This window comes from Pseudomonas sp. B8(2017) (genome assembly GCF_002113575.1).
Taxonomy (GTDB): domain Bacteria; phylum Pseudomonadota; class Gammaproteobacteria; order Pseudomonadales; family Pseudomonadaceae; genus Aquipseudomonas; species Aquipseudomonas putida_Z.
Genome location: NZ_NEIO01000012.1, coordinates 1 through 114961 on the forward strand (window position 1 = coordinate 1; position 114961 = coordinate 114961).

The following is a 114961-nucleotide window of genomic DNA, read 5'->3' on the forward strand; positions in this document are numbered from 1 at the left end:
AGCGATAATCCACAGGCCAAGCTGTCGGCCGTGATCAACTAAACGGCAAGCTCAATGGCCAAAGCCATGATGAGTTACACCACTTCCCGGGACACGATCGCTTTAACGCTATCACCGGGCGGAGAACGGCTCATACTGGCAGAATTACTAGGTATCGGGGCATCAAGGAGGCTTTCCGAGCCATGAAAAAGCCCCGCCAGTTCGCACTGGCGGGGCTTTTTCATTCAGCCTTGGCTATCAACCGTGATGAGGCTTTTGCTCATCGCTGGTTTCCAGGGCTGGCTCCTCGGTGGCTGCAGCAGCTTCCTGTGCGGCTTTGGCGGCAGCCTCGGCCTCACGCTTGCGGCGACGCACTTCACGCGGGTCGTTCGGCGCACGGCCGTTGGCCAGCATGACAGTGGCAGGTTCCACCGCCGCAGGGGCTTCGACCGGTGCAGGCTCGACGGCCACTGGGGCAGGCTCGGCCACCACTTCTGGCTGGGCTTCGACAACCGGAGCGGCTTCGACCACGGCCGGGGCCTGCTCGATTTCACCGGCCTCGACGGCAGGCGCTTCTACCGGTGCTTCGGCAACCACTACCGGTTCTGCAGCAGGTGCTTCGTCGACCACTGGCTGCGGAGCGACTTCGACCACTGGCTCGGCAGTTGCCTCGACCACGGCCACAGGCTCGCTGACCGGCTGGTCGACCACCGGGGCCACAGCCACTTCTTCAGCCTCGGCAGCAGCTTCGACCTTCTCGGCCTGCTCGACCGGCTGGGCGACTTCGCTGTTGTCGGTTTCCGCTACGGCGGCGACTTCGGCGGTGGCAAGCTCGGCCTGCTGGTTGGCCTGGGCTTCGGCGTCGGCACTGATGTTGCTGCTGGCGACAGCGGCAGTCACGGCCAGGCCGGCAGCCAGCTCGGCACCCAGCTCGGTGGCCTGGTGCGGTTGTGGCTGCTCTTCGCTGCCTTCTTCCTCGCTGCCATCGATCAGCTCGCCGTTGGCGTTGCGCTGACGCTCACGACGGTTGCTGCGACGACGCTGGCCACGGGAACGGCGGCGCGGGCGCTCGCCATCGGTGCCTTCCTGTTCGTCCTGCAGCAGCTCTTCGTTCGGCAGTTGCTCTTCTGCCAGCTCGGCAGCCTGCTCGGCGGCTTCTTCGGCTACGCGTGGCTGACGCTCTTCGCGTGGTGGGCGAGGGGCACGTTCTTCGCGTGGAGCACGTTCTTCACGAGGTGCGCGCTCTTCACGCGGAGCACGTTCTTCACGCGGAGCACGCTCCTCACGCGGAGCACGCTCCTCACGCGGTGCGCGTTCTTCACGCGGTGCGCGTTCTTCACGTGGAGCACGCTCCTCACGTGGGGCGCGTTCCTCGCGAGGTGCACGCTCTTCACGCGGGGCACGTTCTTCGCGTGGGGCACGTTCTTCACGGGCTACACGTTCCTCGCGCGGCTGACGTTCCTCACGCTCGGCAGGGGTGGCGTCCAGTGGCTCACGCAGTTCGCGCACGCGCTCTTCGCCACGGTTGCCGCGGCGGTCTTCGCGCGGCTGGCGTGGAGCACGCTCTTCGCGTGGAGCACGTTCTTCACGCGGTGCACGCTCTTCGCGTGGGGCGCGTTCTTCACGTGGAGCACGCTCTTCGCGCGGGGCACGTTCTTCACGAGGTGCACGCTCGGCACGCTCTTCACGCGGCTTGCGCTCTTCGTCGCGGCGGCCGTTGCGGTTGCGGCTCTGCTGGCGGCCGTTGCGGCGTTCTTCGTTGCGTGGGCTGCGCTCGGCTGCCGGCTTCTCGGCGGCAGTGACAACCGGCGCTGCGGCAGGCTCTTCCTTGCCGGCGAACAGGCTTACCAGCGATTTCACCAGGCCCTTGAACAGGCTTGGCTCTGGGGCGACCGGGGCTGGGGCGACCGGTGCGGCAGGCTGCGGCTCTTCCACAGTGGCCGGTACCGGCGCGTTGGCGCGGGCCGGGGCGGTCTTGACCGCGGCTTCCTGGCGAACCAGGGTGCGAGTGGCGGTCGGCTGCGGCGCTTCTTCGGCTTCGGCGGCGGCGATCTCGTAGCTGGACTGGTTGCTCAGCACTTCCGGGTTGTCGTCGCGCAGGCGCTGGACTTCGAAGTGCGGGGTTTCCAGGTGATCGTTCGGCAGGATGATGATGCGCGCACGGGTACGCAGTTCGATCTTGGTGATCGAGTTGCGTTTCTCGTTGAGCAGGAAGGCAGCCACCGGGATCGGCACCTGGGCGCGAACTTCGGCGGTGCGGTCCTTCAGGGCCTCTTCTTCGATCAGGCGCAGGATGGCCAGCGACAGCGATTCGACGTCACGGATGATGCCGGTGCCGGAGCAGCGTGGGCAGACGATGCCGCTGCTTTCGCCCAGCGAAGGGCGCAGGCGCTGACGGGACATTTCCAGCAGGCCGAAGCGCGAGATGCGGCCGACCTGAACGCGGGCGCGGTCGGCTTCCAGGCACTCGCGAACACGTTCTTCGACGGCGCGCTGGTTTTTCGCCGGGGTCATGTCGATGAAGTCGATGACGATCAGGCCGCCGATGTCACGCAGGCGCAGCTGGCGGGCGATTTCCTCGGCCGCTTCCAGGTTGGTCTGCAGGGCGGTTTCTTCGATGTCGCTGCCTTTGGTGGCGCGCGCCGAGTTGATGTCGATGGACACCAGGGCTTCGGTCGGGTCGATCACGATCGAACCGCCGGACGGCAGGTCGACCACGCGCTGGAAGGCGGTCTCGATCTGGCTTTCGATCTGGAAGCGGTTGAACAGCGGCACGCTGTCTTCGTACAGCTTCACCTTGCTGGCGTACTGCGGCATCACCTGGCGGATGAAGGTCAGGGCTTCTTCCTGGGCATCGATGCTGTCGATCAGCACTTCGCCGATGTCCTGGCGCAGGTAGTCGCGGATGGCGCGGATGATGACGTTGCTTTCCTGGTAGATCAGGAATGGCGCGGCGCGGTCCTGGGACGCTTCCTTGATGGCGGTCCACAGTTGCAGCAGGTAGTCGAGGTCCCACTGCATTTCTTCGCTGCTGCGGCCAAGGCCGGCAGTGCGCACGATCAGGCCCATGTCGCCCGGCACGGTCAGGCCGTTCAGGGCTTCACGCAGTTCGTTGCGCTCTTCGCCTTCGATGCGGCGGGAGATGCCACCGGCGCGCGGGTTGTTCGGCATCAGCACCAGGTAGCGGCCGGCCAGGCTGATGAAGGTGGTGAGGGCGGCGCCTTTGTTGCCACGCTCTTCCTTCTCGACCTGGACGATGACTTCCTGGCCTTCGCTCAGCACTTCCTTGATGTTGACCCGCCCTTCGGGGGCTTTCTTGAAGTATTCGCGGGAGATTTCTTTCAGCGGCAGGAAGCCGTGACGTTCGGAACCGAAGTCGACGAAGGCGGCTTCGAGGCTGGGTTCGATGCGGGTGATCTTGCCTTTGTAGATGTTGGCCTTTTTCTGCTCGCGCGCGCCGGACTCGATGTCCAGGTCGTAGAGACGTTGGCCGTCCACCAGGGCTACACGCAACTCTTCGGGTTGAGTCGCGTTAATCAGCATTCTTTTCATGTTGTACCGTCGGTTTCCGGGCTGCCGGAAACGGCGTTCGGCACACACGACGTCTCATGGTCGGTGCCAAGGTGCGCAAAGGGTGGCCGGGCCACCCCCGTGTCGAGCGACGTTCGGCACCAGCCGGTTGCCCAGCCTGCCGTTGTCGCGACGACGCGTCCTGTTTGCTGCGGTGCCAACAAGGCCCCGGTGGCTTCGAATTGGAATCCGAATCAACCAAGCGGGCCTTGTGCACTCAGTCAGGAGGAGGAATCAACCGTCAGCCGTGGACGCCCGGAGGCATCTGTTCAGGACCTTATCCGCTCGCCAGCCGTTCAGTGGGCTGGTGGGCCGGACGCGGTGCTACACGGTCCGAGGGCTGTGCATCTCCACCCTGCACGTATCCCTGATAATTCGGGTGCTGCCGCGCGCTGAATCCGCAACGGGTTGCATTTTTCGCCAACGCAGGTTCTGCGCTGGCGCCATTCATGTCCAAGGCAGGTATTTCCGAAGCATTCGCCGGGCGTTGCGTGGAAGCGACGGGGCGGGCAGAGGTGCAGCGAAAAGAATCGGGTAAGCAGGTGAAACACCGCACTTGTCGTTTTTTTTCGGTCTTCTCTACACAGCGCTGGTGGCGATTCCAGGCAATTCGGTAAACTGGCGAAAACCCCGTAGGACGGCCTCGCGTCCTGGAGAATTGCGTTGGTCAGGGACCGGCTAGGAGCCTGGTGCCGCTGGCCTGCCGCTTTTGGCGGCGTTCGCGACTATAGCAGCAATGATTAAGTGCTTCAATTCCATAAAAAATTGTTATGATCCCGCCATGACGACCAATACCCCTCCGACTTCCGGCGTTCAGCTGATCGAAGTCGCGCCGGAGCTTGCCGGCCAACGCATCGACAATTTCCTCATCACGGCCCTCAAGGGCGTGCCCAAGACCTTGGTGTACCGCATCCTGCGCAAGGGTGAAGTACGGGTCAACAAGGGTCGCGTCAAGCCGGAGTACAAGATCCAGGCCGGCGACATCGTGCGGGTACCGCCCGTCCGCCTGCCGGAACGTGACGAGCCGGCGCCGGTAGCCCAGGGCCTGTTGCAGCGCCTGGAAGCGGCCATCGTCTACGAAGACAAGGCGCTGATCGTGATGAACAAGCCGGCCGGCATCGCCGTGCATGGCGGCAGCGGCCTGAGCTTCGGCGTGATCGAGGCGCTGCGCCAGTTGCGCCCGGACGCCAAGGAACTGGAACTGGTGCACCGCCTGGACCGCGACACCTCCGGCCTGCTGATGATCGCCAAGAAACGCAGCATGCTGCGCCACCTGCACGCCGCGCTGCGCGGCGACGGTGTCGACAAGCGCTACATGGCGCTGGTGCGCGGCCACTGGCCGACCTCGAAGAAGCAGGTCAACGCGCCGTTGCTCAAGAGCAACCTGCGCTCCGGCGAGCGCATGGTCGAGGTGAACGACGAGGGCAAGGAGGCGCTGACCCTGTTCCGTGTGCTGCGTCGCTTCGGCGAGTTCGCCACCATTGTCGAGGCACGCCCGATCACCGGTCGTACCCACCAGATCCGTGTGCACACCCTGCATGCCGGGCATATGATCGCTGGCGACAGCAAGTACGGCGACGAAGACTTCAGTCGTGAAATTCGTGACTTGGGCGGCAAGCGTCTGTTCCTGCATGCTTATGCGCTGACCGTACCGCTGCCGGACGGTGGCGAGCTGAAGCTCGAGGCGCCAGTGGATGAAGTCTGGGCGAAAACCGTTGAACGTCTGAGTGCGTCCTGACCTATGAAAAAAGGCTATGAGCTACTGATCTTCGACTGGGACGGCACGCTGGCCGACTCGATCGGGCGTATCGTCGAAGCCATGAACGCCGCCGCCGAGCGTGCCGGTGAGGCGCAAAGCAGCGAGGACGCGGTCAAGGGCATTATCGGCCTGGCCCTGGGCGAGGCGATCCACACCCTGTACCCGCACCTGGCGCCTGCTCAGGTCGAAAGCTTCCGTCAGCACTATGCCGATATCTACATGGCCCTGGACCAGCAGCCCTCGCCGTTGTTCGAGGGTGTGGTCGAGTCGCTGGATGCCTTCCGTGCCGAGGGGTACCGCCTGGCGGTGGCCACCGGCAAGGCGCGTCGCGGGCTGGATCGGGTGCTCAAGGCCAATGGCTGGGAGCAGTTCTTCGACATCACTCGCGCCGCCGACGAGACCCGCGGCAAGCCGCACCCGCTGATGCTCGAGGAAATTCTCGGCCATTGCGGTGTCGAACCGGGGCGTGCGCTGATGGTTGGCGATTCGGCATTCGACCTGCAGATGGCCAGCAATGCCGGCATGCACTCGGTGGCCGTGGGCTATGGTGCCATGTCGCTGCGGGCACTGGCCGAGTTTGGTCCGCAGGTGTGCATCGATCATTTTTCCCAGTTGCGTGAGTGGCTGGGTGGTTCCGCAATTCCATTTCCAAGGTAGGTAAGCATGGCAGACGAATGGAAAGCCCCCGAGGCCGAACCCGAGGAGCGCGAAGAGCGCAAGAGCTGGAAGCTGCTGGAAAAGACCCTGCTGGCAGGTGTTCAGGAGCAGCGCCGGGCGCGACGTTGGGGGATCTTCTTCAAGTTGCTGGCCTTCGTCTACCTGTTCGGCATCCTGGCCTTGTTCACGCCGCTGATGGACATGGACAAGACAGCGTCACGCAGCGTCAGTCATACCGCGCTGGTCGAGGTGCGCGGGATGATTGCCGACCAGGAGCCGGCCAGCGCCGACAATATCATCAAGAGCCTGCGCGAGGCGTTCAAGGACAGCAAGACCAAGGCTGTGGTGATGCGCATCAACAGCCCGGGAGGCAGCCCGGTACAGTCGGGTTACGTGTATGACGAAATCCGTCGTCTGCGGGCCGAATACCCGGCCATCAAGCTGTATGCGGTCATCGCCGACCTTGGCGCTTCCGGTGCCTACTACATCGCCAGTGCGGCGGACGAGATCTATGCCGACAAGGCCAGCCTGGTGGGCTCGATTGGTGTGACGGCGGCCGGTTATGGCTTTGTCGGCACCATGGAGAAGCTGGGTGTGGAGCGGCGTACCTACACTGCAGGCGAGCACAAGGCCTTCCTCGATCCGTTCTCGCCGCAGAAGCCGGAAGAGACCGAGTTCTGGCAGGGCGTGCTGAATACCACGCACCAGCAGTTCATTGCCATGGTCAAGCAGGGGCGGGGCGAACGCCTGAAGGACAAGGAGCATCCGGAGTTGTTCAGTGGCCTGGTCTGGTCGGGCGAGCAGGCCAAGGAGTTGGGCCTGGTGGATGGGCTGGGCAGTGCCAGCTATGTGGCGCGCGAGATCGTGGGCGAGAAGGAGCTGGTGGACTTCACCGTGCAGGAGTCGGCGCTCGATCGCTTCTCCAAGCGCGTTGGGGCCAGCGTGGCTGAGCGCCTGGCGATGTGGATGGGGTTCCAGGGGCCGCAGTTGCGCTGATCCGGGATTGTCGGGGGCGCTTTGCGCCCCTTCGCGGGCATGCCCGCTCCCACAGGGATCGCGCAAAACCCGCAGGTTGCGACACGCCTGTGGGAGCGGGCGTGCCCGCGAAGGGCCGCGGCGCGGCCCCAGAATCTCAGGGAATCACCACCCCTTCCTTGGTCAACATATCCACCAATCTAATCAGCGGCAGCCCGATCAGGCTGGTCGCATCGCACCCGTGCGTGCTCTGGAACAGGCTCACTCCCAGCCCCTCGGCCTTGAAGCTGCCGGCGCAGTCCAGCGGCTGTTCCGCCGCTACATAGCGTTCCACTCGCTCCCGGTCCAGTTCGCGCAGGGTCACGGTAAACGGCACGCAGTCCACCTGGCAGTGCCCGGTGGCGCTGTTCAGCAATGCCAGCCCGGTCAGGAAGCTCACCTGCTGCCCGCTGCACTCCAGCAGCTGCTCGCAGGCCCGCTCGAAGGTGTGCGGCTTGCCCAGTACCTGCTCGCCCAGCACCGCAACCTGGTCCGAGCCGATGATCAGGTGCCCGGGGTGGCTGCCCGCCAGGGCCTCGGCTTTTTGCCTGGCCAGCCGGCGCACCAGCTCCACCGCCGGTTCGTCATCCAGGCGCCGCTCGTCTATATCGGGGCTTGCCCAGGTGAAGGGCAGGCGCAGGCGCGCAAGCAGTTCGCGGCGGTAGGCAGAGCTGGAAGCCAGTAACAGAGGAAGCATGGTAGACTCCTGAATCAGTTGAACAAATTCTATCACGCACGATGCCGCCGAATTTCCTTTGACAGGGGCGGGGGGCATCCCTAGAATGCTGCGCCTATGTTGAATGACCCGATTCCACCTCACGTTGACCCGCGCAAATTAGCCGATCGTGGCGTAACCCTTAACGGTTCGCTGCAACTCGCTGATTTGGAAAGACTCTGCGACCCGCTTTCCGACAATGTCGGTACGGTGCAGGCGAAGTTCGATTTTGAACGAGATGAACAGCACGTGGTGGTTATCCACAGCGAACTGGACGTCGAAGTCAAGATGGTTTGCCAGCGTTGTCTTGAGCTGGTCACCCTGCCGATCCACAGCGAATGTACATACGCCGTGGTGAAGGAGGGTGCGAATACCCAGTCGTTGCCGAAAGGCTATGACGTGCTGGAACTGGGCGAAGATCCTTTGGATCTGCAGGCATTGATCGAGGAGGAGCTTCTGCTCGCCTTGCCAATCGTGCCTGCTCATCATCCGGAAGAATGCCAGCAGCCGGCGGGCGCAGACGAGCCCGAATCGAGCAAGGACGAGGTATCGCGGTCCAACCCGTTCAGTGTTTTGGCGCAGTTAAAGCGTGACCCAAACGTTTAGGAGTTAATCAATTATGGCTGTTCAGCAGAACAAAAAATCCCGCTCTGCCCGTGACATGCGCCGTTCGCACGACGCTCTGTCGGAAAACGCGCTGTCGGTAGAGAAAACCACCGGTGAAGTACACCTGCGTCACCACGTATCGCCAGAAGGCGTATACCGTGGTCGCAAAGTGGTCGACAAGGGCGCTGACGAGTAATCCTTGTCCGCTCAGATCATCGCGATCGACGCAATGGGCGGGGACTTCGGTCCCCGCAGCATTGTTCAGGCTAGCATTGCCTGCCTTTCGGCTACCCCCTCGCTGCACCTGACCCTCGTCGGTCAACCCTCCCTCCTTGAAGATCTTGTCAGCGGCCTTGCGGCTGCGGATCGCGCGCGCCTGCAAATCGTGGCCGCCAGCGAGGTGGTCGGCATGGACGAGCGGCCATCCCAGGCGCTGCGCGGCAAGCCGGATTCGTCGATGCGCATCGCCCTCGAACTGGTGCGCGACGGCAAGGCCCAGGCCTGCGTCAGCGCCGGCAATACCGGGGCGCTGATGGCGCTCTCGCGTTTCGTGCTCAAGACACTGCCGGGTATCGACCGGCCGGCCATGGTGGCGGCGATCCCGACCCAGACCGGTTACTGCCAGTTGCTCGACCTTGGCGCCAACGTCGACTGCAGCGCCGAGAACCTCTACCAGTTCGCCGTGATGGGCTCGGTGGCCGCCCAGGCCCTGGGTGTGCAGCGGCCGCGCGTGGCGCTGTTGAACATCGGTACCGAGGACATCAAGGGCAACCAGCAGGTCAAGCTGGCGGCCAGCCTGTTGCAGAACGCCCGCGGGCTCAACTACATAGGCTTCGTCGAAGGTGACGGGTTGTATCGTGGCGAAGCCGATGTTGTGGTGTGTGACGGGTTCGTCGGCAACATCCTGCTCAAGTCGAGCGAGGGGCTGGCGACGATGATCGGCGCGCGCATCGAGCAGTTGTTCAAGGGTGGCGTGTTGTCGCGGGCAGCCGGGGCCGTGGCCATGCCGCTGCTCAAGCGCCTGCAGGCCGACCTGGCACCGGCGCGGCACAATGGCGCGAGTTTCCTGGGGTTGCAGGGCATCGTCATCAAGAGCCATGGCTCGGCGGGGGTGCAGGGCTTCCAGAGTGCCATCCAGCGGGCGTTGATCGAGATCCAGGAAAACCTGCCGCAGCGCTTGCATGGGCGGCTCGAGGACCTGCTGTTGTAGCCTGTGCCGGCCCCTTCGCGGGTAAACCCGCTCCCACAGGTGCTCCACAACCTTCAGGTCTGTGGTAACCCTGTGGGAGCGGGTTTACCCGCGAAAGGGCCGGTGCTGAAGGAATAAAGACCTTAGGCATATCGCCGCTGAAGTGCTTAAATGTGACCGCTTGGTCTGCGTCTCCATCCAAGCTTTCAGATTCCGCGCCTGGCCCAAAGCCCGGCGCACCCTATCCGACGACAAGATCATAAGGGCTTGTTCAATGTCTGCATCTCTCGCATTCGTCTTTCCCGGTCAAGGTTCCCAGTCGCTGGGCATGCTCGCCGAGCTCGGCGCCGAGAAGCCAGTGATCATCGAAACCTTCAAGGAAGCGTCCGAGGCACTCGGTTACGACCTGTGGAAGCTGGTCCAGGAAGGCCCGGAAGAACAACTCAACCAGACCGACAAGACCCAGCCGGCCATCCTCACCGCGTCCATCGCGCTGTGGCGCCTGTGGCTGGAAGAGGGCGGTGCCAGGCCGGCCTTCGTCTCCGGTCACAGCCTGGGTGAATACAGCGCCCTGGTTGCCGCCGGCAGCCTGAGCCTGAAAGATGCCGTGCGCCTGGTCGAGCGCCGTGGCCAGCTGATGCAGGAAGCCGTGCCGGCCGGTCATGGCGCCATGGCCGCCATTCTCGGCCTGGATGACGCCGTGGTCGTGGAAATCTGCGCCGAAGCGGCCGAAGACCAGGTGGTCAGCGCGGTCAACTTCAACTCGCCAGGCCAGGTGGTCATCGCCGGCAACAAGGCCGCCGTCGATCGCGCCATCGAGCTGTGCAAGGCCAAGGGTGCCAAGCGCGCCCTGCCGCTGGCGGTCAGCGTGCCGTCGCACTGCGCGCTGATGAAGCCGGCTGCCGAGCGCTTTGCCGAGTCGGTCAACGCCATCGAGTGGCACGCCCCGCAAATTCCCGTGGTGCAGAACGTCACCGCTGCCGTTGCCGCTGACCTCGATGCCCTCAAGCACGACCTGCTGGCGCAGCTGTACCAGCCAGTGCGCTGGGTCGAATGCGTGCAGACCCTGGCCGCTAACGGTGCAGTCAACCTGGTCGAGTGCGGCCCGGGCAAGGTCCTGGCTGGCCTGAACAAGCGTTGCGCCGATGGCGTGACCACCTACAACCTCAATACCCCTGACGCCGTCGCCGCCACCCGCGCGGCACTGGCCTGATTTGGAGAAGCTTGCATGAGCCTGCAAGGTAAAGTTGCACTGGTCACCGGCGCCAGCCGTGGCATTGGCCAGGCCATCGCCCTCGAGCTGGGCCGCCAGGGCGCGACCGTGATTGGCACCGCCACTTCGGCCTCCGGCGCCGAGCGCATTGCTGCCACCCTGAAAGAACACGGCATCACCGGTACCGGCATGGAACTGAACGTGACCAGCGCCGAGTCGGTTGAAGCTGTGCTGGCCGCCATCGGCGAGCAGTTCGGCGCACCGGCCATCCTGGTCAATAACGCCGGTATCACCCGTGACAACCTCATGCTGCGCATGAAGGACGACGAGTGGTTCGACGTGATCGATACCAACCTGAACAGCCTCTACCGTCTGTCCAAGGGCGTGCTGCGTGGCATGACCAAGGCACGTTGGGGCCGTATCATCAGCATCGGCTCGGTCGTCGGTGCCATGGGCAACGCCGGCCAGGCCAACTACGCGGCCGCCAAGGCCGGCCTGGAAGGCTTCAGCCGCGCCCTGGCGCGTGAAGTGGGCTCGCGTGGCATCACCGTCAACTCGGTGACCCCGGGCTTCATCGACACCGACATGACCCGCGAACTGCCAGAAGCGCAGCGCGAAGCCCTGCAGACCCAGATCCCGCTGGGCCGCCTGGGCCAGGCAGACGAAATCGCCAAGGTGGTTTCGTTCCTGGCATCCGACGGCGCAGCCTACGTAACCGGCGCCACCGTGCCGGTCAACGGCGGGATGTACATGTAACACTGCAACTCAATGTGACGGATTTCGTAAAAAAAGAGTCATACTGCGAGCCTAAAATCCGTTATAAAGCTGCAACCAGATTCCAGGCAGCGGGTGTGGTGACTGGTGTGAAGGTGCGTTTAGCTTGAAAAGCGAACGTCTTTCTATAAAATTAGCCACCGGCCAGCTGCCTGACATATATCCATTAGGAGTAAACCTAGGTATGAGCAACATCGAAGAACGCGTCAAGAAAATCGTCGCCGAGCAACTGGGCGTCAAGGAAGAGGAAGTGACTCTCGAGAAGTCCTTCGTCGATGACCTGGGTGCCGATTCGCTTGACACCGTTGAGCTGGTGATGGCTCTGGAAGAGGAATTCGAGACCGAAATCCCTGACGAAGAAGCCGAGAAGATCACTACCGTTCAAGCTGCTGTAGACTACGTCAAAGCCCACCAGGCCTAAGACGCTGTAGTCGACGCTTCTTGTCGGGAAAAACCGCACTGCCTTTGCCGGCGTGCGGTTTTTTCTTTGCGAGCACCCTGCGTTTTGCAGATCGGGCTCGTTCACCGGGTACCAAGAGCTTGTTGCCATTTCATTCCATTGCTTGAATGCAATGGCAAGAAACTCTGTCATTAGAAAAGGAGAGTACTGTGTCGCGTAGACGCGTCGTGGTCACCGGTATGGGTATGCTGTCGCCACTGGGTACTGATGTACCGAGCACCTGGCAGGGCATTCTGGCTGGCCGCAGTGGCATCGGTCCGATCGAACACACGGACCTGTCTGCCTACTCCACCCGTTTTGGCGGCTCGGTGAAAGGCTTCGAGGTCGAGCAATACCTGTCGGCCAAAGAGGCCCGCAAGCTCGACCTGTTCATCCAGTACGGCCTGGCGGCCGGGTTCCAGGCAGTGCGTAATGCCGGCCTGGAAGTCACCGACGCCAACCGCCAGCGTATTGGCGTGGCCATGGGCTCGGGTATCGGCGGCCTGACCAACATCGAAGAAACCAGCCGCACCCTGCACGATTCGGGGCCGCGTCGCATTTCGCCGTTCTTCGTGCCTGGCTCGATCATCAACATGATCTCCGGCTTCCTGTCGATCCACCTGGGGCTGCAAGGGCCGAACTACGCCATCGCCACCGCGTGCACCACTGGTACCCACTGCATCGGCATGGCCGCGCGCAACATCGCCTACGGTGAAGCCGACGTGATGATCGCCGGCGGCGCCGAAATGGCCGCCTGCGGCCTGGGCATGGGCGGCTTCGGTGCCTCCCGTGCACTGTCCACTCGCAACGACGAGCCGACCCGGGCCAGCCGCCCGTGGGACAAGGGCCGTGACGGCTTCGTGCTGTCCGACGGTGCCGGTGCCCTGGTGCTCGAAGAGCTGGAGCACGCCAAGGCCCGCGGCGCGACCATCTATGCCGAGCTTGTCGGCTTCGGCATGAGCGGTGACGCCTACCACATGACTTCGCCACCCGACACCGGTGAAGGCGCTGCCCGCTGCATGGCCAACGCCCTGCGTGATGCCGGCATCCAGCCGGAAGAGGTCAGCTACATCAACGCCCATGGCACCTCGACCCCTGCTGGCGACGTGGCCGAAGTGGCGGCGATCAAGCGTGTGTTCGGTGAGCATGCCTACAAGCTGGCGGTCAGCTCGACCAAGTCGATGACCGGCCACCTGCTGGGCGCCGCCGGTGCCGTGGAAGCGATCTTCAGCGTGCTGGCGATCAACAGCCAGATGGCTCCGCCCACCATCAACCTGGACGAGCCGGACGAAGGCTGCGACCTCGACTTCGTACCGCACCAGGCACGCAGCATGCCGATCGATGTGGTGCTGTCCAACTCGTTCGGCTTTGGCGGCACCAACGGTTCGCTGGTATTCCGCCGGTTCGCCGATTGATGCAAAGCTGGATCGATGGCCAGCCGGCGGCTGCAGTCAACCTGCAGAACCGCGGCCTGGCCTACGGCGATGGGCTGTTCGAGACCATCGCCGTGCGCGGCGGCCGGCCCAGCCTGCTGGACGGCCACCTCGCACGCCTGGCGCTGGGCTGCCAGCGCCTGGCAATCAGTGCCGACCTGGCGCTGGTGCGCGACGAACTCCTGCGCTATGCCAGCCAGTTCGGTGATGGCGTAGCCAAACTCATCCTTACTCGTGGTGACAGCCAGCGCGGTTACGCACCGGTTGCCGGTGCCGCGCCGCGCCGTATTCTGCAGGGCAGCCCGTTGCCCAGCTATCCTGTCGAACATGCCGAGCACGGCGTGCGCCTGTTCCCGTGTCAGACCCGGCTTGGGGAACAACCGCTGCTGGCCGGCCTCAAACACCTCAACCGCCTGGAGCAGGTGCTGGCCCGTGCCGAATGGCAGGACAGCGAACATGCCGAAGGCCTGATGCGTGATGGGCAGGGCAGGGTGATCGAAGGGGTGTACAGCAATCTGTTCCTGGTGCGCGATGGCGTGCTGCTCACGGCCGACCTCAGCCGCTGTGGCGTCGCTGGCGTGATGCGGGCCGCGTTGCTGGAACAGGCAGCGCTGCTGGGCATCCCGGTGCAGGTCTGCGACCTGCCGTTCGACGCGCTGGAGCAGGCAGATGAAGTATTTGTCTGCAACAGCGTCTACGGTGTCTGGCCCGTGCGTGGCGTTGCCGCGCTAAACTGGTCGCCGGGCCCGCTCACCCGTAAACTGCAGGCCGTTGCCCGTACGTTACTGGAAACCTGAATTCGTGAGACGTAAATTCCTGCTGCTGCTGGAAATGGGCTTGATCCTCGCCGGCCTTGCCGTGGGCTGGTCGGCCTGGAAGGTCAACTCGGTCCTGGAGCAGCCCCTGCACGTGACGCAGGAGCGCCTGCTCGACGTGCCCAATGGCACCACCCCCAATCGCATGTTCTATCGCATGCAGAACGAAGGGTTGCTCGACGACGCCGTCTGGTTGCGTCTGTACTGGCGCTTCAACATGGCCGGCACCCCGCTGCACACTGGCGAGTACCGCCTGACCCCCGGCATGACCGTGGAGCAGCTGTTCGATGCCTGGCGTCGGGCCGACGTGGTGCAGTACAACCTGACCCTGGTCGAAGGCTGGACCTTCCGCCAGGTGCGTTCGGCCGTGGCCAAGCATGAAAAGATCAAGCATACGCTGGATGGGCTGTCCGATTCGGAAGTGATGGACAAGCTCGGCCATACCGGTGTGTTCCCCGAGGGGCGCTTCTTCCCGGACACCTACCGCTTCGTGCGTGGCATGAGCGACGTCGAGTTGCTGCAGCAGGCCTACATGCGCCTGGACGAAGTGCTGGCCAAGGAGTGGGCCGAGCGCACCACCGACCTGCCATACCGTGACCCGTACCAGGCGCTGATCATGGCCTCGCTGGTAGAGAAGGAGACCGGCATTCCCCAGGAGCGCGGGCAGATCGCCGGCGTTTTCGTGCGGCGCCTGCGCCTGGGCATGATGCTGCAGACCGACCCTACCGTGATCTACGGCATGGGTGAGCGTTACAACGGCAAGATCACCCGCGCCGACCTGCGCGAGCCGACGCCCTACAACACCTACACCATCACCGGCTTGCCGCCGACCCCGATCGCCATGGTCGGTCGCGAAGCGATTCACGCGGCGCTCAACCCGTCCGATGGCACCAGCCTGTACTTCGTCGCCCGTGGCGATGGCAGCCACGTGTTTTCCGACGACCTCGACGACCACAACTCGGCGGTGCGCGAGTTCCAGCTCAAGCGCCGTGCGGACTACCGCTCCAGCCCCGCGCCGCAATCGCAGCCAGAGCCGCAGCCGCAGCCACAACCCCAACCCCAACCACAACCAAGTACCGACGAGGCCGAACAGCCCGAGGCGCCTGCCGACGAGTCTACCGCGCAGCCAGCGCCCGACCAGCCGCCTGTGCAGGACGCCCCTGCCGGCGGCGCGCAAGCGGCCGAACGGCCGATGCCTGACGAACAACATTAAGGACTGCCTGTGAGCGGCTTGTTTATTACTTTGGAAGGCCCCGAAGGCGCGGGCAAGAGCACCAACCGCGACTACCTGGCTGCGCGCCTGTGCGAGCAGGGCCTGGACGTGGTGCTGACCCGTGAGCCCGGCGGCACGCCGCTGGCCGAAAAGGTGCGCGAGCTGCTGCTGGCGCCCAGCGATGAAAGCATGGCGGCCGATACCGAACTGTTGCTGGTGTTCGCTGCGCGTGCCCAGCACCTGGCGCAGGTGATCCGGCCGGCGCTGGCCCGCGGGGCGGTTGTCTTGTGTGACAGGTTTACCGATGCCACTTACGCCTACCAGGGCGGCGGGCGCGGTTTGTCGGTCGAGCGGATCGCCACCCTGGAGCAATTCGTTCAGGGTGACCTGCGCCCGGACCTGACCCTGGTCTTTGACCTGCCGGTCGAAGTGGGCCTGGCTCGCGCCGCCGCCCGTGGCCGCCTGGACCGTTTCGAGCAGGAAGGCCAGGCGTTCTTCGAAGCGGTGCGTCAGGCCTACCTGCAGCGCGCCAATCGCGAACCACAGCGCTATAGCCTGCTCGATGCCGCCCAGCCTCTGGAGGCCGTACAGCGCTCCATCGATGCGTTGCTACCAGGCATCGTGGAGCGTTGCCGTGGCTGAGGCCTATCCCTGGCAGCAGGCACTCTGGCAACAATTGGCTGGCCGCAGCCAGCACGCTCACGCCTACCTGCTGCATGGGCCGCAGGGCATCGGCAAGCGGGCCTTGGCCGAGCGCCTGATGGCCCGCCTGCTGTGCCAGCAGCCCCAGGGCCTGGAGGCCTGTGGCGGGTGCAAGTCCTGCTTGCTGCTCAAGGCTGGTAGCCACCCGGACAACTTCGTCCTCGAGCCCGAAGAAGCCGACAAGCCGATCAAGGTTGACCAGGTGCGCGAGTTGGTGGCCTTCGTGGTGCAGACCGCGCAGTTGGGTGGGCGCAAGGTGGTACTGATCGAGCCGGTGGAAGCGATGAACGTCAACGCCTCCAACGCCCTACTCAAGAGCCTCGAAGAACCCTCCGGCGATACCGTGTTGCTGCTGGTCACCCACCAGCCCAGCCGCCTGTTGCCTACCATCAAGAGCCGGTGCCAGCAGGTCGCCTGCCCGCAGCCCAGCCTGGCCCAGAGCCAGGCCTGGCTGGCTGGCGCGCTGCCCGACAGTGACGAGGCCGAGCGCGACGAGTTGCTGACCCTGGCTGCCGGTTCGCCGCTGATGGCGGTCAGCTTGCAGGCGCAAGGCGTGCGCGAGCAGCGCGCGCTGGTCACCGACGGGGTGAAGAAGCTGCTCAAGCAGCAGCAATCGCCCAGCCAGCTGGCCGATGCCTGGAACGGTGTACCGCTGTTGCTGCTGTTCGACTGGTTCTGCGATTGGGCGCACTTGATCCTGCGCTACCAATTGACCCAGGACGAGGAGGGGCTAGGCTTGGCCGATATGCGCAAGGTGGTGCAGTACCTGGCGCAGAAGAGCCGCCAGGCCAAGGTGCTGGAGGTGCAGGCATGGATCCTGGAACAGCGCCAGAAGGTGCTGGGCAAGGCCAACCTCAACCGCGCCCTGCTGCTTGAATCGCTGCTGGCCCACTGGCTGCAGTTGCCGGGCGCCCGCTGATTTTCATTTTTTCATGTGTGTCGTTATCCCATGCTCGTAGATTCCCATTGCCATCTCGACCGTCTAGACCTGAGCGCCCACCAGGGCTCCCTCGATGCTGCCCTGCAGGCGGCGCGTGAGCGCGGGGTCGGGCATTTCCTGTGTATTGGCGTCAGTGCCGAGAATGCTGGTGCGGTGAAGGCGCTGAGCGAGCGCTACGCCGATGTCGATTGCTCGGTGGGCGTGCACCCGCTGGACCTGGCGCCGGGCGAAACGCCGGCGCTGGAATGGCTGCTGCGCGAACTGGCTCACCCACATGTGGTGGCGATTGGTGAAACCGGGCTGGATTACCACTACGAGCCGGAAGCAGCCGAGTTGCAGCAAGCCTCGTTCCGCCTGCACCTGGAGGCCTCGCGGCAGACCGGCAAGCCGGTGATCGTGCATACCCGTGCGGCGCGTGCCGATACCCTGGCGCTGCTGCGCGAGGCCAACCTGCCGCAGGCCGGCGTGCTGCACTGCTTCACCGAAGACTGGGACATGGCCAAGGCGGCGCTGGACCTGGGGTATTACATTTCGTTGTCTGGCATCGTTACCTTCCGCAATGCCGATGCCCTGCGTGAAGTGGCGCGGCAGGTGCCGGTCGATCGTTTGCTGGTGGAGACGGATTCGCCGTACCTGGCGCCGATCCCGCATCGGGGCAAGCCGAATTTGCCGCAGTACGTGCGTGAGGTGGCGGAGTACGTGGCTTCGTTGCGCGGGGCCAGTTATGAGCAGTTGGCCGAACAGACCACTGCCAACTTCAAGCGCTTGTTCCCGTTGGCGCGGGTGGCCTGACAGCAACTCTTCAAAATACAAAGCCTGAGCGCTCTTGCTCTTGCTTCAGCTTTTGCTTTCAAGCGCGCGATAGTTCAGGCGCCGCCGATTGCGACTTCAGGAGGCCGAGCGAAGGGATTGCGGAGGGAGGTGACGGGCATCCATGCCCGTCACCTCCCTCCGCAAGACCTGCGTTCGGCCTCCTGAAGTCGCGAAGATCAAGATCAAAAGCAAGATCAAAAGCCAGAGCAAGATCAAAAGCTCAGCACGAGCCTCGAGTGGGCGGCCCGTCACGTAAGCAAAAAAAACCCGGGTTCTGGGGGGGGAATCCGGGTTAAGACCATTAGGAGTAAAACAAAGGTACGCGGTCCCTGAGCACCTTTATCGGCGCGCCACTTGGGGGGGATGCGCCGCGCCAACACTTCAAGTATTGGTCAGCTTTGGCGCAGTGCCAGTGCATATTGATCGTTTTTTAAACAGATTTGGAATACGCCAACGTTTCATTCCTCCCGCAGCGCATGGCCGTAAGCATCATGAAACACAGACATGCTTGGATGATCCGTGCAATTTCCCGCAAGTTAGGCATAATAAACCGCTTCGATTGTCATCCAGTCCTTCCTATGCAGAAAGAACCTCGTAAGGTCCGTGAGTTTCGCCGTCGCGAACAGGAAATCCTCGACACCGCGCTCAAACTGTTTCTCGAACAGGGTGAAGACAGCGTCACCGTCGAGATGATCGCTGACGCCGTGGGCATCGGCAAAGGCACGATCTACAAGCACTTCAAGTCCAAGGCGGAGATCTACCTGCGCCTGATGCTCGACTACGAGCGCGACCTGAACGCGCTGTTGCATTCGGCCGACGTCGATCGCGACAAGGAAGCCCTGTCGCGAGCCTACTTCGAGTTCCGCATGCGCGATCCGCAGCGTTACCGGCTGTTCGACCGCCTGGAAGAAAAGGTGGTCAAGGGCAACCAGGTACCGGAAATGGTCGAACAGTTGCACAGCATCCGTGCCTCCAACTTCGACCGCCTGACCCAGCTGATCAAGGGCCGTATCAGCGAAGGCAAGCTCGAAGACGTGCCGCCGTATTTCCATTATTGCGCCGCCTGGGCGCTGGTGCACGGCGCCGTGGCGCTGTACCACTCGCCGTTCTGGAGCAATGTGCTGGAGGACCAGGAAGGCTTCTTCCAGTTCCTGATGGACATTGGCGTGCGCATGGGCAACAAGCGCAAGCGCGACCCGGAACCTTCCAACTGAGATAGTGCAGGCTTTCCCTGAAGCCTGCCAGTCAGCGTTATTGGGGCCGCTTTGCGGCCATCGCAGGCAAGCCAGCTCCCACATTTACAGCGCAGATCTCAAGTGTTGCGCGATCCTGTGGGAGCTGGCTTGCCTGCGATGGGCTGCGCAGCAGCCCCATGACTGACATGCCTGCTTCCACAACAGCACGGCGACACCGACAGCGGCAAAAAGGATAGGGCTTGCAAAAACCTGATTTATGAGTCAGGTTTTGCCAGCCCCCATCATCCATGCCGGAGTCATTCATGATCGTCGATCGTCAAGGCAGGCGTTTTCGCAACCTGCGCGTCAGCCTGACGGCTGCCTGTAATTATGCCTGCACCTACTGTGTGCCAGACGGCAAGCGCCTGGTGGCAGCACAGGACGAACTGCCGGCGGATGCCCTGGCCCGTGGTGTGGCCTACCTGATCGAAGCCGCCGGCATCGAACGCTTGCGCATCACCGGTGGTGAGCCATTGGTCAGTCCGCGGCTGGATGCCTTCCTGGCCGCCGTGGCCAAGCTCGACCTTGACGATATCTCGCTGACTACCAATGGCCAGCTGCTGACGCGCAAGTTGCCCCAGTTGCAGGCGGCAGGTATCCGCCGATTGAACGTTTCCCTCGACACCCTCAACCCACATGCTTTCCGCCATATCGCCCGGGGCGGCGACCTGGCCAGCGTGCTGGCGGGTATGCAGCAGGCCAGCGCCATGGGCATGCAGATCAAGGTGAACATGGTGCCGATGCGCGGGCACAACCTCGATCAGGTGCTGCCGCTGCTGGATTACTGCCTTGAGCGCGGCTTCGAACTGCGCTTCATCGAGCTCATGCGCATGGGCCACCTGGCCCGTGACCACAACGCCTTCCTGCAGCAGTTCGTCGGCCTCGATCAACTGCTCGCACTGATCGCTGGCAAGCATGCCTACGTTCAGGTCGACGCGCCGCTGGATGCCACCGCCTTGCGTTATCAGGTACCCGGCAAGGGCCACTTTGGCGTGATCGCCAACGAAAGCGTACCGTTCTGCCGCACCTGTTCGCGGCTGCGCCTGTCCTCCACGGGCTGGCTGCACGGTTGCCTGTCGTCAGGCAATCGCCATTTCGTCGGCGATCTGCTGGAAAAACCGCGGCATCAGGCGCTGCCAGCCCTGCAGCGCTTGCTGGTCAAGGCCCTGGCAGACAAGCAGGACCTGGCGTTTTCCGGCGATGTGATGGTGATGAAGGTGATCGGTGGCTGAAGCTGGCGCAAAAGCTGCATCCGCCGGCTATTCGCCGGTTTTTCGTCGCCGGCCACTGGAGGAAAGATGCGTAGCCTGGTTTTGCTGCTGGCGCTGATGGCGCTGGGCGGTTGCATGAATGTCAGCGATATGGGCGAGGGCGTCCGTTACCACATGAGCGATGCCGGTCTGCTGGACCATAGCGATACCCGGCGCACCCTGTCGATCCGCCTGCAGCCCGATTCGTTCATCTTCATCGGCCAGGGCGCGTTCGTGCCCCCGGGCAAGGGGCCGGTGCCGCGGCAGAACGCGGTGGCCGAGCAGGCCTACAAGAGCTTCGTCGAGTATTTCCCGCTGGTACGCCGTGCCCAAGGGCCACTGGGCCTGGAAGAGGCCATCGCCCAGGCGCGTTCGGTGGGTGCCGACTACGTGCTGTACACCCGCTTCGCCCGGACCGACGACCGTATCGGCAATGGCGACGAGTGGTATGACGAACAAGCGGTCGACCGCCTGGGCTGGGACACCGGCGTGGTGCAGATGATGCTCATCGAAACCAGCACCCGCTACCTGATCGACACTGCGCGTATCAAGAGCCGTGGCGGTTTGTTGACGTTCCACGATAAAACCCCGGAGGATTTGCTTGGCGCGCCGATGCGCGAGTACGCTCGTAGCCTTCTGGGTGTGAGTGAATGAGGCAAGCGTGATGAGCGATTCCGGCAAGGCCAATGATCTTCTGGCGCAGATTCCCAAGGCCAAGGGCCTGCCGCCGGTGCATCTGTGGAACCCGGATTTCTGCGGTGACATCGACATGCGCATCGCCCGTGATGGCACCTGGTACTACCTGGGTACGCCGATCGGTCGCAAGCCGATGGTGCGGCTGTTTTCCACCATCATCCGCCGCGATGGCGATGACTACTTCCTGATTACCCCGGTAGAGAAGGTGGGCATCCGCGTCGACGATGCGCCGTTCGTGGCCGTGGCGCTGGACGTGGAAGGTGAGGGTGAGCAGCAGGTGCTGCGCTTCACCAGCAATGTCGAGGACCAGGTCGAAGCCGGGCCGGCCAACCCGCTGCGCGTGGTGATCGACCCGGTCACGCAGGAGCCATCGCCGTATGTGCTGATGCGCAGCAACCTCGAGGCGCTGATTCATCGCAATGTGTTCTACCAGTTGGTGGAGCTGGCGGTGCCGCGTGAGATCGACGGGGAAGAGTGGCTTGGGGTCTGGAGCCACGGTGAGTTTTATCCGATCGGGCGTAGCAGCTGAGATATCTGGTGCCTGCACCGGCCTTTTCGCGGGCTCGCCCGCTCCCACAGGGTTTTCTACAGGCTTCAAGGGTGTGGGAGCGGGCAAGCCCGCGAAGAGGCCGGCACAGGCAATAATCGGCCTCTTGGTTTTTCCCCGAATTGGTCATTTGTCTCTCTGCCCCACAGGCCTAACCTGCAGGCAATTGCCATCCAGGAGAAGCCCCCCATGAAACCCTTCAGTATCATCCTTTTCGCCCTGCTCGCCGCTCAAACCCCTGCCTGGGCGCACGGCGACGCTGCCGACCAGGTCAAGGTCCTGCAGCAGCAACAACCCTCGAACGCCCCCGGCAAGAGCGCTGTGATGCTCACCGTCAGCTACGCCCCCGGCCAGGCATCACCCGCGCATCAGCACCCGGGCGCAGTGATGGCCTACGTGCTGGAAGGGGCAGTGGTATCGAAGCTCGATAACGAGCCGGAGAAAACCTACAAGGCCGGTGAATACTGGTACGAAGCCCCGGGTACCGTGCACAGCGTGTCACGCAACGCCAGTCAGAAGCAGTCAGCCAAGTTGCTGGTCTGGAGCCTGGTGGATGAAGGCAGTGCGGTCACATTGCCCTATCCGGCAGCAGGCTCGGAGCGCTGAGCCTGCCGCAGCCGGGTTGTCACTTCCTGCATCAGGTTCGGGTCCAGTACCTGGCAAGGCGCGACCTGTGCGTTGCTGGTGTAGAACGGCGGCAGATTTTGCGCCAGTCGAGCAACGTCCTTGGCAGTGCAGCCTGTTGGCAGCAACACATATTGCAGGCTGGAGGGGAAGGACGGCGCGGTGTACCGTTCCAGGGTGGAGCCATAGGCGCCAAGGGTCATGACCGCCTCGCTGCCGGCCGGGTCCGGAAAACGGAGCAGGACGAATGTGCAGTAACGGGGGTGGGTGAGATGCTGGTGTGCTTCGTCGCGGACCTGTGGGTCGTCATGGTTCATCAGGTTCCAGCGTAACGCGGCGTAGCTGCGAGTGGTCTCCATGAACGCAGTGCGAATGGGGGAGCGCGTTTCGTCACCGCCCAGGCAGGCCAGCAGATTGCCGAATGGGTCCAGCAAGGCTACGGCGTTGCACGTATCTGCCGCGAGCGCTGTGTCGACCAATGGCTCGGCCAGTTCGATGCCGGGCAGGCGAGGGTCTGCACTTTTGATGCGCAGGCTCCATGGGCTCAAGCCCGCCAGGGCCTGGCGTACCAAGCTCCGGCTGGGTAGGGCGATCGGGTCTTTCAGGGCAGAGGGCGGCAGGCCGGCGTTGCTGCTTTCGTCGTGCACGTGGTTCACGCTGGCTTCGAACAACGAACGGGTAAGGCACATCGTTGCGGCATCGATGCGTTCGCCGGCGTAGATCGGCCCTTGCGCCGGCCCGACATAGTCGCGATCAAAAGGGCTGCCGACAGCATAGTAGCCCCACGTGGCTTGCGCGCGCAGACGAAGTGCGGCCGGCAGGCCGGGGAATTCGAAGCGGCCGTCATGATTGATGCCGGCAAAGGTGTCGAGCGCACTTACCGCAACATTGAAGCCGGCAGTCAGCAAGGCACCTGCGCACATGGCGCAGGGGTCGAGCGTGGTGATGACGGTCAGTTCATGCGCGGGGGGTAGGGCAAGGCGCTGCTGGTTGTCGAAATACCAGTCGACCAGCCGGCGCTCACCATGCCCCGTTGGGTCGTGAAGCCTGAATGCGGGTTGCGCCTGGCTGGCAGAGGGCTCCAGCACGCGGTTGTGCAGGGCGACCAGTACCTTGCCAGTGGCATTTTCTATGATGCAGCCACCCACGGCGAACGTTGCTTGTCGGCTAGCCAGGAGGGCCTGGTTGGCGGCGATTGCTACCGCTTGCTGAGCGTTCTGGGTGAAATCGTTGGCTTTCATGCTTGCCTGTGCTCGTCGAGGGATCTCGGACGATACAGCAGCCGTGCGCTGGCATGAGGGGATAAGTGCAACAAAAAACCTCCAGTGCTTGCGCATCTGGAGGTTTTCAATGTTTGGCTCCGCGACCTGGACTCGAACCAGGGACCCAATGATTAACAGTCATTTGCTCTACCGACTGAGCTATCGCGGAATCTGTGCGTATCTTACTGATTGCCTAGGGGAAGTCAAGCCACCCCTAGGCAAAACAATGAGTTACAGCACCTGCACGATAGCTTTGGTCACCACGTGGATGTTGCTCTGGTTCAGCGCGGCCACGGCGATGCGGCCGGTGTCCAGCGCATAGATGCCGAACTCGTTCTTCAGGCGGGCGACCTGTTCGACGGTCAGGCCCGAGTACGAGAACATGCCAACCTGGCGGCCAACGAAGCTGAAGTCGCGGTTGGCGCCATATTCGGCCAGCAGCGAAACCATCTGCTTGCGCATGCCGTGGATGCGCTCGCGCATTTCGGCCAGCTCGGTTTCCCACATCTGGCGCAGTTCGGCGCTGTTCAGCACGGTGGCAACGATGGTTGCACCGTGGGTCGGCGGGTTGGAGTAGGTGGTGCGGATCACGCGCTTGACCTGCGACAGCACGCGGGTGCTCTCGTCCTTGGAGGCGGTGACGATCGACAGCGCACCGACGCGCTCGCCGTACAGCGAGAACGACTTGGAGAACGAGCTGGACACGAAGAACTCCAGGCCCGACTCGGCGAACAGGCGCACGGCGAAGGCGTCTTCGGCGATACCGTCACCGAAGCCCTGGTAGGCCATGTCGAGGAACGGCACGTGGCCCTTGGCCTTGACCACTTCCAGGACGTTTTTCCAGTCGTCCAGGCTCAGGTCGACGCCAGTCGGGTTGTGGCAGCAGGCGTGCAGCACCACGATCGAGCCGGACGGCAGGTTGTTCAGGTCTTCGAGCATGCCGGCGCGGTTGACGTCGTTGGTCGGCGCGTCGTAGTAGCGGTAGTTCTGCACCGGGAAGCCGGCCGATTCGAACAGCGCGCGGTGGTTTTCCCAGCTCGGGTCGCTGATGGCAACCACGGCGTCAGGCGACACACGCTTGAGGAAGTCGGCACCAATCTTCAGCGCGCCGGTACCGCCAACGGCCTGCACGGTAACCACGCGGCCGGCGGCCAGCAGTGGCGACTCGGCGCCGAACAGCAGCTTTTGTACAGCCTGGTCGTAGGTGGCGATGCCGTCGATCGGCAGGTAGCCGCGCGAGGCGTGCTGGGCGGCACGCTGGGTCTCGGCTTCGATCACGGCGCGCAGCAGCGGAATGCGGCCTTCCTCATTGCAGTACACGCCCACGCCCAGATTGACCTTGTCGGTACGTGGGTCGGCGTTGAATGCTTCGTTGAGGCCCAGAATAGGGTCGCGGGGTGCCAGCTCGACAGCGGAAAACAGGCTCATTGTTACCTTGGCTCTGATTGGAGTGTGATAGGACGTACACGCTCCAGCCCGAATGCACTGAAGCGGTGCACAAACGGGGAGTCAGTATAGTGATACCGACCGGTCACCGCGACAGTCCGGCATCGCTTTTCCGGTCATTTGCGCAAATATTTTTCGACCATTGGTCTAATTGCCGGGTCCACCGTAACAAGCGCTCACAGCTGTGCCTTGAAAGCGCCCCCCGGCGGGCGCATTTGGGTATAGACTACTGGCTAAATTTACAGTTGCTGCAACACCGCGAGGTCCGTCATGTCCGAGTTCCAGCTCGTCACCCGTTTCCAGCCGGCCGGCGACCAGCCCGAGGCCATTCGCCAGATGGTCGAAGGCATCGAGGCGGGGCTGTCGCACCAGACGCTGCTCGGGGTGACCGGCTCGGGCAAGACCTTCAGCATCGCCAACGTCATTCAGCAGGTGCAGCGCCCGACTCTGGTGCTGGCGCCGAACAAGACCCTGGCCGCGCAGCTGTATGGCGAATTCAAGGCGTTTTTCCCCAACAATGCGGTGGAGTACTTCGTTTCCTACTACGACTACTACCAGCCTGAAGCCTACGTACCGTCGTCCGACACCTTCATCGAGAAGGACGCTTCGATCAACGACCACATCGAGCAGATGCGCCTGTCGGCGACCAAGGCGCTGCTGGAGCGGCGTGACGCGATCATCGTCACCACCGTGTCGTGCATCTACGGCCTGGGCAGCCCCGAGACCTACCTGAAAATGGTCCTGCACGTGGACCGCGGCGACAAGCTCGACCAGCGCGCGCTGCTGCGCCGCCTGGCCGACCTGCAATACACCCGCAACGAGATGGACTTTGCCCGCGCCACCTTCCGCGTGCGCGGCGATGTGATCGACATCTTCCCGGCCGAATCGGACCTCGAGGCCATCCGCATCGAACTGTTCGATGACGAGGTGGAGAACATCGCCGCCTTCGACCCGCTGACTGGCGAGGTCTTCCGCAAGCTGCCGCGTTTCACCTTCTACCCCAAGAGCCACTACGTCACCCCGCGGGAAACCCTGCTGGAGGCGGTGGAAGGCATCAAGGAAGAGCTCAAGGACCGCCTGGAGTACCTGCAGAAGGCCAACAAGCTGGTCGAGGCCCAGCGCCTGGAGCAACGCACCCGCTTCGATCTGGAGATGATCCTGGAGCTGGGCTACTGCAACGGCATCGAGAACTACTCGCGCTACCTGTCCGGGCGCCCGGCCGGGGCGCCGCCGCCCACCCTGTACGACTACCTGCCGCCCGATGCGCTGCTGGTGATCGATGAATCCCACGTCAGCGTTCCGCAGGTCGGCGCCATGTACAAGGGCGACCGCTCGCGCAAGGAAACCCTGGTCGAGTACGGCTTCCGCCTGCCTTCGGCGCTGGACAACCGGCCGATGCGTTTTGACGAGTGGGAAGATGTCAGCCCGCAGACCATCTTCGTGTCGGCCACCCCGGGCCCCTACGAGGGCGAGCACGCCGGGCGCGTGGTGGAGCAGGTGGTGCGCCCCACCGGCCTGGTCGACCCACAGGTGGAAGTACGCCCGGCGCTTACCCAGGTGGATGACCTGCTGTCGGAAATCCGCAAGCGCGTGGCACAGGGCGAGCGGGTGCTGGCCACCACGCTGACCAAGCGCATGGCCGAAGACCTCACCGACTACCTGGCCGACCACGACGTGCGGGTGCGTTACCTGCACTCGGACATCGACACCGTCGAGCGGGTGGAGATCATCCGCGACCTGCGCCTGGGTACCTTCGACGTGCTGGTGGGCATCAACCTGCTGCGTGAGGGCCTGGACATGCCCGAGGTGTCGCTGGTGGCGATCCTCGATGCCGACAAGGAAGGTTTCCTGCGCTCCGAGCGCTCGCTGATCCAGACCATCGGCCGTGCTGCGCGTAACCTCAATGGCCGGGCCATCCTGTATGCCGATAACATCACCGGTTCCATGCAGCGCGCCATCGACGAGACCGAGCGTCGTCGCGAGAAGCAGATCGCCTTCAACCAGGCCAATGGCATCGTGCCCAAAGGTGTGGTCAAGGACATCACCGACATCATGGAAGGCGCCACCGTGCCCGGCGCGCGCAGCAAGAAGCGCAAGGGCATGGCCAAGGCAGCGGAGGAGAGCGCCCGTTACGAGGCCGAGCTGCGCACGCCGGGCGAGATCACCAAGCGCATCAAGCAGCTGGAAGAGAAGATGATGCAGTTCGCCCGCGACCTGGAGTTCGAGGCCGCGGCGCAATTGCGCGACGAGATTGCCCAACTGCGCGAGCGGTTGATTACCAGCTGATTTTTTTACTGCCTGCACTGGCCTCTTCGCGGGTAAACCCGCTCCCACAGGATCGCTGTAATCCTTGAGCTCTGCGCAGTACCTGTGGGAGCGGGTTTACCCGCGAAGAGGCCGGCTCAGGCGACAACCCATTCAGTGGGTCTCCCCAGCCTTCAGCCCCTCCGGCAACTTGCGGGTCAACAACACCGCCACCATGCTCACCGCCAACCCGATCCCCACAAAGTGGAACGCATCGTTATAGGCCATGATCAACGCCTGCTGGTGAGTGATCTCGCTCAACTTGCCCAGCGCCGCATTGTCATTGCCCAGCCGCTCCGCCAGTTGCGCCAACCGCTCCGCCACCTGCGGGTTGCTCGGCACCACCGCCTCCCTCAGGTAATCGAAATACACCTTGGTCCGTGCATCCAGCAGCGTGGCCAGCAGCGCAATGCCGATCGCACCGCCCAGGTTACGCAGGATATTGAACAGGCTCGACGCCGAACCCGCATCCTGCGGCTGTATATACGCCGTGGCGATCAGCGAAATGGTCACCATGATCATTGGCTGGCCGATGGCACGGATGATCTGGATCTGGTTGAACTGCGGCCCTGCAAAGTCCGGGTTGAGCACCCCCGAGCCGAAACTGGCGGCGCCGAACAGGCAGAACCCCAGGGCACACAACACCTTGGGCGACACCACTTTCATCAGTTGCGGCACCAACGGGATCAGGAACAGCTGCGGGATACCCATCCACATGATCACCTCGCCAATCTGCAAGGCGTTGTAGCCCTGCACCTGAGCCAGGTACAGCGGCAGCAGGTAGATCGACCCGTACAAGCCCACTCCCATGCCCAGGCTGGCGATGCTCGACAGGCCAAAGTTGCGGTTGCCGAGGATGCGCAGGTTGATCAGCGGGTGTGGCTTGGAAAACTGCAGAATCACGAAGGTGATCAGGCTGACCAGGGCGATGCTGCCCAGGCCGACGATCAGCTGCGACTCCAGCCAGTCCTTGCGGTGGCCTTCCTCCAGGAACACCTGCAGGCAGCCAAGCCCCAGGCCCAGGGTGACGATGCCGGCGTAATCGGTGCTTTTCAGCAGTTCCCAGTGCGCGTCCTTCTTTTCCAGCCCGTACAGCAGCCCGGCGATCATCACCAGGCCCGGCGGGATATTGATGTAGAAAATATATTCCCAACCCCAGTTCTCGGTCAGCCAGCCGCCCAAGGTAGGGCCGATGGAGGGGGCGAAGGTGGCGGTCATGGCGAACATGGCCATGCCCTTGGCGCGGTGGTGTTCGGGCAGCTTGATCAGGGTCAGGGTGAAGGCCAGCGGGATCAGCGCACCGCCGGTAAAACCCTGCAGGGCGCGGAACAGGATCATGCTCTCGAGGTTCCAGGCCATCGAGCATAACAGCGACGACAACAGGAAACCGCCGGATACCCACACCGCCAGGCGCCGCGCCGACAGCAGCTGCACCAGCCAGGCGGTGAGCGGGATCATGATGATCTCCGCGACCAGGTAAGAGGTGGAAATCCACGAGCCTTCCTCCAGCGTCGCCGACAGCGCGCCCTGGATGTCCTTGAGCGACGAGTTGGTGATCTGGATGTCCAGCACCGCCATGAAGGCGCCAAGCATCACGCTCATTACCGCGATCCAGTCCCTCCGGGTCGGCTCTGCGGTGGGCCTGAGCAACTGGTCACCGGCCATTGCGGCCTTCGTCTTCGCTGCGCAGGTCGACGGTGGCGGTCACCGACATGCCAGGGCGGATGCGCCCGTGCAGTGGGTTGTCGGCGCGGAAGGTCAGCTTGACCGGGATGCGCTGCACCACCTTGGTGAAGTTGCCGGTGGCGTTGTCGGGCGGCAGCAGGCTGAACTGCGCGCCGGAGGCGGCGAACAGGCTGTCGACCCGGCCTTCGATCGGTGTGTCGGGGTAGCTGTCGAACAGCAGTTCGGCACGTTGGCCGGGCTGCATGCGGCCGATCTGGGTTTCCTTGAAGTTGGCCTGCACCCAGATGTCTTCGTCCGGCACGATCGACAGCAGGTAGGCACCGGCCTGTACCACCTGGCCATCGCGCGCGTTGCGCTGGCCGATGCTGCCGCTGATCGGTGCGCGGATTTCGCAGCGGGTCAGGTTCAGTTCGGCCTGGGCCAGGTCGGCGCGGGCGTTGGCGATCTGCGCGTCGAGGCGCTTGAGCTCGGCGGTCAGCGCATTGACCTGCTGGCGCTGGCTTTGCAGGTCGGCACGGGCCTTGTCGACCTGCGAGCCGGCGACATGGCTGTCCGCGGACAGGGTGGTGACCCGCTCTTCCGATACGAAACCTGGCTTGCGCAACTTCTCGGCGCGGCTCAGGTCCAGGCGCGAGCGGTCGAAGGTGGCCTGGTTGGCCGCCACCTGGGCCTGGCCGGCGGCGATCAGGCTGGCTTGCTGGGTCAGGCGGCTTTGCGCCTGCACCTGTTCGGCTTCGCGGGTGGCCAGGGCGGCGCGGGCGCGTTGCACGGCCAGTTCGAAGTCGGCGGCCTCCAGGCGCACCAGCAGGTCGCCTTTCCTGACGTGCTGGTTGTCCTCGACCCGCACCTCGTCGATGCGTGCGCCCAACTGGCTGGAAATGCGGGTGATCTCGCCCTGTACGTAGGCGTTGTCGGTGCTTTCGTAGAAGCGGCCCTTGAAGTACCAGTGGCCCAGGAAGGCGAGGGCGATGACGGCCACCAAAGTGAAGAAGACCAGCAGGCGGCGTTTGAGTTGGGCAGGCATGAGGACTATCGTTCCAGAAATGTAAATAAATTTAACAGCGGCACATGGCCGGTCGACAAGTGACGTTCGCGCCATTGCTGGAGCCCGGTGCCTGCCTCCTGCTAACATCCCGCCTTTGTTTCATCTTTCGTTCGAGACTCTCCATGACCACCGTACGCACGCGTATCGCGCCATCGCCTACCGGCGACCCCCATGTCGGCACCGCCTACATCGCCCTGTTCAACTACTGCTTTGCCAAGCAGCACGGCGGTGAGTTCATCCTGCGCATCGAAGACACCGACCAACTGCGCTCCACGCGCGAGTCGGAACAGCAGATCTTCGATGCCCTGCGCTGGCTCGGCATCGAATGGAACGAAGGCCCGGACGTCGGCGGCCCGCACGGCCCGTACCGGCAGAGCGAGCGTGGCGAGATCTACGCCAGGTACGCCAAGGAGCTGGTTGACGCCGGCCATGCCTTCTACTGCTTCTGCACCGCCGAAGAGCTGGAGCAGATGCGCGCCGAGCAGCAAGCCCGTGGCGAAACCCCGCGCTACGACGGCCGCGCGCTGCTGCTGAGCGCCGAGGAAGTGCAGCGCCGCCTGGACGCTGGCGAGCCGCACGTGATCCGCATGAAAGTGCCGAGCGAAGGCGTGTGCGTGGTACCGGACATGCTGCGTGGCGATGTCGAGATCCCGTGGGACCGCATGGACATGCAGGTGCTGATGAAGAACGACGGCCTGCCGACGTACTTCCTGGCCAACGTGGTCGACGACCATCTGATGGGCATCACCCACGTGCTGCGCGGCGAAGAGTGGCTGCCATCGGCACCCAAGCTGATCAAGCTGTACGAATACTTCGGCTGGGAACAGCCCAAGCTGTGCTACATGCCGCTGCTGCGTAACCCGGACAAGTCCAAGCTGTCCAAGCGCAAGAACCCGACCTCGGTGACTTTCTACGAGCGCATGGGCTTCATGCCCGAGGCGATGCTCAACTACCTGGGTCGCATGGGCTGGTCGATGCCGGACGAGCGCGAGAAGTTCTCGCTGGCCGAGATGGTCGAGCACTTCGACCTGTCGCGTATCTCGCTGGGCGGCCCGATCTTCGACATCGAGAAGCTGTCCTGGCTGAACGGCCAGTGGCTGCGCGAACTGCCGGTCGAGGAGTTCGCCGCGCGCCTGCAGAAATGGGCGTTCAACAGCGACTACATGATGAAGATCGCCCCGCACGTGCAGGGCCGGGTGGAAACCTTCAGCCAGGTTGCCCCGCTGGGCGGGTTCTTCTTCGAAGGCGCGCTGAAGCTGGACGCCAAGCTGTTCGAAAGCAAGAAACTGTCGGCCGACCAGGTACGCCAGGTGATCCAGCTGATCCTGTGGAAGCTCGAAAGCCTGCGTCAGTGGGAAAAGGAGCGCATCACCGGTTGCATCCAGGCGGTGGTAGAGGCGTTGGAGCTGAAGCTGCGTGACGCCATGCCGCTGATGTTTGCCGCCATTACCGGCCAGGCCAGCTCGGTTTCGGTACTGGACGCCATGGAAATCCTTGGCCCGGACCTGACCCGCTACCGCCTGCGCCAGGCCCTGGACCTGCTGGGTGGTGTGTCGAAGAAAGAAAACAAAGAGTGGGAAAAGCTGCTGGCCTCCATCGCCTGACGGCGTTCCCCAGGCTTTAGGCGCAACTGTCTAAAAGTCTGTGCAATCTTTGTGGGAGCGGGCATGCCCGCGAACACCGGCAAAGCCGGTGCCATCCACCGCGTCGCCTGTTTCGCGGGCGCGCCCGCTCCCACAGGCCGCTCCCCCAGACCATTTACTGAGGGCAAGTGGCTTGATTCAGCAGGGCAGGGCGGTAAGTGATTGTTATCTGTGAAAAATTTTTTGAATATTTTGAAAAATTCGTTTGACAGCCCTGCAATCCGATCTTAATATGCGCCCCGTCCACAGCGATGAACGAAAACGAAACGCCAGGCACCCAGCCAGCGCTTCGGTTCAAAGCGACATTGTGGGGCTATAGCTCAGCTGGGAGAGCGCCTGCATGGCATGCAGGAGGTCAGCGGTTCGATCCCGCTTAGCTCCACCAAATTCCGTCTGGCAGCCAAGGCTGTCGGTCAAGACCGGGTACAGCAATCGGGTCTTGAAGGTAAGAAGGTTCGTCCCCTTCGTCTAGTGGCCTAGGACACCGCCCTTTCACGGCGGTAACAGGGGTTCGAGTCCCCTAGGGGACGCCAGTTTTGCACAAGCGATGTTTCAGGATGTCGCTGGGCCGAGAGGCTAGAAATCCGGGGCTATAGCTCAGCTGGGAGAGCGCCTGCATGGCATGCAGGAGGTCAGCGGTTCGATCCCGCTTAGCTCCACCATTTTTGCCGCGATTCGCGTTAGCGGATCGGCACGAAGGTTACGTCCCCTTCGTCTAGTGGCCTAGGACACCGCCCTTTCACGGCGGTAACAGGGGTTCGAGTCCCCTAGGGGACGCCACTTTTCCTGCGTTTTGCAGGGCTTTAAAGGCTCGTCGATTACTGATGAGCCTTTTGTTTCGGGGCTATAGCTCAGCTGGGAGAGCGCCTGCATGGCATGCAGGAGGTCAGCGGTTCGATCCCGCTTAGCTCCACCATTTTTGCCGCGATTCGCGTTAGCGGATCGGCACGAAGGTTACGTCCCCTTCGTCTAGTGGCCTAGGACACCGCCCTTTCACGGCGGTAACAGGGGTTCGAGTCCCCTAGGGGACGCCACGTTTACCCGCGTTTTGCGGGACTTTTAAGGCTCATTCGATTATTGAATGGGCCTTTTGTTTTTCTTCCCTACTCAAAATTTCGCGACCGACAGGCGGCTGCAGATTCTGCTTGCCAAAAAATATTATGCGAATAATATTTCGATCATAATATTTTGATCGGCGAGTGGCCTGATGAGCGACAAGAAGAGCAGAACCCGCGAGCGCATCCTCGAGGCGGCGCGAAGTGCGCTGATCCAGCACGGCCCGGCCGAGCCTAGCGTCAGCCAGGTCATGGGGGCGGCAGGCCTGACCGTCGGTGGCTTCTACGCCCATTTCGACAGCAAGGACGAGTTGATGCTCGAAGCGTTCCGCCAGTTGCTGGGCGAGCGCCGCGCCTTGCTCGCGCAGATCGACCCCAGCCTGGATGGCGCCGGGCGGCGGGCGCTGGCCAGTGCCTTCTACCTGTCGCGCAAGCACCGTGATGCCGAAGTGCATGCCTGCCCGCTGCCCAACTCGCTGGGCGAGATGCAGCGCCTGCCGGAGGCCTTCCGCGAGGTGCTGGCCGAGCACATCGAGTTGATGGCTGCTGCCATGGTCGACCGCCCCGAGGACGCCGACAAGGCTTTGGCCGACCTGGCCCTAATGGTTGGCGGCCTGGCGCTGGCCCGTGCCCTGGGCACCAGCGAGCTGTCTGATCGTATTCTGCGCGCCGCCAAATCGGCGGTGCTTTAACCCTGGAGCATGGCGATGACTACCCTGAGCTGGATTCGTGGTGTCAATGGCACCCTGGGCCGCCTGGCCCCCGAGCACGTCGCGGGCAAGATGCGCCGTGCCTTCATGACCCCGCGCAACCTGCCGCCACGGGATTGGGAGTTGCCCGTGCTGGCCAGCGCCGAGCGCATCACCCTGCGCTTCGGTTTGTCGGCCTTGCGCTGGGGCAAGGGGCCGGCCGTGCTGCTGATGCACGGCTGGGAAGGGCGCCCGACCCAGTTTGCCGCGTTGATCGAAACCTTGGTCCAGGCCGGGCATACCGTGGTGTCGCTGGAGGGGCCGGGGCATGGGCGTTCGCCCGGCGAGCAGGCAAATGTGGTGCTGTTTGCCCGAGCTTTGCTGGAGGCTGCTGCCGAACTGCCGCCGCTGCGCGCGGTTATTGGCCATTCCATGGGCGGTGCCAGTGTATTGCTGGCCCTGCAGATGGGGCTGCGCACAGAGGCAGCGGTCAGCATTGCCGCTCCGGCGCGGCTGTTGGGCGTACTGCGTGGCTTTGCCCATCGCCTGGGGCTGCCAGCGCGGGCGCGGGCGGCATTCATTCGCCAGGTGGAGCGGGATGTGGGCATGCAGATTGCGCGGCTGGATGTGACGGGTTACCAGCTGGAGTTGCCTGGGCTGGTGGTGCATGCCGCCGATGATGCGTTGGTGGCAGCCGATGAGGCCCAGGTCATCCACAAGGCCTGGTTCGATAGCCGCCTGATGCTGCTGGAGGCGGGTGGCCACCAGCGGGTGTTGTCCGATCCGCGCCTGAGTGCAGCGGTGTTGGAGCTGCTGGCCCGGGCTGGTGCGCCAGCGCGGCAAAGTGCCTGATGATGTTGCCTGTACTGGCCTCATCGCCGGCAAGCCAGCTCCCACAGGTACAGCGCAAGCCTTTGAACCAGCGCAGACCCTGTGGGAGCCGGCTTGCCGGCGATGAGGCCGGTAAATCCTCCACAAGGGCTGGACTTTTTTCTGCAGGGCCCTGCTAAATCCACTTTTGCTCCAAGGAAGCGAACATGAGCTGGGACCTGGCAACACCTTTCGTCATCGACCTGCGCGTCGGCAGCGAGGATATCGACGGCCTTGGCCACGCCAACAACGCGGTCTACGTCACCTGGCTGGAGCGCTGCGCCTGGCGCCACTCCCAGCGCCTGGGCCTGGACCTGGCCGAATATCGCCGGCTGGACCGGGCCATGGCCGTGGTGCGCCACGAAATCGACTACCTGGCCGCTGCCTACGAGGACGACGAGCTGCAACTGGCCACCTGGATCATCGACTGGGACCAGCGCCTGCGCATGACCCGGCGCTTCCAGCTCAAGCGCCCGCGCGACGGCGTGACCTTGCTGCGCGCCCAGACCACCTTTGCCTGCATCGAGCTGTCCAGCGGCAAGCCCAGGCGCATGCCGGCGGAGTTCCTCGACGGTTACGGCCCGGCGCTGATCGGCGCCTGAAACACCGGCAATTTTTGTTAGACTGCCGACTTTTTCCGCCGAGACCCCAACATGCAAATTGCCCTGGCCCCCATGGAGGGGCTGGTCGACAACATCCTGCGCGACGTGCTGACCCGCGTGGGCGGTATCGACTGGTGCGTCACCGAGTTCATTCGCGTGTGCGACCGCCTGCTGCCGCCTTCCTCGTTCGACAAGCTGGCACCCGAGTTGCGCAATGGCGCGCGGACTGCCGCAGGGGTGCCCATGCGTGTGCAGCTGTTGGGCTCGGACCCTGTGTGCCTGGCAGAAAACGCCGCGCTGGCCTGCGAGTTGGGCGCGCCGGTGATCGACCTGAACTTTGGTTGCCCGGCCAAGACCGTGAACAAGTCGCGTGGTGGAGCGGTGCTGCTCAAGGAGCCGGAACTGCTGCACGCGATTGTGCGTGAAGTGCGCCGTGCCGTGCCGGCGGATATCCCGGTCACCTCGAAGATGCGCCTGGGTTTCGACAGCCCCGATGGCGCGCTGGAGTGTGCCACGGCGCTGGCCGAAGGCGGCTCGGCGCACCTGGTGGTGCATGCGCGGACCAAGGTCGAGGGCTACAAGCCGCCGGCCCACTGGGAGTGGGTGGCGCGGGTGCAGGATGTGGTCAAGGTACCGGTGTTCGCCAATGGCGAGATCTGGACCGTGGACGACTGGCGGCGCTGTCGTGAGGTCAGTGGTGCCGAAGACATCATGCTGGGCCGTGGGCTGGTTTCGCGCCCCGACCTGGGGCTGCAGATTGCCGCGGCGCGTGACGGGCGGGAGTACCAGCCGATGAGCTGGGACGACCTGCTGCCGTTGCTGCGCGAATTCTGGCGCCAGGCCCAGGCCAAGTTGTCGCCGCGCTATGCGCCGGGGCGGATGAAGCAGTGGCTGGCGATGCTGACCCGCAGTTATCCCGAAGCGGTTGTGCTGTTTGCCGAGTTGCGGCGGGAAGATGACTGTGCGCGGATCAGCCGGTTGCTGGGGGTTGAGGTGGCTTCCTTCGAAGCTTGTGTTGCCTGATCCGGCCCTTTCGCGGGCTCGCCCGCTCCCACAGGGGCCTCACGGATTCTGAGCCCTGTGCAGTACCTGTGGGAGCGGGCGTGCCCGCGAAGAGGCCATCAAATCCAATGCAGGAATCCAGATTTTTTCTGCTCCCCCCTTGAAAGCATTTCCCTCGGCCATATCTCTTGAGTACGCGATGCCGAAGTCGGGTCGCGTAATGACTTACTTGCTGAATCTCAGGAGTTCATGACCATGACCACCGCTTTCTCTCTCGCTCCACTGTTCCGCCATTCCGTTGGTTTCGACCGTTTCAACGACCTGTTCGAATCCGCGGCACGTAACGAGGCTGGTAGCAGCTACCCGCCCTACAACGTGGAAAAGCATGGCGATGACCACTACCGCATCGTGGTTGCTGCAGCCGGTTTCCAGGAAGAGGACCTCGACCTGCAGGTTGAAAAAGGTGTCCTGACCGTGACCGGTGGCAAGCGCGACAATGGCGCTGCTGAAGTGACCTACCTGCATCAGGGTATCGCGCAGCGCGCCTTCAAGCTGTCGTTCCGCCTGGCCGACCATATCGAAGTCAAGGCCGCCGGCCTGGCCAATGGCCTGCTCAGCATCGACCTGCTGCGCATCGTGCCTGAAGAAGCCAAGGCCAAGCGCATTCCGATCAACGGCGACAAGCCAGCGCTGAACTGATCGAGTAGATGTGAAAAAGGGCACCCTCGGGTGCCCTTTTTATTGTGATCGCCTGGGGCCAGCTTCCTTGTGGGAGCGGCCTTGCGTCGCGAAAGGGCTGCGCAGCAGCCCCGGCAATGCTGCAGGATGGCTGAGATCCTGGGGCCGCTGCGCGACCCTTTCGCGACACAAGGCCGCTCCCACAGGAATCGCATCCGCTTCGGTTTCAGTAATCCGCTGGCGCCTCCAGCAACATCTGCCGGAACTCCGGCAACGGCAGCGGCCGGCTGTGCAAGTACCCCTGGTACAGGTGGCACCCCAGCCGTTCCAGGAACTCCAGCTGTTCGGTCAGCTCCACCCCTTCGGCAATCACCGCCAGGTCCAGGCTGCGGGCCATGGCGACGATGGCGCGGACGATTTCGGCGTCATTGGGGTCCACCGGTGCATCACGCACGAAGGTCTGGTCGATCTTCAGCGCATCCACCGGTAGGCGCTTCAGGTAGGTCAGCGAGGAGTAGCCGGTGCCGAAGTCATCCATGGCAAAGCTCACCCCGTAGCGCTTCAGCTCGCGCATCTTGCTGATGGTGTCTTCCAGGTTCTGGATGACGATGCCTTCGGTAATTTCCAGCTTGAGCATCTGCCGTGGCAGGCGGTAATCGTCCAGGCTGCGCAGTACCCGCCCGACAAAGTCGTTCTGGCGGAACTGCCGTGGGCTGATGTTCACGCACAGGCTGAAATCATCGGCGTCGATCAGCCCGTCGCCGAGCATGCGCGCGCAGGCATCGCAAGCTTCGTCGAGGATCCAGCTGCCAACTTCCAGGATCAGGCCGCTTTCTTCCAGCACCTGAATGAATTGCGCGGGCGGCTGCTGACCCAGTTGCGGATGGTGCCAGCGCAGCAGTACCTCGGCGCCGACGATGCGGTTGTCGCGGGCATCCACCTGTGGCTGGAAGTGCAGCGCCAGCTCGCCGCGGGCCAGGGCCAGGCGCAGGTCGTTTTCCATGCGCAGGCGCTCGCTGGCAGCCTTCTGCATGGTGGTATGGAACAGCTGGGTGGTGTTGCGCCCGGAGTCCTTGGCCCGGTAGAGGGCGATATCGGCACGCTTGAGCAGGTCGGCCGGGGTGGCGCCGTGGTCAGGGATCAGCGCCACGCCGATGCTGGGTGTCACCTGCAGGCGCTGGCCGTCCAGCGACATCGGCTCGGCCAGCAGTTCGCGCAGGGTGTCGGCCAGCCCGCGGACTTTCTCTTCGACCAGCTCGCGGCTCCCTTCCAGGCCGCTGAGCAATACCACGAACTCGTCGCCACCCAGGCGCGCCACGGTGTCTTCCAGGCGCACGCTGGCTTCCAGCCGTGCGGTGATGATCTTCAGCACCGTGTCGCCCACCGGGTGGCCCAGCGAGTCGTTGATGTGCTTGAAGTGGTCGAGGTCAAGGAACAGCAGGGCGCCGCGCAGGTTGTGGCGCCTGAGCAGGGCGATCTGCTGGCTCAGGCGGTCCATCAGCAGGGCACGGTTGGGCAGGTTGGTCAGCGGGTCGTGGTAGGCCAGGTGGCGAATCTGTGCCTGGGCGTTCTTCAGCTGGCTGACATCGCGGGCGGTCAGCAGCAGGCAGTCCACCTCGTTGAGGGTGATCGGCTCCACCGACACCTCCACGGTAAGGATATCGCCACGCTTGTTGCGCCCCAGCATCTCGCGGTGGTGCACCCGGCCACGCTCGCGCAACTCGGCCAGCAGGGCGCTGCGTTGCTTGTCGTCGGCCCAGATGCCGATCTCGTACACCGTGCGGCCGACCACGTCGGCGGCGTTGTAGCCGGTCAGGCGGCAGAAACCGTCGTTGATTTCCAGGTAGCGACCGCTATAGCGTTCGGTGATGGTGATGGCGTCAGGGCTGGAGTGGAAGGCCTTGGCAAACTTCTCCTCGCTGGACTTCAGCGCCGCCTCGGCGCGCTGTTGCTGGGTGATGTCGCGCAGGGTGGTAACACTGCAAGGCTGGTCATCGACAGTGATGAGGCGGCTGGAAATCACGCAGGTCAGCGGTGCGCCATTGCGGTGGTTGACCACCACGGCGACGTTGCTCAGGGCCTGCTCGCGGATTACCCGCTCGATGCGTTGCGCGCGCTCGACTGACTCCGCCCACAGGCCGATTTCCTCGGCAGTGCGGCCGATCACCTGGTCGGTGCCCCAGCCGAAGGTCTGGGTGAACGCCGGGTTGATCTCGATGAACTGGCCAGTGTCCTGGCGAGTGACGCAGATCGGGTCGGGGCTGACCTGGAACAGGCTGGCGAACTTCTCTTCCGAGGCGCTCAGGCGCTGTTCGCGTTCCACCTGGTCGGTGATGTCGAGCAAGGTGCCAGCCATGCGCAGCGGGTTGCCCTGCTCGTCGCGGTACAGCCGGGCGCGGCTTTCGATGTAGCGCGAGATGCCGTTCTCCAGTTGTACCCGGTAGGTGATCTGGTAGTTGCCGGCAGGCCCTTCGCGCAGGCTGCGGTAGGCCTGGCGCATCGAGTTGCGCTCCTGCTCCGGTACCCCTTCGAAAAACGCGTCGAACGATTCGTGAAAGGGAATGGGCGGCAGGCCGTGCAGCTGTGCGGCCCGGGCCGAGCCGTAGAGCATGCCGCTGGGGATATGCCAGTCCCAGGTGCCCAGCTGTGCCGAGTCCAGGGCCAGGTCCAGGCGCTCCTGGCTGTCCTTCAGGGCCTGCTCGGCGCGCTTGCGTTCGGTAGTGTCGACGAAGGTGCTGATCAGATAGGTCACGCCTTCCAGCTCGATGCCCTGGGTGCAGAGGATGCCGTCATGCACCTTGCCGCTGATGGCGCGGAACTGCACCTCGAGGATCAGCGGGCCACTGTTGGCCCGGGTCGATTCCAGCATCTGGTGGCGCTGTTCGGGGTTGACCCACAGGCCCAGTTCCAGGCTGGTCTTGCCGATCACCTGGCTGCCGGGCCAGCCGAACATGTCTTCGAAGTGCTGGTTGACCTCGAAAATCATGCCGTCGTGGCGGCGGGTGAGCAAAATGGCATTGGGGCTGAGGTGGAACAGGGTGGCGAAGCGTTTTTCCGAATTGATCAGCGCCGTTTCCCGCTCGCGTTGGCGGGTGATTTCACGGATCACCCCGATCATCTGCGGCCGGCCGTTCGGGTCGTGGGTCAGGCTGCCGTTGATCTCCAGCCAGTGCAGGCTGCCGTCCGGCCAGCGGATACGGTGGCGCATGGCCTGTTCTACCGGTTCGCCGTTGAACACTGCCTGAAACACCTGGCGTGTACGCGCGCGGTCTTCCTCGGGCAGCAGGTCGAGGTAGTCGACATCGGCGGGGAGCGGGCGCTGCGGGTCGAAGCCGAACAGGGCCTGGGTGCCCCGTGACCAGCTGACCCGGCCGCTTTCGATATCCCATAGCCAGGCCCCCAGCCGCGCGCCGTTCAGCGCGGCGAGCAATTGCGGGGCGTTCTGCCAGGCCTGCTCGGACTCCTGAGGGTCGGCCGCAGGTATGCGCGGCAGGCGCAAAAAGCGATTCGCTGATTTGGGCATCGGTACCAGACCTTTGGCGTGTGACGCGTCCTTGGAGGTGGCAATACCGGGCTGACGACCGGTCAGGCGGGCCCTGCGTGGCTGTCGAGCAGGGCCATGAATGCCCTGGCCGCGTTCGATAGCGTACGCTCCGTGTGCAAAATGTAGCCTAGCTGGCGCGACAGCTGTATGCCCGGCAAGGCGATGGGTGCAACCTGTTCGTCGAGCATGGTGCGCGGCAGCACGCTCCAGGCCAGGCCGATCGACACCATCATCTTGATGGTTTCCAGATAGTTGGTGCTCATGGCGATGTTCGGCGTCAGGCCCTGGCTTTCGAACAGGCGCTGGACAATATGGTGGGTAAAGGTGTTGCCGCCGGGGAACACGGCCGGGTGGCGGGCGACGTCGGCCAGGCTGACCGTATGGTTGTTGGCCAGCGGGTGCTCGGGGGCGGCGACGAAGTCCAGGGCGTCGTCCCACACCGGCACGGCCTTGACCAGGTGGTGCGGCTCGGGCGCCAGGGTGATAACGGCAATCTCGGCGCGGCCATGGAGGATTTCGTCGTAGGCCTGTTCCGAATCCATGAACTGAATATCCAGCGCCACTGCCGGGTATTCCCGAGTGAAAGCCCGCAGCAGCGGGGGAAGGCGGTGCAAGCCGATATGGTGGCTGGTGGCAAGGGTCAGCCGACCACTCACTTCCCCGGTCAAATTGGTCAGTGCGCGCCGGGTATCATCAAGGACGTTGAGGATCTGGTAGGCGCGGGGCAGCAAGGCGCGGCCGGCCTCGGTCAGGGTCACCTCGCGGCCCAGCCGGTCGAACAGGCGCACATCCAGTTGCTGTTCCAGCCCGGCGATGCGCTTGCTGACGGCCGGTTGGGTCAGGAACAGGCGGTCGGCCGCCCCGGAAAAGCTACCGGTTTCGGCTATCGCGATGAAGGCGCTAAGGTTCGCCAGATCCATGGGGTTGTATTCCTGTTGGTTATCCAAAGCATAAAAATTATGAATTTGAGTTATTCAATTTAACCCCCTAGCATCGACCGCACAAGCCAAGGGGTCTTTGGCATAGAAAGACGCTGATGAGGAACAGTCTGATGGCTGGCAAAACGCTCTACGACAAACTCTGGGAAGCCCATGAGGTCAAGCGCCGTGATGACGGCTCGTCCTTGATCTACATCGACCGTCACATCATCCACGAAGTGACGTCGCCCCAGGCCTTCGAAGGCCTGCGCCTGGCCAACCGCAAACCCTGGCGCATCGACACCAACATCGCCACGCCGGACCACAACGTGCCGACCACGCCAGAGCGCAAGGGCGGTATCGAGGCCATCGTCGACCAGGTGTCGCGCCTGCAGGTGCAGACCCTCGACGAGAACTGTGACGAATACGGCATCGTCGAATTCAAGATGAATGACGAGCGTCAAGGCATCGTCCATGTCATCAGCCCGGAGCAGGGTGCCACCTTGCCTGGCATGACCGTGGTCTGCGGTGACTCGCACACCTCCACCCACGGCGCCTTCGGTGCCCTGGCGCACGGCATCGGCACCTCCGAAGTAGAGCACGTGCTCGCTACCCAGTGCCTGGTCGCCAAGAAGATGAAGAACATGCTGGTGCGCGTGGAAGGCCAGTTGCCTGCCGGCGTTACCGCCAAGGACATCGTCCTGGCCGTGATCGGCAAGATCGGTACTGCCGGTGGTAACGGCCACGCCATGGAATTTGCTGGCAGCGCCATCCGCGAATTGTCGATGGAAGGCCGCATGACCATCTGCAACATGTCCATCGAAGCCGGTGCCCGCGTAGGCCTGGTGGCGGTGGACGACACCACCGTTGCCTATGTCGAAGGCCGCCCGTACGCGCCGAAGGGCGAGCAGTGGAAGCAGGCGGTCGAAGCCTGGAAAGGCCTTGTTTCCGACGCTGATGCGGTGTTCGACACCGTGGTCGAGCTCGACGCTGCGCAAATCAAGCCGCAGGTCAGCTGGGGCACTTCGCCGGAGATGGTCCTCGCCGTCGACCAGCGCGTGCCGGACCCGGCTGCCGAGCCTGACTTGATCAAGCGTGGTTCGATCGAGCGTGCCCTCAAGTACATGGGCCTCGCCGCCAACCAGGCGATCACCGATATCAAGCTCGACCGCGTATTCATCGGCTCGTGCACCAACTCGCGCATCGAAGACCTGCGCGCCGCCGCCGAAATCGCCAAGGGCCGCAAGGTCGCTGCCAACGTCAAGCAGGCGCTGGTGGTGCCTGGCTCGGGCCTGGTCAAGGCCCAGGCCGAGCGTGAAGGCCTGGACAAGATCTTCCTCGAGGCCGGTTTCGAATGGCGTGAACCAGGCTGCTCGATGTGCCTGGCGATGAACCCGGACCGCCTGGAGAGCGGCGAGCACTGCGCGTCCACCTCCAACCGCAACTTCGAAGGCCGTCAGGGTGCCGGTGGCCGTACCCACCTGGTCAGCCCGGCCATGGCCGCCGCCGCCGCGGTGACCGGCCACTTCATCGATGTCCGCGAGTTGATCCAAGGGAGCGCAGCATGAAAGCCTTTACCCAGCACACTGGCCTCGTCGCGCCGTTGGACCGTGCCAACGTCGACACCGACCAGATCATCCCCAAGCAGTTTTTGAAGTCGATCAAGCGCACCGGCTTCGGCCCCAACCTTTTCGACGAGTGGCGTTACCTGGATGTGGGCCAGCCTTACCAGGACAACAGCAAGCGCCCGCTGAACAAGGAATTCGTGCTCAACCACGAACGCTACCAGGGTGCCAGCGTGTTGCTGGCGCGGGAGAACTTCGGTTGCGGCTCCAGCCGTGAGCACGCCCCATGGGCGCTGGACGAGTACGGCTTCCGCAGCGTGATCGCGCCGAGCTTTGCCGACATCTTCTTCAACAACAGCTTCAAGAACGGCTTGCTGCCGATCATCCTCAGCGACGAGGAAGTCGACGAGCTGTTCAAGCAGGTCGAAGCCATTCCGGGCTATCAGCTGACCATCGACCTGCAGGCGCAGGCGGTGACCCGTCCGGATGGCAAGGTGCTGCACTTCGAGATCGATGCGTTCCGCAAGCACTGCCTGCTCAACGGCCTGGACGACATTGGCCTGACCCTGCAGGACAGCGATGCGATCAAGGCCTTCGAAGGCAAGCACCGCGCCGGGCAGCCTTGGCTGTTCCGGGATGCCTGAATGATTTAGTTGGGTTTGCTGGCCTCATCGCCGGCAAGCCAGCTCCCACAGGAACTCCACAGGTCTGAAGGCTGTAGGTTCTCTGTGGGAGCTGGCTTGCCGGCGATAGGGCCAGTAGAGACAACCCGAAACCAGAAGGATCGAGACATGACCAGCACCCAGCACACCGATGTGGTCCAACGCCAGTTCGGCGAACAGGCCAGCGCCTACCTCAGCAGCGCTGTGCACGCCCAGGGCAGTGAATTCGCCCTGCTGCAGGCCGCGCTGGCGGGGCAGGGCCATGCCCGCGTGCTGGACCTGGGCTGCGGCGCCGGTCATGTCAGCTTCCACGTCGCTCCGTTGGTCGCCGAAGTGGTCGCCTACGACCTCTCGCAGGCCATGCTCGACGTGGTCGCCAGTGCCGCCGCCGAGCGCGGCCTGGCCAATATCACCACCGAGCGCGGTGCCGCCGAACGCCTGCCGTTCGCCGACGCTTCGTTCGACTTCGTCTTCAGCCGCTACTCGGCCCACCACTGGAGCGACCTGGGCCTGGCCCTGCGCGAAGTGCGCCGGGTGCTCAAGCCGGGTGGCGTGGCAGCGTTCATCGACGTGATGTCGCCGGGCAGCCCGCTGCTCGATACCTACCTGCAAACGGTCGAAGTACTGCGCGACACCAGCCACGTGCGCGATTATTCCGCCGCCGAATGGCAGCGCCAGGTCAGCGAGGCTGGCCTAAATGTACGCAGCCACACCCGCCAGCCGCTGCGCCTGGAGTTTTCCAGCTGGGTCGAGCGCATGCGCACCCCCGAGCCAATGCGCATGGCAATTCGCCAATTGCAGCAAGCCATGGGTGAAGAAGTACGGCAGTATTACCAGATCGAGGCCGATGGTTCGTTCAGCACCGATGTGCTGGTGTTGTGGGCCGAGCGTTAAGAACTTTTCGGTGGGGCCCGCTTGGCCGCACCGCGTGATTGGATAGAGGAAAGCATGAGCAAGCAGATTCTGATTCTCCCAGGTGACGGTATCGGCCCGGAAATCATGGCCGAGGCGGTCAAGGTGCTGGAGCTGGCCAACGACAAGTTCCAGCTCGGCTTCAGCCTGGAGCACGACGTGATCGGTGGCGCCGCCATCGACAAGCACGGCGTGCCGCTGGCCGACGAGACCCTGGAGCGTGCGCGCAAGGCCGATGCCGTGCTGCTGGGCGCCGTGGGCGGGCCGAAGTGGGACAAGATCGAGCGTGACATCCGCCCCGAGCGCGGCCTGCTGAAAATCCGTTCGCAACTGGGCCTGTTCGCCAACCTGCGCCCGGCCATCCTCTACCCGCAACTGGCCGATGCCTCGTCGCTCAAGCCAGAGATCGTTTCCGGCCTGGACATCCTCATCGTCCGTGAGCTGACCGGCGGTATCTACTTCGGTGCCCCGCGTGGCCAGCGCGAGCTGGAAAACGGCGAGCGCCAGGCCTACGACACCCTGCCGTACAGCGAAAGCGAAGTGCGCCGCATCGCCCGTGTCGGCTTCGACATGGCCCGCGTGCGTGGCAAGAAGCTTTGCTCGGTGGACAAGGCCAACGTCCTGGCTTCCAGCCAGCTGTGGCGTGAAGTGGTCGAGGACGTGGCCAAGGACTACCCGGATGTTGAGCTGAGCCACATGTACGTCGACAACGCCGCCATGCAGCTGGTGCGTGCGCCCAAGCAGTTCGATGTGATGGTGACCGACAACATGTTCGGTGACATTCTGTCGGATGAGGCTTCCATGCTGACCGGTTCCATCGGCATGCTGCCTTCGGCGTCGCTGGATGCCGACAACAAGGGCATGTACGAGCCGTGCCACGGCTCGGCACCGGACATCGCAGGCCTTGGCATCGCCAACCCGCTGGCGACCATCCTGTCGGTGTCGATGATGCTGCGTTACAGCTTCAATCAGTCGGCTGCCGCCGAGGCGATCGAGAAGGCCGTGAGCCTGGTCCTGGACCAGGGCCTGCGCACCGGCGACATCTTCTCGGAAGGCTGCCGCAAAGTTGGTACGCAGGAAATGGGCGACGCAGTAGTCGCAGCGCTGCGGAATCTGTAATCTCTCTGGCCCGCCACCCAAAATTCCCGGTGGCGGCCCACTTTTAGCAAAGGTGTAGTTGCGATGAAACGTGTAGGTCTGATCGGTTGGCGCGGTATGGTCGGTTCCGTGCTCATGCAGCGGATGCTGGAGGAGCAGGATTTCGACCTCATCGAGCCGGTGTTCTTCACCACCTCCAATGTTGGCGGCCAGGGCCCGAACGTGGGCAAGGATACAGCTCCGCTCAAGGACGCTTATTCGATTGAAGAACTCAAGACCCTCGACGTGATCCTGACCTGCCAGGGCGGCGACTACACCAACGAGGTCTTCCCCAAGCTGCGTGAAGCCGGCTGGCAGGGTTACTGGATCGACGCCGCCTCGTCCCTGCGCATGCAGGATGACGCGGTGATCATCCTCGACCCGGTCAACCGCAAGGTCATCGACCAGCAGCTGGACGCGGGTACCAAGAACTACATCGGCGGCAACTGCACCGTCAGCCTGATGCTGATGGGCCTGGGTGGCCTGTTCGAAGCCGGCCTGGTCGAGTGGATGAGCGCCATGACCTACCAGGCGGCCTCGGGTGCCGGCGCGCAGAACATGCGCGAGCTGATCAAGCAGATGGGTGCTACCCATGCTGCCGTTGCCGATGACCTGGCCAACCCGGCCAGCGCCATCCTCGACATCGACCGCAAGGTTGCCGAGACCATGCGCAGCGAAGCCTTCCCGACCGAGAACTTTGGCGTGCCGCTGGCTGGCAGCCTGATCCCGTGGATCGACAAGGAACTGCCGAACGGCCAGAGCCGTGAAGAGTGGAAGGCCCAGGCCGAGACCAACAAGATCCTCGGCCGCTTCAAGAGCCCGATCCCGGTCGACGGCATCTGCGTGCGCATCGGCGCCATGCGTTGCCACAGCCAGGCGCTGACCATCAAGCTGAACAAGGACGTGCCGCTGGCCGACATCGAAGGCATGATCAGCCAGCACAACCCTTGGGTGAAGCTGGTGCCTAACCAGCGTGAAATCAGCATGCAGGAGCTGAGCCCGACCAAGGTTACCGGCACCCTGAACATCCCGGTTGGTCGTCTGCGCAAGCTGAACATGGGCTCCCAGTACCTGGGCGCGTTCACCGTAGGTGACCAGCTGTTGTGGGGCGCGGCCGAGCCGCTGCGTCGCATGCTGCGGATTCTGCTGGAGCGTTGATCGTTCCGGTCTGACCGAAAACCCGCGCTGGTGACAGCGCGGGTTTTTTTATTTCCGATCCATCCCGGCCGGCCCGGCTCTCTTTGCTTTTGCTTTTGCTTTTGCTTCTAGGCGCGCGATAGTTCAGGCGCCGCCGATTGCGACTTCAGGAGGCCGAGCGAAGGGACTGCGGAGGGAGGTGACGGGCATGGATGCCCGTCAAGCGCTGAGGCCCCATGGATGGGGCCTGCAGCGCGTACTCCCGGGAGCAGGCCCGTAGCGAGGGTACCCCGGAGCGAAGCGTAGGGGCCGGATGATGGGAGCCGACGGTTTTTGGTTCCTTTTTGCCACGACAAAAAGGGACCCGCCGTAAGGGCGGAAAGGTGACTTGGCGCCACCATCGCGAATGAATGCCTACTCGATGTGAATGCCTACATCCCAAAAGCCCAAAAGCCCAAAAGCCCAAAAGCCCAAAAGCCCAAAAGCCCAAAAGCCCAAAAGCTTTAAGCGACGGTTTTGATATGGCGAACAGTCCGTTTGCGATGGCGACGCTGACTCACCTTTTCGCCCTTACGGCGAGTCACTTTTTGCCAAACGCGGCAAAAAGTAACCAAAAAACGCTGCGCTCCCATCATCCGGCCCCTCCGCTACGCTCCGGGGTTCCCTCGCGCCGGTCTTGCTCCCGGGAGTACGCGCTGCAGGCCCCATCCATGGGGCCTCAGCGCTTGACGGGCATCCATGCCCGTCACCTCCCTCCGCAAGACCTCTGCTCGGCCTTCTGAAGTCGCGAAGATCAAGATCAAGATCAAGATCAAGATCAAGAGCGGCGCGGCGCAGCGCAGCTCTAGGTTTGGGCCAGCACAGACAAAACTCTACAATCCGAGTAAAGTGCCGCCCCCCGCCGTTTTCAGCAAAAGGATCCCTTCCATGACACACCCTTTGGACATCGCCGTCGTCGGCGCCACCGGCAGCGTCGGTGAAGCCCTGGTGCAGATCCTCGAAGAGCTGGATTTCCCGGTCGCCACCCTGCACCTGCTGGCCAGCATGGAATCGGCGGGCAGCAGCGTGATGTTCGCCGGCAAGAAGCTGAAGGTGCGTGAAGTGGACAGCTTCGACTTCGCCCAGGTCAAGCTGGCCTTCTTCGCCGCAGGCGCCGCCGTCAGCCGCAGCTTTGCCAGCAAGGCGCTGCAGGCAGGCTGCACGGTCATCGACCTGTCCGCTGGCCTGGACGACGCCCTCGCCCTGGTGCCAGAAGCCAACGCCGAACGCCTGACCAGCCTGGCATTGCCCGCCCGCATCGTCAGCCCGTGCTCGGCCGCGGTTGCCCTGGCCGTTGCACTGGCACCGCTCAAAGGCCTGCTGGATATCGAGCGGGTGCAGGTAATGGCCGCGCTGGCGGTGTCCGCACAAGGCCGTGAAGCGGTCAACGAACTCGCCCGGCAAACCGCCGAGTTGCTCAATGCCCGCCCCCTGGAGCCACGCTTCTTCGATCGCCAGGTGGCGTTCAACATGCTGGCCCAGGTCGGAGCCGCCGATGAGCAAGGCCACACGGCCCTGGAGCACCGCCTGGTCAGCGAGCTGCGCGTGCTGCTGGGCCTGCCGGAACTGAAGATTTCCGTGAGCTGCGTTCAAGTCCCGGTGTTTTTCGGCGATAGCTTCAGTGTGGCGGTGCAGAGCCGTCGCCCGGTAGACCTGGACGCTGTCAACCAGGCCCTCGAGGCGGCCGACAGCGTCGAACTGGTGGAGCGCGATGATTATCCGACCCCGGTAGGCGACGCAGTGGGCCAGGACGTGGTCTATGTTGGTCGTGTACGGCACGGTGTTGATGAAGACCAGCAACTCAACCTCTGGCTGACCACCGACAACGTGCGCAAAGGCGCCGCGCTCAATGCCGTGCAAGTGGCGCAATTGTTGATTAAACACATGCCGTAAAAGATACTGGCGAGCACTATTGTCCTGCTCCGCATGCAGGTTTCAGGACGCTTTATACAAGGGAAGAGGTCATGCTTCGAATTCGCAAACTGGTTCTGGCCATGGCTGCAGCATCGGCGCTGTCGTCGGGCATGGCGAATGCCCTGGGCCTGGGGGAGCTGACCCTCAAGTCGGCACAGAACCAGCCCCTGGACGCCGAGATCGAGCTGCTCGACGTGCGCGACCTCACCGCCGCCGAAGTGGCGCCGAGCCTGGCGCCGCCGGAAGAGTTCAGCAAGGCCGGGGTGGCGCTGCCGACGTACCTCGAAGACCTCACCTTCACGCCGGTGATCAACCCCAACGGCAAGAGCGTGCTGCGGGTTACCTCCAGCCAGCCGCTGCCTGAACCGGTGGTAAAGTTCCTGGTCCAGGTGATGTGGCCGCAGGGCCGCCTGCTGCGTGACTACAGCGTGCTGCTCGACCAGGCCAAGGCCCAGGGCGACAAGCCGGCAGCAGGCAATGTAGCACCAGCGGTGACCGCTGCCGGCAGCTACACCACCCAACGCCGCGACACCTTGTGGCAGATTGCCGCGCGCAACACCCAGGGTGGTTCGATCCAGCAGACCATGATCGCGATCCAGGCGCTGAACCCGGACGCCTTCATCGGCAACAACATCAACCAGCTGAAGGTTGGCCAGGTGTTGCGCCTGCCCGACCAGCAGCAGATCCAGAATATCCCGCAGGGAGAGGCGACCGCCGAGGTGGCCGAGCAGTATGCTGCCTGGCGTGAAGGCCGTCGCCTGGGCCCGCGTGCCCGCCAGCTGGACGCCACCCGTCGCGGTGCCGCCGAGGCAGCGCCGGCGCGTATCGCCCAGGGCGACAACCTGCGCCTGGTCAGCCCGGGCAACCAGGCCGGTGCCGACCAGGCCAAGGCCCTCAACGACAAGCTGGCGGTGGCCCAGGAAAGCCTGGACACCAGCCGTCGCGACAACGAAGAACTCAAGAGCCGCATGGCCGACCTGCAGAGCCAGCTGGACAAGCTGCAGCGTCTGATCGAGCTGAAGAACAACCAGTTGGCCCGCCTTGAAGCCCAGGGTGCGGCGGCGCCGGCCCAACCGGTCGCCAAGCCTGCGCCTGCCGCCGTCGATACCGCACCCAAGCCGGCGCCCGCCGCCGAGGCCGCACCTGCCGGCCAGCCTGGCAGCATGGTCGACGAAATCATGGGCAACCCGCTGCTGCTTGGGCTGATTGCCGGTAGTGCCTTCCTCGTACTGCTGCTTCTGCTGTTGCTGCTGGCGCGCAAGCGCAAGGCCCAGCAGGAGGCTGAAAAGCACCTGCGCATGGCGCGGGCGCTGGAAGAAGAGCAGGGCGCAGGCTTCGACAGCGATAGCGCAAGCTTCGATGGCGTCGAGGTCTCGGCCCCGAGCGTGACCCTGTCGCCGGCCGTGGTCGCTGCTTCGGCTGCCGCCGCCACCGCCGCGGAAAAAACATCGGCACCCGCCGTCGAAGCGCAACCTGAACCGCAAGCCGACCCCCACGCAGCGCTGCTGGCGGAGGTCGAGCAATGCGTGGCCGAAGGCCGCCTGAACCGCGCCACCGACCTGCTGGAGCCTGCAGTGGCCGCCTCGCCGCAGCGTGACGACCTGCGTCTGAAACTGATGGATGTGTACGCCCGCCAGGGTGACCAGAGCGCGTTCGTCGAGCAGGAACGCAAGCTGCCGGCCAGCGAGCCGAACAGTGCAGCGGTTGCCGGGCTGAAAGAGCGCTACCCGGCCATGCTCGGCCTGGCCGCTGCCGGCCTGGGCGCGGCGGCCCTGGCTGCCGAGATGGATGAGCAGTACGTGCAGGAGCTGCTGCAGGATCAGCCTGAAACGCCAGTGGTTGCCGACGTGGCACCCGAGGAAGAGCCGGCGTTCGAGCCAGAGGTGGCGGTTGAACCAGAGGCCGTTGCCCAGGCGGAACCTGAGGCAGTGCTTGAGCCCGAAGTTGATCTGGATGCTGAGCTGGATGCCTTCGATGAAGTGCCGGCCCTCGATGCGCCGGGCCTGGACGAGCAGGACCTGGACAGTGCCTTCGACCTGAGTCTGGGTGACGACCTGCCCGAGCAAGACCCGCTGGCGGCGCCGCTGCTGGACGAATCGGTGGGCCAGCAACCTGTCGTCGACGAGCCGGTACTGGATGAACCGATGCTGGAAGCGGCTCAGCCGGAAGACGAGCCGTTTGCCGTGGATGCCGAGCTGCAGGCCGACGCCGACGCCGAGTTCGAGGCCATGCTGGCCCAGGCCGAGCCACAGCCCGCTGTGGACCTGTCCGATTTCGACCTCGACATCAGCGAACCGGTTGCCCCGGCCGCCCCGGCAGCGGTGGACGAAGCCCCGGTGGATGTCGCCGCCGAGTTGGCTGCCTTCGACAGCGAGCCAGCGTTCGACCCGCTTTCCGAGTTCGACCTGCCGTCCGACTTCGATCTTTCGCTGTCGCTGGAAGACGATTCGCCGGCAGCCAAGAGCTTTGCCTCGGAGCTGAACGACGTCAACGCCGAACTGGACAAGCTGTCGCAGAGCCTCGAATCGCCGTCGTTGGAGCCGCACTTCACCAGTGAAGACGCGGTTGCCCAGCCAGAGCCCGAGCCACTGGACGACCTGGACTTCGACTTCTTCTCCGGTAGCGACGAAGTGGCCACCAAGCTTGACCTGGCCCGCGCCTATATCGACATGGGCGACAACCAGGGCGCGCGCGACATCCTCGATGAAGTGGTCAAGGATGGCGACGACAGCCAGCGTCAGGAAGCCGAGGACATGCTCTCCCGGCTGGTCTGAGGTTGCCTGCTCCGGCCTCTTCGCGGGTAAACCCGCTCCCACAGGTTCATCACAGGTCCGAATTCTGTGCGGGCCCTGTGGGAGCGGGTTTACCCGCGAAGAGGCCCTGAAAGGCAGTGCATATTCAACGGCAGCCCTACACGGCTGCCGTTGTCGTTATAATCCCCGCCATTCCGTACACCCCACAGGTTTCATGCTTTTGGACATCATCGACACCGCCGCCGCCGCCGCCGAGTCCGCGGCCGAAGGCTACTCCCGCATCGCCCTGGGCGTGGAATACAAAGGCGCGCGCTATCGTGGCTGGCAGCGCCAGGCCAGTGGCGTGCCCAGTGTCCAGCAGGCCCTGGAGCAGGCCCTGTCCAAGGTGGCCAACGAGCCGATCTCGGTGATCTGCGCCGGGCGCACCGACGCCGGCGTGCATGGCTGCGGGCAGATCGTGCACTTCGACACCCGCGCCGTGCGCGACGAACGCGCCTGGACCATGGGCACCAACTTCAATCTGCCCCATGACATCAGCGTGGTCTGGTCGCGGCCGATGCCGGCCGACTTCCATGCCCGCTTCAAGGCCTGCGCCCGGCGTTACCGCTACGTCATCTACAACGACCCGATCCGCCCGGCGCACCTGGCCGAGGAAGTCACCTGGAACCACCGCCCGCTGGATGTCGAACGCATGGCCGAAGCCGCGCAGTACCTGCTCGGTACCCATGACTTCAGTGCCTTCCGCGCCAGTCAGTGCCAGGCCAAGTCGCCGATCAAGCACATCTACCACCTGCGCGTCACCCGCCATGGCCAGATGATCGTGCTGGATGTGCGTGCCACGGCCTTCCTGCACCACATGGTGCGTAACATTGCCGGTGTACTGATGACCATTGGTGCCGGAGAACGCCCGGTCACCTGGGCGCGTGAGGTGCTGGAGGGGCGCAACCGCCGCGAAGGCGGGGTCACGGCGCACCCGTACGGGCTCTACCTGGTGCAGGTGGAGTATCCCGAGGAATACGCGCTGCCCAAGCGTTACATCGGCCCACACTTTTTGACCGGCTACGAGGCATTGGCAGACTGACGGGCGAAAAGTCATTTGCTAACATCCGGCCTTTCACCGTAACAAGCAGGGTTCGCTGTCCATGAGCAATGTTCGCAGCAAGATCTGCGGGATTACCCGCATCGAAGACGCACTGGCCGCTGCCGAAGCGGGCGCCGATGCCATCGGCCTCGTCTTCTATGCCAAGAGCCCGCGCGCCGTGGACGTGCGCCAGGCGCGGGCGATCATCGCCGAGCTGCCGCCGTTCGTGACCACGGTCGGGCTGTTCGTCAACGCTTCGCGCTGCGAGCTGAACGAGATCCTCGAAGTGGTTCCGCTGGACCTGCTACAGTTCCACGGCGATGAAACCCCGCAGGACTGCGAAGGCTACCACCGCCCCTGGATCAAGGCCCTGCGCGTGCGCCCGGGCGACGACCTGGAGGCGGCCTGCCAGCTTTACGCCGGTGCCCGCGGCATTCTGCTGGACACCTATGTGCCAGGCGTACCCGGAGGCACCGGTGAAGCGTTCGACTGGTCGCTGGTGCCGGCGCGCCTGAGCAAGCCGATCATACTGGCGGGCGGGTTGTCTGCCGACAATGTCGGCCAGGCCATCGCCCAGGTGCGGCCGTACGCGGTGGATGTCAGTGGCGGCGTGGAGCAAGCCAAGGGCATCAAGGACGCGGCGAAGATCGAGGCATTCATGCGTGCGGTGAAACAGGCGTGATGGCAGATGTGACGGCTGGCTGCGCGCCATCGTCCATAGCTTTCGCAGCCCTGCGGGGCAGCCGCCTGCGCCTGTGGCGGCAAGACAACACATTAGCGGTGGGGTGGCGCGCTGGAAGTCCCGGCGGCCGGTCCATCATCGTTTCATAAAAGATTTTGAGCTCAAGGGCAGGGCAGGGCCGGCGACACCGGCCCACGCCTGCCAATACTGGAGAAAGAAAGCATGAGCAACTGGTTAGTCGACAAACTGATCCCTTCGATCATGCGTTCCGAGGTGAAGAAGAGCTCGGTGCCTGAAGGCCTGTGGCACAAGTGCCCGGCCTGCGAGGCCGTGCTGTATCGTCCGGAGCTGGAAAAGACCCTGGATGTCTGCCCCAAGTGCAACCACCACATGCGCATCGGCGCACGTGCGCGCATCGACATCTTCCTCGACGCCGATGGCCGTGCCGAACTGGGCGCCGACCTGGAGCCGGTCGACCGCCTGAAGTTCCGTGATGGCAAGAAGTACAAGGACCGCCTGACCGGGGCGCAGAAGCAGACTGGCGAGAAGGACGCCCTGATCTCCATGAGCGGCACCCTGATGGGCATGCCGATCGTGGTCAGCGCCTTCGAGTTCTCGTTCATGGGCGGCTCCATGGGTGCCATCGTCGGCGAGCGCTTCGTGCGCGCGGCCAACTATGCCCTGGAGCACCGCTGCCCGATGGTCTGCTTCTCCGCTTCGGGCGGTGCACGCATGCAGGAAGCGCTGATCTCGCTGATGCAGATGGCCAAGACCTCGGCCGTGCTGGCGCGCCTGCGTGAAGAAGGCATCCCGTTCATCTCGGTACTGACCGACCCTGTATACGGTGGTGTTTCCGCCAGCCTGGCCATGCTCGGTGACGTGATCGTCGGCGAGCCGAAGGCACTGATCGGCTTCGCCGGCCCGCGCGTGATCGAGCAGACCGTGCGCGAGAAGCTGCCGGAAGGCTTCCAGCGCAGCGAGTTCCTGCTGGAGCACGGCGCCATCGACCTGATCATCTCCCGTGGCGAACTGCGCCCGCGTCTGGCCCGCCTGCTGGCGCAGATGACCGGCCAGGAAACCCCGGAGCAAGCGCGTGAGGCGGCTGCCGTCGCGTGATGAAACAACGATCCCTGGGCGAATGGCTCGCCTACCTCGAGCAGTTGCACCCCTCGGCCATCGACATGGGCCTGGAGCGGTCGCAGAAGGTGCTTGCCCGGCTGGCGCTGGGCAAGCTGGCGCCACGCGTGGTGACGGTGACCGGCACCAACGGCAAGGGCTCGACCTGCGCCTTCGTGGCCTCGCTGCTGCGTGCCCAGGGGCTCAAGGTCGGCGTGTACAGTTCGCCGCACCTGTTGCGTTACAACGAGCGGGTGCTGATCGATGGCCAAGAAGCCAGCGATGAGGCCCTGTGCGAAGCCTTCGCCGCCGTCGAGGCGGCGCGGGGCGATATTTCCCTGACCTACTTCGAGATGGGCACCCTGGCCGCGTTCTGGTTGTTCTACCAGTCGCAGCTGGATGCCGTGGTACTGGAAGTGGGCCTTGGTGGCCGCCTGGACACCGTGAACGTGGTGGATGCCGACCTGGCCCTGGTGACCAGCATCGGCGTCGACCATGTCGATTACCTGGGTGATACCCGCGAGCTGGTGGCCTTCGAGAAGGCCGGCATCTTCCGTCAGGGCAAGCCGGCACTGTGCGGTGACCTGGATCCGCCTCGGCCGCTGCTGGACAAGGCCGCCGAACTGGCTGCGCCGCTGTTCCTGCGTGGTCGTGACTTCGACCTGGCCAGTGCCGATGGCAGCTGGAACTGGCGGGGTACTGCGGCTGATGGTGCGCAGGTAGAGCTGCGTGGCCTGCCTTTGCTCGACCTGCCCATGGAAAACGCCACGCTGGCCCTGCAGGCCTACCTGCTGATGGGCCTGCCCTGGGACGCCGGGCAGATTCGCCAGGCGCTGCTGGATACCCGCATCACAGGTCGCCTCGACCGTCGCCTGCTGAGCTGGCAGGGCAAGCCGGTGGAACTGTTGCTGGATGTCGGGCACAACCCGCATGCCGCGGAGTACCTGGCCCGGCGCCTGGCGGCCCGGCCGCTGAAGGGGCGCCGCCTGGCGGTGTTCGGCCTGCTCGCCGACAAGGACCTGGACGGTGTTGTCGCGCCGCTGCAGGGGCTGGTCGACGACTGGGCAGTGGCGCCACTGGATACCCCGCGCAGCCGCCCGGCTGCGGAGCTGGCCACGGCCTTGACGAACGTCGGCGCCGCGGTGAAGTCTTATGCCAGCGTCGATGCTGCCCTTGAAGGGCAATGCGCGCAGGCAACGGCGGATGACCAGATCTTGCTGTTCGGTTCGTTTTTCTGTGTTGCCCAGGCACTGGAATGGCTGGAGCGGCACGCCCAGGAGGGTGGAGTAGATGGCAGTGCTGGATAAAGGGATGAAACAGCGCATGGTGGGTGCGTTGGTGCTGGTGGCGCTGGCGGTGATTTTCCTGCCGATGCTGTTCACCCGCGAGGACGAGATGCGTCAGGTGCGCGTCGAGGCCCCGCAGGCGCCGGCCATGCCAAGCCTGCCGGAGGTGAAGGTGGAACCGGTCGCCGTGCCGGAGCCGCAGGCCATTGCGCAAGAGCCGCAACAGCCACCGGTGGTGGTGGACGAGTCCACCGCGCCGGCGAGCGCGCCCAGCCAGCCGATTACCCCGTCACCCCAGACCCAGCCTCAGTCGCAGGTGCAGTCCCAGCCCCAGCCTCAGCCCGCCAAGCCGCAGGCGCCCGTGGCCAAGGTCGAGCCTCAGCCGGCAGCCAAGCCGGCCGCGCCGGCGGCGCCATCGAAGATCGACGTCAACGGCCTGCCGGTCAGCTGGTCGATCCAGTTGGCCAGCCTGTCCAACCGTGCCGGGGCCGAAAAGCTGCAGCAAACCTTGCGTAGCCAGGGTTACAACGCCTATATCCGCTCGGCGGGTGGCATGAACCGGGTGTACGTGGGGCCGCTGATCGAGCGGGCCGAGGCCGAGCGCGTGCGTGACGCCATCAACCGTCAGAACAGCCTCAAGGGCTTCGTGGTGCGCTTCCAGCCTGAGCGCAGCTGATGACCCGGGGGTGGCTTTGCCGCCCACCGACGCGGTTCGTCGCCACGACAAGCCAGCTCCCACCTCGACCGCGCTGCTCTCAAGGCCTGCGCAGTCCCTGTGGGAGCCGGCTTGCCGGCGATGAAGCCAACACCAATCTGTCTGACATTCCGCTTACCCAAGCCCCCGCCGCTCTGTTAAAATGCGCCGCCTCAAACGTCTGCAGGCAGCACCGTGGCATTTACCTTGGTTGATTGGGCGATCATCGCGATCATCGCCGTCTCCACACTGATCAGTCTCAAGCGCGGCTTCGTCAAGGAAGCCTTGTCCTTGCTCATCTGGATCATTGCCGGTGCGGTTGCCTGGATGTTCGGCGGTTCGCTCTCGGTGTATCTTGAAAGCTACATCCAGACGCCGTCGATGCGCGTCATCGCCGGCTGCGCCATTCTTTTCGTCGCCACCTTGCTGGTGGGGGCCATGATCAACTTCCTCATCGGCGAGCTGATCCGCGTGACCGGGCTGTCCGGTACCGATCGTTTCCTGGGCATGGCCTTCGGCGCCGCGCGCGGGGCCTTGCTGGTGGTGGTGGCCATCGGGCTGATCAGCCTGGGGCCGGTTCAACAGGACACCTGGTGGCAGGAATCACGCCTGATACCACAATTTCTCTTGGTCGCCGACTGGTCGAAAAACCTGATCCTGGGTTTTACCGGCCAGTGGACACCCAGTGGGCTGATCGGCACTCCAGCTGATCTTCCGTTCAAGGAACAGTTGCTCGGGCCGGCAAAGCCCTGAGCGCTATTCACTCAAGTTTCGTCAAAGTAGGGGTTGCGTCGCATGTGTGGCATCGTCGGTATCGTCGGTAAGTCGAACGTCAATCAGGCGCTGTATGACGCGCTTACGGTCCTCCAGCACCGCGGCCAGGACGCTGCCGGTATCGTGACCAGCCATGACGGCCGGTTGTTCCTGCGCAAGGATAATGGCCTGGTGCGCGACGTGTTCCAGCAGCGCCACATGCAGCGCCTGGTCGGCAACATCGGCATCGGCCACGTGCGCTACCCGACTGCGGGCAGCTCGACCTCGGCCGAGGCCCAGCCGTTCTACGTCAACTCGCCATACGGCATCACCCTGGCACACAACGGCAACCTGACCAACGTCGAGCAGCTGGCCAAGGAGATCTACGAGTCCGACCTGCGCCACGTCAACACCAACTCCGACTCGGAAGTACTGCTGAACGTGTTCGCCCATGAGCTGGCGGTGCGTGGCAAGCTGCAGCCGACCGAAGAAGACGTGTTCGCCGCGGTTTCCCACGTGCACAGCCGCTGCGTCGGCGGTTACGCCGTGGTGGCGATGATCACCGGCTACGGCATCGTCGGCTTCCGTGACCCCAACGGCATCCGCCCGGTGGTGTTCGGCCAGCGTCACACCGACGAAGGCGTGGAATACATGATCGCCTCGGAAAGCGTGGCCCTGGACGTGCTCGGCTTCACCCTGATCCGCGACCTGGCGCCGGGCGAAGCGGTATACATCACCGAAGAAGGCCAGCTGTACACCAAGCAGTGCGCCGAAGCACCGAAGCTGCAACCGTGCATCTTCGAGCATGTCTACCTGGCCCGCCCGGACTCGATCATGGATGGCGTGTCGGTGTACAAGGCCCGTCTGCGCATGGGTGAAAAACTGGCCGACAAGATCATGCGCGAGCGCCCCGAGCACGACATCGACGTGGTCATCCCGATCCCGGACACCAGCCGCACCGCGGCCCTGGAACTGGCCAACCGCCTGGGCGTCAAGTTCCGCGAAGGCTTCGTCAAGAACCGCTATATCGGCCGTACCTTCATCATGCCCGGCCAGGCCGCGCGCAAGAAATCGGTACGCCAGAAGCTCAATGCCATCGAGCTGGAGTTCCGCGGCAAGAACGTGATGCTGGTGGACGACTCGATCGTGCGCGGCACCACCTGCAAGCAGATCATCCAGATGGCTCGCGAAGCCGGCGCCAAGAACGTCTACTTCTGCTCCGCAGCCCCTGCGGTGCGCTACCCCAACGTCTACGGCATCGACATGCCGAGTGTTCACGAACTGATCGCCCACAACCGTACCACCGAACAAGTGGCCGAGTTGATTGGCGCCGACTGGCTGGTCTACCAGGACTTGCCGGACCTGATCGACTCGGTCGGTGGCGGCAAGATCAAGATCGACCACTTCGATTGCGCGGTATTCAACGGTGAGTACGTCACCGGCGATATCGACGAAGCCTACCTCGACCGTATCGAGCAGGCTCGTAACGACCTGGCCAAGGTCAAGAACCAGGCGGTCAGCGCGATCATCGACCTCTACAACAACTGATTTCGGGAGCGACGGCATGACGGATCAATGGGATGCCGGACGACTGGACAGTGACCTCGAGGGTGTCGGTTTCGACACCCTGGCGGTGCGCGCCGGTCAAAACCGTACACCGGAGGCCGAGCACAGCGAAGCGCTGTTCCTGACTTCCAGCTATGTGTTCCGCACGGCTGCCGATGCCGCCGCGCGCTTTGCCGGCGAAACGCCGGGCAACGTCTATTCGCGCTACACCAACCCGTCTGTGCGTGCCTTCGAGGAGCGCCTGGCGGCCATGGAAGGCGCCGAGCAGGCCGTGGGCACCTCCACCGGCATGGCGGCGATCCTCGCCGTGGTGATGTCGCTGTGCAGTGCCGGTGACCATGTGCTGGTATCGCAGAGCGTGTTCGGCTCGACCATCAGCCTGTTCGAGAAGTACTTCAAGCGCTTTGGCGTGCAGGTGGACTACGTGCCACTGGTCGACCTCGCCGGCTGGGAAAAGGCCATCAAGGCCAATACCAAGCTGCTGATCGTCGAGTCGCCGTCCAACCCGCTGGCCGAGCTGGTCGATATCACCGCCCTCAGCGAAATCGCCCATGCCCACGGTGCCATGCTGGTGGTGGACAACTGCTTCAGCACCCCGGCGCTGCAGCAGCCGCTGAAGCTGGGTGCCGACATCGTGTTCCACTCGGCCACCAAGTTCATCGACGGCCAGGGCCGCTGCATGGGTGGCGTGGTTGCCGGCCGTGCCGAGCAGATGAAAGAAGTGGTGGGCTTCCTGCGTACTGCAGGCCCCACCCTCAGCCCGTTCAACGCCTGGATCTTCACCAAGGGCCTGGAAACCCTGCGCCTGCGCATGCGTGCGCACTGCGAAAGCGCCCAGGTACTGGCCGAGTGGCTGGAGCAGCAGGAGGGCGTGGAGAAGGTGCATTACGCTGGCCTGCCGAGCCACCCGCAGCACGAACTGGCCAAGCGCCAGATGAGTGGCTTCGGTGCGGTGGTCAGCTTCGAGGTCAAGGGTGGCAAAGAGGGCGCCTGGCGCTTCATCGACGCTACCCGGGTGATTTCCATCACCACCAACCTGGGTGACAGCAAGACCACCATCGCCCACCCGGCCACCACCTCCCACGGTCGCCTGACGCCGCAGGAACGTGAAGCCGCCGGCATCCGCGACAGCCTGATCCGCGTTGCCGTGGGCCTGGAAGATGTGGCCGACCTGCAGGCCGACCTGGCGCGTGGGTTGGCGGTACTGTGATCGAAATCCGCGGCGGTACGCCCGGCCATAACGGCCGGGTAGCCCTGGTGACCGGTGCCGCGCGCGGCATCGGCCTGGGCATTGCCGCCTGGTTGATCTGCGAAGGCTGGCAGGTGGTGCTCAGCGACCTTGACCGCCAGCGTGGCGCCAAGGCGGCCAAGGCCCTGGGTGACAATGCCTGGTTCATTACCATGGACGTTGCCGACGAGGCCCAGGTCAGCGCCGGGGTGTCCGAGGTGCTGGGGCAGTTTGGCCGCCTGGACGCGCTGGTGTGCAATGCGGCCATCGCCAATCCGCACAACCAGACCCTCGAAAGCCTGAGCCTGGCGCAGTGGAACCGGGTGCTGGCGGTCAACCTCAACGGCCCGATGTTGCTGGCCAAGCATTGTGCGCCGTACCTGCGTGCGCACAACGGGGCGATCGTCAACCTCACCTCCACCCGGGCGCGGCAGTCCGAGCCCGATACCGAGGCCTACGCGGCGAGCAAGGGCGGCCTGGTGGCCTTGACCCATGCCCTGGCCATGAGCCTGGGCCCGGAGATCCGCGTCAATGCGGTGAGCCCGGGCTGGATCGATGCCCGTGACCCGTCGCAGCGCCGTGCCGAGCCGTTGACCGAGGCGGACCATGCCCAGCACCCGACGGGCAGGGTAGGGACGGTGGAGGACGTGGCGGCCATGGTTGCCTGGCTGTTGTCTCGGCAAGCGGCGTTCGTCACCGGCCAGGAGTTCGTGGTCGATGGCGGCATGACCCGCAAGATGATCTATACCTGAGCCTTTTGCATATCCTGTACCGGCCTTTTCGCGGGTAAACCCGCTCCCACAGGTACTGCGCAGTTCTCAAGGCCTGTGCAGTACCTGTGGGAGCGGGTTTACCCGCGAAGAGGCCGCCACAGGCAACCGCACCGCTTTTGCGCTTTTCTGAAAAAAATTCAATGGGGCTATTGACTTAGCTTCGCCACCTGCGTAAATTTCGCGGCCTCAGCGAAGCAAACGCAACAAGCAACATCGCGAGGGTGATTAGCTCAGCCGGGAGAGCATCTGCCTTACAAGCAGAGGGTCGGCGGTTCGATCCCGTCATCACCCACCACTTCCTGAGATGTTCCTGGTGCTTCGGGTTTCGCAAGAAGCCGATAGCCAGAGAGGAACGCACTGCGCAGCGGTAGTTCAGTCGGTTAGAATACCGGCCTGTCACGCCGGGGGTCGCGGGTTCGAGTCCCGTCCGCTGCGCCATTTTTCAGTAACAGATGGGTGCCTGGCACCGGTCTGAAGCCACAAGGCAAACGCCTTGGGCTGATCCCAGTTTCAATCGGGCGAAAGCCTGAACGATACGCAGCGGTAGTTCAGTCGGTTAGAATACCGGCCTGTCACGCCGGGGGTCGCGGGTTCGAGTCCCGTCCGCTGCGCCATCTTCGTTTCAAGGTCCCTTGAACACCTTGAAGCAAACACAAGAGAAGCGATCACGTTATCGCTTTTTTTGTGCCTGCCCTGAGGCCATCGCGCCGGAAGGGTAGACCCAGGTTTCAATCGGGCGCAAGCCTGAATGATACGCAGCGGTAGTTCAGTCGGTTAGAATACCGGCCTGTCACGCCGGGGGTCGCGGGTTCGAGTCCCGTCCGCTGCGCCATCTTCGCCTCGAGGCCCCTTGAACGCCTCGAAGCCACGATAAAGCGACCTTCGGGTCGCTTTTTTCGTTTTTACGCCTGGCAATCGCCGCCTTTGACCCAGATTTACACGAACCTGACAGACTCTTCACCGATCAGCGGTTCCTGTGCCTGCCTGCTGTGTTGCACAATAGGCACCTTCTCGACTTACCCGGAATTCGCAATGACCAGATCTTCCGTCTTTGGTGCGCTCGGGCTGGCCCTGGTGCTGGCGGGCGTGACCGGTTGTTCCTCGAAAAAAGCCGCCGTCTACGAGCACGAGAACTTCGATGACTCGGGCACCTTCTCGCGCAGCTTCCCGGTGAGTGATGCCGGCTCCTGCGAGGCCGCCCGGCGCGCCTTGCTCAGCCAGGGTTACATCATCACCAGCAGCGGCGCCAACCAGGTGGTGGGCAACAAGAGCTTCCAGCAGAACAGCGAGAACCACCTGCAGATCAGTTTCAACGTCACCTGTGCGCCGGATGTGAGCGACGAGCAGCGTTCGACCATGTTCGCCAACGCCCTGCAGGACCGCTACGCCCTGAAAAAGTCCAACACCTCCGCCAGCCTGGGCGTTGGTGTACTGGGGTCGGTGTCGATGCCGATCGGCTCCAGCGACGACTCGATGGTCAAGGTGGCCAGCGAGACGGTGACGGCGGCGCAGTTCTATGACCGCTATTTCGCCCTGGTGGAGAGCTACCTGCCAAAGCCCAAGCCTAAGCAGGAGAGCAAGGCCAAGGTCGAGGAGCCCGCGCCGAAGGTCGAAGCGCCCGCGGCTGCCCTGGGGCTGCCGGAGCAGGCCGCGGCAGCGCCGGTGGCACCGGCCCCGGTGGCGGTGCCTTTGGTTGAAGCGGCGCCAGCCCCGGCCGCTGTTGCCCCGGCCAGCGAGGCGGTAGCCGCGCCGGTGGTGGATGACAGCCAAGGCTCGCAGCCGGTGGCGCCGCCAGCGGAGGCGGCACCGATCGAGGTGCAGCAGGAAGCCCAGCCTGCCGAGGCCGCCGAGACCGCTTCCCCCGCCCTTTGATAGCTTGCCTGCACCGGCCTCTTCGCGGGTAAACCCGCTCCCACAGGTACTTCGCAGTTCTCAACATCTGCGCAGTACCTGTGGGAGCGGGTTTACCCGCGAAGAGGCCGGTGCAGGCAGTCCATCCCCTATTACAGACGCACCGCGATAACTTCCTGAACACCTGCTACGTTTACCACTCATAAGCTTGTCATCATTCCTTCACTCCACCTGCTTAGGTTGAAGGCGACACCGATAAAGATCATGAGATGAGAGGACGCAGGGTTATGGACGAATACCAGGAAGAACTTCTCGAATTCCAGGCTTATGAACTGGACACCCCGGAACCGGCTGACGACGCTACCGAGCTCTAGCCCGCCCGCCGCTGGCTGCGGCGAAACTCCCCCGGTGTAAGGCCCGTCCAGCGCTTGAAGGCGCGCTGGAAGGCCTCGGCCGACGCAAACCCCAGCAGATAGGCAATCTCGCCAAAGGCCAGCTCCGTATCGCGGATGTAGGTTTCGGCAAGGTCGCGCCGTGTTTCGCTGAGCAGGTCGCGAAAGCGCGTGCCTTCCTCGGCCAGTTTGCGTCGCAAGGTCCAGGTCGGCAGTTGCAGGTGCAGCGCCACTTCTTCCAGGTCCGGTTCACGGCCACCATTGAGCAACGGGCCCAGCAGGTGGGTGATGCGCTCACCCAGGCTGCGCACCCGCGTACGCTGCAACATTTCCGCCTCGCACAGCTGCAGCAGGTGCTGCCAGGTGCTCGGGCAGTGCCTGGGGTTGGCCAGCTGCAGCGTGGCGCGGCTCAGGCGCAGCTGGTTGCCGTCGGCCGCGAACTGCACGGGCGCGCTGCACAGCGGCTGGTAGCGCGCGGCATAGGCGGGTGCGGCAAACTCGATGTCCATATGTTCGGCCTGCACTGCCGTACCGGCCAGGTCGGCAAGCTGGGCGAGCCAGCCGGCGAGTAGCGAATCGACCACGAAACGGTTGTAGGCGTTGTAGGGGCTGATGGAGTAGAAGCGTAGCCAGGCGCCCTGGGCATCTTCCTGAAAACTGGAGTGGCCGCGGTAGTTGGCGGCGTACAGCGGCTCGAAGTGCAACAGGGTGCGTGCCGCCTCGCCCAGGTTCGGTGCCTGGGCAGCGGTGACCCCGGCCAGGCCGGCATGCGCCAGGCGGCTCAGGCGCCCCATGTGCAGGCCCAGCGCGGCCTCGCCGCACAGTTCGATGGCGGCGTGCCCCAGGTGCATGTAGCGCGGGATCGACAAGCGCGCACCGGCTTCGCTCAGGCGCGCCGCATCCAGGCCATATCGGCGCAGCAGTGGCTCGGGGTCGTGGCCCAGTTCGCGCAGGGCCTCGGTCAGCGGCTGGACAAAACCAACCGACAGGTCGCCCAGGCGCACGCGGGGGCGGGCCATGGGCTTACAACCACAGGTTCAGCAAGCGGGCGCCAGGGCTGGGGGTGCCCGCCAGCAATTCACCCGCCTGGTGGGCAAAGCCCTGGCCGTCGCTGCCCTGTTCCCAGAACTGCCCACGCATGAACACGCTCATGCTGCTGACGCCGGCCCCGGCCGCTTCGGTCAGGCGCTGCCAGGCCGCCTGTTCGCTGACTTCGCCGCGCTGCAAGGCCAGCCCGGCGCTGGCATCCTGATGGCGATTGCCGCGCCAGGGCGCTTGCCAGCTGCCCTTGCCGCTGAGGAACACCGGGTTGGCGATCAGTTGTACCGCCTGTCGTGCCAGTTGCTGGTGGTTTTCCGGGTACCAGCTGTCACTGCCCACCAGCACGCCCAGGCGCCCGGCAGGGGTTTGCAATACCTGCAGCGGGTGCTGGCGGCCATCGTGCACATAGCGGCGCATTTCGCTGTCGGGGAACTGCTGGCGTTGCGGTTGGCCCAGCAGCGAGCCGTCACCGGCGAACACCACGCTGCTGTTGAACAGCGGGCCGCTGCCGGCATGCAGCACACCCTGTTTCACGTAGGGGGCGGGCAGCACGATGGAGCCGGCCACCAGGGTGACGTTGAATTCCTTGGCCAGGCCGCCGAACAGTTGCTGGTAGTCCGCAGCCATCTGCTCGGCTTTCATGCGCAGGTGCGCGTCGGCGCGCCAGTCGTCCCCGTCGGCACGGAGCATGGCCAGGCCATAGCGCAGCGGGTTGCTCAGTTCCAGCCATTGCAGGGCTTCGCGGCTTTGCGTGACCTGGTACAGCTCGTTCTTTTCGCCGCGTGCCCACAGCCAGGTACCGATGTGCTCTGGTAGCACCACCACCGTACGCGGGCCGACAAGCCCTTGGCTACGTGCCTGCTCCAGGTAGGCCGCGAGCTTGCGGTGCAGGCGTTGCAGGTTCTGGTAGTCGCCCGGGTAGAGCAGCGGTTCGACGCCGAGCAGGTTGCCGTGCTCGCCCGGCACGCCGTGGTTCAGTGCCAGTTCGATGCGCAGGTCGGACAGGTAGTGGCCTTCCGGGCGCTGCTGGGTCCAGAAACCGTAGCCGCAGAGGGCGGCGATCATCACCAGCGCCAGGGCGCTTGCCAGGAGTTTTCGCATGAAGCAGGACAGCGCCTTGGAAACGAGAGTTTCCTAGGGTAGTCGTGCTGTGCGCGAGGATCAATAACTTGTCAGTTTCGATCATTGAGCCCGTTCAAACGGCTGTTTAATGTCGCAGGCAGACAAACGACGGGGCCCGCCAGACAGCGCGGCACCCGCATTCCGTGATCACGCCACCTGGGGACCTTTCCATGGCCGCCGACCGCTACCCGCACCTGCTCGCCCCGCTGGACCTGGGCTTCACCACCTTGCGCAACCGCACCCTGATGGGCTCGATGCACACCGGCCTCGAAGAGCGCCCGGGCGGCTTCGAGCGCATGGCGGCGTACTTTGCCGAGCGCGCCCGCGGTGGCGTCGGCCTGATGGTCACCGGCGGCATCGCGCCCAACGATGAGGGTGGGGTGTATTCCGGGGCGGCCAAGCTCAGCACCGAGGAAGAGGCCGACAAGCACCGCATCGTCACCGAGGCGGTACACGCTGCCGGCGGCAAGATCTGCCTGCAGATCCTGCATGCCGGGCGCTACGCCTACAGCCCGCGCCAGGTGGCGCCCAGCGCGATCCAGGCGCCAATCAACCCGTTCAAGCCCAAGGAACTGGACGAGGCGGGTATCGAGAAGCAGATCGCCGACTTCGTCAATTGCGCGGTGCTGGCCCAGCGCGCCGGTTACGACGGCGTCGAGATCATGGGTTCGGAAGGCTACTTCATCAACCAGTTCCTCGCCGCCCACACCAACCACCGCACCGATCGCTGGGGTGGCAGCTATGAAAACCGCATGCGCCTGGCGGTGGAGATCGTCAGCCGGGTGCGCGGCGCGGTCGGGCCGAACTTTATCATCATCTTCCGCCTGTCGATGCTCGACCTCATCGAGGGCGGCAGCACCTGGGACGAAATCGAGCTGCTGGCCAAGGCCATCGAGCAGGCTGGCGCGACCTTGATCAATACCGGCATCGGCTGGCACGAAGCGCGTATCCCGACCATTGCCACCAAGGTGCCGCGTGCGGCGTTCAGCAAGGTCACCGCCAAGCTGCGTGGCGTGGTGAACATTCCGCTGATCACCACCAACCGCATCAATACCCCGGAGGTGGCCGAGGCGGTGCTGGCCGAGGGCGATGCCGACATGGTCTCGATGGCACGGCCGTTCCTGGCCGACCCGGACTTCGTCAACAAGGCCGCTGCCGGCCGCGGCGACGAGATCAATACCTGCATCGGCTGCAACCAGGCCTGCCTGGACCATACCTTCGGCGGCAAGCTGACCAGTTGCCTGGTCAACCCGCGTGCCTGCCACGAGACCGAGCTCAACTACCTGCCCGTGCGCACCGTGAAGCGCATTGCCGTGGTCGGCGCTGGCCCGGCCGGCCTGGCGGCAGCCACGGTGGCGGCCGAGCGCGGCCACGCGGTAACCCTGTTCGATGGCGCCAGCGAGATCGGCGGGCAGTTCAATGTGGCCAAGCGGGTGCCGGGAAAGGAAGAGTTCCATGAAACCCTGCGTTACTTCCGCAACAAGGTCAAAAGCACGGGCGTGGACCTGCGCCTGAACACCCGGGTCGATGTGCAGGCTCTGGTGGACGGTGGCTACGACGAGATCATCCTGGCCACCGGCATCGCCCCGCGCACGCCGGCCATCCCCGGTGTCGAGCATGCCAAGGTGCTCAGCTACCTGGACGTGCTGCTCGAGCGCAAGCCGGTGGGCAAGACTGTCGCGGTGATTGGTGCGGGCGGCATCGGTTTCGACGTTTCCGAGTACCTGGTGCACCAGGGCGTCGCTACCAGCCAGGACCGTGAGGCGTTCTGGAGGGAGTGGGGCATCGATACCCATCTGCAGGCACGCGGTGGCGTGGCCGGGATCAAGGCCGAGCCGCATGCCCCGGCGCGGCAGGTGTACCTGTTGCAGCGCAAGAAATCCAAGGTGGGTGACGGCCTGGGCAAGACCACCGGCTGGATTCACCGTACCGGGTTGAAGAACAAGCGGGTGCAGATGCTCAACAGCGTCGAGTACCTGGGTATCGACGATGCCGGCCTGCATATTCGCGTGGCCGAAAGCGAGCCACAGGTGCTGGCGGTGGACAACGTGGTGATCTGTGCCGGGCAGGAGCCGCTGCGCGAGCTGCAGGACGGGCTGGTGGCGGCGGGGCAGTCGGTGCACCTGATAGGTGGGGCCGATGTGGCGGCCGAGCTGGATGCCAAGCGGGCGATCAACCAGGGTTCGAGATTGGCGGCTGAGCTCTGAGATCGCCGGGGCCGCTTTGCGGCCCTTCGCGGGCTTGCCCGCTCCCACAGGGATAACGCACTCCTGACTGTGGGAGCGGGCAAGCCCGCGAAGGGCTGCAAGGCAGCCCCGGGATATCACTGGTAAACTCGCGCGATGCAATTTGACCTCCCCCAACCCCCCCTGCAGCCCCTGATCCTGCCCTGGCTCCAACAAGCCCAGGTAGAAACCGCCATCCTGCGCCTGGACCTGATCGACCCGCTGATCAGCGGCAACAAATGGTTCAAGCTACGCCACCACCTGCAACAGGCCAGCGCCAGCAACGCCCCGGGCCTTATCAGCCTCGGCGGCAACCATTCCAACCACCTGCACGCCCTGGCCGCTGCCGGCAATCGCTTCGGCTTCGCCACCGCCGGCCTGCTGCGTGGCCACGCCCAGGACACGCCAACCGTGCGTGACCTGCAGGCGCTGGGCATGGAACTGCACTGGTTGGGCTATGGCGGCTATCGCGCACGAAACCAAGCGGGTTTCTGGGAACCCTGGCAGGCACGCTACCCGGGTTGGCACTGCATCCCCGAAGGGGGCGGCGGGCTGGCCGGTGCACAGGGCTGCGCGCTGATCATGCAGCAGGCGCGCGCGCAGATCGCGGCACTGGGCTGGTCGGGCTACGACGCCTGGTGGCTGGCTGCCGGAACGGGGACTACCCTGGCCGGCCTGGTAATGGCCGAGGCGGGCGCACATGTGGTGCATGGTGCATTGGCGGTACCCAGGGACCATGGTGTGCCGGAGGTGGTAGCGACACTGGCCGGCGCGCATGGCTACCAGCTGCACGACGCCTGCCGTGGCGGTTTCGGCAAGTTCGACGCTGAGCTGCTGGCGTTCATCGCCGATTGCGAGCGGCACACCGGCGTGCCGCTCGAAGCCCTCTACACCGGCAAGGCCCTGCTGGCCCTGCGTGAGCAGGTCGAGGCCGGGCTGTTCGCGCCCGGCACCCGCCTGATCGTGGTGCACACCGGCGGCCTGCAGGGCCGGCGCGGTTACTTGTAGGGCAGCATGCGCAGCAGCGTGTTGTCGCGCTGTACATAGTGGTGATACAGCCCGGCCAGAGCGTGCAGGCCGATCAGCCAGTAGCCCCAGCTGCCGATGCGCTCATGCCAGCCTTTGATGAACTTGGCCTGGTCCGGGTTCGGGCCGATCAGGTGCGGCAGCTCCAGGCCGAAGAACGGCACTGGTTTGTCGGCGGCGCTGAGGATCAGCCAGCCGGCCAGCGGCAGGATTATCATCAGCAGGTACAACGCCAGGTGCATCAGGTGCGCGAGGCCGGTCTGCCAGGCCGCAGGTTTGGGCACGATGGGTGGAGTCGGGCGGCTCAGGCGGATGGCCAGGCGCAACCAGACCAGCACGAACACGCTGAGCCCGAGCATGAAGTGCAGGTCCTTCATCAGGTTGCGTTCGACGCTGTCCTTGGGGAACAGGCCACGCAGTTCGATAAGGGCATAGACAGCGGCCAGCAGCACCAGCATCAGCCAGTGCAGGGCGATGGACAGGCGCGCGTAATGGGTCGCGGGGGTGGATGAAACCATGATCGGTCCTCGTCATCAGGTCGGAATGGCGCTCTTGCCGGCGCTCAGGAAGTACTGTAATGGCTACGGGGGAACAAATCTTTGCGCCAGGTCTGTGAAAATTGTGTTGTCTGCACCGGCCTCTTCGCGGGCTTGCCCGCTCCCACAGGCATAGCGCAGAGCCAGAGACCTGTGCAGTACCTGTGGGAGCGGGCAAGCCCGCGAAGAGGCCGGAACAGCCGGCATCATGCCTCGGGTGTAAATGGCCAATTGTCAGCCACCAGAAACACCCGCTCGGCCTCCTGCCACGCCCCGTCAGCCTCTTGTTCCAACCTCACCAGCAACTGCGCCGGAGCCTGCCGCTCCAACACGTGCAGCCACGCCGCAAACTGCTCCACCGCCCAGCACTCCTGCGCCTCGACCCGCGCCGGCGCCAGCCAGGCATGCCGTTGCAGCGGCTGCCATCGCTCACCTTCGCCCATGACCCAGTCCCGCCGCCGCAGCCAGCGCCCGCGCAGGTGCTGCGGGTTGGCGCCCTGTGGTGGCTGCGCATGCCCAGGCCACGGGTAGAACAGATAGCCACCCAGCCACACATGCGCCTGCACCTGCTCCACCCCCAGCCGGGCCAGCACCTCGCGGCTGTGCGCCCCCGCCGACATGGGCAGCTGGTGTCGCGCCAGGTGCGCCAGTTTGCTTCCCAGTCGGTCATGGCAGCCCGGCCCCAGCCAGGCGGCGGGGTCGTGCCCGGCGTGCTCCGGGCCCAGGTACAGCTTGATGGCCAGTTCCAGGTGGTGCACACCATCGCGGTCGCGCAGCACCACATCCAGCTCGCCCAGGGTGCGCCCGCCTTCGCGAATCGCCAGGTTGGCCGTCAGCAGTTCGATGCCCGGGGCCTGGCCCAGGGCGAATTGCCACAGCCGTTCGTAGTAGTGCCCCAGGCGCCGGCTGCCCAGCTGCGCCAGCCAGTCGCGCAATGGGCGGTCATCGTTATCCAGCGCCCGCAGCCAGTCTGCCAGGCGCTGTGGCTGGTCCGCCCACAGGCTGCCCGCCAGCGGGTGGCGCTGGGGGCAGGGCGGGGCGCTGAGCAACGGGGGCGACAGCAGGGCCCAGGCCAGGTCGCGCACGTTGGGGCGGCGTAGCTGCCGGGGCAGGTCGTGGAGCAGGGCGAATGGCATCATCCTGCGAGCATAGCCGGTTTGCCGCTACCCGGTGGTTTCGCCCATAATCGCGGCATAGTCACCCGCCGCAGAGCCTCGCAGGAGCCCCATGGAGCAATTTCGCAATATCGGTATCATCGGCCGCCTTGGTAGCTCGCAGGTGCTCGACACCATTCGCCGACTGAAAAAATTCCTCCTCGAGCGCCACCTGCACGTGATCCTTGAGGACACCATCGCCGAAGTGCTGCCCGGCCATGGCCTGCAAACCTCTACCCGCAAGCTGCTGGGCGAGGTCTGTGACCTGGTCATCGTGGTCGGCGGCGACGGCAGCCTGCTGGGTGCCGCCCGCGCCCTGGCCCGGCACAACATTCCGGTGCTGGGCATCAACCGAGGCAACCTGGGCTTCCTTACCGACATCCGCCCCGACGAGCTGGAAGAGAAGGTCGCCGAAGTGCTCGACGGCCACTACCTGGTGGAAAACCGCTTCCTGCTGCAGGCCGAGGTACGCCGCCACAACGAAGCCATCGGCCAAGGTGATGCGCTGAACGACGTGGTGCTGCACCCGGGCAAGTCCACGCGCATGATCGAGTTCGAGATCTACATCGATGGCCAGTTCGTCTGCAGCCAGAAGGCCGACGGCCTGATCGTCGCCACCCCCACCGGCTCCACCGCCTACGCGCTGTCGGCCGGCGGCCCGATCATGCACCCCAAGCTCGACGCCATCGTCATCGTGCCAATGTACCCGCACACGCTGTCGGGCAGGCCGATCGTGGTCGACGGCAACAGCGAGCTGAAGATCGTGGTGTCCAAGGACCTGCAGATCTACCCGCAAGTATCCTGTGACGGCCAGAACCACTTCACTTGTGCCCCCGGCGACACCATCACGGTGAGCAAGAAACCGCAGAAGCTGCGCCTGATCCACCCGCTGGACCACAATTACTACGAGGTCTGCCGCACCAAGCTCGGCTGGGGCAGCCGCCTGGGAAGCAGGGACGACTGATGCTCGATCCGGCGCGTAGTTTCGACATCATCGGTGACGTGCACGGTTGTGCGCTGACCCTTGAACGCCTGCTCGACGCCCTCGGTTACAAGCGTGTGGCAGGCGTGTGGCGCCACCCGCGGCGCCAGGCGCTGTTCCTTGGCGACATCGTCGACCGCGGGCCACGCATTCGCGAGGCGCTGCACATCGTCCACGACATGGTCGAGGCCGGCCAGGCGTTCTGCATCATGGGCAACCACGAGTACAACGCGCTGGGCTGGGTTACCCCGGCACTGCCTGGCAGCGGCAAGGCCTTCGTGCGCGAGCATACGCCGCGCCACGCCCGGTTGATCGACGAAACCCTGACCCAGTTTGCCCACCACCCCGCTGACTGGCACGACTTCGTCAACTGGTTCTACGAATTGCCGCTGTTCGTCGACGCCGGGCGCTTCCGCCTGGTGCATGCCTGCTGGGACCCGCGGCTGATCGAGCCGCTGCGCCAGCAGTACCCCGACGGGCGTATCGACGAGCACTTCATCCAGGCCTCGGCGGTGAGCGGCAGCTTTGCCGCCACCGTGTGCAACCGCCTGCTGCGCGGTACCGACATGCGCCTGCCGGACGGCCTGACCCTCACCGGCGGCGACGGCCTGACCCGTGCCTTCTTCCGCACCAAGTTCTGGGAAGAAGACCCGCAAACCTACGGCGACATCGTGTTCCAGCCAGACGCCCTGCCCGCGGAAGTGGCCAGCACCCCGCTCAGTCACAGCCAGAAGAACGCCTTGCTGCGCTATGCCGAAGACGAGCCCATGCTGTTCGTCGGCCATTACTGGCGTAGCGGCCGCCCGGCGCCGATCCGCGCCAACCTGGCCTGCCTGGACTACAGCGCCGTGCTCTACGGCAAGCTGGCCGCCTACCGGCTGGATGATGAAACCCGCATCGACCCGCACAAGTTCGTCTGGGTCGATGTCGACCGCCCACAGGCCAACCAATGAACATTATCGAAGTGATGCGCCTGCCGCTGTCGGTCGACCTCAGCGGCTTCGTTCACCTGCTGCAGCGCCTGCAGGTGCCGCACCGGGTCAGCGAGGAGGGCGATGCCCAGGTGCTCTGGGCCCCCGACACCCTGGCCGCAGACGTCCGCGAACTCTACCAGCGCTACCCCGACGGCAACGCCGACCTGCCAGCCACCACCGATCCTGTGGGAGCGGGCGAGCCCGCGAAAGGGCCCTCCCTGGCGGAACAGGCCCGCGCCTGCAAGATCACCACCCTGACCCTGCTGCTGTGCTTCATCGTTGCCGGCCTCACCGGCCTGGGCGACAACTTCACCACCATCAGCTGGTTCACCTTCCTCGATTTCCGCGTCCAGGGCGACTACCTGTACTTCAGCCCGCTGGCGCAAAGCCTGGACGAAGGCCAGTGGTGGCGCCTGGTATCGCCCATGCTGCTGCATTTCGGCGTGCTGCACCTGGCCATGAACAGCCTGTGGTACTGGGAACTGGGCAAACGCATCGAATTGCGCCAGGGCCCATGGGCTCTGCTGGGCCTGACCCTGCTGTTCAGCCTGGTGTCCAACCTGGCCCAGCACTACAGCAGCGGGCCGAGCCTGTTCGGCGGCCTGTCCGGCGTGCTGTACGGCCTGCTCGGGCACATCTGGCTGTACCAGTGGCTGGCACCCGACCGTTACTTCAACCTGCCCAAGGGCGTGCTGGTGATGATGCTGATCTGGCTGGTGGTGTGCCTGAGCGGCGTGATCGACACCCTGGGCCTTGGCCAGATCGCCAACGCCGCCCACGTCGGCGGGCTGCTCATCGGATGCCTGACCGGGCTCTTGGGTGGGGCGCTGGCCCGGCGTAAACTGTCGGCTTGAATCAGGAGACACTATGTCCACTTTCGCGCAAATGATTGAAAACATCACCCCGGAAATCTACGAGAGCCTGAAACTGGCCGTGGAAATCGGCAAATGGTCGGATGGCCGCAAGCTCACTGCCGAGCAGAAAGAGCTGTCGCTGCAGGCGGTAATCGCCTGGGAGATGAAAAACCTGCCCGAAGACCAGCGTACCGGCTACATGGGCCCGCAGGAATGCGCCTCGAAGTCCGCGCCGATCGCCAACATTCTGTTCAAGTCGGACTCGGTACATTGATCGAACTCGCTCGTGGCTCGTTGAGCAAGATGGCGGTAAGCCTGCAGGCGCCAGTGGTGCAGTACAGCTTCCGTCTGGATGACACGCAGGTGCCGGTCAACCCGCTGATCGGCCAGCGCCTGCGCCTCGAATACCTCGGCGCCATTCACTGCAGCCATTGTGGCAAGCGCACCAAGACCAGCTTCAGCCAGGGTTACTGCTACCCGTGCATGACCAAACTGGCCCAGTGCGACGTGTGCATCATGGCCCCGGAAAAGTGCCACTACGACGCCGGCACCTGCCGCGAACCGTCGTGGGGCGAACAGTTCTGCATGACCGACCATGTGGTCTACCTGGCCAACTCGTCGGGGATCAAGGTCGGTATCACCCGCGCCACCCAGCTGCCCACCCGCTGGCTCGACCAGGGTGCCAGCCAGGCCCTGCCGATCGCGCGCGTGGCCACCCGCCAGCAGTCCGGCCTGGTCGAAGACTTGCTGCGCAGCCAGGTGCCGGACCGCACCAACTGGCGCGCCCTGCTCAAGGGCGATGCCGAGGAGCTCGACCTGGTCGCCATTCGTGAACAGGTGTTCGACGCCTGTGCCGATGGCCTGCGCGAGCTGCAGGGGCGCTTCGGCCTGCAGGCGATCCAGCCGCTGGCCGACGCCGAAGTGGTGCAGATGAAGTACCCGGTCGAGGCCTACCCATCGAAGATCGTCAGCTTCAACCTCGACAAGGACCCGGTAGTGGAAGGCACGCTGCTGGGCATCAAGGGCCAGTACCTGATCTTCGACACCGGTGTGATCAATATTCGCAAGTACACGGCCTACCAGTTGGCCGTGCTCCAGTAAAAAGGACCTGCACATGCGTACCGAACAACCGCAAGTGATCTACCTCGAGGATTACCAGGCGCCCGAGTACCTGATCGACGAGACGCACCTGACCTTCGAGCTGTTCGAGGACCACACCCTGGTTCACGCGCAACTTGTCATGCGCCGCAACCCGGCACGCGGTGCCGGCCTGCCGCCACTGGAGCTCGATGGCCAGCAGCTGGAACTGCTGCGCGCCTCGCTGGATGACCAGGAGCTGCAGCCGGGCGACTACCAGCTCGATGCCGACAGCCTGACCGTGCAGCCCAAGGCCGAGCGCTTCACCCTCGACACCAGCGTGAAGATCCACCCCGAAAGCAACACCGCACTGGAAGGCCTGTACAAGTCGGGCAAGATGTTCTGCACCCAGTGCGAGGCCGAAGGCTTCCGCAAGATCACCTACTACCTCGACCGCCCGGACGTGATGAGCACCTTCACCACCACGGTCATCGCCGAGCAGCATCGCTACCCGGTATTGCTGTCGAACGGCAACCCGATCGGCAGCGGGCCGGCAGACGATGGTCGCCACTGGGCGACCTGGGAAGACCCGTTCATGAAGCCGGCCTACCTGTTCGCTCTGGTGGCCGGTGACCTGTGGTGCGTCGAGGACAGCTTCACCCGCCAGTCCGGCCGTGACGTGACCCTGCGCATCTACGTCGAGCCCGAGAACATCGACAAGTGCGACCACGCCATGGTCAGCCTGAAGAAGTCCATGCGCTGGGACGAAGAAGTCTATGGCCGCGAGTACGACCTGGACATCTTCATGATCGTCGCGGTCAACGACTTCAACATGGGCGCCATGGAAAACAAGGGCCTGAACATCTTCAACTCCAGCTGTGTGCTGGCCCGTGCCGAAACGGCCACCGATGCCGCACACCAGCGCGTCGAAGGCGTGGTCGCCCACGAGTATTTCCACAACTGGTCGGGCAACCGCGTCACCTGCCGTGACTGGTTCCAGCTGTCGCTGAAGGAAGGCTTCACGGTGTTCCGCGATGCCGAGTTCAGCGCCGACATGAACTCGCGCACGGTCAAGCGCATCGAAGACGTGGCCTACCTGCGTACTCACCAGTTCGCCGAAGACGCTGGCCCCATGGCCCACCCGGTGCGCCCGGACAGCTTCATCGAGATCTCCAACTTCTACACCCTGACCGTGTACGAGAAGGGCGCCGAAGTGGTGCGCATGGTTCGTACCCTGCTGGGCGCAGACGGCTTCCGCAAGGGCAGCGACCTGTACTTCGAACGCCACGATGGCCAGGCGGTGACCACGGACGATTTCATCAAGGCCATGGAAGACGCCAACGGCGTCGACTTCACCCAGTTCAAGCGCTGGTACAACCAGGCCGGCACCCCACGCCTGGAAGTCAGCGAGGCCTATGACGCGGCCGCGCAGACCTACAGCCTGACCTTCCGCCAGAGCTGCCCGCAGACCCCGGACAAGGCCGAAAAACTGCCGTTCGTGATCCCGGTGGAGCTTGGCCTGCTGGATGCCGCAGGCAACGACCTGCCGCTGCAACTGGCCGGCGAAGCGACGGCGCAGGGCACCAGCCGCGTGCTATCGGTGACCGAGGCCGAGCAGACCTTCACCTTCCAGGGCATCCAGGCCAAGCCGCTGCCTTCGCTGCTGCGTGGCTTCAGTGCACCGGTCAAGCTGAGCTTCCCCTACGACCGCGACCGGCTGATGTTCCTGATGCAGCACGACAGCGACGGCTTCAACCGCTGGGAGGCGGGGCAGCAGTTGTCGGTGCAGGTGCTGCAGGAACTGATCGGCCAGCATCAGCGCGGCGAAGCACTCAAGCTCGACCAGCGTCTGATTAGCGCCCTGGGCACCGTGCTCGGCAACGAGTCGCTGGACCCGGCCATGGTTGCCGAAATGCTCTCGCTGCCGGGTGAGGCCTACCTCACCGAGATCAGCCAGGTGGCCGACGTGGACGCCATCCACGCCGCCCGCGAGTTCGCCCGCCAGCAGATCGCCGAGCAACTGTTCGACGCCCTGTGGGCGCGCTATCAGGCCAACCGCGAAGTGTCGCGCAGCACCGCCTACGTGGCCTCGGCCGAGCACTTCGCCCGCCGCAGCCTGCAGAACATCGCGCTGTCGTACCTGATGCAGAGCGGCAAGCCGCAGGTGCTGCAGGCGACCCTGGAGCAGTTCGAGCACTGCGACAACATGACCGAGCGCCTGACCGCCCTGGCCGTGCTGGTCAACTCGCCGTTCGAGGCCGAGCGTGCCAAGGCCCTGGAAAGCTTTGCCGAGCACTTCAAGGACAACCCGCTGGTCATGGACCAGTGGTTCAGCGTGCAGGCGGCCAGTACGCTGCCGGGCGGGCTGGCGCGGGTCAAGGCGCTGATGCAGCACCCGGCATTCACCCTGAAGAACCCGAACAAGGTACGTGCGCTGGTCGGCGCCTTTGCCGGGCAGAACCTGGTCAACTTCCATGCGGCGGATGGCTCCGGCTACCGCTTCCTGGCGGACCTGGTGATCGAGCTGAATGCGCTGAACCCGCAGATCGCCTCGCGGCAACTGGCACCGCTGACCCGCTGGCGCAAGTATGACGATGCGCGTCAGGCCCTGATGAAGGGCGAGCTGGAGCGGATTCTGGCTTCTGGTGAGCTGTCCAGCGATGTGTATGAGGTTGTGAGCAAGAGCCTGGCTTAAGGGCCAAGGGGGCTGCTTTGCAGCCCTTCGCGGGCACGCCCGCTCCCACAGGGATATCACTGCTTTCAAGGCCTGTGATATCCCTGTGGGAGCGGGCGTGCCCGCGAAGGGCCGCACAGCGGCCCCGGCTTTACAAGGCCGACAACAAAACATAACACCCCGCCCGTTGTGTTCCCGCAGATATCCCCGCTACGATCCCCTCAAGCTATTGCAGGCCTCTAGATCAGGCTTTTCGCAGTACCTGCAGTGCATTGACCCACCACACAAGAACACAACAGGGGGACAGTCATGAGGGAACAGAACAGGCGCTTTGCCTGGCCATTGGCAGCCGGCGCGGTACTGGCGCTGGGGCTTGGCGTGTGGGCTGACAGCGTGCAAGCCGCTGCCGCCGACGAGTATTCCACCGAATCAGCCAAGGCCAGCCAAAGCCTGCTGATCGACGCCACCCATGCCGGCAAGCGCCTGGTGGTGGTGGGCGATCGCGGTCATATCCTGTTCTCCGACGACCAGGGCAGCACCTGGACCCAGGCGCGGGTGCCCACCCGGCAACTGCTGACCGCGGTGTTCTTCCTCGACGACAAGCGCGGCTGGGCCGTCGGCCATGATGCGCTGGTGCTCGCCAGCAGCGATGGTGGTGCCACCTGGAGCAAGCAGTTCGAAGACCTGTCCCGCGAAGCACCCTTGCTCGATGTCGCCTTCCTCGACGCCCAGCACGGTTTTGCCGTAGGTGCCTATGGCGCCTTGCTGGAAACCACCGACGGCGGCCAGCACTGGCAGGACGTGGCCGAGCGCCTGGACAACCCCGACCAGCTGCACCTGAACGGTATCGCCCAGGTGCGTGACGCGGGCCTGTTCATCGTCGGCGAGCAGGGTGGCATGTTCCGCTCCGCCGACAACGGCCAGACCTGGGCCAAGGTCGAGGGCCCTTACGAGGGCTCGCTGTTCGGCGTGATCGGCACTGCCCAGCCGCACACCCTGCTGGCCTACGGCCTGCGCGGCAACCTGTTCCGTTCCACCGATTTTGGTGACAGCTGGCAGCCGATCGAGCTCAAGGCCGCACGGGGCACCCTCGAATTCGGCCTGGCAGGCGCTACGCTTGTCCAGGACGGTAGCCTGGTGCTGGTCGGCAATGGCGGCAGCGTGCTGCGCAGTACCGATGATGGCCAGACCTTCAGTGTCTACAACCGCGCCGACCGCATTGCCCTGGCCGGCGTCAGCGGCCTGGCCGATGGCGGCCTGCTGCTGGTAGGGCAGGGTGGCGTGCACCTGGCTGACCCGCAGGGTGCTGACCAGGAGGTGCGTCCATGACCAGCAGGGAGAGCATCACCATGCACCCGCATCACCAGGACAAGGCCACGCTGCTCGAACGCCTGATCTTCAACAATCGCCCCGTGGTCATCGCCCTGTGCGTACTGGTCAGCATCTTCCTGTTCTGGCAGGCCACGCAGATTCGCCCGTCCACCAGCTTCGAGAAGATGATCCCGCTGCAGCACCCGTTCATCGAGCAGATGATGGAGCACCGCAACGACCTGGCCAACCTCGGCAACACCGTGCGCATTTCGGTGGAGGCCGTGAATGGCGACATCTTCGACAAGGACTACATGGAGACCCTGCGGCAGATCCATGACGAAGTGTTCTACATCCCTGGCGTCGACCGTGCCGGGCTGAAGTCGCTGTGGAGCCCCAGCGTGCGCTGGAGCGAGGTCACCGAGGAAGGCTTTTCCGGTGGCGAGGTGATCCCCAACACCTATAACGGCTCGCAGGACAGCCTCGACACCCTGCGCGACAACGTGCTCAAGTCGGGCCAGGTGGGGCGCCTGGTGGGCAACAACTTCAAATCCAGCATCGTTGACGTGCCGCTGCTGGAGAGCTACCCAGACCCGCAGGACCCGGGCAAGCAGGTGAAGCTGGACTACCAGCAGTTCTCGCACCAGCTGGAAGAAAAAATCCGCGACAAGTTCCAGGCACAGAACCCCAACGTCAAGGTGCACATCGTCGGCTTCGCCAAGAAGGTCGGCGACCTGATCGACGGCCTGGTGATGGTGGCGATGTTCTTTGGCGTCGCCCTGGCCATCACCTGGGTGCTGCTGTACTGGTTCACCTGGTGCATCCGCAGCACCATCGCCGTGCTCATCACCACCCTGGTGGCGGTGGTCTGGCAGCTGGGCCTGATGCATGCGGTGGGCTTTGGCCTGGACCCGTACTCGATGCTGGTGCCGTTCCTGATCTTCGCCATCGGCATTTCCCACGGGGTGCAGAAGATCAACGGTATCGCCCTGCAGTCGAGTGACGCCGACAACGCCCTGACCGCCGCCCGGCGCACGTTCCGCCAGCTGTTCCTGCCGGGGATGATCGCCATCCTCGCCGACGCAGTGGGCTTCATCACCCTGCTGATCATCGACATCGGGGTGATTCGTGAACTGGCCATCGGTGCTTCCATCGGTGTGGCGGTGATCGTGTTCACCAACCTCATCCTGCTGCCGGTAGCCATCTCCTACGTCGGCATCAGCAAGAAGGCCGTCGAGCGCAGCAAGCAGGACGCCACCCGCGAGCACCCGTTCTGGCGCCTGCTGTCGAACTTCGCCAGTGCCAAGGTGGCGCCGGTGTCGGTGGCCCTGGCGCTGGTCGCCTTCGCCGGTGGCCTGTGGTACAGCCAGAACCTGAAGATCGGCGATCTCGACCAGGGCGCGCCGGAGCTGCGCCCCGACTCGCGCTACAACCAGGACAACAACTTCATCATCAGCAACTACTCGACCAGTTCCGATGTGCTGGTGATCATGGTCAAGACCCCGCCGGAAAGCTGCTCGATCCACTCGACCATGGCGCCGATCGACGAGCTGATGTGGACCATGCAGAACACCCCGGGCGTGCAGTCGGCAATTTCCCTCGTGACCGTGTCCAAGCAGGTGATCAAGGGCATGAACGAGGGCAGCCTGAAATGGGAAACCCTGTCGCGCAACCCGGACATCCTCAACAACTCCATCGCCCGCGCCGATGGCCTGTACAACGGCGACTGCTCGCTGGCGCCGGTGCTGGTGTTCCTCAACGACCACAAGGCCGAAACCCTGGAGCGGGTCACTGCCGTGGCCAAGGCGTTTGCCGACAGCCACAACAAGGAAGGCCTGCAGTTCCTGCTGGCGGCGGGCAATGCCGGGATCGAAGCGGCGACCAACGAGGTGATCAAGTCGGCCGAGCTGACCATCCTGATCCTGGTGTACATCTGTGTGGCGGTGATGTGCCTGATTACTTTCCGCTCGTTCGCCGCCACCCTGTGCATCGTCCTGCCGCTGGTGCTGACCTCGGTGCTGGGCAACGCGCTGATGGCCTACATGGGCATCGGGGTCAAGGTGGCGACCTTGCCGGTGGTGGCGCTGGGTGTGGGCATTGGCGTGGACTATGGCATCTACATCTACAGCCGGCTGGAAAGCTTCCTGCGCGCCGGGTTGCCGTTGCAGGAGGCTTATTACGAGACCCTGCGCTCGACTGGCAAGGCGGTGCTGTTCACCGGGTTGTGCCTGGCCATCGGCGTGTGCACCTGGATTTTCTCGGCGATCAAGTTCCAGGCGGACATGGGGCTGATGCTGACCTTCATGCTGCTGTGGAACATGTTCGGTGCGCTGTGGCTGTTGCCGGCGCTGGCAAGGTTCCTGATCAAGCCTGAGAAGATGGTGGGCAAGGAGGGGGGCTCCATTTTCGCTCATTGACCGCAGTGGCCGCTCCTACAGGGGAACGCGTATCGGCAGGCTGATGCGATCCCTGTAGGAGCGGCCTTGTGTCGCGATGGGCTGCAAAGCAGCCCCAGGGCTATAATGCCAACTCATTTCAGATTGGTACCCCCATGTCCCCCCTCGCCACCGCCCTGCAGTCCTGCGACATGCTCCTGATCGACGGCCTGCACGCCTTCGACTTCACCTCCGATGAATCCGGCCTCACCATCGAATGCATGGACGGCCGCCAGCTCCGCCGCTGGTCCTTCACCCCCGAGCAGATCACTGCTGCCATCGCCGTGGGTGACGAGTGGCAACTCGACGATGCCAACGGCGAGCATCGACTAGTCTGTATGAGTGCCTTTCGTGCCCCGGATGATGACGAAGATGAATCGGATCTGGACGAGCCTGCTGACCGCTAGCCTGATGAGCGTGACCCTCCACGCCCACGCCGCTACCTTGCTGGTGGGCAGTTACACCGATGGCGCCAGCCAGGGCATCTACCGCTATCAGTTTGACGAAAAGACCGGCCATATCGACCCTGCGCCGCAGCAGGTGGTGAAGAGTGTCAGCCCTTCGTGGCTGGTATTGTCGGCCGATCAACGCCAGCTGTTCGCGGTCAATGAAACCCCGAACGGCCATGCCAGCAGCTTCAGCGTCAGTGCAAAAGGCGAGATCAAGCCCATCAACCAGGTGGCCAGCCAAGGTGACGAGCCGACTCACGCCAGCCTCAGCCAGGACCAGCGTTATCTATTCGTGGCCAACTACGCAGTCAAGCCCGACCCTGGCGGCAGCCTGGTGGTAATCCCGGTGGCCAAGGACGGCAAGCTCAAGCCGGTGGTGCAACAGGCCCGGCACAAGGCGAGCGGGGTCAACCCCGAGCGCCAGGCCGGCGCCCATGTGCATTCGCTGGTGCTGTCACCCGACGGCCGCCACCTGTATGCCAGCGACCTGGGTGCCGACAAGGTGTTCATCTACCGCTACGACGGTGCAAGCGCAGACCACCCGCTGACGCCGGCGATCCCCGCGTCGGTGGACCTGCCGCCGGGCAGCGGGCCGCGCCACCTGTTGTTCGACGCCAAGGGCCGGCACGCCTACCTGACCCTGGAAATGAGTGCCGACGTGGTGATGTTCGATGTGCAGGAGGGCAACCTGGTCGAACGCCAGCGCCTGCCCCTGACCGAGAGCAAGGAAGCTGCGGCGAAAGCGGCAGGTGGCTTGCACCTGTCGGCAGACGGGCGCTTCCTGTATGTGAGCAACCGAGGCACGGCCAACGAGATCGTGGTGTTCAGCGTGGGCAAGCAGGATGGCCAGCTGACATTCCTGCAGCGCCGTTCGGTGGAGGGGGATCATCCCCGCGAGTTCGCCCTCGATCCGAGTGACAACTTCCTGCTGGTGGCCAACCAGAAGAGCAACCAGATCGTGGTGATACGCCGCGATCCGCGCAGCGGCAAGCTGTTGGAGACGGTGCAGACGCTGAAGCAGGATGCGCCGTCGGACCTGAAATTCATCGAGTGATATCGATCGGCGTGATAATCGATACTGGCGCAATGAATTTTTGCCTGCGGCTTCGGCGGCGTAAGTTTGACCCAAGGCCCAAACGGGCCAACGTCAAACCACCGCCGTCGAGGTCAGCCCAGATGAACTTCAATCTCTTCCCGGTCATTGCCGCATCCGCCATTTCCGCTTCGGTCGTATTGCCGACGCATGCCCATGCCGACAGCAGCGGCAAGGCGTCTGCTACCCATAGCTACACCGAACAGTACCTGCGCCAGAGTGCCAACTTCCATGCGGCATTGAGTGGCAAGCACACCCACTGAATGTTGTACTGGCCCTATCGCCGGCAAGCCAGCTCCCACAGGGGTTGAGCAGGCCTCAGGTCCAGCGCCGTCCCTGTGGGAGCCGGCTTGCCGGCGATAGGGCCAGTACAGGAAACAGGGTTCATTTGGCCATTACGGCCTTGAACAGCTCCGAAGCCAACCACCCCTCCAGCCAGCTCCGCACCCGCGGATAAGCCGCCTCGGCGAACCACTGCGGTTCGACCCCGGCAAACTGGCGCATCAGGGGCAGCAACGCGGCATCGGCAATGCTCGGGTGCGTGGCCAGCAAGTAGGGCCTGCCTGCCAGCAGGCCTTCGAGCTCCGCCAGCCAGGCCTCGGCCTGCTGGCGGTAATGCTCGCGGGTATGCTCGGGGTAGCGCTCGGCATACTTGTACAGGTTCACCTGCGCCTTGAACGTGCTGTCGTTGCGCGCAATCAGTGTTTCAGCTTGCTGCGCCGCCACAGGGTCGGCCTGCAGCCGCCAGTCCTGTGGGTCGTTTTGCTCCAGCGCCCAGCGCATGATGTCCAGGCTTTCTTCGAGCACCCCGGCACCGGTATCCAGTACCGGCACCGTGCCCTTGGGTGACAAGGCCAGCAGTTCTGCCGGCTTGTTCTTCATCGCTACCTCGCGAATCTCCACCTCGCACCCCGCATAGCGCAGGGCCAGGCGCGCGCGCATGGCCCAGGGGCAGCGGCGGAACGAGTAGAGGATCACCCGCACACCTCCACGTCACTCAGGCCATTGCCTTGGCGGCGTACCTGGATCTGCACCGGGATGCGTTCGTGCATTTCCTGCACGTGGGAAATCACCGCCACCTTGCGGCCCTGGGCCTGCAAGCCGTCGAGGGCGTCCATGGCCAGTTGCAGCGACTCGGGGTCGAGGCTGCCGAAGCCTTCATCGATGAACAGCGATTCGATGCGCAGTGTGCTGGAGGCCATCGAGGCCAGGCCCAGGGCCAGGGCCAGCGACACCAGGAAGGTTTCCCCGCCAGACAGCGAGTGCACCGAACGCAGTTCGTCACCCATCTCGGTGTCCAGCACCAGCAGGCCGAGGGCGCTGCCGCCGCGCTTGAGGCGGTAGCGGCGGGCCAGCTGGCGCAGCTGGGCGTTGGCATGGTGCAGCAGCAGGTCGAGGTTGTAGCCCTGGGCGATCTTGCGGAACACATCGCCCGAGGCCGAACCGATCAGGGCGTTCAGGCGAGCCCAGCGTTGCCACTGCTGGTGGGCCTGTTCGATTTCCGCCGCCAGCGCCTGGTGCGCCTGTTGGCGACGCTGGTCATCGGCCTGCTGTGCACGCAGTTCGGCGCATTGCTGCTCATGGCCGGCCAGGCGTTCACGCAGTTCGGTCAGGGCCTGTTCCAAGGCGTCGGCCGAGGTGTCCACGGTCATTTGCGCGGCATGTTGCTGCAGGCGTTGTTCACGCTCCTGCAGCAGCACGCGGCCCTGTTCGATGGCCTTTTCGGCGCCTTGCAGGCGCTGGCGCAGCTCATTGACTTGTACGTCCTCCATGCCCAGCAGGCGATCCAGGCCGGCGTCGTCCAGTTCCGGGTGTTCTGCGCGCCACTGGGCGATCTGGCCCTGCAACTGCTGGCACTCGGCGTCCAGCGCCTGCTGCTGCTGGGTGTTGGCCTTGAGTTCGCTGGCCAGTTGCACGCCTTGGGTACGCAGCTCCTGCAGGCGCTGGGCAGTGTCGGCGTCGAGGGCGCGGGCCTGCTCCAGCGCGGCGTCCATGTGCTGTTGCCAGGCTTCGGCGCTTGCGTGCCCGCCAAGCAGTTCGCCAAGCGAAGCCTGGGCCTGTTGGCGCTGCTCGTCGAGGGCGGCAAGTTTCTGCTGCAGCTGCTGATGGGTCTGCACGCGTGCCTGCTGCTGGTCGCGCAGCTTGTCCAGCTGGGCCTGGCGGGCTTGCTGTTCTTCCTGTTCGTCCTTGCGCTGCTCCAGTTGCTGCAGGCGTTGGGCGATCTGCTGATCCAGGGCGAGGAAGGCATTGGCCGGGTCGTCGTTCAAGGCCTTGAGGGCCTCTTCGGGCAATACGCCGGCAAGGTCCGCGAGGCCTTGCTGCAACTGCTGCTCGTCGCTGGCCAGGGCCTGGTGCTGTTGCTCCAGGTGGCGCTGGGCTTGCTGTTGCGCCTGCTGGGCGGCCTGCAGTTGCTGGTTGAGACGGGCTGCATCTTTTTGCAGGGCGAGCAGGGCGCTCTGGCGTTTCTCGTCCTGGCCGATTTCTTCGTCCAGGCGCCGCAGCTGGCTGTCGAGCCAGGCACTGCGGGCCTTGTCGTCCTGCGGGGCCAGGGCCGGCCACAGGCTGTGCGCCTGCACCTGGGCCACCAGCGGTTGCAGCTGTTCGTCCAGGTACTGCTGTTGCTGCTGGAAGTCCTTGAGCTGGGCGTTGACCACGCCCAGCTGGGTGCGCAGCTCCACCAGCTTGCTGTTGAGGGTTTCGACCTGTTTCTGCGCGGCATCTTCTTCGGCCTGGTCATGGCGACCCAGGCTTTGCAGCAGCGCTTCAGGCTGGTGGAACGGGTGTTCGGCGCTGCCGCACACCGGGCAGGGTTCGCCGTCGCGCAACTGGCCGCGCAACTCTTCGACGCTGGTGTTGCGTGCCAGGCGCTGGCGTTCCAGCAACTGGCGGGTGAGGTTGAGCGCTTGCTCGGCGGCTTCCAGCTCGGCCTTGGCGGCGGTGCCTTCGGTAATCAGTTGCTGGCGCTGCTGCATGGCCTGCTGCTGACGCACGCGCACGGCCTCCAGCTGCTGGCGCAGTTCCAGTTCACGGCCATGCAGGCGTGACAGCTCTTCCACGGCGCGCTGCTGCTTGCGGTTGTCCTGCAGCATGCCACCCAGCAGGTCGATCTGTTCTGCCAGGGCCTGGGGTTCGGCCTTGGCTTCGCGGAACAGCAGCTCGAAGGCATCGCGCTCGGCCTGCAAGTGCGCATTGGCCTGGCTGGCCTGGGCTTGCAGGCCGGGCAGCTCTTCACGGCCCTTGGCCAGGCGGCCCCCGATCAGCATCACTTGCTTCAGTTGCGGCAGGTAGGCGTGCCAGGCATTGGCCAGGCCTGCCAGGTGCTGGCTGTCGGCGAGCGCGGTGTCGATCTGCGCCAGTTGCTGCAGGCTGCGCTGCTGGTTGTCTTCCAGCTGCTGCAGGTGCTGCTGGCCTTCGGCGACCTGCTGCTCGGCCTGCTGGCCGGCGCTGCGCTGTGCTGCCAGCTCCTGCTCCAGACGGGCCAGGTTGTCCTGGGCGGCGAAGGCCTGGCGCAGGCGAGGGGCGTTCTCGCTGTGTTGGGCCTGGCTATCGGCAAGCGCCTGACGCGCGGCGTCCAGCGCCTGTTCGAGCTCGCTGGTGCGCACTTGCAGCTCGGCTTGCTGCTGCTGTTGTTCGGCGATCTTCGCTGCCAGCGGTGCCAGTTGCGCGGTCAGTGCCTGCTGGCGGTGGAACTGGTGACGCTGCGGGGCCAGGCGCTCCAGGCGCACAAGGTCCAGGCGCTGGTCAGCCAGTTGTTGCCAGCCCTGCTCGGCGGCCTGCAGCGCGGTGCCGGCTTCGGCGTGCTGGGCCTGCAGCTGGCGCTGCTCGTTCAGCCAGTTGCGTTGCTGCTCCAGCTGGCGCTCGCCGGCCTGGTCGGCCTTGAACTGCTGTTGCGCCTGTTCCAGGCGCTGGTCGAGCTCGGCGCGGGCTTCGGCGGCCATCGGCAGCAGGTGGCTGGCACGGTCCTTCAGGGCATTGTGGGCCTCGCCGGCTTCGCGTGCCTTGCTGAAGGCCCGCTGGCCCAGGCGGGTGTAGATGGCGGTGTTGGTGAGCTTTTCCAGCAGCTCGCTGCGTTCTTTGTCGTCGGCCTTGAGGAAGGCGCCGAATTCGCTCTGGGCCAGCATCACCGCGCGGGTGAACTGTTCGAAGTTCAGGCCCAGGCGGGCTTCGACCAGTTGCTTGTATTCGTTCTTGCCGCTGCCCAGTACCTGCTCGCTGTCCAGGTCATAGAAGCTCTGGCGGCTGTGCTGCAGCTTGCCGTTGGCCTTGTCGCGGGCGCGGTTGGCTTCCCAGCGGGCGCGGTAGCGGCGGCCATCGATGCCGACGAAATCGACTTCGGCAAAGCCGCTGCCGGTGCCGCGGCGCAGCAGGTTGCGCGGGTCGGAGGTAGGGATCTCGCCGTCTGCATCCGGCACCTTGGCCTCGCGGCCAATGTCGTTCAGCCGTGGCACGGTGCCGAACAACGCCAGGCACAGGGCGTCGAGCAGGGTACTTTTGCCCGCCCCGGTAGGCCCGGTGATGGCGAACAGGCCGGCGCTGGCCAGCGGTTCGGCGGTGAAGTCGATATCGACCGGGCCGGCCAGGGATGCCAGGTTCTTCAGGCGGATGGCAAGAATCTTCATGGCTGTTCCTCTTCCTGCTGCACGTCCTGCAACAGCAGGGCGAAGTCGGCCAGCGCCTGTTCGTCGGCGGGGTTGCCATAGGCCTGCTCCCAGGCGCGGCTGAACAGGTCCTGCGGGGTCATCTGGGCCAGTTCGACAAAGGCCAGGTCATCGTCTTCGGCATTGTTGCGGCCGGCGTATTCGGCGCTGATGCGGATCAAGCGCACGGCCTTGCCTTCCAGTGCGGTTTCGATCTGCTGGCGCAGGTCGGGTTGCGGCTCATCCAGTATCACCCGCACCTCCAGCCAGGGCTGGCGGTTGGGGTCTTCGAGCAGGTCGATCACTGGCAGCTCGGCCAACTGCTCCAGCAGTTCGCCCAGTGGTGCCGGGCCGACCCGTTGCAGGGCCACGGCGCGCGGTACCGGGCGCGGTTCGACGCTGATCAGGCCAGTGCCGTCCAGCTCCACTTCCAGCACCTGGTGCGGGTAGTTGATTTCGGCGAACGACAGCGGGATCGGCGAGCCGCTGTAGCGGATGCGTTCTTCGCGGTTGACCTTCTGCGGCTTGTGCAGGTGGCCCAGGGCGACGTAGCTGATGGCCTTGTCGAACAGCTTGGCCGGCAGCGCCTCGGCGTTGCCGATGATCAGGCTGCGCTCGGAGTCCTCCGACACCGCGCCACCGGCCATGTGCGCGTGGCTGATGGCGATCAGCGCCTGGTCCTTCTTGCGCTTCTTTTGCGCGGCGGCGATCAGCTGCTGGTGCACCTGGGTGATGCCTTGCAGGTAGTCGTCGCCCAATTGCGGGCCGGTCACCTCGGCCGGGCGCAGGAAGGGCAAGGCCAGGCACCAGGCGGCGACCTTGCCACGGCCGTTGGTCAGCGGAATCAGCAGGCGCTCGGCGTCCAGCTGGCCCTCGTCCAGCCAGTGCACACGGCCCAGGGCATGGGTGCGCAGGCGGCGCATCAGTGCCGCGGGCAGCTCGATGCGCGAGCCGGAGTCGTGGTTGCCGGCGATCATCACGATGTCCAGCTTCGGCTGTTGTTCGTGGGCCTGGACGATGAAGTCGTAGAGACGTTCCTGGGCTTTGACCGGCGGGTTGACCGTGTCGAAGATATCGCCGGCGATCAGCAGCGCATCCGGCTGGCGCAGGCGCAGCTGGCCGAGCAGCCAGTCGAGGAAGCAGGCGTGTTCGAAGTCGCGTTCCTGGCCGTGCAGGCTTTGGCCCAGGTGCCAGTCGGAGGTATGAAACAGACGCATGGATGACCTGTTGGTGTCGAGTCGAGCAAGCGGGGAAAGGGCGGTATGGTAACCCAAGCATGGGGCTAACAGGTGCTCGCCTGAAAGTGTGTCGGCGAACACCTGGCAGCCTTGATGTGATCACGCTTTCTGTAGGAGCGGCCTTGTGTCGCGAAAGGGCCGCATGGCGGCCCCGGCGATTTTGCGGTGATGAAGATCCTGGGGACGCTTTGCGCCCCTTTCGCGACACAAGGCCGCTCCTACAGGGGCCGCGCTTGTCTTGGGGCTGTGTCCTAAGCGGGTTGATTCTGAAGCATTGGGGTGCAGGTTCAGAAATATCTTACGGTGGCACCGGCTGCGCCGGTGTTCGCGGGCATGCCCGCGAAGAGGCCGGCACAGCAACCACTTACTTAGGATATAGCGGCGGCAGGCTGCCGTTCTCGCCGGTCGGCAGCAATACCTGCTCAGCCGGCGGAATCGTACCGATCGCCCGCCACAAATCCTCACCCTGCCAATACTGCCCGCTCTCGCTATACAGCGCCCCGTTCAACCCATCCAGTGCATCCGACAACGGCACGAACCGCGCCGCCATCTCGGCCAGGGTCTCTGGCTGCTGGCGGGCCCAGGCGTCCAACGCCTGGCGGGTGGCCTGCGGGTCGTTGGCCTGGCACGCGCGCTTGAGATCATCCAGCAAGGTACGCGGGCTCGGCCCGGCCTGCGCGGCGCGCAGCACCGCTGGCTGCGAGCGGGCGCGCCACCACAGGGCAAAGCCCAGCAAGGTGGTGAGGGCGAACACCAGGGTGGCCAGCTGCCAGGGCCACAGCAAGCTGCTGGCACTGCTGTTGTCACCAACCGGGGTGTCGGCGCTCAGCGCCGGGTTGTCCTGCACGTTCAGCGTGCGCGCCGGCAGGCTGCTGTGCTCCAGGTGGTCTTCGCGGGTGTTCCACCAGGCCACTTCCAGCGCCGGCAGGGCCAGCGTACCGCTGTGGGTCGGCACCAGGGCTTCGCGCTCTTCGCGGTTGGCGGTCATGCCGCGCTCGCTGATTTCGTTGCGCAGCAACGGCTGGTCGGGGTAACGGCGCAGGCCGGTGATTTCGGTGGCTGGCAGCGGCGGCAGCTGGGTGCTGGACAAGCCTTCGGCACGCAAGGTGATGTTGCGGGTCAGCGAGTCGCCAATCTGCACCTGCTGGTTGCCAGGGTCGGGGTTCCAGTGCTCTTCCAGGGTCAGGCTGCGGGCCGGTAGCCATGGCACGCCAGCAGGCCAGGCCGCCGGAATCGGCCGCACGGCCAGGCGCAATGGCAGCGAGCTGACCTGCACCTGGTGGCCGGCCCGGGCCGTACCGTTGGCTTGTGGGGCTTGGTCCGGGCTGGCGGCGGCGGTGGCGGTGAAGGTCAGTGGCGGGATGTCGAGGGTGCCGCTTTGCTGGGCATACACGGCATAGCGGGTTTCGATCACGCCGTGGCGGACGCCGTTGATTTCCTTTTCATAGGTGCGCGATTCACCCAGCGGTTCGACTTTGGCGTTCTCCAGTTGCAGCGGGCTGAGGCTGCTGTCGTCGTACAGTGCCACCGAATGGTAGATGCGCAGGGTGAGCACGGCCTGGGCCTGGACGTAGACCTCGCTGCTGTCGAGCGTGGCTTCGATGAACACCTGCGAGGCACTGTCCTGGCGGCTGGCATCGGCCTGCAGCACTTGCAGTTCGATGGCCTGGCTGTGCGACTGGCCCAGTTGCAGTTCGGGGATGCGCAGGCTGCCGCTGCGCCGCGGCAGCAGGGTGATGATCCAGCGGGTGCTGGCGCGGGTTTCGCCGTCGAGGCTGTGCAGGCTGTTCAGCTGGCGCGTGCCGCGCACTTCGAAGTCACCCTCCAGCGCGCGCAGGTCGGGCTTGCCGAACTGGGTGACGTCCTGGCTTTCCAGGGTGAGCTCCAGGCTTTCGCCGGCTTCCAGGCGGGTACGGTCGACGCTGGCTCGCAGCAGCGGTTCGGCCTGGGCCAGCACGGCCCACAGCAGACTGAGGAGAAAGACGCCGAAGCGACTCATCGTGGGGTTTCCTGATGCAATTGCTGTTCATACCAGAATTTGCGCCGCAGCAGCTCCGCCGGGTTGTCGGGGATCTCCCGCAGCCATTGTTCCAGGGCCTGGCGCTGTTCGGCATCGAGGCTGGTCGATACCGGGCGCTGCGGCGGCTGGATGACGCTGTCATCCGCGCCCGCCTGGTTGCCGGGCGCTACCTGGCTGTTGCTGCTGCCTTCGCCGGGCTGTTCGGCGCTGGCTTGTTCGTCGTTGCCGGGCGTACCCTGGGCCGGGCTGCTGGCCGAGCTGCTGTTGCCTTCGGTTTCGCTGCCGGGCGTGCCTTGGGCATCGCTGCTGGCTGGTTGTTCCTCGGCCTTGGCTTCGCGCTGTTGCAGCAGTTGCTGCACCAGTGCCTGGTTGTCCAGCGCCGCTTGCAGGTCGGGCTGGCGTTCCAGGGCTTGTTCGTAGGCGTCCAGGGCGGCTTCCAGTTCACCGCTATGGGCCAGGGCATTGCCTCGATTGTAGTGGGCGGCGGCAGTGTCGCCTTGGGAAAAGGCTTCGGCGGCGCCAGCATAGTCGCCCGCCTGGTACAGGGCCATGCCGCGCCATTGCGGGTCCTGGAACTGGCGCGCGGCACTGGCCGGGCGGTTCTGCTCCAGCAGGCGCTGGCCTTGCTGGTCGGGGCGCAGCCACAGGTCGTTGAACTCGAAGGCCTGGCTGGGCTGGGGCAGGGCCAGCAGCAGCGGCAGGCAGAATAGCCAGCCGCGTCGGCCGGCGCAGGCGGCCAGCAGCAACAGCGGCAGCAGCAGCCAGTAACCCTGGTCGGCCCAGCTGTCCAGTTGCAGGGTCTGGCCGTCATTGCGCCCGGCGCGCGGGTTGTCGAACAGGCCCAGGCCACGCAGGTCGAGGTCGTCGATGCGGGCATGCCGGTAGCGCCCGCCGGTGCCGTTGATGAAGCCCTTGAGGCTGGCGCTGTCCAGGCGTGGCAACAGGATGCCGCCCTGGTCGTCCTTGAGGTATTCGCCATTGGCCTGGCGCACCGGTGCGCCTTCGCGGCTGCCGATGCCCAGCATCAGCAGGCTCGGGCCCTGGCGGCCGAGCGCCTGGGCAATGCCTTGGCGCTCCGGGGCGCTGAGCGACGAGCCTACCAGCAGCAGGCGGCCCTGGCCCAGGCCGCTCTGGGCCAGCAGGGCCAGGCCTTTTTGCACGGCCAGGTCGGCGCGCTGGCCGGGTTTGGGCATGATCGACGGGTCGATCGCCTCGAGCAGGTTGCGGCTGGTGGCCAGGTCATCGGACAGTGGCACCAGGGTGTGCGCGGAGCCAGCGTAGACCACCAGCGCGGTCTGGCTGTCGCGGCGGTGCTCCAGCAGGTCGAGGATCTTGCGCCGCGCCTGCTCCAGGCGGTTGGGCGGGCTGTCCTCGGCGAGCATCTGCGGGGTCAGTTCGAGCAGGATCACCAGCGGGTCGGCCGGGCGCTGGCGGCTTTCTTCCACGCGCTGCCAACTGGGCCCGAGCAGTGCCAGGATCACCAGCACCCAGGCCAGGCCCAGCGCCACCCACGGCAGCTTGCTGGTGCTGCCGCTGCCACCGCCGAGCAGTACGCCATGGAACGCCGGCGGCAGAATCATCTGCCAGCGCCCGGCGCGCTTGCGCCGGTGCCACAGTTTGTACAGCAGCCAGGCGAGCAGGGGCACGGCCAGCAGCCAGAGCGGGCGCAGCCATTCGGGCCACAGTTCGATCATCGCCGCCTCCTCAGGCGCAGGCGCTTCAGGCGCTGGCGCCATTCCGGGTGCGGTTGCAGGAAGCGCGGCTTGCGCAGCAGGCGGTGCAGCAGGTTGTCGGGCCATTGCACGGCCAGCACCAGCAGCACGCTCAGCAGCAAGGCCAGGGCCAGGGGCCAGGCATACAGGGCCTTGGCCGTGCGCGCCTGGGTCGGTTGCTGGGCCACCGGTTCGAGCTGGTCGAGGGTGTCGCCGATGGCGTCCAGTTCGGCGCCGTCATGGGCGCGGAAGTAGGTACCGTGGGTGATGTCGGCAATTTCCTTGAGCGAGGCTTCGTCCAGGTCCAGGCTCGGGTTCAGGCCGAGCAGGCCGGGGGTGCCACTGGCTTCGGGGTTGGCGCCGATGCCGATGGTGTAGATGCGCACGCCTTCCTGGGCGGCCAGGCGGGCGGCGGTCAGCGGGTGGATCTGCCCGCCGTTGTTGGCGCCGTCGGTGATCAGCACCAGCACCCGGCTTTGTGCCGGGCGTTGGCGCAGGCGCTTGACCGCCAGGCCAATGGCATCGCCGATGGCGGTGTTCTTGCCGGCGATGCCGATCTGCGCCTCGTCGAGGAAGGTGCGCACGGTGCGCCGGTCGAAAGTGAGCGGCGCCTGCAGGTAGGCCTGGCTGCCGAACAGGATCAGGCCCACGCGGTCGCCCTCGCGGTCCTGCAGGAAGTCGCCGAGCAGCGCCTTGACCAGGTCGAGGCGGCTGATTTCTTCGTTCTGCCACTGCATGTCGGGGAAGTCCATCGACCCGGAAACATCCACCGCCACCAGCAGGTCGCGGCCGCTGGCAGCCACTGGCACCGGCTCGCCCAACCATTGCGGGCGGGCGGCGGCGCACAGCAGCAACAGCCAGATGACGACAAAGGGCGCCTGCTGGCGCCAGGTCGGCAGGTTGAGCCGCGCGCGGCGCCCGGCCAGGCCTTCCAGTTCGTCGAGGAAGCCCACCTTGAGCACCGGTTCGCCGCTGTCGGCGGCCGGCAGCACCAGGCGCGCCAGCCACGGCAGCGGCAACAGGGCGAAGACCCACGGCCAGGCCAGTTCAAACATGCTTGCGAATCCAGGTTTCGACGGCTTGGCTGAGCCCGGCGATGGCCTTGTCGTCGAGCTTGCACTCGGGTTTGTAGGCGCCTTCGACCAGTACCATCCAGCGGGTCAGGCCGGCGGCCGGGCAGCGGTTGTCAAGAAACGCCAGCCACTGGCGGCCGTTGAGGGTATGGCTGTTGGCACCCGGGTAGTGGCTGCGGCACAGGCGCTTGAGCAGGGCGTTGATCTGTTGCAGCCAGGCCCCGGCCGGGGCGCCGTCGTAGGGGCGCGGCAGGCGCGCCAGTTCGGCCAGCGCTTCCACGCGCACCGGATCCAAGGGTTGTTCGGCACGCACGATGCGGCGTTTGCCCGGGCGCCAGTGGCGCACCCGCCACAGGCCCCAGGCCAGCAGCGGCATCACGGCCAGCAGCAGCCACCAGCCGGGTGCCGGTGGCCACAGGCCGATCGGCGCGGGGGCGATCAGCGGCTGCAGTTGGTCAAGCGGGTTCATTGGCCGCTGCTCTTCATGACGCGCTCCGTGGCCGCTGGGCGTTCAGGTACTCGCGCAGTTGCTCGATCATCTCGCTTTGGGTGCTCAGTGGCATCAGCAGCACGCGCAGCTTTTGCGCCATCAGCTCCCAGCGCTCGATGCGCGCTTCGGCCTGCTGGCGGTAGGCCTGGCGCAGGTTGGCGTCCAGGGTGTCGAGCTCCAGCTGCGCGCTGCGCTGGGCAAAGCGCAGCAGGCCGGCGGCAGGCAGGGCGTGGTCGAGCGGGTCGGACACCGGCATCAGCAGCAGGTCGCAATGGCGCGAGAGCATGGCCAGGTGCTGCTCCACCTGGGCAGTGAGCGAGCGCTCATCGCAGATCACGATGGCCAGGCTGCCGGGGCGCAGCACTTCGCGGGCGCGGCGCAGGGCCAGGCCCAGGCTGTCGGCCCCGGGCGTGGCCTCGGTGTGCAGCGCCTGGTTGACCTTGGCCAGGCGGTTGAGCAGTTGCAGCAGGCTCTGCTTGCTGCGCCGGGGCTTGATTTCGTGGTGCTCGTTGTCGCCGAACACCAACCCGCCGATGCGGTCGTTATGGCCCAGCGCGGCCCAGCCGAACAGCGCTGCAGCCTGGGCGGCCAGCACCGACTTGAACATCAGCCCCGAGCCGAAGAACAGCCGTTGGCTCTGCTCGACAAGAATGAAGATGGGCCGTTCGCGCTCTTCGTGGAACAGCTTGGTATGCGGCTCCTGGGTACGCGCGGTAACCCGCCAGTCGATGTTGCGCACATCGTCGCCAGCCTGGTAGACGCGCACCTGGTCGAAGTCCACGCCGCGCCCACGCAGCTTGGAGTGGTGCAGGCCCACCAGCGGGCTGCGCTGGCCGGGCCGGGAAAACAGCTGGATTTCGCGCACGCGGTGGCGCATGTCGATCAGCTCGGCAAGGCCGATGCGGATGCCGGGTTCGGCCAGCGACGCGGTGGGCATGGGCTCAGGCAACGGCGACGACGTCGAGGATGCGCTGGACCACGCGGTCCTGGTCGATCCCTGCCGCCTCGGCCTCGAACGAGAGGATGATGCGGTGGCGCAGTACGTCGAACAGCACCGCCTGGATGTCTTCGGGGCTGACGAAATCGCGCCCGGCCAGCCAGGCGTGGGCGCGCGCGCAGCGGTCCAGCGAAATGGAACCACGCGGGCTGGCGCCGTAGGCGATCCAGTCGGCCAGTTCGGCGTCGAACTTGGCTGGGGTGCGGGTGGCCATCACCAGTTGCACCAGGTATTCCTCCACCGCGTCGGCCATGTACAGGCCGAGGATTTCCTTGCGGGCGGCGAAGATCGCCTGCTGGCTGACGCGGCGCTCGGGCTTGGTCTCGCCGCCCAGGGCTTCACCACGGGCCTGTAACAGGATGCGCCGCTCTACCGCAGCGTCGGGGAAGCCGATTTTCACGTGCATCAGGAAGCGGTCGAGCTGGGCTTCGGGCAGCGGGTAGGTGCCTTCCTGCTCGATCGGGTTCTGCGTTGCCATCACCAGGAACAGCGGCGACAGGTCGTAGGTGCTGCGGCCCACGCTGACCTGGCGTTCGGCCATGGCCTCGAGCAGTGCGGACTGCACCTTGGCCGGGGCGCGGTTGATTTCGTCGGCCAGCACCAGGTTGTGGAAGATCGGCCCCTGCTGGAACACGAAGCTGCCGGTTTCCGGGCGGTAGATTTCGGTGCCGGTGATGTCGGCCGGGAGCAGGTCGGGGGTGAACTGGATGCGATGGAACTGCGCCTCGATGCCTTCGGCGAGCTCTTTGATGGCCTTGGTCTTGGCCAGACCCGGCGCGCCTTCGACCAGCATGTGGCCGTCGGCCAGGAGCACGATCAACAGCCGCTCGACCAGTTTCTCCTGGCCTAGGATCTGGGAAGAAAGAAAGGTGCGCAGCGCGATCAGCGCTTCACGGTGTTCCATCGGTGACGGTTCCTGGTATGGGGCCGCAGGCGGCTGGAAGCAGCAGCCCTGGCAAGGGGTGATACTTTAATCCATCCGGGGGGGTGGCGACCAATGGCGGCAGGGAAATTTATCCTTGCCGGGGGCCATGCAGGTCCGGAAATGTCCTGCATATGGCTGGCCATTGGCTGATGTTCCGCGGCGGTGTGCTGACGCCTGCTTGTGCTTTTTGTACAAGCAGGAGGCAGGACAATGGACCTGAACAGCTGTAGCACTGCACGCATCACGCCGGTCACTCTGCGTTTTGGCGTGTTCTTCGATGGCACCGGTAACAACCTGAACAATGTGATGCCGGTGGATGCACCGGTGGGTAAAGGGGGCAGTTATGCCAATGCCTTGAGCAACGTGGCCCTGTTGCATGCGCTGTATCCGGTGCAGGGGGCCAATGCTGACGGGACCGTGGCGTTTCTGAAGCGCTATGTCGAGGGCGTGGGCACCCTGGCGGGGGAGGCGGATCATGCCTATGCCTCGGCCACCGGGTGTGGGCGTAGAGGGGCCGAGGCGCGTGTCACCGAGGCCTTGGCGGGGATTGCCGGGCAATTGCGGGACTGGTGCCAGGCGCACCCAAAGGCAAGGCTCGAGCGGGTCGAGTTCGACTTGTTCGGTTTCAGCCGCGGCGCTGCGGCTGTGCGTCATCTGGCCAACCTGCTGCATGATGGCGGCGGCAGTCTGTTGGCGGTGTCCTGCGGCATCGTCATCAATTTCATCGGCCTGTTCGACACGGTTGCTGCGATTATCGCGCCGCTGCAGGGCGACTTCGATCCTGCCGACGACCGCCATGGTGGCTTGCGCCTGGGCCTGGGTGCGGGCATTGCCCGGCAAATGGTGCAGCTGGTGGCGGGTGACGAGCAGCGGCACAACTTCCCGCTGGTGTGCAGTGGCCATGACATCGTGTTGCCGGGCGTGCACTCGAACATTGGCGGTGGTTACCCGGATACCACGCAGGAGCAGGTGCTGCTGTGCAAACCGCATTCTCAGCGGGTGCCGCTGAGAATGCGCGTCGAGCACACGCGTGTGCATGCAACAGTCAGTGCGTTGCTGGCGTCGTCGTTTGGTGAAATGGGCGCGCCCAGGCCGCGTGTGCTGGCCTGGGAGGAGCCGATTGCCGGTGGCCTGCCTAGCGAGGCGCAAAAGCAGGTTTATGCGGCGGTGTACCGCGAGCGGGAAGTGGCGGGGCAGCTTTCCCGGGTGTACCTGAGCATCATGCGTGAATTGGCGGTGCGGGCGGGTGTACCGTTTGCGCCGTTGGGTGGGCAGGCTGAGCATCGGTTGCCGGAGGAGTTGCTGGGCATCAGCCGCAAGTTGCACGGGTTTGCCTTGGGTGAGTGTGAACAGCCTGGGTTGACCGAGGATGAGCTGCGTTTGTTGCGCGACAGGTATGTGCATGCGTCGGCGAACTGGAATGCGTTGAAGGGGTTGCGTAACAGTGTGCTGGATGTGCTGTTCGTCGATCGGCCGGGGGCAGCAGGGCGGGTGATGCATGCCAACCCGGTCGCTTGAGTCGTCTGTGGGAGTGGGTTTGCATGGCACCGGCTGCGCCGGTGTTCGCGGGTGAACCCGCTCCCACGGGTCCTGCGTCAACCCTGACAGCGGCGCGATACCTGTGGGAGCGGTCTTGCGGCTGCGTTGGGTCAGTCAGCCGCGCCCAGGGCGTCCAGCAGGCTCTTCAGGTAGGCGCTGCCTTGCGCATCCAGTGGCTGCAGGGGCAGGCGTGGAGCGCCGACATCCTGGCCGAGCATCTTCAAGCCGGCCTTGATGGTGGTAGGCAGGCCACGGCGGGTGATGTATTCCAGCAGTTCGTACTGGCGGTAGAACAGCGCGCGAGCTTCAGCCAGGTCGCCTTGCTGCACCGCGTCCCACAGCGCCAGGTTCAGCGCCGGGATCAGGTTGGGCGCGGCGGTGCACCAGCCGGTGGCGCCGGCCACCAGGGCTTCCAGGGTGAGCGGGTTGCAACCGTTGTAGAAGGCCACCTGGCCATCGGTGGCCTTGAACAGGCGGTGCATGCGCTGGATGTCGCCGGTGCTTTCCTTGACCATGGTCACATTGGGCACTTCGCCGAGGATGCGCAGGATCAGCTCCACCGACAGGTCGGTGCCGCTGGTGCCCGGGTTGTTGTAGAGCATGATCGGAATGTCGATGGCCGCGCCCACCGCCTTGTAGTGGGCGACCACTTCGGCTTCGGTGAGCTTCCAGTAGGAGATGGGCAGCACCATCACCGCCGTGGCGCCGCAGGCCTGTGCCAGGCGGGCGCGCTGCACGGTGCGTGCGGTAGTCAGGTCGGAGACGCTGACCACGCTGGGCACGCGGCCGGCAATGCGTGCCAGGCTGAAGCGCACCACCGTTTCCCATTCGCTGTCGGACAGGTAGGCGCCTTCGCCGGTGCTGCCCAGTGGTGCGATGGCGTGTACGCCGTCGGCGATCAGGCGGTCGATGGACAGGCCCAAGGCATCCAGGTCGAGCGCGCCGTCTGCCGTGAAGGGAGTGATGGTGTAGCCGATAACGCCGCGAATTACAGGTGTAGACATAACCAGGCACCTCTGCCGTTGTTGGGGAAAGAGTACAGCTTCAGTCAGCCCAGGCAGTCGCCATGGGCACGCAAGGCACGGCGCGCGTAGTAGCTGAACGCGGCACCATGACGTTTGGGGGTGGAGATCCAGTCGTGGGCTTCCTTGCCCAGGGCATCCGGGATGGGGCGAATTTCACCGGCGCCCATGGCCAGCAGCTGCATCTTTGCCGCGCGCTCGAACAGCATGGCAAGGACGCAGGCTTCCTCGATCGAGCGGCCGGCGATCAGCAAACCGTGGTGGGAAAGCAGGATCGCGCGCTTGTCGCCGATCGCCCTGGAGATGATTTCACCTTCTTCGTTGCCCACCGGTACGCCAGGCCATTCCTTGAGGAACGCGCAGTCGTCGAACAGCGGGCACAGGTCCATGTGCGAGATGGCCAGTGGCACTTCAAGCATCGACAGGGCGGCGCTGTGCAGTGGGTGGGTGTGGATGATGCAGTTGACGTCGGGGCGTGCGCGGTACAGCCAGCTATGGAAGCGGTTGGCCGGGTTGGCCATGCCGCCGCCTTGCAGCACGGTGAGGTCTTCGTCGACCACCAGCAGGTTGGAAGCGGCGATCTCGTCGAAGCCCAGGCCGAGTTGTTGCGTGTAGTAGGTGCCAGGCTGCTCGGCGCGGGCGGTGATCTGCCCGGCGAGGCCCGAATCGTGGCCGCCGTCGAACAGGATGCGGCAGGTGAGGGCGAGTTTTTGTCGAGAGGTGTAGGTGTTGTCGGCCAGCGCCGTCAGCATCTGCTGCTGGGCGAGTTTGACGAGTTGGTCCTTGGGGGTCTGCATGGTGGTCGTCATGGGCGGTACCTGCATGGGGAAGGGCGATGGATTGCTGATCGGCGAGGACGCCGTCAGGACACAATCGCGATATTAATGACACGAAGTGTCATATGCAAGCGATGTGTCATCGCCAGCGCCAGTCATCTGAGACTGCGCGGGGGGAGGTATGGCGGGGTTGTCAGAGGTGGTGCAGGCAACGATCGGCAGGCCAGCCCTGGTCACAGGGCTGGCACGTGCCCTTCAAGGCGCGCCGAACAGCATCGTCCAGTAAACGCCGTTATCGCTACGCGAGTTCTCGGCATAGGCCGCACCCACCTGGGTAAACATCGGGTTCATCAGGTTGGCGCAATGCCCGGGGCTGGCCAGCCAGCCTGCCATCGCCTTGCTCGGCGAGCCTTGGCCTGCGGCAATGTTCTCGCCGATCTGTCGCCCACGGTAGCCGGCATCCCATGCCCGATCCGCGGGTAGATCACCGTCGAGGTCGCGGTGCGCGAAGAAATTGTCGTTGGCCATCGCCCGGCTGTGGCGCTGCGCCGCCGTTCCCAGGGCGGTGTTCCAGGTCAGTGGGCGTGCAGCGGCAAAGCGCTTGCGACCACACAGGCGCGACTTCGCCCGTGCAGCGTTTACCTGTGCCAGCAACGCGTTGCTTGCCGATCGCCCATCGCCAAGCTGGGCATCGAGCAGGGGCCGAGCCAGCAGCACCCGCCACTCGTTGCGGGAGCGACTGATGCCGATATCGGCATATTGGCTATCGAGCAGGGCCGTGCAGTAGTCGCTGCGGAGCATGTCAAAGGCCTCCTCGGCATCTCGCGCGCCGACCAGGCGGATGGCCCGCACCTTCACCGCCTGATAACCCGCAGCCTTCAATCCTTCCCGCAACCCCCCGCCGTAGCCGACCGGCAACGCCAGTTTCGGTTTCAGCACCAGCGGTGTCGAGCCCCGGACAATGCGCCGCTCGCAGCGTTGTGGCTGGGTGCGATAGTCGTTGATGGCTGCCACGAGTTGCCTTTCCCCGCTGGCATGGGCGGGGTTGGCGAACAGGGGAAGAAAAGGAATGAAGCAGAGCGAGACAAAGGGGGAGCGACGGACTGCTTGGCGCATGGGGTTAGTGGCTCTGGTGAATGACGGCGGCAAGGCCGAATTAAGGGCTCGGCTAAGACTGTGCGCCTCAATTCAGGTTCACTAGGGGGGTACAAATTTGTAGTTGGAGTTTCGGTACTCCAACGAAGGCAATCCAGGCCAAGGTTTCATGCCCCCCGATCAAGCCGGTAACCCCGCCAAACTCAACCCTTCGGCAAATCGGGCCAGATCCTCATCGCGGTAAATCGGCAGCCACTGGCGCAAGGTTGACACCCGCAAGCCTGGGTCTTGTGCTCGCAAGCGCTCCATCGCCCGGTGCGCGCTGTCCATCCGCCCGCTCAGTGCGTGGCTGGCCGCTAGCAGGGCCACCGCCGCCAGCAGGCTGGGCAGATTCCCCAGCGACTTTTCCGCCCACTCCACAGCCTCATCCAGCCGGCCGGCAAAGAAATGCGCCAACGCCATGCCCACCTGCATGCGAAACATCTCCGGGTCCAGTGGGCTCAGCCGTGTGGCGTGCTTGAGATTGTCGATGGCGGTCTGTGTCTCGCCGCGTAACGCCCTGAGTATTCCGCCCAGATACCAGGCCGGCGCCAGGTTGGAATTGAGCAGGCGCGCCCGGTCAAGCAGCGCTATCGCGCCGTCCAGGTCACCCGTCAGGTGCCCCAGGGCATGGCCGCCGCGGGTTAGCGCCACGGCATCGTCACGCCCCAGCTCCACTGCCAGGCGCGCAAGCCGGGCACCCTCGGTAATTTCCTGGGCGCGATCATCCATCCAGCCATTGAGCTTGCGCCAGAAGTAGCACCACGCCGCCATGCCATAGGCCGAAGCGAACTCAGGGTCCAGTTCGATGGCGTGGTAGTACAGCGGTAGAGCCTGGGCGATGGCGTCGCGCGTGCCGTTATGCAGCTTGGCCGTGCCGCGCAGGTAGTAATCGTAGGCGCACAGGTTGTCGGTGGGCTTGCGCTTGGCCCGTTCGATCTCCGCCCGTTCCAGCTGCGGGGCGATGGCGCCCACCACGCTTTCGGTCACCTGGTCCTGCAACTCGAACAGATCGTCGAGCCGCCCCTCGAAACGCTCGGCCCACAGATGCTCGCCGCTGGTGGCGTCGATCAGCTGGCCGGTAATGCGTAGCCGCTTGCCAGCCTTGCGCACGCTGCCTTCGAGCACATAGCGCACGCCCAGTGCCTGGCCAACCTGCTGCACATCGATGCGCTGGCCTTTGAAGGTGAAGCTCGAGTTGCGGGCGATGACGAACAGCCAGCGAATGCGGGACAGGGCGGCGATGATGTCCTCGACCATCCCGTCGGCGAAATAGTCCTGCTCAGGGTCACCGCTGAGGTTCTGGAAGGGCAGCACGGTGATCGATGGTTTATCTGGCAGGGCAGGCCCGCAGGCGACGGGAGCAAATTCGGATGGGGCCTGCGTTGCGCTGCTGGAGGGCTCGCGGACCAGGCCTACGAAGCGGTAGCCCTTGCGCGCTACCGTGCGTACCAGCCGCTGCTCCTCACCGGAATCGCCGATGGCTTTGCGCACGGCATTGATATGGCTGGTGATGGTCGACTCGGAGACGATCTTGCCGTTCCACACGCGTGCCAACAACTCGTCACGCCCCAGCACACGGTCGTGGTGACTGACCAGTTGCAACAGCAGGTCGAACACCTGCGGGCCGATGGCCACGGCCTTCCCGCACAGGGTCAGCTCCCTGCGCTGTTCGTCGAGCACATAGTCGTCAAACTCGAATGGCACGTGGCATCCCCTCGCACGCCCTAGGCTTCGTGTCCGAGGCGACTGTTCACTGGTATGGGCCGATGATACGGCAGCGCAAAGCTGGCTGCACATGCCAGGGCGTGGATTGAACAGTTTGGACGGAATTTCAAGCAAGCCTGGAGGCAAATCCAGCCGGTACGCAAGGACTCTGCACAGGCCGGCGGCGCATGCTTGAACCACCACGACGGCAATGGTTGCAGTCGTGAACGTGGAGACAGCCCCAATGAAAATCGTGGTGATCGGAGGCACTGGCCTCATTGGTTCGAAGCTTGTCGGCGGCCTGCGCGAGCGCGGCCACGATGCCGTCGCGGCAGCGCCGAGCACGGGGGTGAACAGCATCACCCGCGAGGGCCTGGCAGAGGCGATGAACGGTGCGGATGTGGTAGTGGATGTGGCGAATGCCCCGTCCTGGGAGGACCAGGCGGTGCTCGATTTTTTCGAGACGTCCACCCGCAACCTGCTGGCAGCCGAGAAGGCTGCAGGGGTCAAGCATCATGTCGCGTTGTCTATCGTGGGTAGCGAGCGGTTGCCGGAAAATGGCTACTTCCGGGCCAAGGTCGCCCAGGAGGCGCTGATCAGGCAGTCCGCACTGCCGTACACCATTCTGCGCGCCACGCAGTTCTTCGAGTTCGTCGAAGGTATTGCCCAGGCAGGGACGGTGGGAGAGGAGATTCGCCTGTCGCCGGCGCTGTTCCAGCCTTTGGCCTCGGATGACGTGGTGGCGGCGCTGATCGATGTGGCGTTGGCGCCACCAGCGCTCGGCATGCTGGAGGTTGCCGGGCCAGAGGCCGCGCCACTGGATGAACTGGTGCGCCGCTTCCTGCGCCTGCGTGGAGATACACGCAAGGTGGTGGCGGATGTGCATGCCCGATATTTCGGTGCCGAACTCGATGACAAGTCGCTGACTCCCGCAAGTGGCGCGCGGCTTGGCAACACCCGTTTCGAAGACTGGCTGGCTCGCCAATGAGCGATTCAACCCCTATCCCGAACCGAAGGAGCATCACCATGTTCAGCCGCCCCCTACTGGCCGCCGCGTTCACCATGCTGGCCATGACCCCGGTTATCGCCGCCGAGCGCCCGGTCAGCAAAGTCACCGTGGTCTTCGACAGACCACTGCCCAACGTGCCAGGCAAAAGCATGCGCGGAGTGATCGTCGACTACGCCCCGGGCGCCGCGTCGCCCGCGCATCGGCACCCGAAATCCGCATTCATCTACGCCACGGTGCTGGAAGGCGAAGTGCGCAGCAGCGTCAATGGCGAGCCAGCCAAGGTCTACAAGCCTGGCGAAAACTGGTACGAGGCACCGGGCGCTTTCCATGGCGTCAGTGCCAACGCCAGCGACAGCAAGCCTGCCAAGCTGATGGCGGTATTCGTGCTCGACAGCAATGAGACGGTACTGGTCACGCCGAGCGAGAAGTAGGCCTTCGGCCCTGTTGGCAGTGCCATGCCACCAGGGCCGAATACAGGACAACGCATCATGAACACACATGAACCTGAGCAGGCCCGCGCGGCGGTGATGCTAAAGCCGGCGCGGATGAAGATAGTGGGCGTCGTACTGTGCATGGCAGCCATACTGGTGCTGGCTGTGGGCTGGCTGACGTTGCGCTCTGCTGACGCCGCCTTTACCGACAACGCCTATGTGCGTGGTGATGTCACGTCGCTGGCGGCCAAAGTGTCGGGTTACGTGACGGCGGTGGAGGTCGGGGACAATCAGCAGGTCAGGGCCGGTGACGTGTTGTTCCGTATCGATGACCGCGACTACCGCGCGCACCTGGCCCAGGCGGAGGCCAACCTGAAGGCTGCCGAGGCGCGCCTGAGCGATGTCGACGCCCAGACACGCCTGCAGCAGGCGCAGGTCCGCCAGGCGGAGGCGCAGCGCCAGTCGGCCCAGGCCGAGCGGCAGCTGGCCAGCAAAACCCACGAGCGCAGCCGCAAGCTGATTCAGTACAGTGCAATCAGCCAGGCCTTGGTCGATCAGACCGACGCCGCCCGCAGCAGCGCCGAGGCCGCGCTGATGGCTGCGGCGGCGACACTCGATGCTCAGCGTCAACGTATCGCCGTGCTGGATGCCCAGCGTGAGGCGGCCGTGGCGGCTATCGCCCAGGCCAGGGCCGCGCGCGACCTGGCGCTGATCGATCTTGAGCATACCGTGGTGCGGGCGCCGGTTGCCGGCGTGATTGGTAATCGCCAGGTACGGGTCGGACGATTCGTTACGCCGGGTGGTGCCTTGCTCGACCTGGTCCCGGTCGACGGGGTGTGGATTGTGGCCAACTTCAAGGAAACCCAACTGGAGCAAATCCAGCCTGGGCAGCGGGCACGGGTCACCCTGGATGGCTACCCGCAGGACAGCCTCGAAGGCGTGGTAGACAGCTTCGCACCTGGCAGCGGCGCGGCGTTCAGCCTGTTGCCGCCGGACAACGCAACGGGCAATTTCGTGCGTGTAGTGCAGCGGGTGCCGGTGAAGATTCGCCTGGCCCACAACCCATTGCCCGGGCGCATCGTGCCGGGGCTGTCGGCGCGAGTGCGGATCGAGGTCGGAGGTGGCTCGTGAGCACCCGGAAGGTGGGCGTCAGGTGGCTCGAAGGGTGGCTGCTGGTGGCTGGCATCGTACTGGCTGCGCTCACCGACGCCATCGCCAGCAGCGTGCTGGCAATAGGGCGCAACGACATCATGGGTGATACCCATGCCACGCCGGATGAATTCGCCTGGCTGGACGTTGCTTACACCGCCTGCAAATTGGCAGGGTTCCTGTTCGCGCCCTGGCTGCTGGGCAGGCTGCCACCGCGCACGGTGATCATCGGTGCGACCCTGGCCATGGGGTTGGCCTGTGTCGGTGCGGCGCAATTGGTGAGCATCGAGCTACTGGTGGCCTTGCGCGCCTGCCAAGGCCTGGCAGGCGGTGTATTGCTGGTGGCGGGGCAGACACTGATCTTTCTTGTCTGCCCGCGGCGGCAGCAGCCGGTCTTGCAAGGCTTGTTCGCCATTGGCGCGGTGGTCGCGCCAGCGGCACTTACGCCGTCGATGCAGGGGTGGTTGATCGATAGCCAGGATTGGACCTGGATATTTCTCAGCGTTGCGCCGCTGACCTTGGCGGCGACCGGCCTGTTGCTGCTGGTCGAGCTGCCTGCCCATGGCCTGCCAGGCCGGCGCTGCTTCGATTGGCTGGGCTGGGTACTGGCGGCCACCGCGTTGCTGTGCCTGACCTACCTCCTGACCCAGGGCAGCCGCTGGGATTGGTTCGAGGCAGCACACCTGCGCTGGGCGGGGGTGGTCGGTGTCGCGGCGTTATTGCTGCTGCTTGGCCGGCAACTGACGGGTAATGGGCAGGGGTTGCTGGACTTCAGTCTGTTCCGGTCGAGTGATTTCACCTTCGCCTTCATTGTCAGCTTCGTTGCTGGCGCGGCATTGTTCGGCAGCGCCTTTGTGATACCGGCTTTTGCCTTGTCCGTGCTGGGTTTCACTGCCACCGACGCCGGCCTTTTGCTTCTACCCAGTGGCGTGGTGTTCATCGCCGTGCTGCTGGGGGTGGCGTACCTGATCCAGGTGCGTGGTATCGCGCCTTTTACCACTGTGCCGTTTGGCATCCTGGCAATCATGGCGGCGATGTGGATGCTTTCGGGCTCGACCCGCGAGAGTGGCATGCACGACATGATGGCCGCGGTCATGCTGCGCGGTGCCGGGCTGGGGTTGCTGTTTCTGTCGCTGACTCTGATTGCCTTTGGCAGGCTGGGCCGGCACAGCCTGGCCAGTGGTATCGGCCTTTTCAATACCGGGCGGCAGGTGGGTGGGCTTTTGGGGGTGGCAGGGTTGCAGACGCTGCTCGACCAGCATGGCGTGCTCAATGCCCAGACGCTTGGTGCGCATGTGAGCACAGGCGCGACGGCGGTGAATGAACGGCTTGATTCGGTGACGTCGATGTTGCGGCTTGAGGGTATTGACCCGCCGGCTGCTGGACGAGTGGCCATGAGCCTGTTGTCGCAGGCAGTGACGGGGCAAGGGGCGGTGATCGCCTTCGATACGGCGTTCATGGCTGTGGCGTTGCTGTTTGCCGTGGCAGCGCCGCTGCTGGTGTGCATCAAATTGATGTTGGCGCGCATGGCCGGGAAACAGGACGCCGGGCTCTCATGAAGGCGAATTGCCGGTTTCACATCGTGAGCTTTCGCTGTAAAACGGCGCTGTGCCTAATTTGAATGCAGCAACAAGGTAAACCGCAATGACACAAGCTACCGATCAGGCTTTTTACGACCGCGCGGATGCGCATATCGAACTGGCGAACCAGCAGATCGAGAAAATCGAAGACCTGGGCAAGGTCAGTGCCTCACTGACCTTCGGCGCCTCGCGCTTCAATGCCTGGATGAGTGCCCGCAGTTTCAAGACCAGTGCCGAACTGGCTGCCGCGCGGGAGGAGCTGTTGAAGTATTTCTGCGAGCAGTACCGGATGATGCTCGAGGACAACCTGGACGAGCACATCGAGCATTTTGACCGGTATGTGTTGGGCAAAGGCGACTGAACCCTATGGGGCAGGCGGTCCCCTTGTAGGAGCGGCCTTGTGTCGCGAACGGGCTGCGGAGCAGCCCCAGGACCTCAGCCGAAATGCACAAATTGCTGGGGCTGCTCTGCAGCCCGTTCGCGACACAAGGCCGCTCCTACAGCGGTACGCGATGTGGGGATAAACCCGGTGACGGGCTATCGGGCCTTTTTCTCCAGAATCCGCGCCCCGGTACCTTCCTTGCCCAGCACATCCTCGGGGTTGCGCAGTGGGCAATCTTCCAGCGACAGGCAGCCGCAACCAATGCAGTTGTCCAGGCTGTCGCGCAACGCTTCCAGAGTACGAATGCGGGCGTTCAGGTCTTCGCGCCAGGCGGTCGACATCTCGCCCCATTGCGCTGCCGTGAGCTTGCTGTTGGGCGCATAGCGGCTGAAAGCCTGCTTGATCTCCTCAAGCGGAATACCCGTGCGCTGCGCCACCTTGATGATGGCCAGCGTGCGCAGAACCAGTGAAGGATAGCGGCGCTGGTTACCCGCCGTACGGACGCTGGCGATCAGCCCCTTGGTCTCGTAGAAGTGCAGCGCAGAAACCGCCACGCCGCTGCGTTTGGCCACTTCCCCTACCGTTAGCATCCGTGTGTTGTCCGCTGCCATGCCTGTTGACCTCAAGTTAACTCGAGCTCTTATAGTCCTGCCCGATCTTCCCCGCAACCGCTTTCCCTGATGATCGGAGCACTGCATGAACAAAAGGACGTTACTGGCCTGGGCTGGCGCTGTTGCAGGTGTGCTGGCCGCTGCCTATGCATTGGTCGGCAGTGGCTCGGCGCCGCCGGCTGCGGCGGCATGGCCGGCGACCAAGGTGGCGCTGGCCACGGCCGAGCAAGTGCAGCTGGCACGGCAGAACTTTGCCTCGGGGGAGCTGGAGGCGGTCAACCAGGTACAGGTGGCGGCCGAGACGGCGGGGCGCATCACCCGCATCGCCTTCGAGTCGGGGCAATGGGTGAGTGCAGGGCAATTGCTGGTACAGCTGAACGATGCCCCGGAGCAGGCCCTGCGCGTGCAGTTGCGCGCCAGGCTGCGCAATGCCGAAGTGGTGCTGCAGCGCAGCCGCAAGCTGCGCGCGGTGAACGCTGTGTCACAGGAGCTGCTCGACAATGCGGCCACCGCCGTGGACGTGGCCAGCGGTGAGTTGCAGCATGTCGAGGCGCTGATCGCGCAGAAGGCGATACGCGCGCCGTTTGCCGGCAAGCTCGGCATTCGCCGGGTGCATCAGGGCCAGTACCTGAGCGCCGGTGAGACCATCGCCAGCCTGGCCGACATCAGCCAGCTGCACGTCAATTTTTCCCTGGGCGAACAAGCCGCCCCCGAAGTGCACGTGGGGCAACTGCTGGCGCTGACGGTGGATGCGGTGCGCGGGCAGGACTTTCAGGCCCGGGTGGTCGCGGTGGACCCGGTGGTGAGCAAGGCGCGCCTGGTGCAGGTGCAGGCGGCCTTGCCGAACCCGGGCGGGCAGTTGCAGCCGGGCATGTACGCCGGCGTGCGCCTGGATGCCGCGCAGCCGTCAAGCGTGCTGGCCGTGCCGGAAACCGCGATCACCTACACCGCCTACGGGCAGACGGTGTTCGTCGCTACCCGGGACCCTGAACAGGGCACCCGGGTCAGCCGGGTGCGGGTGACTACCGGTGAGCGCTGGCAGGGGCGGGTGGAGATCACCTCAGGCCTGGCGCCCGGTGACCAGGTGGTGGTTTCCGGCCAGTTGAAACTGAGCGACGGCATGCCGGTCGAGCCTGTGGCGCAGGACAGCCTGCAAGCCAGCCAGGGAGGGCGGCAATCGTGAAGTTCACCGACCTCTTTGTCCGCCGCCCGGTGCTGGCGCTGGTGGTCAGCAGCCTGATCATCCTGCTGGGGCTGTTTGCCATGGGCAAGCTGCCGATCCGCCAGTACCCGCTGCTGGAAACCTCCACCATCACCATCAGCACCGAGTACCCGGGCGCCTCTGCCGAGCTGATGCAAGGCTTCGTGACCCAGCCGATCACCCAGGCGGTGTCGTCGGTCGAGGGCATCGACTACCTGTCCTCGTCGTCGCAGCAGGGGCGCAGCCTGATCACCTTGCGCATGGTGCTCAACCGCGATTCGACCCAGGCGCTTGCCGAGACCATGGCCAAGGTCAACCAGGTGCGCTATCGCCTGCCGGAAAAGGCCTATGACCCGGTGGTGGAGCTGTCGGCAGGTGACTCCACGGCGGTGGCCTACGTGGGCTTTGCCAGCGAAACCTTGTCGATACCCGAGCTGAGCGATTACCTGTCGCGGGTGGTGGAACCGCAGTTCTCCGGCATCGACGGTGTGGCCAAGGTGCAGTCGTTCGGCGGGCAGCGCCTGGCCATGCGCCTGTGGCTGGACAGCGAGCAGATGGCCGGGCGCGGGGTGACGGCCGCCGACGTGGCGCAGGCGGTGCGTGCCAACAACTACCAGGCGACGCCGGGGCAGGTGCGTGGGCAGTACGTGCTGGCCGATATCCAGGTGGACACCGATCTGACCCGGGTCGAGGACTTCCGCGAGCTGATCATCCGCAACGATGGCACCGACCTGGTGCGCCTGCGCGATGTCGGCACCGTCGAGCTGAGCGCGGCGGCCACCCAGACCAGCGCCACCATGAACGGCAAGCCCGCCGTGCACCTGGGGCTGTTCCCCACCCCGACCGGCAACCCGCTGGTGATCGTCGAGGGTATTCGCCAGCTGCTGCCGCAGATCCGCCAGACCCTGCCACCCGGGGTGGAGGTGGCGCTGGCCTACGAGACCGCGCGTTTCATCGACGCCTCGATCGACGAGGTGCTGCGCACCCTGGTGGAGGCCATGCTGATCGTGGTGCTGGTCATCTGGCTGTGCCTGGGTTCGCTGCGCAGCGTGGTGATCGCGGTGGTGGCCATTCCGCTGTCGATGCTCGGTGCGGCGGGCCTGATGCTGCTGTTCGGCTTCAGCCTGAACCTGCTGACCTTGCTGGCGATGGTGCTGGCCATCGGCCTGGTGGTGGACGATGCCATCGTGGTGGTGGAGAACGTGCACCGTCATATCGAAGAGGGCAAGTCGCCGATTGCCGCGGCGCTGGCCGGGGCACGGGAAATCGCCGGGCCGGTGATCGCCATGACCCTGACCCTGGCCGCCGTATACGCGCCGATCGGCTTGATGGGCGGGCTGACCGGCACGCTGTTCCGTGAGTTTGCCCTGACACTGGCGGGGGCGGTGATCGTTTCCGGCATCGTCGCGCTCACCCTGTCGCCGGTGATGAGCTCGCTGTTGTTGCAACCCGGCCAGCAGCATGGCGCCATGGCCAACATGGCCGACCGCCTGTTCGGCCTGCTGACCGGGGCCTATGGGCGAGTACTTGCCTACACCCTGTCGCATCGCTGGATCAGTGGTGGTGTGGCGCTTCTGGTGTGCCTGAGCCTGCCTTGGCTATACCTGCTGCCGCAGCGCGAGCTGGCCCCGCCAGAGGACCAGGCGGCGGTGCTGACGGCCATCAAGTCGCCGCAGCATGCCAGCCTGGATTATGTGGAGCGCTTTGCCCTGAAGCTGGACCAGGTGATGAAGTCCCTCGCCGAAACCACCGACACCTGGATCATCAACGGCACCGACGGCCCGGCCGCCAGTTTCGGCGGCATCAACCTCAGCGCCTGGCAGGCCCGCGAGCGTTCCGCCGCGCAGGTGCAGGCGCAGTTGCAGCAGGCCGTGGCGGACATCGAGGGCAGCAGCATCTTCGCCTTTCAGGTGGCCTCGCTGCCGGGCTCCAGCGGTGGTTTGCCGGTGCAGATGGTGTTGCGCAGCGCACAGGATTACCCCGAGCTGTACCAGACCATGGAGGTGATCAAGCAGCGTGCCCGCGGCAGCGGCCTGTTCAGCGTGGTGGACAGCGACCTCGACTACAACAACCCGGTGGTCAAGGTGCGCATCGACCGCGCCAAGGCGGCCAGCCTGGGCATCAGCATGCAGGCCATCGGCGAGTCGCTGGGCGTGCTGGTGGGCGAACAGTACCTCAACCGCTTCGCCCTGTTCGGGCGCTCCTACGACGTGATCCCGCAAAGCATCCAGGACCAGCGCCTGACGCCGGCGGCGCTGAACCGCCAGTACGTGCGCGCCGAAAACGGCAGCCTGGTGCCGCTGGCCACGGTGGTGCACCTGGACATCGAAGTGGCGCCCAACCGCTTGCTGCAGTTCGACCAGCAGAACGCCAGTACCCTGCAGGCGATCCCGGCGCCCGGTGTGTCGATGGGTAATGCCGTGGCATTTCTCGAACAGCTTGCCGCCGAACTGCCACCTGGCTTCAGCCATGACTGGCAATCGGAGTCGCGTCAGTACGTGCAAGAGGGCTTTGCCCTGATGTGGGCGTTTCTCGCCGCCCTGGTGGTGATCTACCTGGTGCTGGCCGCGCAGTACGAAAGCCTGGTGGACCCGCTGATCATCCTGGTGACCGTGCCGCTGTCGATCTGCGGTGCGCTGCTGCCGCTGGCGCTGGGCTGGGCCACGCTGAACATCTACACGCAGATCGGCCTGGTGACCCTGATCGGCCTGATCAGCAAGCACGGCATCCTGATGGTGGAGTTCGCCAACGAGATCCAGGTGCGTGACAACCTCGACCGTGCCGCCGCCATCGTCCGCGCCGCGCAGATACGCCTGCGGCCGGTGCTGATGACCACAGCGGCGATGACCTTCGGCGTGCTGCCGCTGCTGTTCGCCACCGGCGCCGGGGCCAACAGCCGCTTTGGCCTGGGGGTGGTGATCGTGTGCGGGATGCTGGTGGGGACCTTGTTTACCCTGTTTGTGCTGCCGACGATCTATGCCTTGCTGGCGCGCGATCATCGGGTGACCACGGTGCGGGGGCAGCAGTTGGCGGAGGCTGAGCGGGTGTTGGGCGTGTGAGGAGGAAACAGGGCCATCGGGGCTGCTGCGCAGCCCATCGCCGGCAAGCCAGCTCCCACCTCGATCGCATTGCCCTCAAGCCATGCGCTATCTCTGTGGGAGCTGGCTTGCCGGCGATGGGCCGCATAGCGGCCCCGATTGCCCGATCAGGACGGCGACCGGTCGCGGCGCATCTGGGTAACCAGGGTAAAGCGATCATCCGGGTGCACCGTCTCGGACACCGCCATCAGGTCGCCGTTTTCCTCGCGGTAATGGCGAATGATCTTCAGCCCCGGCGCGCCTGCCTCGGCCTTCAGCACCCGGGCCATTTCCGCACTCAGCAACACTGCCCGCACCTGCTGGTCGACCACCGCGATCGCCCGGCCATAGTGCTGCTCGATCAGCCCCGCAATCAGCTGGTCGGGGTGCTCGCGGGCCAACTCGATGACCTCGGCATAGTCGCGCTGCGCGTACACATCGGTCCAGCACAGCGGCGCCGCGTTGTGCACGCGGTCGACACGGATGCTCGACACGCAGAAGTAGTGCTCGCCCGGAACCAGCCCCAGCCGCGCCGCCTCGCTCAGGTCGGCGACGAAGTGGCGCACGTCCTGGATTTCCCGTTGCTGGGTTTCCGCCAGGTGCGCCAGGTCCGCCACGCTGGCCAGTGACTGCGAGTAGCCACCGCGCGGGCTGCTGGCCTCCACCCGGGTACCCACGCGCTTGCGCCGCGATACCAGCCCTTGGTTGAGCAACTGGTTGATCGCCGCGCGCACCGTGTGTCGGCTCACATCGTACAGGTCGCACAGCTCGAACTCGGTCGGCAGCAGGCTGCCCACCGGGTAGCGGCCGCTGGCGATGCCTTCCATCAAGTCCTTTGCCACGGTGGTATAGCGCGTCGGGTTCATACCTTTGGTCTGTCTCGCGAATTTCATCGGTTGACAGTGTAACAGCGGCAGGGCAAGAATTATGTACGTACATAACAAATATGTACGATCAAAAAACAACATTTCAGGATCCCTGCCCATGTCCACCACCGTTTTCGATTCCACCCTGTTCCGTGACATGTTCGGCACTGCCGAAATGCGCGCGGTGTTCTCCGACAAATCGGTGATCGAGCGTTACATCGAAGTCGAAGTGGCCCTGGCCAAGGCCGAAGCGCGCTGCGGCGTCATCCCTGCCGAAGCCGCAGCGCAAATTGCCGAGTTGTCGCGCTACGAGGCGCTGGATCTGGCATTGATGCAGCACGAAACCGAAATCGTCGGCTATCCGATCCTGCCGCTGGTCGAGCAGCTGTCGAAGCTGTGTGGCGAGGCCGGCCGCTACGTTCATTGGGGCGCCACCACCCAGGACATCATGGACACCGCCGTGGTCCTGCAGGTGCGCGCAGCCCTGGCCATCGTCGCGCGTGACATCCAGACCGTGCGCGGCCTGCTGGCCGAACTGGCGCAGCGCTACCGTGACACGCCGATGGCCGGCCGCACCCACCTGCAGCACGCGCTGCCCATCACTTTCGGCTACAAGTGCGCGGTGTGGCTGAGCATGTTCGACCGTCACGCCGAGCGCTTGGCGCAGCTGCGCCCGCGAGTGGAAGTGGGGCAGTTTGCCGGTGCTGCCGGTACCCTGGCGTCGCTGGGTGACAAGGGCCTGGAAGTGCAGGCCGCACTGATGGACGAACTGGGCCTGGGCGTGCCGCAGGCTACCTGGCACGTGGCCCGGGATGGCCTGGCCGAAACCCTGAACTTCCTCGGCCTGGTCAGCGCCTCTTTGGGCAAGGTGGCACTGGATATCATGATGATGATGACCAGCGAGTTGGGTGAAGCTTACGAGCCGTTCGTCAAAGGGCGGGGCGCCAGCAGCACCATGCCGCAGAAGCGTAACCCGATTTCCTGCGAGTTGATGTACGCCGCCGCCAAGGGTGTGCGTCAGCAGGCCGGGCTGATGCTCGACGCCATGATCCAGGACTTCGAGCGCTCCACTGGCCCGTGGCAGGCCGAGTGGATCGCCATCCCCGAAGCCTTCGCCCTGACCGGCGCCTCGCTGGGCCAGGCGTGCTTCATGCTGGCTGGCCTGGACGTGCGTACTGAGCGCATGCGCAAGAACCTCGACATGACCCAGGGCCTGATCGTGGCCGAAGCGGTGATGATGGGCCTGGCACCGGCGCTGGGCCGCCAGGTGGCGCACGACGTGGTCTATGCCGCCTGCCGCATGGCCAATGACCAAGGCATAAGCCTGCTGGAAGCGTTGAAGGCCCAGGGGCAGGCCGCCGCTCGCCTGGACCTGGCAACCCTCGAGCAGCTGTGCAACCCGGCCAACTACCTGGGCCTGGCACCTCAGATGGTCGACCAGGCCCTGGCTCGCCAGGGCGCAGTCGCCCGCTGATACGCCTGGGGCCCGGCCTGCCCGGGCTCCGACCTGAGACCCCGTACAAGAACAATGAGAACGCTACCATGGTTTCCACGTCGAAAAAGCCGCTGTACAAGGACCTGACCTTCCAGGTGCTCGCCGCGATGCTGCTGGGCATCGCCTTCGGTTTCCTTGCCCCCGAACTCGCTGCCAAGTTCAAGATACTCGGGGACATCTTTCTCAAGCTGATCAAGACTGCCGTCGCGCCGCTGGTGTTCTTCACCGTGGTCCACGGCATTGCCTCGGCCGGTGATATCAAACGGGTCGGCAAGGTAGGCTGGCGCGCGCTGGTGTACTTCGAACTGCTGTCTACCTTTGCCCTGGCTCTGGGTCTGCTCTGGGGCAACCTGATCGGCATCGGCTCGGGCATGCATGGTGCACACGCCAGCAGTGCCGCCTCGGCGGCAGCCAGCGCTGCGGTTGCCAAAGGCCATGCGCCGAGTTCGACCATGGACTTCATCTATGGCATCTTCCCCGACAACTTCGTCGGTGCCTTCGCCGGTGGCCAGTTGCTGCAGGTGCTGGTGATCGCCGTGCTGTTCGGCTTCGCCCTGCTGGCCTTGAAGCATGAGCGCCGGGCGGTGATCGAGGACGGCTTGAACCGGGTATCGGAGTGCTTCTTCGAGTTCATCAACCTGATCATGAAGTTCGCCCCGCTGGGGGCGTTCGGCTCGGTAGCCTATGCGGTGGGCAGCAATGGTTCGGCTGTGCTGATATCGCTGGCCAACCTGGTGCTGATGTTCTATGTGGCGATCGCCTTCTTCCTGTTCGTGGTGCTGGGGGCCGTGTGCCGGTTGTCGGGTTTCAGCCTGTGGCGCTTCCTGAAGTACATCAAGGACGAGATCTTCATCGTGCTTGGTACGGCCTCGTCCGAAAGTGCGTTGCCACGGCTGCTTCAGAAGCTCGAGCGCTTTGGCTGCTCGAAGCAGAGCGTGGGCCTGGTGTTGCCGACCGGTTATGCCTTCAACCTGGATGGCACCTCGATCTACATGTCGATGTGTGTGCTGTTCATTGCCAATGCCTACGGTGTGCCGCTGGGTTGGGAACAGCAGTTGGGGATTCTGGCGATCATGCTGGTGACCTCCAAGGGGGCGGCGGCAGTATCGGGGGGCAGTTTCGTGGTATTCGCCGCCACCGTGACCGCCATCGGCGTGCTGCCGGTGGAAGGGCTCGCGTTACTGTTTGGCGTGTACCGCTTCATGTCCATGGCCATGGCTACTTGCAACACTATTGGTAATAGCGTGGCGACAGTGGTGGTGGCCAAGTGGGCGGGGGAGTTTACCGAGCAGACGGCGCGTGAGGAGTATTCGCGAGTGCTGGGGCGGGCTCCCGGGGCAGCGCTCTGAGCAGGCATATCAAACCTGTGCAGGCAGGCTCATATGCAGCAAGGGGAACGGCCGGCCTTCGCCATCCAGCGGTGAACGGCCGGTCTGGATGAAACCATAGTGCCGGTAGAACCCCACCGCCTGCGGATTCTGCTCGTTGACATCGACGCTCATCACGCTGTGCTTCTGGCGGCCGAAGTCCAGCAGCGCGCGGCCTATGCCCTGGCCATGGCGCTCGGGGGCGACGAAGAGCATTTCCACGTGGTTGCCATTGAAACCGATGAAGCCCAGCGGGCGGTCTTCGGTGTCAACCGCGACCCAGAGCTCGACGGCCTGGAAGTAGACGTCGCGCAATTGCGGCAGTAGCGCGTCGATGTCGGACGCTTGCAGAAAGTGGTGCGTGGCGCGCACGGCGCGCAGCCAGATATCGAGCAGTTGCGGGTGGTCTGCAGCGATGCTTTGGCGAATGATCATGGAGCCATGCCTGGGGAGACCGGGAGGAAAAAAGGGTACCCGGATTGTGTGGGGCGGGGCAATGGACGGTGGGGCAGGGCATCAGCTGATGTGTTGCCCGGGCCGGCCCTTTCGCGGGTAAACCCGCTCCCACAAGTACGGCACTGCCCTCGAGCCCGGCGCCGTACCTGTGGGAGCGGGTTTACCCGCGAACATGGGCGAAGCCCGTGCCATCGATGGGCTCGACTGCAATCCACGTCGATAGTTAGAAGCCTGCCTCCAGGCCCAGCAGGTCCTGCACCGTCTGCCTGCGGCGAATCATCCGTAGCGCTCCATCCTCGATCAGGAACTCCGGCAGCAACGGCCGGCTGTTGTAGTTCGACGACATCGACGCGCCATAGGCCCCGGCGTCGTGGATCACCAGCAGGTCACCCACCTGCGCCTGGGGCAGGTCGTGCGGGGTCAGTTCCTGGTCATCCTGGGTAAACACATCACCCGACTCGCACAGCGGCCCGGCCACCACGGTCGGCTGCCGTGGGCGGTCAACCGGCTGGCCGTCGGCGTCGAGCAGGGTCATGCGGTGGTAGGCCCCGTACATCGCCGGGCGCATCAGGTCGTTGAAACCGGCATCGATCATGACGAAGGTATTGCGGCCCACCTGCTTCACGGCGCGTACCTCGGCTACCAGGTAG

The 114961-nt window shown here is 64.7% G+C and carries 96 protein-coding genes and 11 tRNA genes (1 of these 107 cut by a window edge); 77 read left to right on the forward strand and 30 right to left on the reverse strand.

Annotation, left to right across the window (positions count from 1 at the left end; all coding sequences use genetic code 11):
* Window positions 1-237 precede the first annotated feature (237 nt).
* Window positions 238-3531 (reverse strand): ribonuclease E, encoded by a 3294-nt coding sequence (gene rne, locus CAG22_RS17280; RefSeq protein WP_085705851.1) that lies wholly within the window; start codon window positions 3529-3531, stop codon window positions 238-240.
* Between the two features lie 799 nt (window positions 3532-4330).
* On the opposite strand from rne, the gene rluC reads away from it, so the two are divergent.
* Genes rluC through sppA form a run of 3 tightly spaced genes read left to right on the forward strand, consistent with a single transcriptional unit; the run spans window position 4331 to window position 6961 of the window.
* Complete coding sequence (rluC, locus tag CAG22_RS17290) at window positions 4331-5287, forward strand: 23S rRNA pseudouridine(955/2504/2580) synthase RluC (RefSeq protein WP_025338212.1); 957 nt, start codon at window positions 4331-4333, stop codon at window positions 5285-5287.
* A gap of 3 nt (window positions 5288-5290) precedes the next feature.
* Window positions 5291-5965 carry an HAD family hydrolase gene (locus CAG22_RS17295; protein WP_075044131.1) on the forward strand — a complete coding sequence of 225 codons (675 nt, stop codon included), beginning with the start codon at window positions 5291-5293 and terminating at the stop codon, window positions 5963-5965.
* Between the two features lie 6 nt (window positions 5966-5971).
* Complete coding sequence (gene sppA, locus CAG22_RS17300; RefSeq protein WP_085693385.1) at window positions 5972-6961, forward strand: signal peptide peptidase SppA; 990 nt, start codon at window positions 5972-5974, stop codon at window positions 6959-6961.
* Window positions 6962-7097: 136 nt separating this feature from the next.
* Here sppA and CAG22_RS17305 read toward each other — a convergent pair whose 3' ends face one another.
* Window positions 7098-7676, reverse strand: a complete 579-nt coding sequence (locus tag CAG22_RS17305) for a nucleoside triphosphate pyrophosphatase (RefSeq protein WP_063911718.1) — start codon at window positions 7674-7676, stop codon at window positions 7098-7100.
* A gap of 96 nt (window positions 7677-7772) precedes the next feature.
* Here CAG22_RS17305 and CAG22_RS17310 point away from each other — a divergent pair, with 96 nt between their 5' ends.
* The 17 genes from CAG22_RS17310 (at window position 7773) to CAG22_RS17390 (ending at window position 22165) form a co-directional block, all read left to right on the forward strand.
* Window positions 7773-8300: a YceD family protein gene (locus tag CAG22_RS17310; RefSeq protein ID WP_012313431.1), complete on the forward strand. Its 528-nt coding sequence runs from the start codon at window positions 7773-7775 to the stop codon at window positions 8298-8300.
* 13 nt (window positions 8301-8313) lie between these two features.
* Entirely contained in the window at window positions 8314-8496 is a 183-nt protein-coding gene (gene rpmF / locus CAG22_RS17315) for a 50S ribosomal protein L32 (RefSeq protein WP_003247154.1), read from the forward strand.
* Between the two features lie 3 nt (window positions 8497-8499).
* The gene (gene plsX, locus CAG22_RS17320; RefSeq protein WP_075044133.1) at window positions 8500-9510 is read left to right on the forward strand and encodes a phosphate acyltransferase PlsX; all 1011 of its coding nucleotides are present in this window, start codon (window positions 8500-8502) and stop codon (window positions 9508-9510) included.
* Between the two features lie 253 nt (window positions 9511-9763).
* On the forward strand, window positions 9764-10702 hold the full coding sequence (gene fabD / locus CAG22_RS17325) for an ACP S-malonyltransferase (protein WP_023661404.1): 939 nt from the start codon (window positions 9764-9766) through the stop codon (window positions 10700-10702).
* A 15-nt stretch (window positions 10703-10717) separates the two neighbouring features.
* The gene (gene fabG / locus CAG22_RS17330; RefSeq protein ID WP_003247160.1) at window positions 10718-11458 is read left to right on the forward strand and encodes a 3-oxoacyl-ACP reductase FabG; all 741 of its coding nucleotides are present in this window, start codon (window positions 10718-10720) and stop codon (window positions 11456-11458) included.
* A 202-nt stretch (window positions 11459-11660) separates the two neighbouring features.
* Window positions 11661-11897, forward strand: a complete 237-nt coding sequence (gene acpP, locus CAG22_RS17335; RefSeq protein WP_016715141.1) for an acyl carrier protein — start codon at window positions 11661-11663, stop codon at window positions 11895-11897.
* A 188-nt stretch (window positions 11898-12085) separates the two neighbouring features.
* Window positions 12086-13330, forward strand: a complete 1245-nt coding sequence (fabF, locus tag CAG22_RS17340) for a beta-ketoacyl-ACP synthase II (RefSeq protein WP_025338216.1) — start codon at window positions 12086-12088, stop codon at window positions 13328-13330.
* A complete protein-coding gene (gene pabC / locus CAG22_RS17345) occupies window positions 13330-14145 on the forward strand; it encodes an aminodeoxychorismate lyase (protein WP_085705852.1) in 816 nt (271 codons plus the stop codon). Before fabF ends, pabC begins: the two co-directional genes overlap by 1 nt.
* 4 nt (window positions 14146-14149) lie before the next feature.
* The gene (mltG, locus tag CAG22_RS17350; protein ID WP_085705853.1) at window positions 14150-15376 is read left to right on the forward strand and encodes an endolytic transglycosylase MltG; all 1227 of its coding nucleotides are present in this window, start codon (window positions 14150-14152) and stop codon (window positions 15374-15376) included.
* Between the two features lie 9 nt (window positions 15377-15385).
* Complete coding sequence (tmk, locus tag CAG22_RS17355) at window positions 15386-16018, forward strand: dTMP kinase (RefSeq protein ID WP_025338219.1); 633 nt, start codon at window positions 15386-15388, stop codon at window positions 16016-16018.
* On the forward strand, window positions 16011-16997 hold the full coding sequence (locus tag CAG22_RS17360) for a DNA polymerase III subunit delta' (RefSeq protein WP_085693378.1): 987 nt from the start codon (window positions 16011-16013) through the stop codon (window positions 16995-16997). Before tmk ends, CAG22_RS17360 begins: the two co-directional genes overlap by 8 nt.
* A 30-nt stretch (window positions 16998-17027) precedes the next feature.
* Window positions 17028-17810 carry a TatD family hydrolase gene (locus CAG22_RS17365; protein ID WP_046616993.1) on the forward strand — a complete coding sequence of 261 codons (783 nt, stop codon included), beginning with the start codon at window positions 17028-17030 and terminating at the stop codon, window positions 17808-17810.
* Window positions 17811-18409: 599 nt separating this feature from the next.
* Window positions 18410-19045, forward strand: a complete 636-nt coding sequence (locus tag CAG22_RS17370; RefSeq protein ID WP_003260720.1) for a TetR/AcrR family transcriptional regulator — start codon at window positions 18410-18412, stop codon at window positions 19043-19045.
* A gap of 284 nt (window positions 19046-19329) precedes the next feature.
* Window positions 19330-20298 (forward strand): GTP 3',8-cyclase MoaA, encoded by a 969-nt coding sequence (locus tag CAG22_RS17375; RefSeq protein WP_085693408.1) that lies wholly within the window; start codon window positions 19330-19332, stop codon window positions 20296-20298.
* Between the two features lie 66 nt (window positions 20299-20364).
* Window positions 20365-20970 carry a DUF4823 domain-containing protein gene (locus tag CAG22_RS17380; protein ID WP_013971585.1) on the forward strand — a complete coding sequence of 202 codons (606 nt, stop codon included), beginning with the start codon at window positions 20365-20367 and terminating at the stop codon, window positions 20968-20970.
* A 10-nt stretch (window positions 20971-20980) separates the two neighbouring features.
* The gene (locus CAG22_RS17385; RefSeq protein ID WP_023661447.1) at window positions 20981-21541 is read left to right on the forward strand and encodes a DUF1285 domain-containing protein; all 561 of its coding nucleotides are present in this window, start codon (window positions 20981-20983) and stop codon (window positions 21539-21541) included.
* Window positions 21542-21748: 207 nt separating this feature from the next.
* Window positions 21749-22165, forward strand: coding sequence for a cupin domain-containing protein (locus tag CAG22_RS17390; RefSeq protein ID WP_085693406.1), 417 nt, complete (start codon window positions 21749-21751; stop codon window positions 22163-22165).
* Here CAG22_RS17390 and CAG22_RS17395 read toward each other — a convergent pair.
* From CAG22_RS17395 to CAG22_RS17405, 3 genes are all read right to left on the reverse strand, one after another.
* Window positions 22138-23424: a cytosine deaminase gene (locus tag CAG22_RS17395; RefSeq protein ID WP_085693404.1), complete on the reverse strand. Its 1287-nt coding sequence runs from the start codon at window positions 23422-23424 to the stop codon at window positions 22138-22140. The two genes, CAG22_RS17390 and CAG22_RS17395, sit on opposite strands and share 28 nt — an antisense overlap.
* A 114-nt stretch (window positions 23425-23538) precedes the next feature.
* Window positions 23539-23614, reverse strand: a tRNA-Asn gene (locus CAG22_RS17400).
* 62 nt (window positions 23615-23676) lie between these two features.
* Complete coding sequence (locus CAG22_RS17405) at window positions 23677-24873, reverse strand: amino acid aminotransferase (RefSeq protein WP_085618187.1); 1197 nt, start codon at window positions 24871-24873, stop codon at window positions 23677-23679.
* Between the two features lie 288 nt (window positions 24874-25161).
* Here CAG22_RS17405 and uvrB point away from each other — a divergent pair, with 288 nt between their 5' ends.
* On the forward strand, window positions 25162-27177 hold the full coding sequence (gene uvrB, locus CAG22_RS17410) for an excinuclease ABC subunit UvrB (RefSeq protein ID WP_085618189.1): 2016 nt from the start codon (window positions 25162-25164) through the stop codon (window positions 27175-27177).
* A gap of 132 nt (window positions 27178-27309) precedes the next feature.
* On the opposite strand, the gene CAG22_RS17415 is transcribed toward uvrB, so the two are convergent.
* Together CAG22_RS17415 and CAG22_RS17420 are read right to left on the reverse strand one after the other, a co-directional pair.
* Window positions 27310-28860: an MDR family MFS transporter gene (locus CAG22_RS17415; RefSeq protein WP_085705854.1), complete on the reverse strand. Its 1551-nt coding sequence runs from the start codon at window positions 28858-28860 to the stop codon at window positions 27310-27312.
* On the reverse strand, window positions 28850-29905 hold the full coding sequence (locus CAG22_RS17420) for an HlyD family secretion protein (protein ID WP_085593304.1): 1056 nt from the start codon (window positions 29903-29905) through the stop codon (window positions 28850-28852). Before CAG22_RS17420 ends, CAG22_RS17415 begins: the two co-directional genes overlap by 11 nt.
* Before the next feature lie 143 nt (window positions 29906-30048).
* Here CAG22_RS17420 and gltX point away from each other — a divergent pair, with 143 nt between their 5' ends.
* The 12 genes from gltX to CAG22_RS17485 all read left to right on the forward strand — a co-directional run bounded on the left by gltX (window position 30049) and on the right by CAG22_RS17485 (window position 36486).
* Complete coding sequence (gene gltX / locus CAG22_RS17425; protein ID WP_025338230.1) at window positions 30049-31530, forward strand: glutamate--tRNA ligase; 1482 nt, start codon at window positions 30049-30051, stop codon at window positions 31528-31530.
* A gap of 348 nt (window positions 31531-31878) precedes the next feature.
* Window positions 31879-31954 (forward strand) — tRNA-Ala (locus CAG22_RS17435).
* A 72-nt stretch (window positions 31955-32026) separates the two neighbouring features.
* Window positions 32027-32102 (forward strand) — tRNA-Glu (locus CAG22_RS17440).
* A gap of 53 nt (window positions 32103-32155) precedes the next feature.
* A tRNA-Ala gene (locus tag CAG22_RS17445) sits at window positions 32156-32231 on the forward strand.
* A 42-nt stretch (window positions 32232-32273) separates the two neighbouring features.
* A tRNA-Glu gene (locus CAG22_RS17450) sits at window positions 32274-32349 on the forward strand.
* 60 nt (window positions 32350-32409) lie between these two features.
* Window positions 32410-32485: transfer RNA gene (locus tag CAG22_RS17455), tRNA-Ala, on the forward strand.
* Between the two features lie 42 nt (window positions 32486-32527).
* A tRNA-Glu gene (locus tag CAG22_RS17460) sits at window positions 32528-32603 on the forward strand.
* A gap of 173 nt (window positions 32604-32776) precedes the next feature.
* Window positions 32777-33316, forward strand: coding sequence for a TetR/AcrR family transcriptional regulator (locus tag CAG22_RS17465; RefSeq protein WP_013971594.1), 540 nt, complete (start codon window positions 32777-32779; stop codon window positions 33314-33316).
* Between the two features lie 15 nt (window positions 33317-33331).
* The gene (locus tag CAG22_RS17470) at window positions 33332-34165 is read left to right on the forward strand and encodes an alpha/beta fold hydrolase (RefSeq protein WP_085705856.1); all 834 of its coding nucleotides are present in this window, start codon (window positions 33332-33334) and stop codon (window positions 34163-34165) included.
* Between the two features lie 185 nt (window positions 34166-34350).
* Window positions 34351-34785, forward strand: coding sequence for a thioesterase family protein (locus CAG22_RS17475; RefSeq protein ID WP_046617041.1), 435 nt, complete (start codon window positions 34351-34353; stop codon window positions 34783-34785).
* Between the two features lie 51 nt (window positions 34786-34836).
* On the forward strand, window positions 34837-35808 hold the full coding sequence (locus tag CAG22_RS17480; RefSeq protein ID WP_063913789.1) for a tRNA-dihydrouridine synthase: 972 nt from the start codon (window positions 34837-34839) through the stop codon (window positions 35806-35808).
* A 234-nt stretch (window positions 35809-36042) separates the two neighbouring features.
* Window positions 36043-36486 (forward strand): Hsp20 family protein, encoded by a 444-nt coding sequence (locus tag CAG22_RS17485; RefSeq protein ID WP_084785084.1) that lies wholly within the window; start codon window positions 36043-36045, stop codon window positions 36484-36486.
* A 205-nt stretch (window positions 36487-36691) separates the two neighbouring features.
* Here CAG22_RS17485 and CAG22_RS17490 read toward each other — a convergent pair whose 3' ends face one another.
* Both CAG22_RS17490 and CAG22_RS17495 read right to left on the reverse strand, forming a co-directional pair.
* On the reverse strand, window positions 36692-39988 hold the full coding sequence (locus tag CAG22_RS17490; RefSeq protein ID WP_025338234.1) for a PAS domain S-box protein: 3297 nt from the start codon (window positions 39986-39988) through the stop codon (window positions 36692-36694).
* 62 nt (window positions 39989-40050) lie between these two features.
* On the reverse strand, window positions 40051-40929 hold the full coding sequence (locus tag CAG22_RS17495) for a LysR family transcriptional regulator (protein ID WP_025338235.1): 879 nt from the start codon (window positions 40927-40929) through the stop codon (window positions 40051-40053).
* Window positions 40930-41060: 131 nt separating this feature from the next.
* On the opposite strand from CAG22_RS17495, the gene leuC reads away from it, so the two are divergent.
* The 21 genes from leuC to CAG22_RS17610 all read left to right on the forward strand — a co-directional run bounded on the left by leuC (window position 41061) and on the right by CAG22_RS17610 (window position 62096).
* Complete coding sequence (gene leuC / locus CAG22_RS17500) at window positions 41061-42494, forward strand: 3-isopropylmalate dehydratase large subunit (RefSeq protein ID WP_025338236.1); 1434 nt, start codon at window positions 41061-41063, stop codon at window positions 42492-42494.
* Window positions 42491-43135, forward strand: a complete 645-nt coding sequence (gene leuD, locus CAG22_RS17505; protein ID WP_015269431.1) for a 3-isopropylmalate dehydratase small subunit — start codon at window positions 42491-42493, stop codon at window positions 43133-43135. The genes leuC and leuD overlap by 4 nt, the downstream gene beginning before the upstream one ends.
* Window positions 43136-43282: 147 nt before the next feature.
* Entirely contained in the window at window positions 43283-44047 is a 765-nt protein-coding gene (locus tag CAG22_RS17510; RefSeq protein ID WP_085705857.1) for a class I SAM-dependent methyltransferase, read from the forward strand.
* A 54-nt stretch (window positions 44048-44101) separates the two neighbouring features.
* A complete protein-coding gene (leuB, locus tag CAG22_RS17515) occupies window positions 44102-45184 on the forward strand; it encodes a 3-isopropylmalate dehydrogenase (RefSeq protein ID WP_025338238.1) in 1083 nt (360 codons plus the stop codon).
* A 63-nt stretch (window positions 45185-45247) separates the two neighbouring features.
* Window positions 45248-46360: an aspartate-semialdehyde dehydrogenase gene (asd, locus tag CAG22_RS17520; protein WP_003260268.1), complete on the forward strand. Its 1113-nt coding sequence runs from the start codon at window positions 45248-45250 to the stop codon at window positions 46358-46360.
* A 906-nt stretch (window positions 46361-47266) separates the two neighbouring features.
* On the forward strand, window positions 47267-48271 hold the full coding sequence (locus CAG22_RS17535) for an aspartate-semialdehyde dehydrogenase (RefSeq protein WP_085705859.1): 1005 nt from the start codon (window positions 47267-47269) through the stop codon (window positions 48269-48271).
* Between the two features lie 71 nt (window positions 48272-48342).
* Entirely contained in the window at window positions 48343-51066 is a 2724-nt protein-coding gene (locus CAG22_RS17540; RefSeq protein ID WP_085705860.1) for a FimV/HubP family polar landmark protein, read from the forward strand.
* A 193-nt stretch (window positions 51067-51259) separates the two neighbouring features.
* Window positions 51260-52126 (forward strand): tRNA pseudouridine(38-40) synthase TruA, encoded by an 867-nt coding sequence (gene truA / locus CAG22_RS17545; RefSeq protein WP_085617110.1) that lies wholly within the window; start codon window positions 51260-51262, stop codon window positions 52124-52126.
* 61 nt (window positions 52127-52187) lie between these two features.
* Window positions 52188-52808, forward strand: a complete 621-nt coding sequence (locus tag CAG22_RS17550; protein ID WP_025338242.1) for a phosphoribosylanthranilate isomerase — start codon at window positions 52188-52190, stop codon at window positions 52806-52808.
* 222 nt (window positions 52809-53030) lie between these two features.
* Complete coding sequence (gene accD / locus CAG22_RS17555; RefSeq protein WP_025338243.1) at window positions 53031-53924, forward strand: acetyl-CoA carboxylase, carboxyltransferase subunit beta; 894 nt, start codon at window positions 53031-53033, stop codon at window positions 53922-53924.
* Window positions 53924-55231 (forward strand): bifunctional tetrahydrofolate synthase/dihydrofolate synthase, encoded by a 1308-nt coding sequence (gene folC, locus CAG22_RS17560; protein WP_085705861.1) that lies wholly within the window; start codon window positions 53924-53926, stop codon window positions 55229-55231. The genes accD and folC overlap by 1 nt, the downstream gene beginning before the upstream one ends.
* Complete coding sequence (locus CAG22_RS17565) at window positions 55215-55886, forward strand: SPOR domain-containing protein (protein ID WP_085705862.1); 672 nt, start codon at window positions 55215-55217, stop codon at window positions 55884-55886. Before folC ends, CAG22_RS17565 begins: the two co-directional genes overlap by 17 nt.
* A 213-nt stretch (window positions 55887-56099) precedes the next feature.
* A complete protein-coding gene (locus CAG22_RS17570; RefSeq protein WP_013971612.1) occupies window positions 56100-56657 on the forward strand; it encodes a CvpA family protein in 558 nt (185 codons plus the stop codon).
* A gap of 42 nt (window positions 56658-56699) precedes the next feature.
* Window positions 56700-58205, forward strand: coding sequence for an amidophosphoribosyltransferase (gene purF / locus CAG22_RS17575; protein ID WP_025338246.1), 1506 nt, complete (start codon window positions 56700-56702; stop codon window positions 58203-58205).
* Between the two features lie 16 nt (window positions 58206-58221).
* Window positions 58222-59433 (forward strand): O-succinylhomoserine sulfhydrylase, encoded by a 1212-nt coding sequence (locus tag CAG22_RS17580; RefSeq protein WP_085705863.1) that lies wholly within the window; start codon window positions 58222-58224, stop codon window positions 59431-59433.
* Entirely contained in the window at window positions 59430-60203 is a 774-nt protein-coding gene (locus CAG22_RS17585; protein ID WP_013971614.1) for an SDR family oxidoreductase, read from the forward strand. The genes CAG22_RS17580 and CAG22_RS17585 overlap by 4 nt, the downstream gene beginning before the upstream one ends.
* A gap of 240 nt (window positions 60204-60443) precedes the next feature.
* Window positions 60444-60519 (forward strand) — tRNA-Val (locus CAG22_RS17590).
* A gap of 66 nt (window positions 60520-60585) precedes the next feature.
* A tRNA-Asp gene (locus CAG22_RS17595) sits at window positions 60586-60662 on the forward strand.
* 99 nt (window positions 60663-60761) lie between these two features.
* Window positions 60762-60838: transfer RNA gene (locus CAG22_RS17600), tRNA-Asp, on the forward strand.
* A 141-nt stretch (window positions 60839-60979) separates the two neighbouring features.
* Window positions 60980-61056: transfer RNA gene (locus tag CAG22_RS17605), tRNA-Asp, on the forward strand.
* A 200-nt stretch (window positions 61057-61256) separates the two neighbouring features.
* Window positions 61257-62096 (forward strand): DUF2242 domain-containing protein, encoded by an 840-nt coding sequence (locus CAG22_RS17610; RefSeq protein ID WP_085589227.1) that lies wholly within the window; start codon window positions 61257-61259, stop codon window positions 62094-62096.
* Between the two features lie 349 nt (window positions 62097-62445).
* Here CAG22_RS17610 and CAG22_RS17615 read toward each other — a convergent pair whose 3' ends face one another.
* Complete coding sequence (locus CAG22_RS17615; RefSeq protein WP_085705864.1) at window positions 62446-63486, reverse strand: AraC family transcriptional regulator; 1041 nt, start codon at window positions 63484-63486, stop codon at window positions 62446-62448.
* A gap of 4 nt (window positions 63487-63490) precedes the next feature.
* On the reverse strand, window positions 63491-64609 hold the full coding sequence (locus CAG22_RS17620; RefSeq protein WP_025338250.1) for a nitrilase-related carbon-nitrogen hydrolase: 1119 nt from the start codon (window positions 64607-64609) through the stop codon (window positions 63491-63493).
* A gap of 191 nt (window positions 64610-64800) precedes the next feature.
* Here CAG22_RS17620 and CAG22_RS17625 point away from each other — a divergent pair, with 191 nt between their 5' ends.
* Together CAG22_RS17625 and CAG22_RS17630 are read left to right on the forward strand one after the other, a co-directional pair.
* Window positions 64801-66837, forward strand: a complete 2037-nt coding sequence (locus CAG22_RS17625; RefSeq protein ID WP_085693072.1) for an NADPH-dependent 2,4-dienoyl-CoA reductase — start codon at window positions 64801-64803, stop codon at window positions 66835-66837.
* A gap of 135 nt (window positions 66838-66972) precedes the next feature.
* Window positions 66973-67863 (forward strand): 1-aminocyclopropane-1-carboxylate deaminase/D-cysteine desulfhydrase, encoded by an 891-nt coding sequence (locus tag CAG22_RS17630; RefSeq protein ID WP_085705865.1) that lies wholly within the window; start codon window positions 66973-66975, stop codon window positions 67861-67863.
* Here the strand turns inward: CAG22_RS17630 and CAG22_RS17635 are convergent.
* The gene (locus CAG22_RS17635) at window positions 67854-68399 is read right to left on the reverse strand and encodes a cytochrome b (protein ID WP_003260150.1); all 546 of its coding nucleotides are present in this window, start codon (window positions 68397-68399) and stop codon (window positions 67854-67856) included. The genes CAG22_RS17630 and CAG22_RS17635 overlap by 10 nt on opposite strands.
* A gap of 224 nt (window positions 68400-68623) precedes the next feature.
* Window positions 68624-69556 carry a DUF1853 family protein gene (locus CAG22_RS17640; RefSeq protein WP_085705866.1) on the reverse strand — a complete coding sequence of 311 codons (933 nt, stop codon included), beginning with the start codon at window positions 69554-69556 and terminating at the stop codon, window positions 68624-68626.
* An 88-nt stretch (window positions 69557-69644) separates the two neighbouring features.
* Here CAG22_RS17640 and CAG22_RS17645 point away from each other — a divergent pair, with 88 nt between their 5' ends.
* From CAG22_RS17645 to CAG22_RS17700, 11 genes are all read left to right on the forward strand, one after another.
* A complete protein-coding gene (locus tag CAG22_RS17645) occupies window positions 69645-70535 on the forward strand; it encodes an NAD(+) kinase (protein WP_025338255.1) in 891 nt (296 codons plus the stop codon).
* Entirely contained in the window at window positions 70535-71506 is a 972-nt protein-coding gene (locus tag CAG22_RS17650) for a metallophosphoesterase (protein ID WP_075044167.1), read from the forward strand. Before CAG22_RS17645 ends, CAG22_RS17650 begins: the two co-directional genes overlap by 1 nt.
* Window positions 71503-72381 (forward strand): rhomboid family intramembrane serine protease, encoded by an 879-nt coding sequence (locus CAG22_RS17655; RefSeq protein WP_025338257.1) that lies wholly within the window; start codon window positions 71503-71505, stop codon window positions 72379-72381. The genes CAG22_RS17650 and CAG22_RS17655 overlap by 4 nt, the downstream gene beginning before the upstream one ends.
* Before the next feature lie 13 nt (window positions 72382-72394).
* The gene (locus CAG22_RS17660; RefSeq protein WP_003260154.1) at window positions 72395-72655 is read left to right on the forward strand and encodes a YeaC family protein; all 261 of its coding nucleotides are present in this window, start codon (window positions 72395-72397) and stop codon (window positions 72653-72655) included.
* Entirely contained in the window at window positions 72652-73482 is an 831-nt protein-coding gene (locus CAG22_RS17665; RefSeq protein WP_085705867.1) for a DUF2797 domain-containing protein, read from the forward strand. The genes CAG22_RS17660 and CAG22_RS17665 overlap by 4 nt, the downstream gene beginning before the upstream one ends.
* A 13-nt stretch (window positions 73483-73495) precedes the next feature.
* A complete protein-coding gene (pepN, locus tag CAG22_RS17670; protein ID WP_085705868.1) occupies window positions 73496-76153 on the forward strand; it encodes an aminopeptidase N in 2658 nt (885 codons plus the stop codon).
* Between the two features lie 288 nt (window positions 76154-76441).
* Window positions 76442-77461: a YCF48-related protein gene (locus CAG22_RS17680; RefSeq protein ID WP_085705869.1), complete on the forward strand. Its 1020-nt coding sequence runs from the start codon at window positions 76442-76444 to the stop codon at window positions 77459-77461.
* A 20-nt stretch (window positions 77462-77481) separates the two neighbouring features.
* Window positions 77482-79857, forward strand: coding sequence for an RND family transporter (locus tag CAG22_RS17685; RefSeq protein WP_024086538.1), 2376 nt, complete (start codon window positions 77482-77484; stop codon window positions 79855-79857).
* A 134-nt stretch (window positions 79858-79991) separates the two neighbouring features.
* Window positions 79992-80282 carry a DUF5629 family protein gene (locus tag CAG22_RS17690; RefSeq protein ID WP_025338261.1) on the forward strand — a complete coding sequence of 97 codons (291 nt, stop codon included), beginning with the start codon at window positions 79992-79994 and terminating at the stop codon, window positions 80280-80282.
* Window positions 80248-81378 carry a lactonase family protein gene (locus CAG22_RS17695; protein ID WP_025338262.1) on the forward strand — a complete coding sequence of 377 codons (1131 nt, stop codon included), beginning with the start codon at window positions 80248-80250 and terminating at the stop codon, window positions 81376-81378. The genes CAG22_RS17690 and CAG22_RS17695 overlap by 35 nt, the downstream gene beginning before the upstream one ends.
* 122 nt (window positions 81379-81500) lie before the next feature.
* Window positions 81501-81680, forward strand: coding sequence for a hypothetical protein (locus CAG22_RS17700; RefSeq protein ID WP_085705870.1), 180 nt, complete (start codon window positions 81501-81503; stop codon window positions 81678-81680).
* A 121-nt stretch (window positions 81681-81801) separates the two neighbouring features.
* On the opposite strand, the gene CAG22_RS17705 is transcribed toward CAG22_RS17700, so the two are convergent.
* The 9 genes from CAG22_RS17705 to CAG22_RS17745 all read right to left on the reverse strand — a co-directional run bounded on the left by CAG22_RS17705 (window position 81802) and on the right by CAG22_RS17745 (window position 94488).
* On the reverse strand, window positions 81802-82395 hold the full coding sequence (locus tag CAG22_RS17705; protein ID WP_085589247.1) for a glutathione S-transferase: 594 nt from the start codon (window positions 82393-82395) through the stop codon (window positions 81802-81804).
* Window positions 82392-86036, reverse strand: coding sequence for an AAA family ATPase (locus tag CAG22_RS17710; RefSeq protein WP_085705871.1), 3645 nt, complete (start codon window positions 86034-86036; stop codon window positions 82392-82394). Before CAG22_RS17710 ends, CAG22_RS17705 begins: the two co-directional genes overlap by 4 nt.
* Entirely contained in the window at window positions 86033-87271 is a 1239-nt protein-coding gene (locus CAG22_RS17715; protein ID WP_085589251.1) for an exonuclease SbcCD subunit D C-terminal domain-containing protein, read from the reverse strand. Before CAG22_RS17715 ends, CAG22_RS17710 begins: the two co-directional genes overlap by 4 nt.
* Window positions 87272-87656: 385 nt before the next feature.
* Window positions 87657-89291 carry a BatD family protein gene (locus tag CAG22_RS17720; protein ID WP_025338267.1) on the reverse strand — a complete coding sequence of 545 codons (1635 nt, stop codon included), beginning with the start codon at window positions 89289-89291 and terminating at the stop codon, window positions 87657-87659.
* Window positions 89288-91006 carry a tetratricopeptide repeat protein gene (locus tag CAG22_RS17725; protein WP_085693064.1) on the reverse strand — a complete coding sequence of 573 codons (1719 nt, stop codon included), beginning with the start codon at window positions 91004-91006 and terminating at the stop codon, window positions 89288-89290. The genes CAG22_RS17720 and CAG22_RS17725 overlap by 4 nt, the downstream gene beginning before the upstream one ends.
* Window positions 91003-92079 (reverse strand): VWA domain-containing protein, encoded by a 1077-nt coding sequence (locus CAG22_RS17730; RefSeq protein ID WP_015269460.1) that lies wholly within the window; start codon window positions 92077-92079, stop codon window positions 91003-91005. The genes CAG22_RS17725 and CAG22_RS17730 overlap by 4 nt, the downstream gene beginning before the upstream one ends.
* Complete coding sequence (locus tag CAG22_RS17735) at window positions 92072-92566, reverse strand: DUF4381 domain-containing protein (protein ID WP_085693063.1); 495 nt, start codon at window positions 92564-92566, stop codon at window positions 92072-92074. The genes CAG22_RS17730 and CAG22_RS17735 overlap by 8 nt, the downstream gene beginning before the upstream one ends.
* A 13-nt stretch (window positions 92567-92579) precedes the next feature.
* Complete coding sequence (locus CAG22_RS17740; RefSeq protein WP_041506176.1) at window positions 92580-93524, reverse strand: DUF58 domain-containing protein; 945 nt, start codon at window positions 93522-93524, stop codon at window positions 92580-92582.
* 4 nt (window positions 93525-93528) lie between these two features.
* Window positions 93529-94488 (reverse strand): MoxR family ATPase, encoded by a 960-nt coding sequence (locus CAG22_RS17745; protein ID WP_013971644.1) that lies wholly within the window; start codon window positions 94486-94488, stop codon window positions 93529-93531.
* Between the two features lie 231 nt (window positions 94489-94719).
* On the opposite strand from CAG22_RS17745, the gene CAG22_RS17750 reads away from it, so the two are divergent.
* Window positions 94720-96027, forward strand: a complete 1308-nt coding sequence (locus CAG22_RS17750; RefSeq protein ID WP_085705872.1) for a DUF2235 domain-containing protein — start codon at window positions 94720-94722, stop codon at window positions 96025-96027.
* A gap of 131 nt (window positions 96028-96158) precedes the next feature.
* On the opposite strand, the gene CAG22_RS17755 is transcribed toward CAG22_RS17750, so the two are convergent.
* The 4 genes from CAG22_RS17755 to CAG22_RS17770 form a co-directional block, all read right to left on the reverse strand.
* Entirely contained in the window at window positions 96159-97052 is an 894-nt protein-coding gene (locus CAG22_RS17755) for a dihydrodipicolinate synthase family protein (protein WP_085705873.1), read from the reverse strand.
* 44 nt (window positions 97053-97096) lie between these two features.
* Window positions 97097-97879: an aldolase gene (locus tag CAG22_RS17760; protein ID WP_085693062.1), complete on the reverse strand. Its 783-nt coding sequence runs from the start codon at window positions 97877-97879 to the stop codon at window positions 97097-97099.
* A 222-nt stretch (window positions 97880-98101) separates the two neighbouring features.
* A complete protein-coding gene (locus tag CAG22_RS17765; RefSeq protein ID WP_085705874.1) occupies window positions 98102-98962 on the reverse strand; it encodes a CAP domain-containing protein in 861 nt (286 codons plus the stop codon).
* Between the two features lie 159 nt (window positions 98963-99121).
* Window positions 99122-100687: a winged helix-turn-helix domain-containing tetratricopeptide repeat protein gene (locus tag CAG22_RS17770; protein ID WP_085589266.1), complete on the reverse strand. Its 1566-nt coding sequence runs from the start codon at window positions 100685-100687 to the stop codon at window positions 99122-99124.
* 244 nt (window positions 100688-100931) lie between these two features.
* On the opposite strand from CAG22_RS17770, the gene CAG22_RS17775 reads away from it, so the two are divergent.
* From CAG22_RS17775 to CAG22_RS17795, 5 genes are all read left to right on the forward strand, one after another.
* Window positions 100932-101675: an SDR family oxidoreductase gene (locus CAG22_RS17775; RefSeq protein WP_085693059.1), complete on the forward strand. Its 744-nt coding sequence runs from the start codon at window positions 100932-100934 to the stop codon at window positions 101673-101675.
* A gap of 38 nt (window positions 101676-101713) precedes the next feature.
* On the forward strand, window positions 101714-102127 hold the full coding sequence (locus CAG22_RS17780; protein WP_085705875.1) for a cupin domain-containing protein: 414 nt from the start codon (window positions 101714-101716) through the stop codon (window positions 102125-102127).
* A 57-nt stretch (window positions 102128-102184) separates the two neighbouring features.
* Complete coding sequence (locus CAG22_RS17785; protein WP_085705876.1) at window positions 102185-103258, forward strand: HlyD family secretion protein; 1074 nt, start codon at window positions 102185-102187, stop codon at window positions 103256-103258.
* Window positions 103255-104835, forward strand: coding sequence for an MFS transporter (locus CAG22_RS17790; RefSeq protein ID WP_085589274.1), 1581 nt, complete (start codon window positions 103255-103257; stop codon window positions 104833-104835). Before CAG22_RS17785 ends, CAG22_RS17790 begins: the two co-directional genes overlap by 4 nt.
* Before the next feature lie 85 nt (window positions 104836-104920).
* Window positions 104921-105217: a DUF3144 domain-containing protein gene (locus tag CAG22_RS17795; protein WP_015269483.1), complete on the forward strand. Its 297-nt coding sequence runs from the start codon at window positions 104921-104923 to the stop codon at window positions 105215-105217.
* Window positions 105218-105393: 176 nt separating this feature from the next.
* Here CAG22_RS17795 and soxR read toward each other — a convergent pair whose 3' ends face one another.
* Window positions 105394-105849 (reverse strand): redox-sensitive transcriptional activator SoxR, encoded by a 456-nt coding sequence (gene soxR, locus CAG22_RS17805; RefSeq protein WP_016500816.1) that lies wholly within the window; start codon window positions 105847-105849, stop codon window positions 105394-105396.
* Between the two features lie 85 nt (window positions 105850-105934).
* On the opposite strand from soxR, the gene CAG22_RS17810 reads away from it, so the two are divergent.
* Together CAG22_RS17810 and CAG22_RS17815 are read left to right on the forward strand one after the other, a co-directional pair.
* Window positions 105935-107032: an efflux RND transporter periplasmic adaptor subunit gene (locus CAG22_RS17810; protein ID WP_085589278.1), complete on the forward strand. Its 1098-nt coding sequence runs from the start codon at window positions 105935-105937 to the stop codon at window positions 107030-107032.
* The gene (locus CAG22_RS17815) at window positions 107029-110109 is read left to right on the forward strand and encodes a MexW/MexI family multidrug efflux RND transporter permease subunit (protein ID WP_085705878.1); all 3081 of its coding nucleotides are present in this window, start codon (window positions 107029-107031) and stop codon (window positions 110107-110109) included. Before CAG22_RS17810 ends, CAG22_RS17815 begins: the two co-directional genes overlap by 4 nt.
* 146 nt (window positions 110110-110255) lie before the next feature.
* Here CAG22_RS17815 and CAG22_RS17820 read toward each other — a convergent pair whose 3' ends face one another.
* Complete coding sequence (locus CAG22_RS17820; RefSeq protein WP_085589282.1) at window positions 110256-110993, reverse strand: GntR family transcriptional regulator; 738 nt, start codon at window positions 110991-110993, stop codon at window positions 110256-110258.
* Between the two features lie 118 nt (window positions 110994-111111).
* Here CAG22_RS17820 and CAG22_RS17825 point away from each other — a divergent pair, with 118 nt between their 5' ends.
* Window positions 111112-112467, forward strand: coding sequence for an adenylosuccinate lyase family protein (locus tag CAG22_RS17825; protein WP_085589284.1), 1356 nt, complete (start codon window positions 111112-111114; stop codon window positions 112465-112467).
* A 68-nt stretch (window positions 112468-112535) separates the two neighbouring features.
* Window positions 112536-113837 (forward strand): cation:dicarboxylate symporter family transporter, encoded by a 1302-nt coding sequence (locus CAG22_RS17830; RefSeq protein WP_085589286.1) that lies wholly within the window; start codon window positions 112536-112538, stop codon window positions 113835-113837.
* 9 nt (window positions 113838-113846) lie between these two features.
* Here CAG22_RS17830 and CAG22_RS17835 read toward each other — a convergent pair whose 3' ends face one another.
* Together CAG22_RS17835 and lysA are read right to left on the reverse strand one after the other, a co-directional pair.
* Window positions 113847-114290 carry an acetyltransferase gene (locus CAG22_RS17835; protein WP_085589288.1) on the reverse strand — a complete coding sequence of 148 codons (444 nt, stop codon included), beginning with the start codon at window positions 114288-114290 and terminating at the stop codon, window positions 113847-113849.
* A 244-nt stretch (window positions 114291-114534) separates the two neighbouring features.
* Window positions 114535-114961, reverse strand: the final stretch of a protein-coding gene (lysA, locus tag CAG22_RS17840; RefSeq protein ID WP_085705879.1) for a diaminopimelate decarboxylase. Its footprint extends 806 nt past the window's final position; 427 of the gene's 1233 nt are visible here — the last part of the coding sequence; its start codon lies off the right edge, out of view; it ends in the stop codon at window positions 114535-114537.

Excerpts from the sequence above, each read along its gene's own strand:
- CAG22_RS17830 (WP_085589286.1), top strand. The coding sequence starts at position 112,536 with ATGGTTTCCACGTCGAAAAAGCCGCTGTACAAGGACCTGACCTTCCAG.
- fabG (WP_003247160.1), top strand. The coding sequence starts at position 10,718 with ATGAGCCTGCAAGGTAAAGTTGCACTGGTCACCGGCGCCAGCCGTGGC.
- CAG22_RS17685 (WP_024086538.1), top strand. The coding sequence starts at position 77,482 with ATGCACCCGCATCACCAGGACAAGGCCACGCTGCTCGAACGCCTGATC.
- CAG22_RS17715 (WP_085589251.1), bottom strand. The coding sequence starts at position 87,271 with ATGCGTCTGTTTCATACCTCCGACTGGCACCTGGGCCAAAGCCTGCAC.
- leuD (WP_015269431.1), top strand. The coding sequence starts at position 42,491 with ATGAAAGCCTTTACCCAGCACACTGGCCTCGTCGCGCCGTTGGACCGT.
- CAG22_RS17760 (WP_085693062.1), bottom strand. The coding sequence starts at position 97,879 with ATGACGACCACCATGCAGACCCCCAAGGACCAACTCGTCAAACTCGCC.
- CAG22_RS17415 (WP_085705854.1), bottom strand. The coding sequence starts at position 28,860 with ATGGCCGGTGACCAGTTGCTCAGGCCCACCGCAGAGCCGACCCGGAGG.
- CAG22_RS17615 (WP_085705864.1), bottom strand. The coding sequence starts at position 63,486 with ATGGCCCGCCCCCGCGTGCGCCTGGGCGACCTGTCGGTTGGTTTTGTC.
- CAG22_RS17645 (WP_025338255.1), top strand. The coding sequence starts at position 69,645 with ATGGAGCAATTTCGCAATATCGGTATCATCGGCCGCCTTGGTAGCTCG.
- CAG22_RS17475 (WP_046617041.1), top strand. The coding sequence starts at position 34,351 with ATGAGCTGGGACCTGGCAACACCTTTCGTCATCGACCTGCGCGTCGGC.
- CAG22_RS17720 (WP_025338267.1), bottom strand. The coding sequence starts at position 89,291 with ATGAGTCGCTTCGGCGTCTTTCTCCTCAGTCTGCTGTGGGCCGTGCTG.
- CAG22_RS17650 (WP_075044167.1), top strand. The coding sequence starts at position 70,535 with ATGCTCGATCCGGCGCGTAGTTTCGACATCATCGGTGACGTGCACGGT.
- sppA (WP_085693385.1), top strand. The coding sequence starts at position 5,972 with ATGGCAGACGAATGGAAAGCCCCCGAGGCCGAACCCGAGGAGCGCGAA.
- CAG22_RS17465 (WP_013971594.1), top strand. The coding sequence starts at position 32,777 with ATGAGCGACAAGAAGAGCAGAACCCGCGAGCGCATCCTCGAGGCGGCG.
- soxR (WP_016500816.1), bottom strand. The coding sequence starts at position 105,849 with ATGGCAGCGGACAACACACGGATGCTAACGGTAGGGGAAGTGGCCAAA.
- CAG22_RS17635 (WP_003260150.1), bottom strand. The coding sequence starts at position 68,399 with ATGGTTTCATCCACCCCCGCGACCCATTACGCGCGCCTGTCCATCGCC.
- CAG22_RS17550 (WP_025338242.1), top strand. The coding sequence starts at position 52,188 with ATGAGCAATGTTCGCAGCAAGATCTGCGGGATTACCCGCATCGAAGAC.
- CAG22_RS17580 (WP_085705863.1), top strand. The coding sequence starts at position 58,222 with ATGACGGATCAATGGGATGCCGGACGACTGGACAGTGACCTCGAGGGT.
- CAG22_RS17510 (WP_085705857.1), top strand. The coding sequence starts at position 43,283 with ATGACCAGCACCCAGCACACCGATGTGGTCCAACGCCAGTTCGGCGAA.
- CAG22_RS17820 (WP_085589282.1), bottom strand. The coding sequence starts at position 110,993 with ATGAACCCGACGCGCTATACCACCGTGGCAAAGGACTTGATGGAAGGC.
- CAG22_RS17385 (WP_023661447.1), top strand. The coding sequence starts at position 20,981 with ATGAGCGATTCCGGCAAGGCCAATGATCTTCTGGCGCAGATTCCCAAG.
- asd (WP_003260268.1), top strand. The coding sequence starts at position 45,248 with ATGAAACGTGTAGGTCTGATCGGTTGGCGCGGTATGGTCGGTTCCGTG.
- gltX (WP_025338230.1), top strand. The coding sequence starts at position 30,049 with ATGACCACCGTACGCACGCGTATCGCGCCATCGCCTACCGGCGACCCC.
- CAG22_RS17565 (WP_085705862.1), top strand. The coding sequence starts at position 55,215 with ATGGCAGTGCTGGATAAAGGGATGAAACAGCGCATGGTGGGTGCGTTG.
- CAG22_RS17375 (WP_085693408.1), top strand. The coding sequence starts at position 19,330 with ATGATCGTCGATCGTCAAGGCAGGCGTTTTCGCAACCTGCGCGTCAGC.
- CAG22_RS17745 (WP_013971644.1), bottom strand. The coding sequence starts at position 94,488 with ATGGAACACCGTGAAGCGCTGATCGCGCTGCGCACCTTTCTTTCTTCC.
- CAG22_RS17780 (WP_085705875.1), top strand. The coding sequence starts at position 101,714 with ATGTTCAGCCGCCCCCTACTGGCCGCCGCGTTCACCATGCTGGCCATG.
- CAG22_RS17810 (WP_085589278.1), top strand. The coding sequence starts at position 105,935 with ATGAACAAAAGGACGTTACTGGCCTGGGCTGGCGCTGTTGCAGGTGTG.
- CAG22_RS17710 (WP_085705871.1), bottom strand. The coding sequence starts at position 86,036 with ATGAAGATTCTTGCCATCCGCCTGAAGAACCTGGCATCCCTGGCCGGC.
- CAG22_RS17730 (WP_015269460.1), bottom strand. The coding sequence starts at position 92,079 with ATGTTTGAACTGGCCTGGCCGTGGGTCTTCGCCCTGTTGCCGCTGCCG.
- CAG22_RS17695 (WP_025338262.1), top strand. The coding sequence starts at position 80,248 with ATGAATCGGATCTGGACGAGCCTGCTGACCGCTAGCCTGATGAGCGTG.
- CAG22_RS17785 (WP_085705876.1), top strand. The coding sequence starts at position 102,185 with ATGAACACACATGAACCTGAGCAGGCCCGCGCGGCGGTGATGCTAAAG.
- CAG22_RS17610 (WP_085589227.1), top strand. The coding sequence starts at position 61,257 with ATGACCAGATCTTCCGTCTTTGGTGCGCTCGGGCTGGCCCTGGTGCTG.
- CAG22_RS17640 (WP_085705866.1), bottom strand. The coding sequence starts at position 69,556 with ATGATGCCATTCGCCCTGCTCCACGACCTGCCCCGGCAGCTACGCCGC.
- CAG22_RS17490 (WP_025338234.1), bottom strand. The coding sequence starts at position 39,988 with ATGCCCAAATCAGCGAATCGCTTTTTGCGCCTGCCGCGCATACCTGCG.
- CAG22_RS17655 (WP_025338257.1), top strand. The coding sequence starts at position 71,503 with ATGAACATTATCGAAGTGATGCGCCTGCCGCTGTCGGTCGACCTCAGC.
- CAG22_RS17775 (WP_085693059.1), top strand. The coding sequence starts at position 100,932 with ATGAAAATCGTGGTGATCGGAGGCACTGGCCTCATTGGTTCGAAGCTT.
- CAG22_RS17620 (WP_025338250.1), bottom strand. The coding sequence starts at position 64,609 with ATGCGAAAACTCCTGGCAAGCGCCCTGGCGCTGGTGATGATCGCCGCC.
- CAG22_RS17750 (WP_085705872.1), top strand. The coding sequence starts at position 94,720 with ATGGACCTGAACAGCTGTAGCACTGCACGCATCACGCCGGTCACTCTG.
- CAG22_RS17480 (WP_063913789.1), top strand. The coding sequence starts at position 34,837 with ATGCAAATTGCCCTGGCCCCCATGGAGGGGCTGGTCGACAACATCCTG.
- CAG22_RS17365 (WP_046616993.1), top strand. The coding sequence starts at position 17,028 with ATGCTCGTAGATTCCCATTGCCATCTCGACCGTCTAGACCTGAGCGCC.
- CAG22_RS17825 (WP_085589284.1), top strand. The coding sequence starts at position 111,112 with ATGTCCACCACCGTTTTCGATTCCACCCTGTTCCGTGACATGTTCGGC.
- CAG22_RS17755 (WP_085705873.1), bottom strand. The coding sequence starts at position 97,052 with ATGTCTACACCTGTAATTCGCGGCGTTATCGGCTACACCATCACTCCC.
- CAG22_RS17835 (WP_085589288.1), bottom strand. The coding sequence starts at position 114,290 with ATGATCATTCGCCAAAGCATCGCTGCAGACCACCCGCAACTGCTCGAT.
- CAG22_RS17735 (WP_085693063.1), bottom strand. The coding sequence starts at position 92,566 with ATGAACCCGCTTGACCAACTGCAGCCGCTGATCGCCCCCGCGCCGATC.
- CAG22_RS17390 (WP_085693406.1), top strand. The coding sequence starts at position 21,749 with ATGAAACCCTTCAGTATCATCCTTTTCGCCCTGCTCGCCGCTCAAACC.
- CAG22_RS17690 (WP_025338261.1), top strand. The coding sequence starts at position 79,992 with ATGTCCCCCCTCGCCACCGCCCTGCAGTCCTGCGACATGCTCCTGATC.
- purF (WP_025338246.1), top strand. The coding sequence starts at position 56,700 with ATGTGTGGCATCGTCGGTATCGTCGGTAAGTCGAACGTCAATCAGGCG.
- CAG22_RS17420 (WP_085593304.1), bottom strand. The coding sequence starts at position 29,905 with ATGCCTGCCCAACTCAAACGCCGCCTGCTGGTCTTCTTCACTTTGGTG.
- fabD (WP_023661404.1), top strand. The coding sequence starts at position 9,764 with ATGTCTGCATCTCTCGCATTCGTCTTTCCCGGTCAAGGTTCCCAGTCG.
- rpmF (WP_003247154.1), top strand. The coding sequence starts at position 8,314 with ATGGCTGTTCAGCAGAACAAAAAATCCCGCTCTGCCCGTGACATGCGC.
- CAG22_RS17485 (WP_084785084.1), top strand. The coding sequence starts at position 36,043 with ATGACCACCGCTTTCTCTCTCGCTCCACTGTTCCGCCATTCCGTTGGT.
- truA (WP_085617110.1), top strand. The coding sequence starts at position 51,260 with ATGCTTTTGGACATCATCGACACCGCCGCCGCCGCCGCCGAGTCCGCG.
- CAG22_RS17740 (WP_041506176.1), bottom strand. The coding sequence starts at position 93,524 with ATGCCCACCGCGTCGCTGGCCGAACCCGGCATCCGCATCGGCCTTGCC.
- pabC (WP_085705852.1), top strand. The coding sequence starts at position 13,330 with ATGCAAAGCTGGATCGATGGCCAGCCGGCGGCTGCAGTCAACCTGCAG.
- CAG22_RS17630 (WP_085705865.1), top strand. The coding sequence starts at position 66,973 with ATGCAATTTGACCTCCCCCAACCCCCCCTGCAGCCCCTGATCCTGCCC.
- CAG22_RS17470 (WP_085705856.1), top strand. The coding sequence starts at position 33,332 with ATGACTACCCTGAGCTGGATTCGTGGTGTCAATGGCACCCTGGGCCGC.
- CAG22_RS17395 (WP_085693404.1), bottom strand. The coding sequence starts at position 23,424 with ATGAAAGCCAACGATTTCACCCAGAACGCTCAGCAAGCGGTAGCAATC.
- uvrB (WP_085618189.1), top strand. The coding sequence starts at position 25,162 with ATGTCCGAGTTCCAGCTCGTCACCCGTTTCCAGCCGGCCGGCGACCAG.
- CAG22_RS17660 (WP_003260154.1), top strand. The coding sequence starts at position 72,395 with ATGTCCACTTTCGCGCAAATGATTGAAAACATCACCCCGGAAATCTAC.
- CAG22_RS17295 (WP_075044131.1), top strand. The coding sequence starts at position 5,291 with ATGAAAAAAGGCTATGAGCTACTGATCTTCGACTGGGACGGCACGCTG.
- CAG22_RS17765 (WP_085705874.1), bottom strand. The coding sequence starts at position 98,962 with ATGCGCCAAGCAGTCCGTCGCTCCCCCTTTGTCTCGCTCTGCTTCATT.
- pepN (WP_085705868.1), top strand. The coding sequence starts at position 73,496 with ATGCGTACCGAACAACCGCAAGTGATCTACCTCGAGGATTACCAGGCG.
- rluC (WP_025338212.1), top strand. The coding sequence starts at position 4,331 with ATGACGACCAATACCCCTCCGACTTCCGGCGTTCAGCTGATCGAAGTC.
- CAG22_RS17380 (WP_013971585.1), top strand. The coding sequence starts at position 20,365 with ATGCGTAGCCTGGTTTTGCTGCTGGCGCTGATGGCGCTGGGCGGTTGC.
- CAG22_RS17305 (WP_063911718.1), bottom strand. The coding sequence starts at position 7,676 with ATGCTTCCTCTGTTACTGGCTTCCAGCTCTGCCTACCGCCGCGAACTG.
- CAG22_RS17795 (WP_015269483.1), top strand. The coding sequence starts at position 104,921 with ATGACACAAGCTACCGATCAGGCTTTTTACGACCGCGCGGATGCGCAT.
- acpP (WP_016715141.1), top strand. The coding sequence starts at position 11,661 with ATGAGCAACATCGAAGAACGCGTCAAGAAAATCGTCGCCGAGCAACTG.
- CAG22_RS17535 (WP_085705859.1), top strand. The coding sequence starts at position 47,267 with ATGACACACCCTTTGGACATCGCCGTCGTCGGCGCCACCGGCAGCGTC.
- rne (WP_085705851.1), bottom strand. The coding sequence starts at position 3,531 with ATGAAAAGAATGCTGATTAACGCGACTCAACCCGAAGAGTTGCGTGTA.
- CAG22_RS17540 (WP_085705860.1), top strand. The coding sequence starts at position 48,343 with ATGCTTCGAATTCGCAAACTGGTTCTGGCCATGGCTGCAGCATCGGCG.
- CAG22_RS17405 (WP_085618187.1), bottom strand. The coding sequence starts at position 24,873 with ATGAGCCTGTTTTCCGCTGTCGAGCTGGCACCCCGCGACCCTATTCTG.
- folC (WP_085705861.1), top strand. The coding sequence starts at position 53,924 with ATGAAACAACGATCCCTGGGCGAATGGCTCGCCTACCTCGAGCAGTTG.
- CAG22_RS17680 (WP_085705869.1), top strand. The coding sequence starts at position 76,442 with ATGAGGGAACAGAACAGGCGCTTTGCCTGGCCATTGGCAGCCGGCGCG.
- leuB (WP_025338238.1), top strand. The coding sequence starts at position 44,102 with ATGAGCAAGCAGATTCTGATTCTCCCAGGTGACGGTATCGGCCCGGAA.
- CAG22_RS17700 (WP_085705870.1), top strand. The coding sequence starts at position 81,501 with ATGAACTTCAATCTCTTCCCGGTCATTGCCGCATCCGCCATTTCCGCT.
- leuC (WP_025338236.1), top strand. The coding sequence starts at position 41,061 with ATGGCTGGCAAAACGCTCTACGACAAACTCTGGGAAGCCCATGAGGTC.
- accD (WP_025338243.1), top strand. The coding sequence starts at position 53,031 with ATGAGCAACTGGTTAGTCGACAAACTGATCCCTTCGATCATGCGTTCC.
- CAG22_RS17625 (WP_085693072.1), top strand. The coding sequence starts at position 64,801 with ATGGCCGCCGACCGCTACCCGCACCTGCTCGCCCCGCTGGACCTGGGC.
- CAG22_RS17370 (WP_003260720.1), top strand. The coding sequence starts at position 18,410 with ATGCAGAAAGAACCTCGTAAGGTCCGTGAGTTTCGCCGTCGCGAACAG.
- CAG22_RS17725 (WP_085693064.1), bottom strand. The coding sequence starts at position 91,006 with ATGATCGAACTGTGGCCCGAATGGCTGCGCCCGCTCTGGCTGCTGGCC.
- CAG22_RS17310 (WP_012313431.1), top strand. The coding sequence starts at position 7,773 with ATGTTGAATGACCCGATTCCACCTCACGTTGACCCGCGCAAATTAGCC.
- CAG22_RS17495 (WP_025338235.1), bottom strand. The coding sequence starts at position 40,929 with ATGGATCTGGCGAACCTTAGCGCCTTCATCGCGATAGCCGAAACCGGT.